91 protein-coding genes, 1 tRNA gene and 1 pseudogene (1 of these 93 running past the window's edge) are annotated in these 115,343 nt (G+C 47.4%); 36 read left to right on the top strand and 57 right to left on the bottom strand.

The window, feature by feature from the left end; genetic code table 11:
* From BUB30_RS20305 to BUB30_RS20280, 6 genes are all read right to left on the bottom strand, one after another.
* Positions 1-2,414: the 5' portion of an efflux RND transporter permease subunit gene (locus BUB30_RS20305; protein WP_073137643.1), read on the bottom strand. The gene continues 703 nt to the left of window position 1, outside the view; the window shows 2,414 of its 3,117 coding nt (coding positions 1-2,414); the start codon lies at positions 2,412-2,414; the stop codon falls past the left edge of the window.
* Positions 2,415-2,417: 3 nt separating this feature from the next.
* On the bottom strand, positions 2,418-3,545 hold the full coding sequence (locus BUB30_RS20300) for an efflux RND transporter periplasmic adaptor subunit (RefSeq protein ID WP_245804141.1): 1,128 nt from the start codon (positions 3,543-3,545) through the stop codon (positions 2,418-2,420).
* Complete coding sequence (locus BUB30_RS20295) at positions 3,505-4,758, bottom strand: TolC family protein (protein WP_084138270.1); 1,254 nt, start codon at positions 4,756-4,758, stop codon at positions 3,505-3,507. The genes BUB30_RS20300 and BUB30_RS20295 overlap by 41 nt, the downstream gene beginning before the upstream one ends.
* Before the next feature lie 91 nt (positions 4,759-4,849).
* Entirely contained in the window at positions 4,850-6,217 is a 1,368-nt protein-coding gene (locus BUB30_RS20290) for a sensor histidine kinase (RefSeq protein WP_073137639.1), read from the bottom strand.
* Positions 6,207-6,899 carry a response regulator transcription factor gene (locus BUB30_RS20285; RefSeq protein WP_245804140.1) on the bottom strand — a complete coding sequence of 231 codons (693 nt, stop codon included), beginning with the start codon at positions 6,897-6,899 and terminating at the stop codon, positions 6,207-6,209. Before BUB30_RS20285 ends, BUB30_RS20290 begins: the two co-directional genes overlap by 11 nt.
* Before the next feature lie 135 nt (positions 6,900-7,034).
* A complete protein-coding gene (locus BUB30_RS20280) occupies positions 7,035-8,204 on the bottom strand; it encodes a glycoside hydrolase family 88 protein (protein WP_073137635.1) in 1,170 nt (389 codons plus the stop codon).
* A gap of 406 nt (positions 8,205-8,610) precedes the next feature.
* On the opposite strand from BUB30_RS20280, the gene BUB30_RS20275 reads away from it, so the two are divergent.
* Together BUB30_RS20275 and BUB30_RS20270 are read left to right on the top strand one after the other, a co-directional pair.
* Positions 8,611-8,943 carry a transcriptional repressor gene (locus BUB30_RS20275; protein ID WP_073137633.1) on the top strand — a complete coding sequence of 111 codons (333 nt, stop codon included), beginning with the start codon at positions 8,611-8,613 and terminating at the stop codon, positions 8,941-8,943.
* A 274-nt stretch (positions 8,944-9,217) separates the two neighbouring features.
* Positions 9,218-10,663: an APC family permease gene (locus tag BUB30_RS20270; protein WP_073137631.1), complete on the top strand. Its 1,446-nt coding sequence runs from the start codon at positions 9,218-9,220 to the stop codon at positions 10,661-10,663.
* Positions 10,664-11,326: 663 nt separating this feature from the next.
* Here BUB30_RS20270 and BUB30_RS20265 read toward each other — a convergent pair.
* From BUB30_RS20265 to BUB30_RS20240, 7 genes are all read right to left on the bottom strand, one after another.
* The gene (locus BUB30_RS20265; protein ID WP_073137629.1) at positions 11,327-12,784 is read right to left on the bottom strand and encodes an amino acid permease; all 1,458 of its coding nucleotides are present in this window, start codon (positions 12,782-12,784) and stop codon (positions 11,327-11,329) included.
* 177 nt (positions 12,785-12,961) lie between these two features.
* Complete coding sequence (locus BUB30_RS20260; protein WP_073137627.1) at positions 12,962-16,393, bottom strand: AsmA family protein; 3,432 nt, start codon at positions 16,391-16,393, stop codon at positions 12,962-12,964.
* On the bottom strand, positions 16,390-16,536 hold the full coding sequence (locus tag BUB30_RS35225; RefSeq protein ID WP_178377158.1) for a hypothetical protein: 147 nt from the start codon (positions 16,534-16,536) through the stop codon (positions 16,390-16,392). Before BUB30_RS35225 ends, BUB30_RS20260 begins: the two co-directional genes overlap by 4 nt.
* 37 nt (positions 16,537-16,573) lie before the next feature.
* The gene (locus tag BUB30_RS20255) at positions 16,574-17,872 is read right to left on the bottom strand and encodes an acetylxylan esterase (protein WP_073137624.1); all 1,299 of its coding nucleotides are present in this window, start codon (positions 17,870-17,872) and stop codon (positions 16,574-16,576) included.
* Positions 17,873-17,902: 30 nt separating this feature from the next.
* The gene (locus BUB30_RS20250; protein WP_073137622.1) at positions 17,903-18,751 is read right to left on the bottom strand and encodes a sugar phosphate isomerase/epimerase family protein; all 849 of its coding nucleotides are present in this window, start codon (positions 18,749-18,751) and stop codon (positions 17,903-17,905) included.
* Positions 18,752-18,773: 22 nt separating this feature from the next.
* Positions 18,774-19,283 carry a hypothetical protein gene (locus BUB30_RS20245; protein ID WP_073137620.1) on the bottom strand — a complete coding sequence of 170 codons (510 nt, stop codon included), beginning with the start codon at positions 19,281-19,283 and terminating at the stop codon, positions 18,774-18,776.
* Positions 19,284-19,783: 500 nt separating this feature from the next.
* Positions 19,784-20,869, bottom strand: coding sequence for a hypothetical protein (locus BUB30_RS20240; RefSeq protein ID WP_073137618.1), 1,086 nt, complete (start codon positions 20,867-20,869; stop codon positions 19,784-19,786).
* A 271-nt stretch (positions 20,870-21,140) separates the two neighbouring features.
* Between BUB30_RS20240 and BUB30_RS20235 the strand changes: the two genes are divergently transcribed.
* From BUB30_RS20235 to BUB30_RS20225, 3 genes are all read left to right on the top strand, one after another.
* Complete coding sequence (locus BUB30_RS20235) at positions 21,141-22,094, top strand: OmpA family protein (protein WP_073137616.1); 954 nt, start codon at positions 21,141-21,143, stop codon at positions 22,092-22,094.
* 9 nt (positions 22,095-22,103) lie between these two features.
* A complete protein-coding gene (locus tag BUB30_RS20230; protein ID WP_073137614.1) occupies positions 22,104-22,268 on the top strand; it encodes a PLD nuclease N-terminal domain-containing protein in 165 nt (54 codons plus the stop codon).
* Positions 22,269-22,552: 284 nt separating this feature from the next.
* Entirely contained in the window at positions 22,553-23,530 is a 978-nt protein-coding gene (locus BUB30_RS20225) for a hypothetical protein (protein WP_073137612.1), read from the top strand.
* A 2-nt stretch (positions 23,531-23,532) separates the two neighbouring features.
* On the opposite strand, the gene BUB30_RS20220 is transcribed toward BUB30_RS20225, so the two are convergent.
* The 9 genes and pseudogenes from BUB30_RS20220 to BUB30_RS20180 all read right to left on the bottom strand — a co-directional run bounded on the left by BUB30_RS20220 (position 23,533) and on the right by BUB30_RS20180 (position 35,519).
* The gene (locus BUB30_RS20220; protein WP_245804139.1) at positions 23,533-23,859 is read right to left on the bottom strand and encodes a hypothetical protein; all 327 of its coding nucleotides are present in this window, start codon (positions 23,857-23,859) and stop codon (positions 23,533-23,535) included.
* A gap of 139 nt (positions 23,860-23,998) precedes the next feature.
* Positions 23,999-26,068 carry a tetratricopeptide repeat-containing sensor histidine kinase gene (locus BUB30_RS20215; protein WP_073137610.1) on the bottom strand — a complete coding sequence of 690 codons (2,070 nt, stop codon included), beginning with the start codon at positions 26,066-26,068 and terminating at the stop codon, positions 23,999-24,001.
* Positions 26,069-26,143: 75 nt separating this feature from the next.
* The gene (locus tag BUB30_RS20210) at positions 26,144-27,370 is read right to left on the bottom strand and encodes an MFS transporter (protein ID WP_073137608.1); all 1,227 of its coding nucleotides are present in this window, start codon (positions 27,368-27,370) and stop codon (positions 26,144-26,146) included.
* A gap of 100 nt (positions 27,371-27,470) precedes the next feature.
* A pseudogene (locus BUB30_RS20205) lies at positions 27,471-28,619 on the bottom strand (cystathionine gamma-synthase); the annotation flags it as partial.
* A 108-nt stretch (positions 28,620-28,727) separates the two neighbouring features.
* The gene (locus BUB30_RS20200) at positions 28,728-29,129 is read right to left on the bottom strand and encodes a hypothetical protein (RefSeq protein WP_073137604.1); all 402 of its coding nucleotides are present in this window, start codon (positions 29,127-29,129) and stop codon (positions 28,728-28,730) included.
* The gene (locus tag BUB30_RS20195; RefSeq protein WP_073137602.1) at positions 29,126-29,749 is read right to left on the bottom strand and encodes a ParA family protein; all 624 of its coding nucleotides are present in this window, start codon (positions 29,747-29,749) and stop codon (positions 29,126-29,128) included. Before BUB30_RS20195 ends, BUB30_RS20200 begins: the two co-directional genes overlap by 4 nt.
* 201 nt (positions 29,750-29,950) lie before the next feature.
* A complete protein-coding gene (locus tag BUB30_RS20190; RefSeq protein WP_073137600.1) occupies positions 29,951-31,267 on the bottom strand; it encodes a dihydrolipoamide acetyltransferase family protein in 1,317 nt (438 codons plus the stop codon).
* A gap of 228 nt (positions 31,268-31,495) precedes the next feature.
* Positions 31,496-33,940, bottom strand: a complete 2,445-nt coding sequence (locus tag BUB30_RS20185) for a DUF5686 family protein (protein WP_073137598.1) — start codon at positions 33,938-33,940, stop codon at positions 31,496-31,498.
* Positions 33,941-34,247: 307 nt separating this feature from the next.
* On the bottom strand, positions 34,248-35,519 hold the full coding sequence (locus BUB30_RS20180; protein WP_073137596.1) for a competence/damage-inducible protein A: 1,272 nt from the start codon (positions 35,517-35,519) through the stop codon (positions 34,248-34,250).
* An 83-nt stretch (positions 35,520-35,602) separates the two neighbouring features.
* Here BUB30_RS20180 and BUB30_RS20175 point away from each other — a divergent pair, with 83 nt between their 5' ends.
* The 8 genes from BUB30_RS20175 (at position 35,603) to BUB30_RS20140 (ending at position 45,182) form a co-directional block, all read left to right on the top strand.
* Complete coding sequence (locus tag BUB30_RS20175; RefSeq protein ID WP_143165010.1) at positions 35,603-36,619, top strand: hypothetical protein; 1,017 nt, start codon at positions 35,603-35,605, stop codon at positions 36,617-36,619.
* Positions 36,620-36,689: 70 nt separating this feature from the next.
* Positions 36,690-37,253 carry an RNA polymerase sigma factor gene (locus BUB30_RS20170; protein WP_073137592.1) on the top strand — a complete coding sequence of 188 codons (564 nt, stop codon included), beginning with the start codon at positions 36,690-36,692 and terminating at the stop codon, positions 37,251-37,253.
* The gene (locus BUB30_RS20165; protein ID WP_073137589.1) at positions 37,237-39,084 is read left to right on the top strand and encodes a hypothetical protein; all 1,848 of its coding nucleotides are present in this window, start codon (positions 37,237-37,239) and stop codon (positions 39,082-39,084) included. Before BUB30_RS20170 ends, BUB30_RS20165 begins: the two co-directional genes overlap by 17 nt.
* 152 nt (positions 39,085-39,236) lie before the next feature.
* Positions 39,237-40,481: a lactate 2-monooxygenase gene (locus tag BUB30_RS20160; protein ID WP_221408761.1), complete on the top strand. Its 1,245-nt coding sequence runs from the start codon at positions 39,237-39,239 to the stop codon at positions 40,479-40,481.
* A 188-nt stretch (positions 40,482-40,669) separates the two neighbouring features.
* Positions 40,670-41,395, top strand: a complete 726-nt coding sequence (locus tag BUB30_RS20155) for a DUF4197 domain-containing protein (protein ID WP_073137585.1) — start codon at positions 40,670-40,672, stop codon at positions 41,393-41,395.
* Positions 41,396-41,453: 58 nt separating this feature from the next.
* Positions 41,454-43,121 (top strand): phenylacetic acid degradation protein PaaN, encoded by a 1,668-nt coding sequence (gene paaN / locus BUB30_RS20150; RefSeq protein WP_073137583.1) that lies wholly within the window; start codon positions 41,454-41,456, stop codon positions 43,119-43,121.
* 78 nt (positions 43,122-43,199) lie between these two features.
* Positions 43,200-43,274 (top strand) — tRNA-Arg (locus BUB30_RS20145).
* A gap of 399 nt (positions 43,275-43,673) precedes the next feature.
* A complete protein-coding gene (locus tag BUB30_RS20140) occupies positions 43,674-45,182 on the top strand; it encodes a site-specific integrase (RefSeq protein WP_073137581.1) in 1,509 nt (502 codons plus the stop codon).
* 194 nt (positions 45,183-45,376) lie between these two features.
* Here BUB30_RS20140 and BUB30_RS35985 read toward each other — a convergent pair whose 3' ends face one another.
* Both BUB30_RS35985 and BUB30_RS35465 read right to left on the bottom strand, forming a co-directional pair.
* A complete protein-coding gene (locus BUB30_RS35985) occupies positions 45,377-45,679 on the bottom strand; it encodes a hypothetical protein (RefSeq protein WP_394334004.1) in 303 nt (100 codons plus the stop codon).
* Between the two features lie 195 nt (positions 45,680-45,874).
* Positions 45,875-46,045 (bottom strand): hypothetical protein, encoded by a 171-nt coding sequence (locus BUB30_RS35465; RefSeq protein ID WP_221408760.1) that lies wholly within the window; start codon positions 46,043-46,045, stop codon positions 45,875-45,877.
* Positions 46,046-46,492: 447 nt separating this feature from the next.
* Here BUB30_RS35465 and BUB30_RS20125 point away from each other — a divergent pair, with 447 nt between their 5' ends.
* The 3 genes from BUB30_RS20125 to BUB30_RS20115 all read left to right on the top strand — a co-directional run bounded on the left by BUB30_RS20125 (position 46,493) and on the right by BUB30_RS20115 (position 49,787).
* Complete coding sequence (locus BUB30_RS20125; RefSeq protein WP_073137575.1) at positions 46,493-47,998, top strand: AAA family ATPase; 1,506 nt, start codon at positions 46,493-46,495, stop codon at positions 47,996-47,998.
* Positions 47,999-48,373: 375 nt separating this feature from the next.
* Complete coding sequence (locus BUB30_RS20120) at positions 48,374-48,718, top strand: hypothetical protein (RefSeq protein WP_073137573.1); 345 nt, start codon at positions 48,374-48,376, stop codon at positions 48,716-48,718.
* A complete protein-coding gene (locus BUB30_RS20115) occupies positions 48,693-49,787 on the top strand; it encodes an ImmA/IrrE family metallo-endopeptidase (RefSeq protein WP_084138269.1) in 1,095 nt (364 codons plus the stop codon). Before BUB30_RS20120 ends, BUB30_RS20115 begins: the two co-directional genes overlap by 26 nt.
* On the opposite strand, the gene BUB30_RS20110 is transcribed toward BUB30_RS20115, so the two are convergent.
* Entirely contained in the window at positions 49,784-50,719 is a 936-nt protein-coding gene (locus BUB30_RS20110) for an alpha-glutamyl/putrescinyl thymine pyrophosphorylase clade 3 protein (protein WP_073137569.1), read from the bottom strand. The genes BUB30_RS20115 and BUB30_RS20110 overlap by 4 nt on opposite strands.
* Complete coding sequence (locus tag BUB30_RS20105) at positions 50,716-51,318, bottom strand: hypothetical protein (protein ID WP_221408759.1); 603 nt, start codon at positions 51,316-51,318, stop codon at positions 50,716-50,718. Before BUB30_RS20105 ends, BUB30_RS20110 begins: the two co-directional genes overlap by 4 nt.
* 1,270 nt (positions 51,319-52,588) lie before the next feature.
* Between BUB30_RS20105 and BUB30_RS35820 the strand changes: the two genes are divergently transcribed.
* Positions 52,589-52,720 (top strand): hypothetical protein, encoded by a 132-nt coding sequence (locus tag BUB30_RS35820; RefSeq protein ID WP_262485809.1) that lies wholly within the window; start codon positions 52,589-52,591, stop codon positions 52,718-52,720.
* A 448-nt stretch (positions 52,721-53,168) separates the two neighbouring features.
* Here BUB30_RS35820 and BUB30_RS20090 read toward each other — a convergent pair whose 3' ends face one another.
* Positions 53,169-54,137: a nucleotidyl transferase AbiEii/AbiGii toxin family protein gene (locus tag BUB30_RS20090; RefSeq protein ID WP_178377156.1), complete on the bottom strand. Its 969-nt coding sequence runs from the start codon at positions 54,135-54,137 to the stop codon at positions 53,169-53,171.
* A 114-nt stretch (positions 54,138-54,251) separates the two neighbouring features.
* Positions 54,252-54,992 carry a DUF6577 family protein gene (locus BUB30_RS20085; RefSeq protein ID WP_084138268.1) on the bottom strand — a complete coding sequence of 247 codons (741 nt, stop codon included), beginning with the start codon at positions 54,990-54,992 and terminating at the stop codon, positions 54,252-54,254.
* A gap of 720 nt (positions 54,993-55,712) precedes the next feature.
* On the opposite strand from BUB30_RS20085, the gene BUB30_RS20080 reads away from it, so the two are divergent.
* From BUB30_RS20080 to BUB30_RS20065, 4 genes are all read left to right on the top strand, one after another.
* Entirely contained in the window at positions 55,713-56,000 is a 288-nt protein-coding gene (locus BUB30_RS20080; protein WP_073137559.1) for a hypothetical protein, read from the top strand.
* A 15-nt stretch (positions 56,001-56,015) separates the two neighbouring features.
* Positions 56,016-56,723, top strand: a complete 708-nt coding sequence (locus tag BUB30_RS20075; RefSeq protein WP_073137557.1) for a hypothetical protein — start codon at positions 56,016-56,018, stop codon at positions 56,721-56,723.
* A 126-nt stretch (positions 56,724-56,849) separates the two neighbouring features.
* A complete protein-coding gene (locus BUB30_RS20070) occupies positions 56,850-57,689 on the top strand; it encodes a Hachiman antiphage defense system protein HamA (protein ID WP_073137555.1) in 840 nt (279 codons plus the stop codon).
* On the top strand, positions 57,686-61,066 hold the full coding sequence (locus BUB30_RS20065) for a DEAD/DEAH box helicase (RefSeq protein WP_073137553.1): 3,381 nt from the start codon (positions 57,686-57,688) through the stop codon (positions 61,064-61,066). Before BUB30_RS20070 ends, BUB30_RS20065 begins: the two co-directional genes overlap by 4 nt.
* A gap of 319 nt (positions 61,067-61,385) precedes the next feature.
* On the opposite strand, the gene BUB30_RS20060 is transcribed toward BUB30_RS20065, so the two are convergent.
* The 17 genes from BUB30_RS20060 to BUB30_RS19965 all read right to left on the bottom strand — a co-directional run bounded on the left by BUB30_RS20060 (position 61,386) and on the right by BUB30_RS19965 (position 81,520).
* Positions 61,386-62,774: a DUF6602 domain-containing protein gene (locus BUB30_RS20060; protein ID WP_073137550.1), complete on the bottom strand. Its 1,389-nt coding sequence runs from the start codon at positions 62,772-62,774 to the stop codon at positions 61,386-61,388.
* A gap of 1,692 nt (positions 62,775-64,466) precedes the next feature.
* Positions 64,467-64,721, bottom strand: coding sequence for a DsbA family protein (locus BUB30_RS35650; RefSeq protein ID WP_317044209.1), 255 nt, complete (start codon positions 64,719-64,721; stop codon positions 64,467-64,469).
* Positions 64,722-65,296: 575 nt separating this feature from the next.
* A complete protein-coding gene (locus tag BUB30_RS20035; RefSeq protein ID WP_073137542.1) occupies positions 65,297-66,955 on the bottom strand; it encodes a carboxylesterase/lipase family protein in 1,659 nt (552 codons plus the stop codon).
* A 214-nt stretch (positions 66,956-67,169) separates the two neighbouring features.
* Positions 67,170-68,525, bottom strand: coding sequence for a 3-oxoacid CoA-transferase (locus BUB30_RS20030; protein WP_073137540.1), 1,356 nt, complete (start codon positions 68,523-68,525; stop codon positions 67,170-67,172).
* A gap of 31 nt (positions 68,526-68,556) precedes the next feature.
* Entirely contained in the window at positions 68,557-69,756 is a 1,200-nt protein-coding gene (locus BUB30_RS20025) for an acetyl-CoA C-acyltransferase (RefSeq protein ID WP_073137538.1), read from the bottom strand.
* Positions 69,756-70,853, bottom strand: coding sequence for a lyase family protein (locus BUB30_RS20020; RefSeq protein WP_073137536.1), 1,098 nt, complete (start codon positions 70,851-70,853; stop codon positions 69,756-69,758). The genes BUB30_RS20025 and BUB30_RS20020 overlap by 1 nt, the downstream gene beginning before the upstream one ends.
* A gap of 3 nt (positions 70,854-70,856) precedes the next feature.
* On the bottom strand, positions 70,857-71,429 hold the full coding sequence (pcaG, locus tag BUB30_RS20015) for a protocatechuate 3,4-dioxygenase subunit alpha (RefSeq protein WP_073137534.1): 573 nt from the start codon (positions 71,427-71,429) through the stop codon (positions 70,857-70,859).
* Positions 71,429-72,115 (bottom strand): protocatechuate 3,4-dioxygenase subunit beta, encoded by a 687-nt coding sequence (pcaH, locus tag BUB30_RS20010; RefSeq protein ID WP_073137532.1) that lies wholly within the window; start codon positions 72,113-72,115, stop codon positions 71,429-71,431. Before pcaH ends, pcaG begins: the two co-directional genes overlap by 1 nt.
* Positions 72,116-72,117: 2 nt before the next feature.
* Entirely contained in the window at positions 72,118-72,486 is a 369-nt protein-coding gene (gene pcaC / locus BUB30_RS20005) for a 4-carboxymuconolactone decarboxylase (protein WP_073137530.1), read from the bottom strand.
* Positions 72,483-73,319, bottom strand: coding sequence for a 3-oxoadipate enol-lactonase (gene pcaD, locus BUB30_RS20000; protein ID WP_221408758.1), 837 nt, complete (start codon positions 73,317-73,319; stop codon positions 72,483-72,485). The genes pcaC and pcaD overlap by 4 nt, the downstream gene beginning before the upstream one ends.
* A gap of 21 nt (positions 73,320-73,340) precedes the next feature.
* Positions 73,341-74,522 (bottom strand): 4-hydroxybenzoate 3-monooxygenase, encoded by a 1,182-nt coding sequence (locus BUB30_RS19995; RefSeq protein ID WP_073137526.1) that lies wholly within the window; start codon positions 74,520-74,522, stop codon positions 73,341-73,343.
* Positions 74,523-74,529: 7 nt separating this feature from the next.
* The gene (locus BUB30_RS19990; RefSeq protein ID WP_073137524.1) at positions 74,530-75,396 is read right to left on the bottom strand and encodes an amidohydrolase family protein; all 867 of its coding nucleotides are present in this window, start codon (positions 75,394-75,396) and stop codon (positions 74,530-74,532) included.
* A 37-nt stretch (positions 75,397-75,433) separates the two neighbouring features.
* A complete protein-coding gene (locus tag BUB30_RS19985) occupies positions 75,434-76,561 on the bottom strand; it encodes an alpha/beta hydrolase family protein (RefSeq protein ID WP_073139489.1) in 1,128 nt (375 codons plus the stop codon).
* A gap of 43 nt (positions 76,562-76,604) precedes the next feature.
* A complete protein-coding gene (locus BUB30_RS19980; protein WP_073137522.1) occupies positions 76,605-77,366 on the bottom strand; it encodes an SDR family NAD(P)-dependent oxidoreductase in 762 nt (253 codons plus the stop codon).
* 6 nt (positions 77,367-77,372) lie between these two features.
* Positions 77,373-79,178, bottom strand: coding sequence for a feruloyl-CoA synthase (locus BUB30_RS19975; protein WP_245804138.1), 1,806 nt, complete (start codon positions 79,176-79,178; stop codon positions 77,373-77,375).
* 50 nt (positions 79,179-79,228) lie between these two features.
* On the bottom strand, positions 79,229-80,032 hold the full coding sequence (locus BUB30_RS19970; RefSeq protein ID WP_073137520.1) for a crotonase/enoyl-CoA hydratase family protein: 804 nt from the start codon (positions 80,030-80,032) through the stop codon (positions 79,229-79,231).
* Between the two features lie 126 nt (positions 80,033-80,158).
* Positions 80,159-81,520 (bottom strand): spinster family MFS transporter, encoded by a 1,362-nt coding sequence (locus tag BUB30_RS19965; RefSeq protein ID WP_073137518.1) that lies wholly within the window; start codon positions 81,518-81,520, stop codon positions 80,159-80,161.
* Between the two features lie 70 nt (positions 81,521-81,590).
* Between BUB30_RS19965 and BUB30_RS19960 the strand changes: the two genes are divergently transcribed.
* Positions 81,591-82,037 carry a MarR family winged helix-turn-helix transcriptional regulator gene (locus BUB30_RS19960; protein ID WP_073137516.1) on the top strand — a complete coding sequence of 149 codons (447 nt, stop codon included), beginning with the start codon at positions 81,591-81,593 and terminating at the stop codon, positions 82,035-82,037.
* A gap of 48 nt (positions 82,038-82,085) precedes the next feature.
* Here BUB30_RS19960 and BUB30_RS19955 read toward each other — a convergent pair whose 3' ends face one another.
* The 6 genes from BUB30_RS19955 to BUB30_RS19930 all read right to left on the bottom strand — a co-directional run bounded on the left by BUB30_RS19955 (position 82,086) and on the right by BUB30_RS19930 (position 95,616).
* Positions 82,086-83,738 (bottom strand): carboxylesterase/lipase family protein, encoded by a 1,653-nt coding sequence (locus BUB30_RS19955; protein ID WP_073137514.1) that lies wholly within the window; start codon positions 83,736-83,738, stop codon positions 82,086-82,088.
* A 55-nt stretch (positions 83,739-83,793) separates the two neighbouring features.
* The gene (locus BUB30_RS19950) at positions 83,794-86,226 is read right to left on the bottom strand and encodes an alpha-L-rhamnosidase-related protein (RefSeq protein ID WP_073137512.1); all 2,433 of its coding nucleotides are present in this window, start codon (positions 86,224-86,226) and stop codon (positions 83,794-83,796) included.
* 144 nt (positions 86,227-86,370) lie between these two features.
* Entirely contained in the window at positions 86,371-87,873 is a 1,503-nt protein-coding gene (locus tag BUB30_RS19945; protein ID WP_073137510.1) for a RagB/SusD family nutrient uptake outer membrane protein, read from the bottom strand.
* Positions 87,874-87,902: 29 nt separating this feature from the next.
* The gene (locus BUB30_RS19940) at positions 87,903-91,028 is read right to left on the bottom strand and encodes a SusC/RagA family TonB-linked outer membrane protein (RefSeq protein ID WP_221408757.1); all 3,126 of its coding nucleotides are present in this window, start codon (positions 91,026-91,028) and stop codon (positions 87,903-87,905) included.
* Between the two features lie 210 nt (positions 91,029-91,238).
* Positions 91,239-92,270, bottom strand: a complete 1,032-nt coding sequence (locus BUB30_RS19935) for a GntR family transcriptional regulator (protein ID WP_073137508.1) — start codon at positions 92,268-92,270, stop codon at positions 91,239-91,241.
* 25 nt (positions 92,271-92,295) lie between these two features.
* Positions 92,296-95,616, bottom strand: a complete 3,321-nt coding sequence (locus BUB30_RS19930; protein WP_073137506.1) for a glycosyl hydrolase — start codon at positions 95,614-95,616, stop codon at positions 92,296-92,298.
* 499 nt (positions 95,617-96,115) lie between these two features.
* Between BUB30_RS19930 and rhaT the strand changes: the two genes are divergently transcribed.
* The 10 genes from rhaT to BUB30_RS35980 all read left to right on the top strand — a co-directional run bounded on the left by rhaT (position 96,116) and on the right by BUB30_RS35980 (position 106,621).
* Positions 96,116-97,171 carry an L-rhamnose/proton symporter RhaT gene (rhaT, locus tag BUB30_RS19925; protein ID WP_073137504.1) on the top strand — a complete coding sequence of 352 codons (1,056 nt, stop codon included), beginning with the start codon at positions 96,116-96,118 and terminating at the stop codon, positions 97,169-97,171.
* A gap of 20 nt (positions 97,172-97,191) precedes the next feature.
* Positions 97,192-99,312 carry a bifunctional aldolase/short-chain dehydrogenase gene (locus BUB30_RS19920; RefSeq protein WP_073137502.1) on the top strand — a complete coding sequence of 707 codons (2,121 nt, stop codon included), beginning with the start codon at positions 97,192-97,194 and terminating at the stop codon, positions 99,310-99,312.
* Between the two features lie 31 nt (positions 99,313-99,343).
* Positions 99,344-100,618, top strand: a complete 1,275-nt coding sequence (locus BUB30_RS19915; protein ID WP_073137500.1) for a sugar isomerase — start codon at positions 99,344-99,346, stop codon at positions 100,616-100,618.
* A gap of 2 nt (positions 100,619-100,620) precedes the next feature.
* On the top strand, positions 100,621-101,991 hold the full coding sequence (locus BUB30_RS19910) for an FGGY-family carbohydrate kinase (protein ID WP_073137498.1): 1,371 nt from the start codon (positions 100,621-100,623) through the stop codon (positions 101,989-101,991).
* 12 nt (positions 101,992-102,003) lie between these two features.
* Positions 102,004-102,741, top strand: coding sequence for a (Fe-S)-binding protein (locus BUB30_RS19905; RefSeq protein ID WP_073137496.1), 738 nt, complete (start codon positions 102,004-102,006; stop codon positions 102,739-102,741).
* Between the two features lies 1 nt (position 102,742).
* Positions 102,743-104,131 carry a lactate utilization protein B gene (locus tag BUB30_RS19900; protein WP_073137494.1) on the top strand — a complete coding sequence of 463 codons (1,389 nt, stop codon included), beginning with the start codon at positions 102,743-102,745 and terminating at the stop codon, positions 104,129-104,131.
* Positions 104,118-104,720, top strand: a complete 603-nt coding sequence (locus BUB30_RS19895) for a LutC/YkgG family protein (protein WP_073137492.1) — start codon at positions 104,118-104,120, stop codon at positions 104,718-104,720. The genes BUB30_RS19900 and BUB30_RS19895 overlap by 14 nt, the downstream gene beginning before the upstream one ends.
* A gap of 144 nt (positions 104,721-104,864) precedes the next feature.
* Positions 104,865-105,440: a YceI family protein gene (locus BUB30_RS19890; RefSeq protein WP_073137489.1), complete on the top strand. Its 576-nt coding sequence runs from the start codon at positions 104,865-104,867 to the stop codon at positions 105,438-105,440.
* Between the two features lie 359 nt (positions 105,441-105,799).
* A complete protein-coding gene (locus tag BUB30_RS19885; protein ID WP_073137487.1) occupies positions 105,800-106,318 on the top strand; it encodes a nuclear transport factor 2 family protein in 519 nt (172 codons plus the stop codon).
* 84 nt (positions 106,319-106,402) lie between these two features.
* On the top strand, positions 106,403-106,621 hold the full coding sequence (locus tag BUB30_RS35980; RefSeq protein ID WP_394334003.1) for an NAD(P)H-binding protein: 219 nt from the start codon (positions 106,403-106,405) through the stop codon (positions 106,619-106,621).
* A gap of 35 nt (positions 106,622-106,656) precedes the next feature.
* Here the strand turns inward: BUB30_RS35980 and BUB30_RS19880 are convergent, their stop codons facing one another.
* Both BUB30_RS19880 and BUB30_RS19875 read right to left on the bottom strand, forming a co-directional pair.
* Positions 106,657-107,217: a DapH/DapD/GlmU-related protein gene (locus BUB30_RS19880; RefSeq protein ID WP_073137485.1), complete on the bottom strand. Its 561-nt coding sequence runs from the start codon at positions 107,215-107,217 to the stop codon at positions 106,657-106,659.
* Positions 107,218-107,234: 17 nt separating this feature from the next.
* Complete coding sequence (locus BUB30_RS19875; protein WP_073137483.1) at positions 107,235-108,116, bottom strand: helix-turn-helix domain-containing protein; 882 nt, start codon at positions 108,114-108,116, stop codon at positions 107,235-107,237.
* 458 nt (positions 108,117-108,574) lie between these two features.
* On the opposite strand from BUB30_RS19875, the gene BUB30_RS19870 reads away from it, so the two are divergent.
* Entirely contained in the window at positions 108,575-109,669 is a 1,095-nt protein-coding gene (locus tag BUB30_RS19870; protein WP_073137481.1) for an alpha/beta hydrolase, read from the top strand.
* Between the two features lie 34 nt (positions 109,670-109,703).
* Here BUB30_RS19870 and BUB30_RS19865 read toward each other — a convergent pair whose 3' ends face one another.
* Entirely contained in the window at positions 109,704-110,420 is a 717-nt protein-coding gene (locus BUB30_RS19865; protein ID WP_073137479.1) for a dioxygenase family protein, read from the bottom strand.
* A 315-nt stretch (positions 110,421-110,735) separates the two neighbouring features.
* On the opposite strand from BUB30_RS19865, the gene BUB30_RS19860 reads away from it, so the two are divergent.
* The 3 genes from BUB30_RS19860 (at position 110,736) to BUB30_RS19850 (ending at position 112,715) form a co-directional block, all read left to right on the top strand.
* A complete protein-coding gene (locus tag BUB30_RS19860; protein ID WP_073137477.1) occupies positions 110,736-111,284 on the top strand; it encodes a Crp/Fnr family transcriptional regulator in 549 nt (182 codons plus the stop codon).
* A gap of 136 nt (positions 111,285-111,420) precedes the next feature.
* Positions 111,421-112,260, top strand: a complete 840-nt coding sequence (locus tag BUB30_RS19855) for an MBL fold metallo-hydrolase (protein WP_221408756.1) — start codon at positions 111,421-111,423, stop codon at positions 112,258-112,260.
* A 65-nt stretch (positions 112,261-112,325) separates the two neighbouring features.
* Positions 112,326-112,715, top strand: a complete 390-nt coding sequence (locus BUB30_RS19850) for a nuclear transport factor 2 family protein (protein WP_073137473.1) — start codon at positions 112,326-112,328, stop codon at positions 112,713-112,715.
* A gap of 464 nt (positions 112,716-113,179) precedes the next feature.
* Here BUB30_RS19850 and BUB30_RS19845 read toward each other — a convergent pair whose 3' ends face one another.
* The 3 genes from BUB30_RS19845 to BUB30_RS19835 form a co-directional block, all read right to left on the bottom strand.
* The gene (locus BUB30_RS19845) at positions 113,180-113,713 is read right to left on the bottom strand and encodes an SRPBCC family protein (RefSeq protein WP_073137471.1); all 534 of its coding nucleotides are present in this window, start codon (positions 113,711-113,713) and stop codon (positions 113,180-113,182) included.
* 109 nt (positions 113,714-113,822) lie between these two features.
* Complete coding sequence (locus tag BUB30_RS19840; RefSeq protein ID WP_178377155.1) at positions 113,823-114,725, bottom strand: alpha/beta hydrolase fold domain-containing protein; 903 nt, start codon at positions 114,723-114,725, stop codon at positions 113,823-113,825.
* Positions 114,726-114,807: 82 nt separating this feature from the next.
* Positions 114,808-115,343, bottom strand: a 536-nt coding sequence (locus BUB30_RS19835; RefSeq protein ID WP_449390484.1) for an oxidoreductase, incomplete at its 5' end; no start/stop codon positions are given.

Here is a 115,343-nt window from a genome sequence, read left to right as displayed (position 1 = left end):
GTGATGGCCGTGACCGTTGCTATCTCTTTTAAAGCTACTTTGGTTCCCTTCAGCGTGGGCACCAACAAGCTGGTGATCTCCTGTTCCGACTTCCGGTATTCGTAGGGGAAGCGCAAGCGGATATCAAATTTCCTTTCGCCTTCATACATGATCGAAGCGGTCTTTCCCCCGATGGCCATTTCGATGACGGCTTGGGCATCGCTGGTGGTTACACCATAAAGCGCCATTTCATGATCGTGCAGTTTGATCTGGATCTCGGGCTGGCCTACGTTGCGCAGGATGCCGGCGTCTTTGATGCCGGGCACGTCCTGGATGCTGGCGAGCACCTGCGTGGCCAGCTTGTCGAGCTCCGCCAGGTCGGGACCGAATATTTTCACAGCGTTGTTGGCGTTCATGCCGGCCACTGCTTCCGCGACGTTGTCGATGATCGGCTGCGAATAGTTGTAGTTGATGCCCTGGTATTTTTTTAGCTTTTTGTCCATTTCGCCGATGAGCCCATCGAGGCTGATCTTGCGGCCCCACTCCTCTTTCGGTTTCAGGTTCACCTGCATCTGCACATAATAGAAACCGCTGGGGTCCGTGCCATCGTTGGAGCGGCCGGTTTGTGACAGCACGCCGTTCACTTCCTTGAACGAACTCAGTTCATTGCGCAGCGTGTGCACCATCTTCACCGTCTCGTTCAGCGACATGCTCATAGGCATTTTTGCTTCTACCCACAAGGCACCTTCGTTCAACTGGGGCAAGAATTCCGTTCCGAGCCATTTGGTCGAGAACAAGGTGGCCGCCACGATCGTGAGGGCTACGGTGAGGCTTACGGTCTTATGCGAGAAGGTCCAATGAAATCCTTTCGATACGATGCGATCGAAGAAGGTTACGATGAACGTATGTTTTTCTTTTACATTCTTTTTCAACAACACCGCGCTCAGCACCGGCACCAACGTGAGCGTAAAGATCAACGCACCCAGTAACGCGAATCCGAGCGTATAGGCCAGGGGCGAGAACATTTTTCCTTCCACTTTTTCGAAAGAGAAAATGGGCAGGAGTGCAGTAATGATGATCAGCTTGGAGAAGAACACGGCCAGGCCTGTGCGGGACGCGGTCTTCTTGATGATCCCGAGTTTCCCGATCTTGTTGAACCGCTCCATACCATACCTCTTCGCGGTGTGGTCCAGGGTCACGAAGATGCCCTCCACCATCACCACGGCGCCGTCGATGATGATCCCGAAATCTATCGCCCCCAGCGATAGCAGGTTGGCACTCATGCCTTTCATCTTCAAACAAAAGAACGCAAACAGCAGCGACAGGGGAATGATGATGGACACGATGAGCGTGGTGCGCCAATCGGCCATGAACAACAACACGATGGCCGTCACGAAGATGATACCTTCCACCAGGTTGTGCATTACGGTGTGCGTGGTGTAGTTCATCAGCACGTCGCGATCATAGAACGTGGCCATGCGCACATCGCCGGGGAGAATGTGGGTGTTCAGCTCTTCAATCTTGGCTTTCACACGCTTCAGCACCTCACTGGGATTTTCGCCCTTGCGCATGACGATGATGCCTTCCACCACGTCGTCCCTTTTATTCAATCCCACTTGCCCCACGCGGGGGAGGTCGGACTGGATAACGTTCGCCACATTTTTTACCAACACCGGCACGCCGGCGCGATCTTCGATAATAATATTTTCAATGTCTTCGATGGAGTTGAGCAAGCCCATACCCCGCACCACATACGCCTGGCCATTCTTCTCGATCACGTCGCCGCCGACGTTGATGTTGCTTTTCGTAACGGCCTGGTACACGTCGAGAGGGGTGATCTCGTAGCGGTTCAGCTGGGCGGGGTTCACCTGGATCTCGTAGATCTTTTCACGGCCGCCGAAGGCTACCACGTCGGCCACACCAGGTACGGCACGGAGCTGACGGTCGATGATCCAATTCTGAATGGTCAGCATCTCGCGCGTGTCCTTCGTTTTGGACGTCAGGACATAGCGAAAGATCTCGCCGGTGGGCCCATAGGGTGGTTGCACTTCAGGCTCAGCGCCTTCGGGAAGCGACACCGTCACCAATTGGTTGTTCACTTGCTGACGGGCAAAGAAATCTTCTACGTTGTCCTCAAAAATGATCTTGATCACCGACAACCCGAACATGGAAATGGACCGCACGTTGGTTTTGCGCTGCACGGAGTTCATGGCCACCTCGATAGGGATGGACACAAAACGCTCGATCTCCTGTGCACTTCTTCCCTGCCATTGCGTGACAATGATGATCTGGGTGTTGGTGACATCGGGGAACGCTTCGATGGGCGTGTTCTTATAGCTCACCACACCGGCCACCACCATGATGGTCACCCAAAAGAACGTGAAGAACCTGTTCTTTAACGAAAACGCTACGATATTTTTTATCAGCTTGATCATCCGCTAGTCGTTAAGAGCATCGTAAATGAAGAGCTGATTGTGACTGATCACCACTTCGCCCGGTTTCACACCTTGGGTGATCCACGTGATATCCTCGTCCGTTTTATACACCTCCACCTCGCGGGTGTCGATGTTGAACCGGTCTTTGAAGATCATGACGAACTGGCGACTGTTGTCGAATATGATCGCGGACGACGGTACGGCCGTCATGGATTTATCTTCGTGGTACGTGGCTTTGATGGTGGCCAGCATTTGTGGCTTCAGCTTGAACTGCGGGTTGGGGATGCGGATGCGCACCTTCATGGTTTTGGTTTCCGGATCCAGCACACTGAAGATCTTGTCGATCTTGCCGCGGATCAGGTCGCCGGGATAGCTTAGGGTGGTCACACACACGTCCATGCCTTCGCGGATGCGGGAGATGTCGCTTTCGTAGACATCGGCAATGGCCCACACTTCGTCCAGCTCGGCTACCGTGAACACACTTTCGGTGTGGCCGGCGGGCAAGGTCATGTCGCGCGTCAGGTTCTTGTAGATCACAAACCCGTTGATGGGCGCCTTCAGGCTGTATTCCGATTTCTTGTTGAAATTGTAGATCGAGAAAGTTTCCGTGATCCGCCGCAGCGCGGCTTCGGCTTTTTCCAGTTCTTTTTGAGCGGCCACCAGTTCGCGATCCGACGACAATTTAGAATCGTAGAGATCTTGCTTCACGCTCAGATTCTTTTGCGCTACCAACACGTCCGACTGGGCTTCGATGAGTTGGCGATCGTATTCAGCCACTTCCCCGCTTTTAATGGTCGCCAGGGTCTGATTTTTCTTTACATAGTCGCCTAACTCCGCATCCACCTCCACGACGTTTCCACCCACGATGGGAAATATTTCCACGAGCCGGTTTTCATCGGCCACGATCTTTCCGTTCAGGTTCAGGGTACCGTTCACCGGCCTCACGGCAACCGTGTCCAGTTTTATGCTTTTCAGCATGGTGTCGCTCAAGGCAAACGCCTTGTTCTCGGCCGGGTCTACGGCCTTCTTCGGGTCACATCCCACCGCTAACAGCACAACCGACCACACCAACGGCATCCATGGGCAATTTTTAATGGAGATCTTCACCCACGGCATAATTGAGTTCTTCATATGACTTATTTAAATCGGCTTTGAGTTGATTTAATTCGATGATGCTGGAGTTGTAGGCCTCAAACATGTCGGTGAATTCCAACAGGGAGATGTTGTTCTTGCTATAGTTGCTCACCAGCCCTTTGCTCAGCAAATCAAGTTGCGCCTCGAAGTCTCCGCCGGAGGCTTTGTATTGGGCATCCAACAGTTGAAAGACCTTCCACGCCGCTTCCACTTCACGACTAATTTCCTGGCGGCGGCTTTGCAGCAGCACATCGGCCTGGACCATGCCCACCCTGGCTTCCTGGATGCGGCCCTGGTTCCGGTTGAACAAAGGGACTTGCAACCCGAACGACACACCTTTATAGTTGGGCACATAGCTACCGGCCTGGTCATAGACGGCGCCTGCCATCAGGTTGGGGACGGCCTCTTTGCGCTCCAATGAATAGCGCAGTTGGCTTTGGGCTTGTATGCTTTGAGCAGCTTTAATTTCCGGGCGGTTCTCCATCGACTTCTCCACCAATTCGGGCAGGGTGACGGCCGGTAACACCGCGATCACGGCGTCCGATTCGCTGCGCGCCGGCGCAATCGCGCGGTCGTCGGACAGCAGCACTTTCAGGGTTTCCTGCAGCCGCACCAACTCGGTTTGCGTGTCATTCACTTTGTTGTTGATCTCGAAGTAGGTCGACTTCAAGCGGGTGAGTTCCTGCAGCGAGATGTTGCCTTTGTTGTATTGCAGTTCGTAGATGGAAATGAGATTTTTTAACAGATCCAGTCGCGAGCGGATGTTCACGATGGCGTGGTTGAGATAGTAATAGCGGTAGAAGCTCACGTGAAGCTCGTACTTCAGGCTTCGCGCCAGCTCATAGTACTGCCACTCGGTCATACGCTTTTCCTCTTCCGCCAGGCGGATGGCCGTTCTACGCTGTCCGGCGATGCGGAAAATCTGTTGCAATTGCACGATCTTCTGCCCGTTCTTGCCGGTGTCAAACCATTTTTGTGCTGTTGGGTTATATAAACTCCATTCCGTATACAGTTGAGGGTTGTTGAACAACTTCTCCTGTATCTTCCTGGCCTCTGCCTTGTCTACTTCGTATCTATATGCCAGCAACGACAGGTTACGCATCACCAGCAAGCTGTCGGCTTGCTGTATAGAGACCCGTAAAGTGTCCTGAGCGTGAAGTGAGATTGTTATACACAAGAGCGCCACCACAAATCCAATAAAACGCATCATTTCTTAAAATGCACCATTTCTAATGTCCTACAAATGAACGCGTGCAGACTTTAGGGGGGCTTAAAGGGGTCCTTAAATAAACCTTAAAATTTCAGGTGTGGGGTATGGTGACCTGAAAATGGTGTTTTTCGTTTTCGAAATAATAGCCAACGGTGCCATTCATTAATTCAATGATCTGCTTGACGATGGAAAGTCCCAGGCCGTGTCCGGGTTTTTCCTGTTGTTGCGTCTGCCGGTAGAAGGGTTCGAAAATGCGCGTGTCGGGAATGGGGTCGTCGCCGGCGTTGACAAAGGTGAGTTGCAAGCCGTGGTCTTCTTCGGATATTTTTATGTTCAGCTCGGGCGTGGCGGAATACATGGCGGCATTGGCGATGAGGTTGCGAAAACAGATCTTCAGCAACAACGTGTTGCCCACCACCGTCAGCTGGTCTTCGGTTTTAATAGACGATTCGATATCGATCCGAACGGCCTGTTGCGGAAAGGTCTCGTTCACATCCTTCACACTTTCATAGAGCGATTCATCAATCCGCACTTTCGCCGTATTCACGGGCAACTGCGACTGGAGACGCTGGATCAACAGCAGCGACTCCACCAGGTCGGCCTGGCTGTCGACGTCCTGCTCCAGGCTGGTCAGCAAGACTTGCATCTCGGGGTTTTGACGTCCCGCGAGCTCGTCCAGGCGATCGAGCTTGCCGTGAATGAGGGCCAGTGGTGTTTTCAATTCGTGAGCCGCGTTCCGTACGAAGGCGCGTTGCGACTCGAACGCTTTGAAAAGCCTTCCCAACATTTGATTGTAGTTCACGGCCAACTGGTCGAGTTCATCGCGATTTTTTCTTCCGTTCACGGGGATAAACTCGTGTAGATTATTTTCTCCAATGGTTTGTATCGATGAATTCAAGGCATCGATGGGGCGGAATACTTGCCGGATATAATAGTAACTGGACAATGCGATCAGCAACGTGCCCAACACCAGGGCGATGATGACCAGGGTCTTTAAGTTTTCCAGCTTACTGATGCCATAGGTATCATAGGCGGAGGCCAGCACCACATAATCGTGGCCCTGGCCGGTGTAGTGCACGCCCACCACCTCATCGCCGTCATCGTCGACATAGTATTTGTCGGCGCGCTTCCGGATCTGTTCAATGGTCCTTAGGGAATACGGGATCTTTTCGTCGTCGAGACTGCTATAGATCAGGGTGTTTTGTTCGTCGAAGATGAGGATCTTCTCGTCATACATTTTGTTGATGGAATTCTGGTCGATGATCTTGAGCAGGCCGATGTCGATCTCTTTTACGTCGATGAGCAGCTTGGCCGTGTTGAAGCTCTTTTCGCGAAGGCGCGCAAAAAATTCGTCGCGCCGGAATTCCGAATAGGAGATGTAGATGAAGACGAGGATAGACGACAGCACGAAGAAGAAGAGCCCTACGAAAAGCAGCGTCAGCCTCGTTTTATAGTTCATCGCGCTGATCGTTTAGATAATAGCCGAAGCCGGGCTTGGTCAGGATGAGCTTCTTTTCAAACTCCTTGTCGATCTTGTTGCGCAGGAAGTTGATGTATACTTCAATGGTGTTGTGGGTCACGCCGTAGTTGGCGTCCCACAGGTTCATGGCCAGTTCGTCTTTGGAGATGATGCGGTTGCTGTTCTTGAGCATGTATTCCAGCAAGCCGTATTCCTTGGGGGTGAGGTTTATTTCCTTGCCTTCGCGGATGGCGATCTTTTTGTTGGGGTCCAGTTTGATGTCCTGGAGTTGATAAAGCGGCTGGGCTGCGTTAGGTTGCTCGGCCCGTTTCAGGAACACTTTCACCTTGGCCAACAACTCGCGCAAATGAAACGGCTTCACCAGGTAGTCGTCGGCACCCAGGGTGAAGGCTTCCATCTTGCTGTCGATGTCGCCAAAGGCGGTGATGATGAGGATGGGGATCTCGGCGTTGGTTTCGCGGAATTTGCGGCAGAGGTCCATGCCGTTCATTTTGGGAAGATTGATATCGAGGAGTACGAGTTGGTAGCTGCCTTGTTGAAAATATTTCAGGGCCATGTGGCCGTCGAAGGCGGGTTCGCAGCCATAGCCTTCCTTTTCCAGGGCTTTTGTGACGGACTCTGAGAGGCGGTGATCATCTTCGACGACAAGGATCTTTTTCACGGCGGATGACATTTAACGGGGGAAATTTATAAAAAATTCACGGCTTTGCGTCTTCCTCTGCGTCTTAGCGCCTCCGCGGTTCAAATTTTTTACCGCAGAGGCGCTAAGACGCAAGGAAAGGCGCAAAGAAATGCACTACTTCTTGCGGGTCAGTTTGTCGTAGCGTAACAGGCCTTCCAGGTAGTAGTAGTCGGCGTAGACGATGGGGGTGTCGATCTCGCTGTTGGCGGGTTTGTGGCCAGTGGAGTGCTTTAACAAGAAGTTGTGATTGTCGGACGAGGCGAAGTATTCTGGCTTCGACAGGTTCTGCAGCACTTCTTCCGCGAAAGCGAAGTAGGCTTTGCTCTTCTCGCCTTTCACGTAACCGCTCAGTTCCAGTAAGGCAGAGGCGGCGATGGCGGCGCTCGATGCGTCGCGAACGTCGTTGGGGATGGCAGGCGAATTAAAGTCCCAGTAGGGCACTTTGTCTTTGGGCATGTTGGGATGATGCGTAAAGAAATCGGCGATGTGCACGGCCTGGTCCAGGTATTTTTTGTCTTTGGTTTCGCGATACATCACCACATAGCCATAGAGACCCCAGGCCTGTCCACGCGCCCAGGCCGATTCGTCGGAGTAGCCTTGCGCCGTCTTGCGTGCGATCACGTTCCCTACGCTGTCGTAGCACAACACGTGTATGCTGCTGTAGTCGGGACGGAAATGATTTTTCAGGGTGTTGTCGGCGTGTGTGACGCTGATGTCGTAGAACTTCTTGTTGCCTGAAGTTTTGGCGGCCCAGAACAGGAACTCAAGGTTCATCATATTGTCGATGATGACGGGATAGGTATAGCCGTGAAAGTTGTTCCATGATTTGATGACCCCCACGTTGGGGTTGAAACGCGTCGACAGCGATTCGGCGCCTTTGAGCATGATGGGCTTGTAGGCCGGGTTGCCGGTGAGACGATAGCCGTTGCCAAACGAATTGTAGAGCATGAAGCCCAGGTCGTGGGTACCCGTGTTGTATTGTTCTTTTTTCAGGGCCATGGTCCATTTTTCGGCGGCGGCCTTCATTTCAGGGTCTTTGGTGTATTCGTAGAGGTACCAGAGCGAGCCCCCAAAGAAGCCCGTGCACCACCACTCGCTCGGCATCTTTTTGTAGGTGCCATCGGGATTGACCGACTGCGGGAAGAGGGTCGTGTCCGTAAATTCTTTCAGCATGCCTTTGTATTGCTGCAGGCTCAGTTTCATTTGTTTGTCGACGTCAATTTTGGGTTGTGCAAAAGCTGCACACGCACTCAGGAGCAACGCTGCTGACAGGAGATTTTTCATAGGTATAGTTATCAATAGTTTGGGGTTTCTTGGCCACGTCGTCCGTCGGCCGGAGCGAGCCCATTTGCTGATCAGGCGCGCTTTCGCGTACGGACAGTATTTTTCTTTATAATATTTCACATTATTCCGGATTGATGCAACTATTATTTTCCGGGATGGTTCCCGCGAAAGCTTGGAGAGACGCGTAATCGACAAACTGTACCTTCGTCCCGCATCTCCATCGTCACATTACCGATGAGATTTTGCATGTATGTTTCCGATAAGTAAAACAAAATTCAATCAACCCATGCGAAGACTCGCAGGAAACCTCTGGTGCAAATTTTTACCCGTTCCGGAAATTATTTTCAAACTGCAAAAGTGTTTCAGTAGCCATACCGTATTTGTCGCAGGAATAATTTTTTTGTTTATGAAAATCCACAAAGAATTTTTAGAGACGATGCTGTACCGACGGAGCATTCCCGTCACACCGCTGCGGCTGCGCGTGCTGCAATGTATCTTCGAATATACCGAATACTTTACAGCAGAGCAGGTGATCGGAAACCTCAACAAAACAGAGAAGGTAGACACCGCGCACGTATCGAACATCCTCACACAATTTAATCGCAGCGGGCTGATCACGCGCGTCGAGGATGAGGAGATGAACATGCGCCGGCCGGGCCGTAAGATCAAAAAATACATCTGGCTTCATCAATACATCCGCCGCATCACCCAACGCGCGAGTTATGTGCCCATTAATTAAAACGAACGGACATCATTCCTTTGACGGATGTATGCTCTGCACGTCCATAAAAAATCAACCCTCGTTTGAATCCTTCCTGAATACATCAACCCTGCACTAACCCCCACCCCTTCCCAGCCTTTGGTAACCCTAAAATCGTTGGCGGCCGAAAAGCCGTCAACTTTCGACCTTCCGGTGCCGCATTATTCGGCAAATCTGAATACTTTACCCTCCGGAAAACGATCCCTTCCGCGCAGGCGGCAAAGGAAGCTTTCATTAACCATCCTAAACCATTATGGCGCAGCCTGAAAAGACACAGGGGCAACTCGTACGCTCCCTCGGATTGTTCTCAGCATTCATCCTCACCGTCAGCTCGGTCATCGGGTCGGGCGTGTATAAAAAAGTGGCGCCTATGTCGTCCGAGCTGTTGTCGGCCGACCTGGTGTTGACCTGCTGGGTGCTGGCCGGTCTGATCACCCTCTGCGGCACACTGAGCAACGCCGAAGTGGCGGGCCTCCTGGCCGATTCGGGTGGGGAGTATGTTTACTTTCGGAAGATCTACAACAAATTCTTTGCTTTCCTTTTCGGCTGGACGGCCTTCACGGTGATCCGCTCGGCGGCCGTCGCGTCGATCGCCTATGTGTTTGCCCATTCCTTCAACGCACTGGTGCCCCTGCCGGAGCTTCCCGCCTCCTGGGCACAAATCTCCCTGGGCGGTGTGTTCACACCCTTCGACAATTTTGGGGTCAAGACCCTCACCGTGCTGCTCATCGTGGGCTTGTCTTATAACAATTATATCGGTTTGAAATTCGGCGAAGGCCTGAGCAAGACGGTCACCATCATTGTTGTGGTCAGCATCTTCCTGGTTATTGTGCTGGGCCTCACGTTGGGCGGTGGCAGCTGGGCCAATTTCACTACACCCGCCACGGGCTATGTGCATCATGCCTGGACCGAGGGTGCGTTCATTCAAAGCATTTTCGCGGCGTTGTTGGCAGCCTTCTGGGCCTATGAAGGATGGAGTGCCACGGGCTACATCGGCGGAGAGATCAAGAACCCGAACCGGAACCTGCCGCTGGCACTGGTGCTCGGCGTTTCGTTTGTGATGCTGGTCTACATCAGCATCAACTTCACCTACCTCTATGTGCTTCCCATCGACGAGATCATCGCGGCCCACAAATCACAAAACACGATCGCCGCCGTGGTGGTGATCCGTCATTTCCTGGGAGAAGCTGGAGCATTATTCATTGCGTTGCTGATCCTGCTCACCACGTTTGGTTGCACGAATACTACTTTGCTGGGGCCGCCACGTCTGTATTATGCGATGGCCAAGGAAGGTATGTTCTTTAAATCCGCCTCCTACATACATCCCCGCTACAATACGCCATCCAAAGCCATATTTATTCAAGCGGTGTGGTCATCCATACTGGTGTTTTCGGGGAGCTTTGATCAGTTGACGGACATGCTCGTGTTCGCGGCGTTTATTTTTTATGGGGCCACCACGCTTGGGGTCTTTGTGCTGCGGGTGAAGATGCGGGATGTGCCACGGCCGTATAAAGCCTGGGGGTATCCGGTGGTGCCGGCGATTTTTATTTTGTTTTGTGTGGCGTTGATTGCGATCACGATGATCACGAAGCCACGGGAGGCGTTGATTGGGTTGGCGTTGATGGGGAGTGGGTTGCCTTTTTATTGGTATTGGACGAGGTCAGGAGCCAGGAGCCAGGAGCCGGGAGCCAGGAGTTAGCATTCAGGAGCCAGAATTTTGGAAGTTGTCGGTGCATGTCTCGCCAGTAATAAACATGTGGGAAGGAATGTTGTTGGTGAAGGAACACCAACAACGGCGAACATCAAACATGCGACGCTCCCTCTCGATGACGTCGGCCACCATTGTTGGTGTCGCACCAACAACTTTTTTTCAGCATACCAATCATTTTTAAAACGACGAAGGAAAGGGAGCATTACAATTTGTGTATTCCCATGCTTTGGGTCCTTCTGCATAAAGTTTTTTCCAAGCTAATCGTTGTTGGTGGGACACCAACAATGGGGCACGCTCGCGTTGGTTATGCGGCTGGTGGGGGATTTGTGATTGGGGCACATGCTTGGCGGTGGCCCGGCCAGGGATAGGAGTGGAAAGCCCGTAGTGGGTGGGTTGTGGGTGGACGGACTTGGAACGGATAGCCCGGCCCCGAGGTACGAGGGGGGCCGCCAAGTGTGTACGCCGAATCTAATACGTCCATGCTTTGGGTGACGACGACGAAAAATGTTGTTGGTGGGACCCCAACAACGGCGATGACCCACTGTTCGGGAACTCGGGAATATAAAATCGTGGATGGTCAATGTTGTGATGAAAACAAAAATGCCATTACGCTTTGCAGGTAATGGCATTCCAATCAAATCCTAAAATATTTTACTTCGGCTGGTTGTTCAGCTTGCTGCGTTTGATGCTATAGACGAAATAGATGACGATGCCGATGGCCATCCAGGCGATGAGGCGGATCCAGGTTTCGAGCGGCAATGTGGCCATCACTCCCAGCGAAGTCAGCACGCCCATGATGGGGACGAAGGGGAAAAGTGGCGTCTTGAAGGGACGGTGGATTTCGGGGTTTTTGTAGCGCAACATGAGCACGCCGGCGCTTACTAATACAAAGGCGAGCAACGTTCCGATGGAGACGAGCTCTCCCAACAAGTTGATGGGGAGCAAGCCGGTGATGATCATGGCTACGCCGCCGATGACGATGGTGGTGATGTAAGGGGTTTTGAATTTGGGGTGAGTCTTTCCAAAGCTTTTGGGCAAGAGGCCGTCGTTGGCCATGGAGAAGAAGATACGCGATTGTCCGATCAGCATCACGAGGATCACGGAGCTTAGACCGGCGATGGCCCCGATCTTGATGGGCGTGCTTAACCATGTCAGTGCAGAGCCGGCAGAGTCGACGGCCACGGCGATGGGGGCGGCGGTGTTTAGTTCTTTGTAGGACACCATGCCATTCATGACGAATGCTACGGTGATGTAGAGGATCGTGCAGACGATGAGCGAGCCTAAAATTCCCCAGGGCATATCGCGTTGAGGATTCTTCACTTCCTGCGCGACGGTGGACACCGCATCAAACCCTAGATAGGCATAGAACACGATACCCGATGCGCGGAAAACCCCGCTCCATCCAAACTTACCAAAAACACCGTCGTTTGCGGGAATGAAGGGCTCCAGGTTGTCCATGGATACATAGGTCAACCCAAACCCGATGAACAACAGGATGACCGCCACTTTGATGACCACGATGATGTTGTTGAAGTTGGCCGACTCGCGAATACCGATCACCAGCAGGGTGGTGATGATGGCGATGACGAACATGGCCGGAAAATTCAAAAGACTTCCGGTCCTGATCCATTCGTGCGTGGCCGTGTCGTAGGTGAAGGGTGCATTGCAGAGGGCGTCGGGGATGTGGATGCCAAAATTTTTCAGGAAGCTCACCACGTAGCCCGACCAACCTACGGCCACCGTGGCCGCGCCAAAAAGGTATTCGAGAATAAGGTCCCAGCCGATGATCCAGGCAATAAATTCACCCAGGGTGGCATAGGCATAGGTATAGGCACTTCCCGCGATGGGGATCATGGAGGCGAACTCGGCATAGCACAGGCCCGCAAACCCGCAGGCAATGCCCGCAATGATGAACGAGAGGATGATGGCCGGTCCAGCGTAGTTGGCCGCTGCCTGGCCGGTGAGCACGAAGATGCCGGCGCCGATGATGCCGCCCACGCCTAACATGATCAGGTTAAATCTTCCCAAGGTTCGCCGCAGGCCAACAGCCTTGTCGGCGGTTTCGGTCATGAGCTGTTGTAGCGGTTTTGTGATCCAGATGTTTGCCATGTAATGTCGGTTATTTTAGCCGTCGCAACTCAAAATACGAGGGTCTGTATAGGGAACCTAGCTACGGCCATTCAAAAGATGCGCTAACCGGTAAGCCCAGAGTTTGCTCGGTCACAAAGTAAACCAAATGTTTCATTAGTCGGTACCCCGCACTGTAAAATATTGAGAGAAAACCAATTATACGGCTTTGACCTTTTTCGCCGGTTTGCCATGCCGCACCACGTTCATGGCACCGTGCGTGGCAATGCGGACCCAATAGTTGAATACCGATTTTGTGGGGATGCGCGTCTGGTCGATGGTGGCCGTTGCATGCTGTTTGTTATGCTTCAGCACAATGCCGTCGGCCAGCAACGTGAGCAGGGTGCTGCCCAGGTTTTTCTTTTCGGGGTCGGTCTTGGAAAACAACTCGAGGTGCAGGTTTTGGTAGCTCATGGTGGCACTGCCCACCGCCCTCTCGCGGTCGGCCGTTACGTCGAGGTGGAGCGCTTCCAGGTCACCTGATCTTATCTCCATCGCTTTCAATGGGACGATCAGTTTGTTGAGCACGGTCAGGTCAAAGGGCAGGATGTCGATGTTCAGGGCAAATTGCTCGGGGGAAAGAAATTTATAATTCAGGTGGACCTCGCCCTGGTCATAAAGGCGGGTGGTGGCGTTCACGATCAATCCATCCGCCAGGTATTTTCGCACATCCACACTGTTGGCTTCGATGTTGATCTTGTGCAATGAAATTTCCCCTTCTTTTCCCGTGATATCGGATATTTCACGGTAACGAATAAACCCTTCCCTCACCTTCAGTTTTCTGGCATGAAGCGCGGGCAAGATCATCGCATGCAGCAGGAATGGTTTTTCTTTCGGGAGTGCATCGGGCAGGCGTTTGTCTTTGAAAATGTGCAATGAGAATTTATCGACGTTCACGGCGCTGGCCACCAGCGTGTGATGCTCTACCAGGCTGTCGAGGTGAAAGTCGACCAGGGAAATGTCGTTTAGCTCGCCGGTGAGCACGCTGGTCTCGACGGCCAGGTTTTTCACAAACGACTCCTGCGGCGTGATCGTAAAGCGCTTGATGTCGAGCCTGCCCTCCTGCACGTTCAGCCCGTTCAACTGCAACGCCATTTTCTCGGTGCCAAAGGTTGCCTGGTCGAGGCGAAGAACTTGATGCGAGGCTTTGAGATCGCCCTCTGCCTTTGTAAACTTCAACACCTGTCCTTTGGGCAAGGTGAGCTCGCCATCATAAAGCGCAAATTCCTCCACCAGATCCGCAGGAAGCTTCTTCGATGGTTTCACTTCTTTTGAGGCGGCCTCCGCTGGTTTAGGAAGGTGGATGATGGGGTGATAGGCCACCAACGATTTTATATGAGGGTCTTTGCCCGTTCGCAACGTAATCCCTTTCGCGGTCAGGCTGTCGGTCACAAAAACAAGTGCACCATCCTGTTGCACGTCGATGTTGTTCACGTGAATATAGGACACGTGGGTCGCTTTATCTTCGAAGTCCACCTTGCCCATGGTCGCGGACGGCAGGCTGACGTCATGATTCCGAACCTGCACCCGGGCGTTCTTCAGGTGGGTCTCTTTAAAAAAGTCGAGGTCCAACGACTCCACACTCACGTCCGTTTCCGGTTGCTGAAACCTGAAGTGATCGATGTTTCCCACCAGGTGCTGATAGTTCACTTTGCCGCCGCGGAGGCGAATGCTGCGCCCCGTCAGGGCGTTGGCGTTAAAGGCGATGTGTTTGTCTTTCACGCGAACGTCGGTTTCCAGTTTGCCGATCTGGAAGTCTTTCATCAGCAAGTCCAATGTGTTTTTCTTTTTTGATTTTGGTTGATGCTTGACCTCCGGCAACACACCCCTCAGCGACAGCGATTCGATGTGGATCTTTTCCAGCACGGCACTACTCAAGGTGTCTTCCGCTAAAATGTAGTCCTGGATGCTGATGGATTTCCCGGAAACTGCCAGCCGCTTCATCTGAATCTCCATACGACCCACGGCAAATTGATTTTTTGACAACGACACGTCGCCTACTTTCAGATGCGTGCTATCCTTTGGACTGTCGTACGTCAAGCTTCCGGCACTGAAACGGGAAAGCCGGGAGATCAGCGTTTTTATCGACGCAGTGCTGAACGACTTCACTTCCAGGTCGGCTCGCTGGATGGTCATGGAGCGCGTGCCGTCGTTGAACCGGATGTTGGCGTTGCGCAGGCGAAGACCACCGACGTATTTATCCAGTTTCTTTTTGACTTGCGTCGTGTCCTTCACGTCGGACGACATTTTGGGAAACAGGTCCAGGTAGTGTGGGGTGATGTTCACATCCGAATTTTCGATCAGGGCCGACGCCAGGTGAAGCTTGCGATAAAAAATAAAGTCTATTAACGCGAACCGACTGAGCTCGATGTGTTGACATTGGATGAAGGATTTCTTTGCGGCCACGTCGATGAAACTGGCGTTGGTGATGTCCAGGTACTGGCCTCGCAGAAAGGTGAGGTTATCGCAGTGCAGCGTCACGTTGTTATTGAGCCGGACAGAGGTCTCGTTGAGGTCGATCCGCAGGCCATCCACCAGCAACGCCGACGTGTCGGGGCGCACCTCAAAGTTGCTGAGGTCCAAATCTACGTGGGGCAGCCGGGTGTGGATCGAATCTTTGCCATGGTACACCGTCAGTGCGATATCGGCATCGTTGATGACAGCGCTGTCCAGCAGGGCCTCCCCAAAGGTTTGTTGCAGGATCTCCTTCAGGGGATGTTTCACCTGGTGATGGACACCCCCTACCCGCAGCGTTCCGGAGATGACCGGCTTTTCGATGTGGATCTTCTTTAGTTTATAGCGCTGGTGGTTATATAATTCGTTGTAGTCCAATCCCTGGATGAACACCGACTTCCCCTCGATCTTCATGTGCGACCGGCTGATCGTATCTTCCGACTCCAGCGTAAGATCCTTAAACTCCAGGAAGTGCTCGGGATATTTGAATTCAATCGCTGAAAATGCGATGGATGTCTTGCTCAGCAGCAGGCGTTGTCCCTGGAGACTGAGTCTCACTCTACTGCTGTCGGTGAGTTGACGCATATTCCAATCGCGGATAATAAAATCGATAAGCCGGAGACTGATGAGGTTCTCCCCTTCCTTTTCGATCTGCAAAGCGCCGCGTTGCAACGTAAATGACTTAATGAGAAATTTATCCAGCACGGCTTCAATGGCAGGAAAGATCTTTACGAGGCTATGGGCGATGTTCACGTCATGCTCCGTATTTTTCCGCGCAGCCATTTTTAGTACGGGCTCCTCGATGGTCAGTCGTTCGATCACCATCTGCCCCGTATTCAGCAGCGACCGCAGCGAACCGGCTTTCGCTTCCATCGAAGGGATCGTTACGGACTCGACACCGTTGGGACCGGCTTTCCCGGTTTTTACGAGCGATACATCCTTCAATTCGAACTGCAACTCGCGCAGGTTCATCTTGGCCTTGCCGATAACAAGTTTGTATTGACCGTTGGTTTTAGATTCCACCAGGTCGGCGAGCGAGTCTTTGAAATTTATGAGGTTGTAGTAACGGAACCCCAGCAGAAAGAGCACTCCAAAAAGCACCAATGACCCGGCCAAAATGATGAGCTTCTTTTTCATACTTCGTCCTTGGCCTTTACCACACCCACGCGGGCGACGCTTCCGCAAAGTACCACGCCTGCTTTCGGGCGTTTCGTTGATGAGAGGGCAACGGTTGTCGCACCCGCCACGAGTATGAGGGGGAATACGCGTCTGAGGGTCATGCTCTAAAGATACGGCATCACCCCCAGGTTTTAAAACCTAGTGTCCGGTCAGCTTCTCGATGAGCCACTGATTCAATTTGTCGTATTGTTCGGGGTAGGTCCAATGACCCGTCTCCAAAACCAACAACAACGATTTCGGTGCCGTGATGGAATTGTATGCGGCATACATCGATGTGGGTGGGCATGTCTCGTCGTTGAAGCCCCAGCTGAACCACGTTGGCTTTTTCAATTGCTTGGCAAAATTCACGACATCGTAATAACCACACGTCGCAATCTTTTCTTTCGTGTTATTGAATGCGATGTTCGAAGGATCAAAATAATGCGGCCATCCACCGGCACGTCCTTTCAGGTAGCCGGTCACATCGCTCAGCGCCGGATAAAATGCTCCGAGACATTGCACACGCGGGTCGAGCGCGGCCGTGATCACCGACAGCGCACCGCCCTGGCTTCCTCCCGTAACACCCAGGTTGACGCCGTCGAATTGCTGTAAGCCTACCAGGAAGTCGTTTGCTCTGACACAACCCAGGTATACACGCTTGTAGTAAAAACGATCGCGATCATCGAGGTTGTAATTCTGATATCCTTTCAACGCACCCGCACCGAGCACAGTGTACACGGTGGGATCCATGTTCACGGGAATGCCATGGATGCCGATCTCGAATGTGATAATTCCCTTTTCCGCCATGGCCACATCGCCATTGTAGGCCCTCACTCCCGCGCCAGGCACTTTCAATAAGGCCGGATATTTCCCCGCCTTCTTCGGAATGCAAAGGATGCCATAAAGGCGTGTGCCCTTTGCAAAGTTTTGCATGTTGACATGATATACGTTCACCGTTTCGGTACACCGTTCGGGCATCAGGGTCATGCGGGCATCGACCGGCACTTCGGCAAGTTCTGCCTTGGCCTTGTCCCAAAACTGCAGGAAGTCGGCAGGCATTTCAACGGTAGGTTTAAGCGTCAGCGGTTCGAAACCCGCTGTAGCCAGGTTTCGGTAGGTGACGCCATCGATCTTTGCGGTGACCACGCAACGGAGGAACCCTGCAGTTTTCATCGTGCCGCCATCCAGTGTGATCCTGCCTTCCTTTAGTATGGACGAATCCTTTTTAACAGGAGTCATTTTTTCGGGCCCGATCTCATAATAGATCTTTACATTCTTCACCACGTTGCTGTTCTCCAGCACGGTGACGTCGAACTTCACGGGCTCGCCGTTCTTGTAGGTCCAATCGCTGTGATTTGGAGCAACTAATATTTTAATGAGCCGCTCGGTGGGTTGTGCCAGCAGTGGGCCGGCACTTTGTATAAAAAGATAAAGGACGAGGAAAGATAGTTTTCTCATAGCGAATACGTGTTGATCTGGGATGGGTGACTACAGGGACTTCAGGAATTTGAGGCTTTGCGGAACCTGCGTTTTTACGGCGCTGCTTTCATCCTCGATATAAAAATGCTCGATGGCCGACTGTTGCGCCGCCTTGATCACCTCGGCAACATTGATCTGACCGGTGCCAAGAGCAACGTCGTTCTCCGGCGAGGTACTGCCCGAAAAATCGCCCTTCACGCCCTTGCGCAAGTCTTTCACGTGCATGAGCTTGAAACGCTTGCCGTATTTTTTCAACAGCTGCGCCGGATCCTGGCCCGGGTGAAAGGCCCAGAGAATGTCCAATTCAAAGTTCACATACGCGGGATTGGTGTTCGCCACCAGGTAGTCGAACAACGTGCCTTTTTCATAGGACACAAATTCATAGCCGTGGTTGTGATAGCAGAAACTGAGGTTGAACTCGTCTTTCAGGACCTTACCTGCTGCATTGAAATCGTCGGCCGCTTTTTTGATAAAGGCAGCATCTACGGTTTTTCCTTCGTGCGGAATCCAGGCCACCCGCACAAAGGAAGCGCCCAATGTTTTGGCGTTGTTGGCCACTTCGCGGGTCTTGTTGTTCAGATCGTCATAGCTCACGCCAAATGACGAACAGTGCAATCCCCGGGCATCGAGCAGGGTGCGCAGCTCTGCGGCGGTTTTGCCAAACAGGTTCGAGAATTCAATGTCGGTGATGCCCAGGGCCTTGATCGTGTCGAGTGTCAGGGCCACATCTTTCTGAAAGCTGTTGCGATAGGTGTAGGAAACAATGCCCGGTGTGTTCTTCAACGTTTTGCCAAAGCGCTGGGCGACGGTGGCAAAAGCAACAGAAACCAGGAGCAGGATGATCAGACTTTTTTTCATGATGTATGGAATGGAGATTTGTTTATTCTTTTACGACCTGCGAAAAATCTACCCAGTAGTGATGACTCGTGGAGTGATCCTCCACGCCTACACTTAAAAAGTCGGCAAATTCCTTGACGCCCAGCAGCAGTTCTTTTTTATCGTTCCGCGTCAACAAGTCAAGCGTCTCGCCGTCGTCGAAGAGCAGCGTGCCGGTGTAGTCCGACCAACTCATGGTCCTGGACTGTATCCGCGTTTGCACGTTTTGCGCATGGTTGCCTTTGGTGATGAGGATACGATCCACAGCATTGAATTTCTTTACTTCTTTGCTAAAAGGAATGCCGAGCATGGCGATGTAATCGTTGCAAACTTTTTTTTGCAGATCAATCTCGGTGACATAGCGGGTCGTGAGAATAACGGCGGTCAACAGGATCAGCACAACACCCCACACGGGATGCCCGATCGCGAGCAAGTATAAACCGACAAAAAACAATATAGGCGAAGTATACTTAAGTCCCGCAGGAAAATAAGGAATGGTGATCTTCTTTGTCATAGATACGGCCAGGGTACTTCTTTAAAGATAGCTATTTTAGGCATTCCCATTTCGCCGACCTATATGAACGGCCTGGGAGACATTTCTCCGGAAGTTGATCTGGTCATCACTTAAAATTTGTTGGGGCGTGTAAGGGTAATGAGCATTTTAGTCGTCTGGCAAATTCACCTTGTAGCAGGACGGCTCGCAAGAAAAGTGCGAAGTTCGATCACGAGCAGCTAGCCCGTGCCAATCCTAGAGAGGAGATCGATATGATTTTCCTTTGGCACGTCCTTACAAGTCGTCTGGCAAATTCACCATATCGCGAGACGACTCGCAAGAACCGTGCGAAGTTCGCTCACGAGCAGCTAGCCCGTGCCAATCCAAGAGAAGGAGATCGATCTGATTTCCCTTTGGCACGTCTTCTATTCATTGGCTTAACCCCAGGCTAAAGCCTGGGGTTACAAAAAGAAAAAAGGCTGTCCTTGCGAGACAGCCTCCGAAACTTGAACGCTTGCTGATCAGCCGTTGACCTCCAGGTCGTCACGCAGTGCATCTACCTCATCCAACACGGGCTTCAGTACCGTTTCGAGTTTTTCTTTTGAGCCGTCTGCATATTGCAGGTAGGCTACAGGTTTTTCATTTTCATCCACGATCACAATATCACCGATCTTTTCATTGTCGGCCTTCAGCGCAAGCTTCACAATGTCGTTCCAATTAACTTCTGAGTGGTTGGCAGCTTCTACATCAATGGTGCCTTCCAGCTTGAGGTTCTTCACTTGTACATATCCATCGATCTTTTTCAGACTTTCTTCCGACTTGGTGTTGTCTTTATAGGTAGCCGTCACCTGCGTGCTCACCAACGTGGTCTGGTCGCGCAGCAATGCAACGGTCAGCGTGGACGTGGTGCTGTTGGTAACGTCGAACCCAACGTTGACGGTGAAAGGTTTTGCCAGGGCGCTGATGTCGGCTGTCAGGGGGAAGCCGTAGTCGTCCCAGGTAATTTCAAGGTTGAGTGCGGCAAGTTTTTCGTTGCTGACAAACAGCTCGGCTTTCAATTCCTCGGGTTGGTAAAAGTATTCCTGGTTTTCTTCATCGTAAACCTCCACTTCCGTGTAGGCCGACAGTTTGAGTTCGGCGTCGTTGGTGGCAGAGCCTTCGGTGGGAAATTGGATGCGGATGGTGCTGGCATCGGCCGTTCTTTCAAAGACTTCGTTCTGCGCGTTCCAGGCATAGACGCCGGTGTTGGCGGCGAAGTCAAAGGGCTCGTCGCCTTGTGTGCGGCCGGTGGCGGCTTTGGCGGTAGCAAACACAGAACGAAACGCTTTGCCTTTGTCGCGGAAGAAGTGTTTGGAGTTCTGTTCGGCTGCGCGGCCAAAGGGATCGTCGGAGGAGGTGAGCTCGAAAAAGTCCTTCACGGCCTTGAAGCCTTCGGCGCTGGAAAGATCCTGCAGATCGGTCTTGGCATCGGTGTTGAATTTCGAGATCTTCGTTTTCGCGTCCTCTTTCGAGGGCTGGCTAACCTGATCGTCATCTTTGTTGCAGGCCGAGAGGGCGACCAGCAGGGAGAAAGAAAAAATAGAGAGGGTCTTTTGGGTAAGGGTCATAAAAAATTTACGATTTGAGGGTTTTGTTTTTACTTTCGTGTCACTGCACTTTCCGGAGATGCATTTCAAAAATCAATAGGGGCTTATACGGCGATGCCAACGGAAAGGGTTGCAGAAAATTTAAAAATAATTTCATTCACCAGGCGTGACACAAGATGCTTGTAAAAGGTTGTAAACCCTCCCTAAATTATACTCCGCCACGCGTAGAAAAGACTCCGTATAGCGTACGAAAAAACGAAAATCACCTATAACCATAATCTCTTCGATCCGTATGTTCCTGAACAAAATTCTAGTCGGTCTGCTGTTGTGCTCCCTGTTTTCATCGTGCATCGTCTCTAAAAAGAAATACGACGCGCTGCTCGCACAAAAAATACAAACCGACTCCGATCTCTCCGATCGCGCCACCGCACTCGACAAAGCCAACGCCGACCTGAAAGATCTCAACGACAAACTCGCCCTCCTGAAGGAAGACACCACCAACCTGGGTATCGACAAACGAAATACCGCGCAACGGCTGGCGACGTTGGAGAAAGAACACAGCCAATTAAACACAACCTATAAAAACCTGATGACCAGCAGTGGCAAGCTGAACCGCGACCTCACCCAACAACAAGAACAACTCCTGGCCATCCAGCAAAACCTCGAACAAACCCGCAAGCTCAACGACTCGCTGAGCGTGGGACTTGCCGAGCGCGAGAAAAAAGTGAAAGAACTCGAGCAGGTGCTGGCCGCCAAAGACAAGGCCGTGCAAGACCTAAAGAACAAGATCACTGGCGCCTTGCTCAACTTCAAGGAAGGCGACATCACGGTGAAGGTGAAGAATGGCAAAGTATATGTTTCCCTGGCCGAACAATTGCTCTTTGGTTCCGGGAGCATTGAAGTCGACAGCAAAGGCGTTACGGCCCTGCAGCAATTGGCCAAGGCCATCAAAGATCAAAAGGACATCAACATCCTCGTGGAAGGCCACACCGACAATGTGCCCATCTCCAAAAAATCGCAGTACATGAACGACAACTGGGATCTCAGCGTGATGCGTGCCACCTCCATCACCAAGATCCTGACCAAAGCGGGTGTGAGCTCTAAACAGGTCACGCCGTCGGGCCGCGGTGAATATATGCAGCTGGCCGCCAACGACACGCCGCAAAACAAACAAAAGAACCGTCGCACGGAAATCATCATCACCCCCAATCTTGACGAACTTTTCAAAATCCTGGAATCAAACTAAACCTTACCTATGGGACGCCTGATATCTCTCCTCATTCTCATCCTCGATGTTGTTGTGATCCTCGACATCCTGAGAAGCAACAAAGACAACGAAAAGAAAATATTGTGGATCATTGCCGTCGTGCTACTGCCAGTGCTGGGCCCCATTTTATATTATGTGATCGGCAGGAAATAAACCGGTGTATGAAGTTTCTGCAGGTCATTTCCTGAGTTAAAAAAAACGGCGTCTTGACAGCGCCGGACGGATTTTGGCCGGAAATGGGATGGGACGCGGGCAATACTCCACGCCAGCCCTACCCTTTTATCGAGTTTCGGTTGCTCCGGATAGAGATATCTCCTAAATTCCCTACCGCTACCGTGACTTTTCCCCGTCTCCGGGATTCAATACAGGTATGGAATGATTTTTGGCGCTTGTTTTCGCGTGACTGGCATTTTTACGATCACCTTAACTGTTTTCTTATGAAACGTCTTTTGATCGCATGCTTTGTTCTGGTTGGCTTATCCGCGTTCTCGTACCCCATCAGCCCGGCACCCCTGCGCACGCTGGTGATCGAAAGTGACTATATCCTGGTGGGCTACGTCATGGACATTCGTGACGTGCTGGAAAATACAAATGAACAACAACCCGACTCCACCACCGGAGGACTCTCGCTCCAGGAATATTTTCAGAAAGGCTATTCCGTAGACTATTCTATCGCGCGCATCCTCGTGCGGGAAATGCTGCAAGGGGAAATACAGGAATCCATCATCGAGCTCTCATTCGAACCCTTCATGGTCCGTCCCGCGCCCGACCAGTTTAGAGTGGGCACGGAAGTGCTTTTATTCCTGAAGAAAAACGAAAGCGGAGAGTACTACACCCACACCCCCTCCTACGGCGCTAAAACGCTCGAGCTTCCACAAATAGAAGTCTACAAAAAACGCATCCGCGAAATGCAACGCATCATGGCCCGCCCCGACGGACTTGATAAATATATGGAAACCGTGGAGTGGCTGGTACGATGCGCCGAAAACGAGGCGACACGTTGGGAAGGCGTTTACGAACTGTCCCCCGAAAGCGACTTCATGTCCTACTACGCCCGCAACCCCTTTGAATTCTTCCGTTTCCTCCTCAGCCCCGAGCAAAAAGAACGCCTCCGCACCGCCTTGCTCACCAGCACCGAAACCGAATACAACAACCTCGGCCTCATCGATCTCGTCTACGTCGGCAAAGAGAGCGACGACGTGTATCAATACATGTTTCGCTCCTTGAAAAATCTCCCGGAAAACTCGTATTGGTATGCCGACGAATTCATGCAACGGATGCTCTATGCGAAATCCTCACCCGAGATGGAAACGCTCACCAAATCCTACCGCGAAGCCAAATATGAACAAGATGTTTCGCGCCGGCGCCTGAAAAGTATCTTGAATGACTTCATCGCGCGCGCCGGCGGAAAATAAGATCAGGCACCCGGACGAACCTGTGCATCGTGTTTATTGCGCCGCAGCTGACGGCTGGCGCGATTCTGTTTATGCTGGATCTGTGCGCGTTCCTGGCGTGTCACTTCCCCATCCGCTTTTGCGCGGCGCTCCGTCCGGCGGATGCTGCGCTGATCGCGTCGGGCATGGGCCGTTTCCCGGCGGGTAAGCTCGCCACTGGCGGCGCCACTGCGGATGCGTTCGCGCTGCAACCCCTCCCGCTGATCGACCCCGGGCGTGGCCACCTGGGCCTTCGCCTGATATAAACCGACCACCGCTACAAAAGCAAAAAGAACCATCACCTTTTTCATGTCTTCCAATGTGTTTGATTTGGCCGTTAGACGCAGGTGTGGGATGGAGGTTTAATGGAGGAAATGTCTTTTTTTGGAGGGCGCGAAACCGCAACGGAAAACCAATAAAGGTCCACCCCAGGTCAGCGTTTGGGGAAAATCAGTTGTTGTGTAGCGGGAACCGGATTATGAAGGTGCTCCCTTTTCCTTGCTCGGATTCCAGGACAATACTGCCTTTCAGGCGGTCGACCAGGGTCTTTACAATGGCCAACCCAAGCCCGTTAGACGACTCCCCGTCCGTGGGGCGGGCGCTCAGTTTCTTGAATTTTTGGAACAGTTGCAGCTTATCCTTTTCGGAAAAGCCCTGCCCTTGGTCGCTGATGGAGATCCAAAGCTCGCCGTTGGATTTTCCCGCCGACACCGCCACGGCGGTCTGCCGTTTCGAAAACTTGACGGCGTTGGTGAGTAGGTTGTCTACGATGCGGCTGAGGTAGTCGGCATCCATCTGCACTTCAACGCTCTCGATTTTTGCAATATGAAGGTGGATGCTTTTGGCCTCGGCGGCGGGCAGTATGTTGTTGGTCTTTTCCAACAAGAATGCGCTGATGTCGAACGTAGAAAGGTTGAGGATCACACTTTCCTCGAGCATGTGCACATCGAGCAAATCCTTGATCAGGTCCAGTCCCGCTTGCGTGGCGTCTTTTGTCATGCGCACGTAGTCCTGCTGATCCTTGTTGAGATGCCCCTCCATCTCCATGAGGTCGGTAATGCCTTTGATGCGGTTGAGCGGCGACTTGAGGTCGTGCGCCACAATGCTCATGAGCGTATCCTTTTCATGGTTGAGGTCCGACAACTGCTGATTGCGACGGGAGAGCTTTTCGTTTTGGTCGACGATCTCTTCACGCTGGTTTTGGATGAACTGGTTCTGTTGGGCCAGCTTCTCGTTGCTCTCGCGGCGTTTCTTGCTGCTGCGCCATTGCACAAAACCCAGCAAGCTCACGGCCACGATGATGGTGCCCAGGATGATATTCGACAGGCGCTGTTGCTTGATGATGGCTTCTGTCTTCACCTGGTCCACTTTCAACAATTCGTTTTCCCGTTCCTTGCGCTCGATCTCGATCTCAAATTGCAGCCGCTCCACCTGACGTGCGAGGTCCAGGTCTTTGATGGAATCTTTCAGCAACAGGTAGGCGTTGAGGTTGGTGAGCTCCGAAAATTTGTTTTTCTCTTTTTCGGATATTTTCCAGAGGTAATAGTGCGCCTCCATCTTCGAAGCAATGTCGTTGGTGGACTTGGCGATGTCGAGGCCAAGGTTGAAAAATTTCTTCGCCGCCGTGAGGTCGCGCTGCGCCAATTTGATTTGCCCCATGGAAATGTAGGCTTGTGGCAGCATGCGCATGTTGCGTTTCTCGGCAATCACCTTCAGCGCTTGCGCGCAAATGCTCTCCGCTTCCTCGAGCTCGCCCTTGTTGAGAAAACTTTCCGACAACGAAATGTGCACCTCGGCTAGGTTGATCTCGTCGTGGATCACTTGCCCGGCAGAGTCGGCCAGGTGCAGGTAGCGAAGGGCCTTGTCGTGTTGGTTGTTGTCCTGGTAGAATCGGGCCGTTTGCGAATAGCCCGACATGATGTCGCGCGTGTTGCCCAGCGCCAGCCGGATCTTGTTTGCCTTGAGATAGTTGCTTTCGGCTTTCGGATAGTCGTGCTGGGATTTGTAGAGGTTGGCCAGGCTTTGGTAGGTGTAGGCCAGACCGCTGGAGTCGTTCAGATTTTCGAAGATGGAAAGGGCGCGGATGAAATAATCATAGGAGCGCGCCAGCAGGCCCTGCTCGAAGAAAAGCCTACCCAGGTTGTTGTTGGAGTAGGCGATTTGGATGGAGTCCTTTTGGTCGATGGCGACCTTCAGGGCTTGCTCATAGTTGTCGAATGCGCCGATCCGGTCGCCCTTGTAGTTGAGGGCTACACCGATAAAGTTGAGGGGCTCCGCCAAGCCTGAAGGAAGCTTGAGGCGCTGCCCGAGGTCATAGGACTGGCGGGCATAAAATACGGTGCTGTCGGGATAAGAAAACCGGTATTCCCAGGCGACGTCGTTCAGAAGTTCGAAACGGATTTTGCCCTCCGCCGAATGCAATTTCCGGGATAGGCTGTCTATTAAATGCAGGTTCTGGGCAATTGTGCAGGTCGACCAAAAAAGTAGGAACAGGGAAAGAATGAGGGGCTTCTTCAACACGCGTGAATCTTTTTACATGGAAAGATTGCAATAAAGTTAATCTTTCACAAGAACCATTTTGGCGCCAAAAGCCCGCTAGTCTATCTCCTCAAAATTCATATCGCGTCCAAAAGTCTCGTCAATAGCCCGCAGGGCAATAAAAGCGATGATAATCGTTGTCACACCAATTATCAGCGCGCCATGAATGTCGCCCACCTGCCCTCTCAAAAACTTAAAAGCAAGGGTCAGTGGAATAACCGTTCCCCGGATGAAGTTCGGCACTGTGGTGGCCACGGTCGACCGTAGGTTGGTCCCAAACTGCTCGGCAGCTATGGTCACAAACAAAGCCCAGTAACCGATGCCCACGCCGAGTAAAAAGCACACGAAATAAAAGAAGGTGGTCGTGTGCACAGGCATAAAAAGATACAGGAAAAAGAATGCTAAAGTGAGCAGTATAAAAACCGCGACGACTTTTTTCCGCGAGCCGATCGCCTGGCTGATGAGCCCGCTGGTCATATCGCCCGTGGCCAACCCGATGTAGCAATACATCACCGCGTCGCCGGCCAGCACCGTGCCTTGTATTCCCAACGTAGGCGCAAACTCCGGCGAGAACGTCACCAAAATACCGATGGTGAACCAGATGGGCAGACCGATAAAAATACACCCCATGAACTTCAGAAAGCGGCTGCGTTTTGTGAACAACTGGAAGAAGTTTCCCCGTTGAACATCCATCGTTTTTGTCTTCAGGAAAATGCCCGATTCGAACACACTCACGCGGGCTATGAGGAGCATCAATCCCAATCCTCCTCCAATAAAATAAGAGACGTGCCAGTCGTAGGCTTTCGAGAGAAAGTTGGCCACCACGGCACCCATCAAACCAACGGTGGCAATAACCGTTGTGCCATAACCACGCAAGTGCGTAGGCAACGTCTCCGAAACCAGCGTAACGCCTGCGCCAAGTTCTCCCGCAAGGCCAATGCCGGCAATGAACCGGAGCCATGCATACTGATCTACGGTGGCGGCAAAACCGTTGGCAATGTTGGCCAGCGAATACAACAGGATCGATCCGAACAATACCGAAAGCCTCCCGCGTTTATCGCCCATGATGCCCCAGATGATCCCCCCTACCAGCAAGCCTGCCATCTGAGATTGTATCAAAAACTCTCCCTGGGTTTGCAAGTCTCCCTCCGCGACACCCATTGCCATCAGGCTTGGACGGCGCACAATGCTAAACAGCAGCAGATCGTAGATATCAACAAAATAGCCCAGGGCGGCAACGATGACTGGAATGCTGAAAAGTTGTTTGAGATCTTTCTGATTCACGGTATTTGAAGTTTTAAACTATGCATCTCCAGCACCCTGCCGCCGTGCAGGCTTCCTGTTTAGGTTTCGGATGGATCATGAACGGGGGTTTGTTGCCTTCCTAGACTTTCGCCAAGGCCTGCGTCAGGTCTTCGATCAGATCGTCGGCATCCTCCACCCCGATGCTGAGGCGGATGAGCGAATCGAGCAGGCCGTTCTTGATGCGTTCTTCCTTGGGAATGCTGGCGTGCGTCATCGAGGCCGGGTGATTGATCAGAGACTCCACACCGCCGAGCGATTCGGCCAGCGAAAAAAGCGTCATGCTTTCCATGAGCTTCGTGGCTTTCTCCAGGCTGTCGTCTTTCAGGGTAAAGGAGAGCATGCCCCCAAAATCGCGCATCTGTTTTTTCGCGATGTCGTGATTGGGATGGTCGGTAAACCCGGGCCAATATACTTTCCCCACCTTGGGATGGGTATTCAAGAATTCGGCGATGCGCTTTCCGTTCAGGCAATGCCGCTCCATACGCAGGTGCAGCGTCTTGATGCCGCGCAACACGAGAAACGAATCCTGCGGACCGGGCACGGCACCACAAGAGTTTTGAAGAAAGGCCAGTTCCTGGTAAAGCTTCTCGTCGTTCATCACCAATGCGCCCATGATCACATCGGAGTGGCCGCTGAGATATTTCGTCACGGAATGCATCACGATGTCGGCGCCAAGGTCGAGCGGATTTTGGAGATACGGTGAGGCGAAGGTGTTGTCTACCGCCACCAGGATGTTTTTCTTCTTGGCGATGTCCACACATGCTTTGATGTCGATAATGTTCATCAACGGGTTGGTCGGCGTCTCCAGCCAAAACAGTTTCGTCTTGTCGTTTACTAGCGGTTGAATGTTCGCCGTCTTGGTGAGGTCGATGAAGTGGAATTTGATGCCGTATTTTTCAAACACGCGCTTGAACATGCGATAGGATCCGCCATACAGGTCGTTGGTGGTGATCACTTCATCTCCGGGGTTGAGCAGCTTGATCACGGCATCGGTCGCGCCCATGCCCGAGGAAAAACAAATGGCGAACTTGCCATTCTCGAGGGCGGCAATACTTTTCTGAAGCGCATTTCGCGTGGGGTTGGCGCCCCGCGCATAGGCATATCCTTTATGTTTCGCCGGCGACTCCTGCACATAGGTGGAGGTTTGATAGATCGGCGTCATGATCGCACCCGTCGACGGATCGGGTTCCACACCCGCGTGCACGGCTTTCGTTCCAAACTTCATATCATTTCTGTTTAGGGTATTTTCTCTTGGTCTGTGCCAGCAAACTTAACAACATAATTGGATTACCCATGAGGTGATCACCGGTCTCTTGTTGCCCTGCTGGGTCACAGGCTACTGTTTTTTCCAGTATTCGCGGATGGCCTCTTTCCAAAGATTGCCGCTCTTGAGATAGAGGGCCGTGTTGATAAGCATTTTATCTTCGGGGAGGGATTTCTTTTGTGTTTCCAGCGTCTGGATGATGAGGTCATACAGCTTCTGGCGAAAGAAAACGCCTTCCTTTTCAGACAGGGTTTTCAGGTCCTCCAGGATGCTGGCGGAGCTCACTTCCCCGGGCGTGGTGCTGGCCTGGGGTGCCGGTGGAGGGGCTTCCGCTTTCGGTTGCTCTTTGATCGCCGGGGCCGGGGGTGCAGTCTCTTCGATTTTCTCGCGCAAGGAAGGAGGCGACACCAGTGTGGCAGCCTGTTGTTTCAAAAATTCGTCGAGGTCTTTTAACGTGTTCTTTTTCTTGCTCATGCGAGAGTGTTCAGAATGGCTTGGGCGATGGGCTGATAGGCTTTTTCGGCCTCCAGCGTACTGAAATTTACGAAAAGATTTTTCTGAGGCACGATCACCGGCAGAATTATGGCATCCAGGTTTTTGAGGTGTTCACGCACGGTATAGAGGTTGGTGCCGCTGTGGATACGGTTGGGCAAGATGGCGATCTTCAACCGCGGGTTCAACTCGCGGGCCGGCGCCAGGTCGGCCACGGTCTGGTAGGTCACCAGCAGGTCGTTTTGGGTCAGGCTGGTCGGCACCACCACAATGTCGCTCACCAGGCAGAGCTTTTTGATCCCCTCGTCGGTGGTTTTGCCGGCGCTGTCCACGATAATGATGTCGTTCTTTTTGCTGGCTTTCAATTGGGACAGCTCGTCCGCCACCTGGGCATCACCCGAACCCAGCAGCTCGAAGCCTTTCACGCCGTCTTTGGCCTTGAACATCTCCATCTTCCGGAGGGTGTTCAACGTGTAGTTCGTGTCGGTTTCCACCAGCAGGATGCGTTTGCCCATGTGGTGCAGGGTGGTGGCCAGATTAATGGCGTTGGTGGTCTTTCCGGTGCCTCCTTTGCGGCTGATGAACGATACGATGCTGGACATGGACTCAAGTAAAATCCAATTTCTCAGAAATCAAAGGGCGTTTAAGTGCAAAGGCGCGGGGACGTAAGGTTAATGCAAAGATTTCCTTTGCTTGCCCGCCGAAGCTTCAGCGAAGGAGGGCGCCCTTTCTTGCTCGCCGACTTGCCCGCCGGAGCTTTAGCGAAGGCGGGAGCTTGAGCGAAGGCAACACGGCTAAAATCCTTACGCCGTCCGGTTCACGTCAAACTTCTCGAGGTAGTCGGCTACCCGGCGCACAAAGCTTCCTCCCAGCGCGCCGTCTACCACACGGTGGTCGTAGGAGTGCGAAAGGAACATCTTGTGGCGGATGGCGATCACATCGCCGTAGGGTGTCTCCAAAACGGATGGCTTCTTCTGAATGGCGCCCAGCGCAATGATACCCACCTGCGGTTGCATGATGATGGGTGTGCCCATCACGTTGCCGAACGATCCCACGTTGGAGATGGTGAAGGTGCCGCCCGCCAGTTCGTCGGGTTTGAGCTTGTTGTCGCGCGCGCGCTTGGCCAGGTCGTTGACGATCTTGGCCAGACCGCTGATGTTATATTGATCGGCATTGCGAATGACGGGCACAATGAGGTTGCCCGACGGCAGCGCCACGGCCATGCCGATGTTGATGTCTTTTTTCTTGATGATCTTGTCGCCATCCACCTGGATGTTCATCATGGGATAGTCCTTGATGGCATTGGCTACGGCTTCGATAAAGATCGGGGTAAACGTTAAGGTGTCGCCATCGCGTTTCTGGAACTCGTTCTTCATTTTGTTTCTCCAGAACACTACGCCGGTGACGTCGGCTTCCACAAAGGACGTTACGTGCGGGGCGGTGCGTTTGGAGTCGACCATGCGCTCGGCGATCATTTTGCGCATGCGGTCCATCTCGATGATCTCGTCTGCGCCGCTCACCGACACGGGCACTTTAGGTGCGCCGCCATTCGAGCCGATGTTTACGGCATGCTGCACCGCTTGTACCGTCGCGCCCAACTTGCGATGCTGCACATAGTCGAGCACATCTTTCTTGGTCACGCGGCCTTCTGACCCGGAGCCGGTGATGGTCTCCAACTCGGCCACGGTAATGCTTTCTTCTTTCGCGATGTTTTTCACCAGGGGGGAATAGAAACGCGAGCTGCCTTTGAAATCGACCGGTGCATGTGCACCGTTTCCATTGCCGTTCGCATGAACAGCCGTAGCGTGTGTTGCAACGGCAGGCATAGACGTCGTTTTTGCAGGCGCGACGGGGGCGCTTGCTGCAGCACCCGCCTCCACATTGGATTCGATGATGGCAATGGGACTGCCCACCTTCACTACGTCACCTTGCTTGGCGAGGATCTCTTTGAGCACGCCGGCATGTGTCGACGGCACTTCGGTGTCCACTTTATCGGTGGCCACTTCCAGCACGGATTCGTCCTGCTCAATTTTATCGCCGGGCTTTTTCAACCAGGATAAAATGGTGGCCTCCATAATGCTTTCGCCCATTTTAGGCATGATCAGTTCTACTTGCGCCATGAGTCTTTTCAATGGTTTCGCCGCAAGTTAACACTTTTGGCTTTTAAAAATATGGCTTGTTATGAGATCGTTTTCGATCCCGGATTTTCAAACTTTTATTTGGCGTATCGACCGCTTTGTAGAAGAAAGAGAAAGTCATCGGTTGGAGGATTTCCATACAAACATTAGCCAAAATGCCCGGCAACAAACCTGACAACCGGAAGTTTGCCCAAGGGTTCGGCACAGGAATCAGAAGGTGAACGTAAAGTTGATCCGATAAGCAAAATTGTCCTGCTGGTTGACGAAGCGATACGGGCCGTAGCGGTAAAAGACAGAGCCCCCGAAATTGAAGAAGCCCAACCCGAAGTAGGGTATCCGGATAATATTGTCCATCCCCACACCGGACTCCAGATATCCCTTGTCCATGCTTTGCATGAGCAGGTCCGTATGAAGCTGGCGGTGGTCCAAGGAACCGATGGCCGCGTTTTGAAAGATGAGCAGTTCGGGTTTTGAATATTTTTTATTGATCAGCACGTTCCCAAAATTATGACGCAGGAACAGACCGGCATATCGCGAGGCTGCAAATTCATATAAGCCCATGGTCTGGAAATAGCTTTCCACATAAAACGACGACGTCTTCGCCCCGCGGCCATTGAACAGTTTCCCATACGGCGCCACACCGTCGACCACACCACCCGTGAGATTGATGACCGTCTTTCCAAAGCCGCTGTATTTGGTCTGGTGCTTTATCGTGACATCATAGATCGTATAGTTGAAATCCGACGCATCGAAAAGGGGGATCGCCTTGGTGAGGGTGAACGTGACGACGGGGAACTTGTGTGTCAGAAATATTTTCTTGCCCCGCAGGCTGGTATAGTGCTCGCGACGCACATAGCGCACGGTGAACGCGGCTTCCGTGATGTTAAAAACGTCTGCCGGCTCGCCGCCCACTTCCAGGGTGTAGGGATAGGTTGGTCGGATCTGCTGGTGCGACAACGAAAGACGCGCGTGAATGCTGGGCAGGATGCGGTAGCCGAGTTCGGTTTTATAGTTGTCGATCCGGTCAAATCGCGATGCGGTCCACTGCCGGAACGATGCGCTGCTGAGGTATTGCCCTTCCTTGTTGTCGTGGAGGGAACCCGTCTCATAGATATCATGTGCGTAGGACAGGCGCAGGTACAAGTCGCGGTTCCGGTTAAACGTGAACTTCACCTCTCCGCCATACTTGGATTCCCGGTCGCTGATGCCATAGCCATAGTAGCCTCCCACCCGCACAAGTTTGGAAACGCGATCGTTGGTATACAGCCCCATCCCAAACCGGGCGCTCTCATAGGCATTGAACGACATCACCTTGCTCAAATCCACATCGGCCCACCCCACGGGGACTGTGCCGGTGACCAGCGCTTCAAAGACGCCGTCGAGCCAGCGAATTTTGCGCATGGCCGAATCCAGAAAGGTGTATGTGTTCAACTCGCGTCGCTCCAATGGCCGGATGCGATGGGTTTCCAGGATTGACGCGTTCAGATCTTTGCGCACGGGGGCGAGTTCCATCACGATGTCGCCAAATTCCTTTTTGTTTAATTCGGGATTGATCCGGACATCTCTTAAAAAATTGAGTTGCTGTGCTTTCATGCTTCGGCCGGCAAACACCAGGTCGTGAAAATCGAGATCGGTGTTGAGTTGTACGGGAAACCAATGCCCGTCTATTTTTTCATACTCTTGTTGAATGCGGATGCCCACCAACCCCACCGGATCGGCCGCCGTGGCCGCCACATTTTTCACCGCATAGCCATCCACCGCGATGGAGAGGATGCCTTCCAAACCGTTGAATAGTTTTTTGTCGCGCGGCGCGAATTGAATAACGTATACGGTATCCGCCTGGTAAAACGTGGTGTCCACCAGGTTGAAATCATAGCGCCGGAAGGTGCCGGGTTGCAGCGGGTTGATAAAGTCTTTTCCAAACAAGTTGATGTTCTCGTCATAGAACGCGAACGGCTGTCCGTCCATCGCGGCGCTGCTAAACATGGGGCTTTTGTATCCCGAAATGCGATAGGCCAACAACTCTTCCTTGACCTGTCCCGGATGCAACACTTTCTTCGTGGAAACCGACTCACTCAGAAACAGGTTCGCCGAGTCGGCGATGGCATCGAATTGCAACAGCGATTTCTGATCCTTGGTGAGCTTCACGCTATCGGGCCGTTGCCGGAGCGCCTGCATGATCGAGTCGGTCTTGTGATTGGGTTCGGATGGACTAATGATAAACTTGGAATAGGACGTGTAGCTATAGGAGCTCAGGTTTTCCGGATCGTTCTCTTTCCGATGCTCGATCGCCTGCCGGATGATCTTAAAAGCCGGATTCTCCCCCGAAAACACCGTGAACTCCGAAAGCACCGTCGACCCGGGTCTCAATCTCACCACGATCTTCCCGCGAAAAGCCTTCAAAGGCAATTTCATCTTCTGATAGCTTACATGCGAAAAATAAACCCATCCCTCATACCCCGCCGGAATACGAAGCGAAAAATTACCCTCCATATCCGAGTTGACACCATGCCGCCCGTCTTGCAGGGCAATGCTTACAAAGGCCACCGGCTGAGCACTGACGCTGTCGATGACGCGGCCGTGGATAGTGGTCTGCGCGTGAGCATGCGCAGTGGCAATCGAGAAAAGGAACGCACAGAGAAAACGTAGGTTCATTTAATGGGTGCTTAGATTTCAGGAGCCAGAATCCAGGAGCCAGGAGCCAGTAGTCAGTAGTCAGTATTCAGTAGCCAGAATTCAGTATTCAGTAGTCAGTATTCAGAATCCAGATTAGAATCCGGAGCTAGAATTTAAGAACAAGAAGCCATCGTTATGGCCGAAGTCCTTTTTTGGGCCGAATGGTATCTGTTTGGTCGGGGATTTACCAAATGCAGAGCAAATACAAAAATACAAGTTCCCTTGAATTTACTCCCTGAATACAATTCTAACTCCAGGCTACTGACTACTGGCTACTAGCTACTGACTACTGGGTCCTGACTACCGATTTCCCCACATTCTGCCGTATCAAATTCAACACGGCCACCGATGCCATCTTAATATTGATCTCCCGGTCTGGGGAAAGTTGCAGCTTTCGTGTGACCGTTTTGTCCTTGTCCGAAAAAGCGATCCAGACCGTGCCTACCGGTTTCTCCGGCGTGGCTCCGCCTGGGCCGGCGATGCCGCTGGTAGCCACTCCGATGTGGGTGTTGAATTTGGCGCGGACAATGTTGGCCATTTCGATGATGGTGGGCTCGCTCACGGCCCCGTATTTTTCCAGCACCTCAGGTCTCACCCCAAGCTGGCGCATTTTTATGTCGTAGGAATAGGGGATCATGGTGCCCAGGTAGTAGTCGGAGCAGCCCGGCACGCTGGTGATGAGATGTGAGAGATATCCTCCGGTACAGCTCTCGGCAATGGAGAGTGTGAGCTTGGCTTCGCGCAGCAGTTTGCCCACCATCACTTCCAGGGGTTCTTCGCCATGACCATAGATGAAACTGCCGGCGATAGTTTGCAATTGGTCACTGAGGGCGTCGGTCTCTGCTTTCAGTTCTGCTTCGGTGTCGCCGATGGCCGTGAGCCGCAGCTTCACTTCGCCGAGGCTGGGCAGGTAGGCCAGCTTGATGTGTGGCGGCAGGGCATTTTCCCATGCGGCAATTTTCTCGGCCAGGAACGATTCGCCAATGCCCACCGTGCGGATCACCTTGTGCACGATGACGGGTGTGGAGAAGGTCTGTTTTAGTTTGGGGATGACGAGGTCGGTCATCATGCGTTTCATCTCGTGTGGCACGCCCGGCATGGAGACAAACACTTTTCCGTTTCGATGGAACCACATGCCCGGGGCGGTGCCCATTTTGTTGGTGATCTTTTCACAACACTCCGGCAACGCGGCTTGCTGACGGTTCACGGCCGTGAGCTCGCGACCGCGGCTGGCAAAAAATGCCGTTACCTCTGCCAGGGCTTCTTCGTTCATTTTCAGACCGCAGCCAAAGTATTTGGCCAGGCAGGGCTTGGTCAGGTCGTCGTTGGTCGGGCCCAGGCCGCCGGTGATGAGCACGATGTCCACGCGTTGTTCAGCTTCGGCCAAAGCGGTGAGGATCTCGCCCTCAACGTCGCCCACACTGGTTTTGCGCACTACTTTGATGCCGGCCAGGCCGAGTTCGATACTCATCCATTGGGCGTTGGTGTCGGTGATTTGTCCGTAAAGGATTTCGTCTCCTATCGTGAGGAGCTCGGCGGTTATGGTTCTGTGGTTCATTATTTTTAAAAAAAATTTATCAGCCTGTCCAACGTTATCTCCCCGCAAAAGGTCTTACCCGGTGGAAGCCTAATCGTACAAACATGAAAACAACTAAAATATTCCTGAAGTCAGAAATTCTTTTCGGGATTTTATTGATGAGTGCCCTGGCGCTCTGTTTTACAGCATGCGACACCCTGAAAGAAGACCCCGACGTGCTCAACCCCACCACAGATCTGAATGGCACTGAAGTTTATGTATCCAACAACCGCGCGTCCGTCATCGACCTGAACGAGATGATCCGGACGAACCTGCCGGTGACCCTGTCGGTGACACAGCCCACCAGCAAAGGCAAGCTTTCCTCCCTCGGCCTGGGGCTGTTGCGTTATGCCCCCAACAACCGGAACGCCAGCACACGCGACACCTTTGAATTCACCGTTTATTCTGAAAGTCACGAAATATTGGCCAAGGATACGGTAGTGATCGTGGTAGAGCCCGACTCCACCAAACTGCCCTGCGGCCTCTACCCGGCCGACGACTACGTTTACAATTTCCACGGCGACCACCCCCTCACCATCGATGTATTGGCCAACGACAAGCTTTGTGGCATCGACACCCTCGACTACCAGGTAAGCGTTTTCTGGCAAGGCAACAACACCGGCCCGCGTCATGGCAGTGCGGACGTGGTGAACAACAAGATCATCTACACGGCTGGCGCGTCTTACACGAAAGGCGACTCGCTCCTCTACAAGATCCAGTCACGCGACATGAAAAAGCTTTCTTTCGGCTACGTCTACATCTCTGCCGCCCCCAAGACGCCCGCGTGCACATTCAAGTTGCTGGGCGACACGCTCCAGATCAACCCCGACACGTTAAAGGCCGACACCGTATTGCTTCGCGTCTTTGCCAACGACAATCTTTGCGATACCACGTCGTACGGCTATACGCTGAGCATTGCCAAGGCTCCGTTGTACGGGCAGGCACGGATCGGTTGGGATGGTGTAACGTATACGCCAGACAACCTGCCGGCGGGCACTTCGCGTACCGATTCGCTGCGCTATCAATTGTGTCGCGACGCCGTGTGCCGGCAGGCGAAAGTGGTCATCAAAGTAAGCCGTTAACCTTCGACATGACCCTAAAAAAATACTCCTCACAGGCCTTCCCGCAAGGGAGGGCTTCTACCGTTACTGCATGAGCCGCCATTACGATTTATTCGAACGCTGCAAGCAGGGCGAGCCCAAGGCACAGCGCATGTTATACGATCTTTTCAAAGGCAAGCTGATGGGCCTGTGCCGCCGCTATACGCGCGACCGCGAGCAAGCGCAGGATGTTTTGCAGGATGCGTTTGTAAAAATATTCACCAACCTGAACCAGCTGGCGTCGCCCGAAAAACTGGAAGCCTGGATGAAGGCCACCGTGGTGCACACCGCCATCAATCAATATCACCGCACCAAGAAGCATGATATGATCTTTACACCGGCAACCGAAAACGAAAACCAGGATGGCGCAGAGTTGTACACCGACATCCAAAATTTTTCAGATGAATACCTGCTCACCCTCATCAACGAATTGCCCGACGGCTGTCGGGTGGTGTTCAACTTGTTTGCCATCGAAGGCTATAGCCATGCCGAGATCGCCGACATGCTGCAGGTGACGGAGGGCACTTCGCGTTCGCAGTTCCACCACGCGAAACTGCTGCTGAAAAAAAAATTAAAATGTCAGAACCTGACACATTACTATGAAAAACTTGCGTGAACACGAAGCGTTCAAGGCGCTGGAAAACCGCCTGAGCAACTACACGGAGCAACCCGACGACGACCTCTGGCAAAAGATCGCCGCCGGCCTGCCGTCGAGCAAACCGGTATGGTCACCGTGGATGAATCAATTTGCCGGGATCGTGGTGGTGGCGGCTTTGGGCTGGGCTTTGGGGTATAGGTCGGCTCAGGAGGCTGGAGGTAATCCGCTGGCCATCGCTCAACCAAAGTCAGCATCCCTGGAGAGCATCGTGCCGGATCATGCAACCGGGTCGCAAATTCGTGAGGAGAATGCAGGTGCAAAAGATGCTTTGCCGCAGGCCGGCCAACAAGGACTCACCCCTGACACCTTTACGAACAAAAAAAGCACGCGATCAAATCAGCGGCCGGGGTCATCTTTACCTGATGCAGGTTCAGGCATAAGTTCGAAAGTAAGGGGTGCACGTTCGTTGAGTCAACCTTCAGGATCAGCACGTGATCTGTCATCCGATTTCGATTCACAAACCGGGGCACGTCCCCCGGCAAGCCAGGCTTCAGGCTCATCGCTCGTTTCATCCATCGACCCGGCATCGAACCAGGATCGTCATTCCAATTTACAACCGGATCAAAGCACATCGTACACAGAGGCCAAAGCGTTTGATGCGGTCGCTGACAGATCCCTGGGATCTGCGAAACAAGAATCTTCACTTAACAATTTATCGTCCCACGATCGGCAACCGATCAAACCGGCGGATAGAACCAGATCGACAACGACACTATCAACACCGGAGGCAAAAGCGTTTGATGTGGTCGCCGACGGATCTCAGGGATCGGCAAAACAGGAATCTTCTCTTAACAACTTATCATCTCAAGGTCTGCAAGCGATCAAACCGGACGGAACTAAATCTACAACGACCCTATCAACAACGGAGACAAAAGCGTTTGATGGGGCAGACGTCGGATCCGTGGGATCTGCGAAACAAGAATCTTCACTTCACCCCTCATCAGCCAACGGTCCGCAGGCAATCAAACCGGCAGATGGCATTAAATCATCAACGACCTTGTCAACACAAAATTTACACAGCCAACCCATCGCTGGCGATTCATCCCAACAGGAAAAGGTTTTTACCAATCTATCCAATGCAGACTCTGCTGTCACAGACGGGCAAAGGCCCCTCCCCTATAACCGCCCAAAAAAGAAACGGGAGGGCATTTCATTTTACGCGCTGTTCAGCCCCACCCTCTCCTTTCACACCGCCACACCCTCGGCTCGCGACGGGGTGATCATTCAGAAATTCAACAAGCCTTCCATCCTTTCGGCCGACAGGCTTGGGCTTGGGTTGGAGTTTGGCGTGCAGGGTCGATTGGCAAAGAAGCTTGAGTACTTCGCAGGTTTGTCGGTCTATCACCAGTCGCAAACCTTGCGATACACCTATCAAAGCTCAGGCAGCTTCGTCATCCAAAATAGTGGCGACGATCTTTCCTATACTGTCGAACCGAACACGACAGAGCGTTCTGTTTCCTACAGCATGCTGAACGTCGGCGCACAGGCCGGCGTTTTGTATACGCTGAAGGAAAGCCGGCTTTCGCATAAGATCGGGCTGGGACTTCAATATCAAAAAGGGCTGAGCCATGCTTCATCCGGCGAGCCTTATGACAACGCCTCATCCAGTTATTTGAACTACCAGGTATTGTATCGCGCCGAGATGACGCTGAATGGTCACCTCACGGTCATCGTACAGCCCTCTGTTACGCGGACCTGGCTGGTGAACGAAACGCTCCAGGTTCCTTTCACGCTGAAGCAATACCGGCCGGGTGTCAGTATCGGTCTTTTGTACAAGTTCACGCGATAATATTTTTCGTTTGATGCTCAAGCTGATTTCTGCCCAGCAACAAACGTATATGTCGTAACTCATTTCTCCCGGTCCGTCGCTTAGAATTGGCCCGGCCGTTGTAGAAGTGCGACCAATAAATGTTATCTTCCCTGCTCACATCCGCTCATGCTATGTGGCAAAAAGAAATTTATCTGAAAGGCTTTGCCGGGATAGCCCCCAAAGTGAACATCGACTTCGCACGGTTGGAAGAAGCTGCGGCCGGGGTGATGAGTCCTGAAGCGTTCGCCTATGTGGCCGGTGGCGCCGGACGGGAAAGCACGATGCGCCACAACCGCGAAGCCTTTGAGAAATACAAGATCGTGCCGCGCATGCTGCGCAACGTAGGCGAGCGCGACACCTCTATCACACTCTTCGGACAGAAACTTCCAACACCTTTTCTGCTCTCCCCCATCGGAGTGTTGGAAATGGTGCATAAGGAAGCCGACGTCGCCGTGGCCCGGGCAGCGGCCCAACTGGGTGTGCCTTACATTTTTTCCAACCAGGCTTCGCGGCCCATGGAAGCCTGCGCGGCAGTCATGCACCAGTCACCCCGTTGGTTCCAGCTCTACTGGAGTAAATCGAATGAGCTTGTCGCCAGTTTTGTGAAACGCGCGGAGCAATGCGGCTGCTCGGCCATAGCCGTCACCCTGGACACCACCTTGTTGGGTTGGCGCACGCGCGACCTGGAACTGGCCTACCTTCCCTTCCTGGAAGGCAAAGGCATTGCCCAATACACGAGCGATCCCGTCTTTCAAAAAATGCTGGAGCTGCCCGACGACGCGCCCGATATGAAACGGCACGTCACGCTCCGAACCTTGCAGGGTCTGGTGTCGATGGTGAACCGCTATCCCGGAAACGGTTTTCTGAAAAAGCTGTTGTCGGGCAAACCCGTGAAGGCCGTGCGCACTTTCGTCTCAACCTATTCCAACCCCTGCACCACGTGGGAAGACCTGGCCTTCCTTCGCTCCTGCACAAAACTCCCGATCGTGCTGAAAGGCATCCTTCACCCTGACGACGCCTTGAAAGCCATCGACCACGGCATGGACGGCATCTTCATCTCCAACCACGGCGGCCGCCAGGTGGATGGCGCCATCGGGACCCTGCAGGCATTGCCGGCGATCGCGGCCGTGGTGAACAAAAAAATTCCCATCCTGCTCGACAGCGGTATCCGCGGTGGCGCCGATGCGTTCAAGGCGCTGGCCTTGGGGGCTACCGCGGTTTGCATCGGGCGGCCCTATGCCTATGGCCTGGCCTTGGCCGGTGAGGAAGGCGTGACGGAGGTGCTCAACAATTTCATCACCGACTTTGATCTGACCCTGGGGCTATCGGGTTGCCGGTCTGTTGCGGAGGTATCGGCGCAAAACCTGGTTACCTAAATTAGTCGTTGTAAATCACTTCGTTGCGTTTTAAGCGACAGACCCTATTGCCGATTAGCAAAGGACTTTTCTACCTTGCACGAGACAACCGGTGGTGACGCGCCGTCTCCCCGCGATCTGAAAACACCGGCACGGTTATCGTTTGTATTCTTTACCATAGCATTTTAATTTTTTTAAACTCCAGAAGAATGAAAAGAGTGTTTTTCGCCGTATGGATCGGCATGTGTCTCGGATGTACGTCAGCACAAATCAACAGCGCGTTGAGCGAAGTGAACAAGGTAGCGGGCTCGCAGCAACAGGCCCTCACCACCGCTGAAGTGGGCGATGGTCTGAAAGAGGCCCTGATCAAAGGGATCAGCAACGGCTCAGACCTCGCGTCACAATTGGATGGCTATTTTAAGAATCCAGAAATAAAAATCCCGTTCCCGCCCGAAGTGAAAAAAGTAGAGGATAAACTTCGCCAGGTTGGGCTGGGCAATGAAGTAGATAAATTTGTGCTCACCCTCAACCGCGGGGCCGAAGACGCCGCCAAGGAAGCCAAGCCGATCTTTATCACCGCCATCAAATCCATGACCATCGAGGACGCATGGGGCATTCTGAGAGGACAACCCGATGCCGCCACCCAATACCTGAAGCGCACCACCACGGCACAGCTGAAAGAAAAATTCAAACCCGTCATCCAAAACTCACTCAACAAAGTGAACGCCACAAAATACTATGGCGACATCGTGACACAGTACAACAAAATTCCTTTCACCGACGACGTGAACCCCAACCTGGACGACTACGCGACCGATCGCGCCATCGAAGGCTTGTTCACCATGATCGCGAAAGAAGAAAAAAATATCCGCCAGGACCCCGTGGCCCGCACCACGGAACTGCTGAAAAAAGTTTTCGGCGCACAGCAACCGTAAGCCCGTTGCTGCGTATGGATTGACTTAGGATTTTGGTTTAAAAAACAACCCTTTTATCATGAGCCTTTTTGAAAAACACAAACCCCTGCTGGAGCAAGCCATCGACGCCTTGCACGCCCGCACCTTCTATGCCGCCTTTCCCGAAGCCCCGGCCCCGGCCGTGTATGGCGAATCGGCCGACAGCAACGGCAAGGAAAAATTTCAGAACGCCCTCGGTAAAAAGTTTGATGAGTTGCTCCAACCTAATCCCACGACCTGGATCGGCCGCGAAGAGTCGCCCTACACCCAAGATGCCCTGGGCATCACCTACCCGGTCTTCACTCCCGACGTGCTGATCGAACGCGCCACCGCCGCCTTTCATGTTTGGCGCAAAGTGAGCGCAACCGACCGCACGGGAATTTTATTAGAGTCGCTGGCGCGGATCAAAGAACGCTTCTTTGAGATCGCCTACGCCACCATGCACACCACCGGCCAAGGTTACATGATGGCCTTCCAGACGTCGGGCCCGCATGCGGCCGACCGTGCATTGGAAGCCATTGCTGCCGGCTATGAGGAATTGCAACGCTATCCGTCTGCGGCCTTGTGGGATAAGCCCATGGGGAAATTCAACATACAACTGAACAAGGAATGGCGTGCCATACCAAAAGGAATTTCCGTTGTGATCGGTTGCTCGACATTCCCGACCTGGAATTCGGTGACAGGCATTTATGGAAGTCTCATCACTGGCAACCCCGTCATCGTGAAGCCGCACCCCGGCGCGGTGTTGCCCATCGCCATTTTTGTTTCGGAGATCCAGCATGTTCTCAAAGCCAACAACCTCGACCCCAACATCTGCCAACTGGCCGTTGACACGATCGAACAACCCATCGCCAAAGTGCTGGCCGAACATCCCTCGGTGAGATTGATCGACTTCACCGGCAACTCCGTGTTCGGCAGCTACCTCGAGACACTGCAAGGCAAGACCGTGTTCACCGAAAAGACCGGCGTCAATTCCGTGATCCTCGATTCGGTGGACGATGCCGATAAGGTGGCCGCCAACCTGGCGTTCTCCGTCAACCTCTACAGCGGCCAGATGTGCACGGCGCCGCAGAACTTCTACATCCCTGCGACCGGCATTAAAACCCCATCCGGAACCTTAAGCTTCGACGACTTCGCGCAAAAATTTGCAGACAACATTACAAGCCTTGTCGATAATCCGAAGGCAGGGCCTTATGTGTTGGGTGCTGTGCAAAACCAGAAGACCAGCGAACGCGTGTTGGAGGCGGAGAAGCTGCCCGGTAAAGTTTGGCTGAAATCGCGGTCGTTCGAAAATCCTATGTTCAAGAATGCCCGCGTGGCTACGCCTGTGGTGGTGGAAGTGGATGCAGGCAAAAAAGATGTTTTCAGCAAGGAATTGTTCGGTCCCATCGTGCTGCTGATTAAAACCAAAGATACCAACCAGTCCATAGCGCTGGCCCAAGAGATGGCCCTCCGACATGGCGCCATTTCCTGTGGTGCGTATACAACGGATGCGGCGGTGCGCGAGAAGATCGCGGATGAAATGTCGTTGGCGGCTACACCGGTGTCGTTCAATCTTACGGGGGGTATTTATATGAATCAGAACGCGGCGTTTTCGGATTTCCATGTAACTGGTGGGAATCCAGCGGGGAATGCGTCATTTACTAACCCCGACTACGTGACGAAGCGGTTTACGTGGGTGGGGCACCGGGAGCCAGTGAAATCGTAGGGAAAGGGGCTTAAAACGCCTAAAAAAGGGGCTTTCGGTTAGTTCAATATTTATATCTTTGCAACCGTTCTTTTTCCTGGCCCCGTAGTTCAATGGATAGAATAGGAGTTTCCTAAACTTTTGATGCAGGTTCGATTCCTGTCGGGGCTACCATTTTTTTGGCACAACGTTGTCTGTACCCTGATAATTCAATGATTATCAAGTAGCTGCATTCTTCAAACTTGTGCCATGAATTGGCACAAACTACACCTTGTGCCGATCCATTTTTTCAGGGACAGGTTGCCGTTTCCCATCCAAAAGCATTGATACAACTCAAGTGTGCATCACCTGGCGTCACCAGCTGTGAAGTCAAATGTAAAATGCTTAGTTCTTGAGAAAAAATATTCTCGTCAGAATCTTCCCCGCGCGTCTTACTCAATAGAAAGCACGTGTTTTAAATCCGCCGACAAGCAAAACATGAGTGGAATAAATCAATGTGGCTAGTTTTTTGTCATGTTCGAATGCCCCCCTGAATTTAGTCTCATCGTTTATTAAGCATTTAATTCCAAAGCCATGAAGGAGTATTCAAAGATTCAATTTATGAAACGGGGAAAGTATAGGGAGGCATTTATCACTTACTCCAAATTCACAAAGAAATTTCGAGTAACAACGGGTGTGAAGGTGCTTCACGAGCATTTTCTTGACACAGGAGGGATTTCCCCAGAGCACCCGACCTATTACAAGGACATTTCGATTATCCGCTGGCATCATGAATGGGTTGAAAACCACATCTTCGCATTCGTGGCTAAGCACAGAGAAAAGCCTCCAGTCTCATGGTTACAACAAGAGTACGAGAAGTCCAGTATTGAGAAGATCGTGTCTCAAAAAGCAGCCAAATTTGATGAGACCGGTGAAGTTGCGGCCTTTTCCAGAGAAATCTTTGTAGAATCTCTTCCCGAGGATAAAACACAACTTCAGGTTAAAAATCAAAGTGACCTAGAAGTTTTCCGCCACTGGAAGGACTTCATCCATTTCAAAAACCAAGTAGTCAGAAGCAGCAGTTCTCTGTACCGCTATATCCACATGGCCAGCACGATGGACACCTTCACATTGCGATCCGGAAGAACGCGCCTATCCTTTATTGAATTGGATCAACAGTTTTTTAATGACTTCTTATTCTATCTGGTCAAGGAGCATGAATACGTTCGGGTGAATAAAAAATGGAACACGGATACAGTTGATATTCCTGAAATTGGTTTATCCAATGAAACGGCCATAAAGCAACTTGATAATTTTACTGAATATCTTAAGTTCTGTAAAAGACGAAAAGATGCTCCGATCCATATTGACGATATAACGGAGTTTATATCGATCGCAAAGCGTAAATTGGAAGTGAGGAAACAAAATGTTTCGAAAAAGTGGGAACTCACGTTAACACCGCACGAACTACAGTTCGTCGTTAATTTGGATCAGCACGAACCAGATTTTTATAATTCCATTTCTGAAAATTGGAGGCGGTTTCTTGATATTTTCCTATTTATGTGCCTGCAGGGCACCGCTCCTATCGATACCAAAGCAATAAAAAAGAGCAACGTTGAACGTGGAAAACTTGTTGGTGAACGAAGTAAAAACGGCAATGCATATAAAGTCGAGTTAGACGAAGTTTCTCTGGAAATTCTTAAACGACACAACTATGACTTTCGATTTTCAGATCAGGCCATGAACGAGGCCCTAAAAAAGATCTTTACCACAATATTTGAGTTGTACAGGCGCCGATTCGAAGAGGAATTTCAGCAACAGTATGAAATGATCTATAGCCAGCGAAGATTCAAGGGCCCTGACGAGGTCGTCGTTATTATGCACAAGGCAATGTTCGTAGAAGCCATGACAGGCAGACGGACATTTATTACCAACATCAATGAGAGAGCAGATGAACTTGGGATGCGAGAGAACATGAAACGCGCTGGACACAATAAAATCCAGACACACTTAGACTATCAACATGATCGTCAAACGGGTTTGGTTGATAAGCCGGTTAGCCTATTTGACGTAAGCAGAATCAAGCTCAGCAAGATTGGCTGAAAAAGACTCATCGGGCATTGTGCCCGACGAGTGTAAGAAGCCAAATCGGAGATTCTGAGGTGGTCGACCACTTTGTTTCTTACGCGGGTGACCACAACATTTCGGACCACCGACAATTTATTCCGCGAGGATTGACCATCCCTCACATTCACTATCTTGAAGTTATGTTCCAATACGATTGAACTTATGCTTTCTTAACCTATGGTGATCACGCCCTCACGAAATGGAGCGGTCAAGGGTGGCGAAATCTCAACCAGGTCAAAAATCACGGCTTGAGCTTCGACTCTTACCTCAACACAATAAATCATAGTTGCAATAAATTGATCATCTGGATAAGTAAATGTATACCGATCCTCTTCGATCTCTTGACAATTCATATGAGGCTTATATCTATGCCACCAGAAATCGAAAAGGCGGAGTCTTAATTCGGCTTCTTTATCGGTATCCATCGGGACATATACAATGATGTCTGTGTGGTTGGTAAAAAAAACATCCAGAATAGCGACAAATAGTTTCGCCTATTCCTGAATCTGCTGGAAGATTATTTGGATCGATGCTTGAAGGAACTGACAAACAATCAAAACCGAATGAGAATACTTTCACACCAGTAAATGACGGGGTCGTCACATCCGTGAAGTAAATTTCATAGCTAACTTGATTGTCGGTAGTAAACTCGTAACCTTTAGCAATGGCTACAATTGGTGAGCAAATTTTATATCTGATTTAATTTCAGAAACTTCACCTTCCCTTATTTTTTCGTGAATATGCTTCTTGTCAGCAACAATTTTTTTGATTCGCCTGATAATTTCGGGATTGGAAATATTTACAATTTTCTCAGCCATTTGAGCAGAAAACTCTCTCAAAAATACTTCATTCTTACTTCAATAACTCCATTCCAATCTATTAAGTTTAGTAACGTGGAGATTCCGACCATTGACCACTTCACTCCGCCAAGGCATGACCACTCAAGACATCATAAAGGGCTAAATGCTACGCTCAGCACGATGAAGCAAAACCATCTCTGGAGTCTTATGGAGTCGATTGGAACCGACGTTGATGCTATGGGCTGGACTAAATATGGCCTTTTTTAACGGGCTGCGTACTACGCCACGCACGTACTGAGGGCACGAAATGAGGTGTTCAATGCTGCAGGGAGAGTTGCACCGCCCAATTCGACAGGGCTTCATACATTAGAATACTTCTAGTAATCTCGGCGGAACCATTCAAAGGTTCCTCCTTTTTTTTCCATTAAAACTATACGGATCTCGGAGCATTTGCTGTAAATTGTGAGGTCACCTCATAACCACGTTATGCCTGACTTTAAGACCACGCACGCCGAAATAAAGGATTCGAGCGTGATAAGTATCATAATTGGACGAAACGGCACAGGAAAGAGCAGGTTCCTGAGGGCGATCAGTGAGGATATCCGTAATGACGACAATTACCGAGTGGTTTACATCTCTCCCGAACGAGCGGGTGTTTTCAGCCAGGATTCCACCGTCGAGCAGGCTGTAAACACTCAAGTTGAATGGGCTTTCAACACGCGCAACTCGAACCAGTCGGAGAATTTCCGAAAAATATCAGCCACATATTTGAAAAATCTTGAGATCTCCTGGCTCAGAAGTATGGAGCGAGACCCCTCAATTCGGAGCATACTTGATCAAACTTTCGATACAGAATATTTAGACAAGATAAATGAACTACTAAGCAATGTACGCATACAAAGGGAGCCAACTAAAGGATCGTTCAAATTCGAAACCTATGAGGGAACAGAGGTACTGCCCGGCGACTTGAGTAGTGGGGAATCTGAGTCAATTACTTTGGCTACCGAGATATTGTACTTTCTGTCTATGGTCACAAATCAAAAGGTTCACGTACTTCTAATTGATGAGCCGGATGTGCATCTCCACCCCGATATGCAGGCAAAACTTGGCCGATTTATTACCAGAGAAATTGATGGACTTCCTCAAGAGAAGAAGGACCGCTGCAAGGTTATTATTGCAACACATAGTACGGCGCTGATAGCGGGCCTAGCCCTATCTAAAAATGTCAAGATCGCTGTAAAGGAGTTTGGCAGGAATATAGTCGTTGCAAAAGAGATCAGTGATCTGGTTCGAAAAACCTCAAGCTTTTTCGCACATCCATTGTCGCAAATTATTGCGCATGAACCAATTCTGATTATTGAAGGCGAGGATGATGCCCGTGTCCTTCAGCAGGCGGCACGAAGCTCTCAAGGAAAAATCAAAGTATTTCCGTGTATTGCCGTTTCAGTTGACGAAATGAATGAATTGGAGCAGTTCTGCGGTGATGTCCTGGAATCGATGTATGACAATCCTATCGGATATTCGTTGCGAGATGGTGACGGAAAGCAAGAAGATCTAGAACCGGTCAAATGCATAAAGAGGTTTCGGCTTCAGTGTTATGCAATGGAAAACGTGCTGTTAACAGACGAGTGCCTTGCAACAATGGATTCCAATTGGGCTGACTTCAGAAACAAAGCAGGTGTCTGGTGCGATTTGGCGGAAAATGCGAACAATAATAAAAGGCCCTTAATTGCCGAAATTATTGCTTCCCCGGATCGTAGCAGGCATGTCAAGATAAAAGATGCACGCACTATGATTTGTGCGATCTTAGGTTGCAGCAAGCCTTGGGAGGTAGTCGTGGGGCAGACAATTGCGGGTGTTGCCAGCCCATTGGCTCAATATACCGAAGAGACTTCAATCGTGAGCTACCTTGACATTCCATTGTTGGAAGCGATTGGATTTGCCGCGGGGGCCGCTCCCGCAGAACCTGGCGCTGTTCAGGCGACAGGCTAATTGGCCTTGCACTTCTTTGAAAGGAGCTCTTAGCACTAGAAGGAAAAAAACCTATCGTATTTTACCAATGAATGGATTAAGGAATTTAATGATCAGCCGGATGTGAATTTTGGATGTATGATCAATTGCAATTTTGATTTTTGGCAACGCAAATTAAATAGAGCAACCTTTCCGCAATTTGGAATCTACATTGAAATTATTTAGATTTATAGAGAGCTATTAATCAGGATTTTAGAACGACAAAGTCCATTGTCGATTTTTCCGGAATTTAATGTTCTAAATTTTTCAAAAGTTTGTATTAATCTAATACTTTTGATTTTTATTGACCTTAAGCCTGATGTGTATTCTCGTTATTCGAAATAACTTAAACTACGCTTGGGTTTGGTCTTGTCTTGGGACAGTTTAGAACTTCGTGCTATCTGTGAAAATGAACTTGAAGCCAAACAGAAGCTTGGGATGCAGGTAGCATCTATTTTGCAAACAAGGCTTGCGGAGTTAGTAGCTGCTACTACTATATCCGACTTATTAGTTGGAAACCCCACCCCTTTTCCGGACTCCACGGGCGAAGTTGTTTATAAAATCAACTTGGGCCGTGATCATGAGCTTTTCTTTGGCAATGCTCACCCGAACCCGCCAATGATTGAGGATTTGCTTGACTGGACCCGGATCAGGCGTATAAAAATTCTTAGTATACATGAAAAGAATGGAACGAATGAATAATTTCCAGCCTAACTGGGCATCGAAACCTGGGGATACAATCGCAGACGTGTTAAAGGAAAGGCGATGGTCAATTAATTCTTTCGCCGAACGTATTGGATGTTCAAAAGATATAGCTAGCGATATTATTTCAGGCAGCATATCGATAGACACTGGCATTGCCAAAAAATTGGAAAAAGCACTTGGCGCAAGCGCGGCTTTCTGGATAAACCGGGAAAATCAATTCCGTAAAGACTTATCGAGAATAGATGTTGAGAAGGCGTGGTTGAAGGATCTCCCAATAAATGATATGATCCAATACGGATGGATCCCGCGGACAAATAATCTATTGGAGACTTGTTTGAGATTTTTTCAAGTGCCGGATATTGAAGCGTGGAATGAAAAATATAATGCTCTTGTTGGCGAGTATTCATTTCGCGCCTCTCAAGCATATAGCTCGTCAAAAAGTGCGGTTGCCACTTGGCTAAGACAAGGGGAGATAAAAAGTTCGGCAAGCACAAACACGAAGTGGAACAAACAGTCTTTTATAGATTCACTGGATAACATTAAAGCCTTAACCAGAAAGAAGGACCCAAAAGATTTTATTCCGAATCTTAAAAATATCTGTGCGGAAAGTGGCGTCTCGGTTGTGATTCTTCCAACTCCTTCGGGATGTCGTGCGAGTGGAGCGACCAAATTCATAAACGAAGAAAAAGCTCTAATTCTGCTGAGCTTTAGATATCTTTCCGACGATCAATTTTGGTTTACATTTTTCCATGAGGCTGGGCATTTAGTGCTTCATGAACAACGGGAGGTTTTTATTGATGAAGATGCAGGAGACGTTAAGGATCAGAAGGAAGTGGAGGCAAACTCATTTGCGGGCGAAGTCCTTATTCCCCATACGTTACATACCCAGCTTTTCAAAATTCGAGGGAATCATAAAGACATTATTCGTTTTGCTATGCAGGCAGGAGTCTCGCCGGGGATTGTTGTTGGTCAATTGCAGCATCATGGTCATTTCAAACCCAGCTACATGAACAGTCTAAAGAGGCGCTTCGATAAGGAAGAAATTACTTCGCTTAGCGACAATTAGCCGCTGAAATGCTCAAACAGATCTGGCTTTTTCTGCCAGTTACACAAAGAATCTTCAATTACTTGCATGCCGTAAAATAAATCTAGATCCTTTTCCAAGTCACTGATTAGCATTTCTAGTTCATCGGCGCCAATCGGGGCATCGGTGCTGCCACCAAAAAGTAAACGTGCACCCCTTAGTGGACCGGTGGCATCTTGTAAATATGCTCTCCCCGGCACACACTTGATAAATCCTAACTTACCCAACATGGTTAAGTAATCAAACTTCGCAGTACGTCCAAAGGTTATAACCTGAGACAATGAATTGAACAATTGATCGAAAACTCCCCTCGGATCGTTTGGGGCTACCAAATAAAACTTTTCAAATTTTGCATTATGGTTTAAGTCTGGGCCGACCCATTCTATGTAACTAATTATCGCCGATCCAGTCCCTCTACCTTTATAAGCGTTGCAGCTCTCATATTTCCTATGGTTTCCAAAACTTCCATTTTCTTTTAACGCTGGTGCATTGCTGTTTAACCAAATCAAAAATTCATTAGTGTTCTTTGTAATTTTTTTCCATGTCCAATACGGACGTTTCTTTCCACCAGCGTATACTAACCTCGCTAAAGTCCATCCAGTTCTCTTGTTTTTTCCGAAGTGTATAGCAAGAAAGATTAACCAGCACGCCTCGTCAAAATTGCCGCTGTTAAAATGATAAATGGCCCCCTTAATTGGATCAAACAAATTGGAATTCGTGTCAATATTTATGGTGCTAATTTCAAAGCCGCTGATGAGTTTAATGTATTTTATTCTTCTTATACTATCAACGATTTGCTCAATAAGGCAAACTAAATTCTCGTCATCAAGAATTCCGGGAAGGCTTACTTTCTTTGAAAACTTCCGAAGTTTTCGTCCCAATTCTTTTGCTAACGCTAAGTCACCAGGTCTCATGTCGCGCAGTTATTTGAAATCCATTCTCTGATCGATTTTAGAATATCTGAAGTCACTCCATAACTACTTTGTAGATTATGGTTGTATCCCAACACTGTTACTATTCGTGGCAGTCGAATATTTCCAATTTTTGAAACCGTCCCTTTGTATGAATAGCCAGCTACTCCATCGCCAACTATTCTAGGCAATGTCCAATTAGGAATTTTTCTTTTCTCTAGTTCGCAATTTGAAACTTTCAAAAAACTCTGAACTACTGTGATCCCATTTAACACAAGAAGATTCACTTTAGAAGCTTTAAGAAGTACACCAAGCGTATCTCCAGATAGTTCAAGTAAAAGAAGCTTTTCTTTCGTTTCCAAATCGGACCACTTTCTGGCAGTGGCGAAAGGAATGAGGTCCAAGTGACAGGCATTTCCTAATGGAAAATAATAGGAGTAGTTTGCGCCTGAAATTATATAGTCAAGTTTTTTGAACCAAGCATCATATGGGTTTCTTTTGAAATAATTCAAGCAGGAGTCTAAAACCAATCTCTCATGGTTATCATCGAGATCAGACCATTTAGAAAGTTTTAATGATCTTAAGGTTTGAAATCTTCTCAAGGGTCCATCAATTTCGCCTCCAGTGATATCTACAAATTCGCGATTACTTGGATTTAATCCGACTGTCGCTACGCTAGATTCATATATGTTACCAAAAGAAGGGATTGGACAGCCCCAGGGTATAACCGATGTGCTTGACTGGAGATTCCGACCCCATTGACCACTTTTTTTCGCGAGGGTGTGACCACCATAAGTTAAGTAAGCCTAGGGTCACTCGTGTTGGAACATAACTTCAAGATAATCAAAGCAAAGGATGGTCAGTTCCTCGCGGAATGAATTGTCCGGTATCGCGGAATATTGTGGTCACAGGCGCGCGAAAAAAAGTGGTCAATCACCTCGGAATCTCCACTATGGAAAGGGTATTGTCGAATGGTGCCGATTACGCGTTTGAAAAAGCTCCAAAATTTGAAGACTACACCGGAAACATCAAGCGAGTTTTGCAATCCCTTAAAATCAAATCAGTCCTGTAACAAACATTATCTTGGGATATACTTCCCTGCGCTGTCACTGCACTGCCTTCAAAGTCGTCGTTGCCATTGCCATAGGTATCTATTTTTTTGGCCTTTGACAATTTCCGTATTGTGGATAATCTTCCACAACTGAGCCCCCGTCAGTAGTACAATTGTACTATGCCGATTCCAGGCAATTATTTTTCCTTTTGTTATATTCGGTTCGCCACGGTTATGCTATCTACCGGTGGCAAACAGCAATCGAATAAAAAGGGATTAATCCGGATGGGTTAACCCTTTGATTCAAAAGTAAAAAGGTCAAGTAGCATAGACGATGCGAAAGACCTTTTTAATCTCTGATGATCAAAATAAAAACGATAATCAAAATGGTCGATCATAAAACAAAAAACTTTCTTCTCATTGGTCTTATTGCTCTTATGATGTCGGTTGGCGTGATCTGCTACGTTTATCTTATCTCTCTGAAAACTATTCAACGTTGGAGAAGATGACAACTTTTGTCACGGTCGTATTAATAACTGGGTGGTCTGTCATTGGTATTTTCATCATCATCAAGATAATTAAACGCCTTAGACGGCGATAGAATTTAGGTGAATATGGTATTCACATGATAACGTCCTGACCGTACTAGTAACCAGCGTTCAGGCATCGAGAAGGGGTAAGTGGTCCAGACGAGATGAAAGCCCCTTTTTATTTCAAAATTTATTAATTCCCTCCGATAACTTATTTCGTCTACCTTTGATTTAGTAGGACTCCGAGCCGCCAGGAACATTAATTACCAAATCCACCAGATGCCAACCGGTATGACGATATTCATTGTTGATGATGATCAAGATGATGTGGATTTTCTCCAAGAAGCCACGAAAACCTTATTCCCGATGATTGAATTTACAGTGGCAGGTGATGGTGTTGAGGCCCTTGAGGTTCCTGAATAGATGCACGCATTGCCGAGCGTCATCTTTCTCGATAACAATATGCCACGTATGAACGGAAAGGAGTTGTTGCTTCATCTGAAAGATGATCCCGACCTAAGTACTATTCCCATTGTAATGCACTCAACTAACTTTAGTGATTCGGATTTGAAATTGTTCTCCGCTTATAAGGCTTTTACAATGCAAAAGCAGTCCAATTATGATCGGCTGCTACAGGAACTGAAGGTCTTATTGCAAAAAATCGAACCCACCTGTTTGTGAAACTTTTTAAGAAAAAATAGTATATTCATGTTCTCGCCAACGGGGCACTCTTATCTTTTCCCGTTTGGCAAGGAATCAATGGGGGTCACGTGATCCGAAAATTGATGGTCAGGGCAAAACGGAAAAGATGGTCAACCTCTTCGGATTCTCAATAATATTCGATCGTACAATTGCTCCTTCTTCATGGGTCCTATGACAACTTGGAGTTTAGCTCAATAGATTTGTGCCAATAGTAATAAGCCTCCGGATTTATCTTCTTCAATTTATTGAGTTTGGTCAGCGTATGGTCGGCAATGCTCCATTCCTTGATCTGATCAGCGCCTTCAAAGCGTGTTATTGCTTTTTCCTGTAGCAACAATAACCGGGTAAGATGTGCAATTTTGGAAGCGTGCGAAATAGCTTTATCAATATTGTAATTCTCGGAAAAAATATAAGGCTGGATGCGCTTTACACCTGAAAGGAGTTCATCAAAATTACCATTACCCAGTTGTCCGTGTGATGAAAGGCACAGTGAGGCCTGATAGGTGTCTTCCAGTACATGGCTCGGAGCTTTCTTAATTCTTCGATAGTTCAATTCGGTTTGTGCTATGCTTTCAAATGTTTTTCTAACGATGAAGAGATCACTCAGCTGGTCGAACAGATAACCAAGGTCATAGAGTTGCTTAATGATCTCCATGCTCGCACTCTGTTCATTCTTTATGTAGGGAATGCCGGTTGTCTCAGGGGCAAAGGCTGTGAGTTTGTCACCCGCGAGATCTTCAAAGGAAGGCACCGTTACAACAGATGGTTTTCCGCTTAAAGAAAGAAAAGAACTCTTAATTGACTGCTCTTCTATTTTGTGATACCCTGAATCACCCACTAAAATATCCAATAGCACATATGCTTGATCAGCCTTTTGAACAACTGGGTTGTAAAAGAATTTATAGTGAGCCTTTTCAATACTTGATTTTACTTCTCTTTTCTTCTCCTCTGTTTTAAGAAAGCCTCTCTCTTCAGCAACCTTCGTCAGTAAAGCAGGCAGACTGGCATTTTGCTTTGGAATAATGATATCAATATCTATTGAAAGCCTTCTTTCAGAACCAAGTTTGAGCATCAAGGCCGTACCGCCTTTGAAAGTAAAAGGCAGCCCACTCAACGTAAGACCCTCCAGCAACCACAACGCCCGAATGACTTTCTCAACCAGAATCGGGTCTGCTTTTTTCTGTTTTGCGATAGCAGCAATCCAGTTGCTTTCCAGAGATTTGGAGTCTATTACAAATTAACGGCACTTTTATTATATTGCTGCCGGATTATAGAGTTTCTTTATATACTCGCTTATTTCCCTCTTCCTTCTTCTGCGGCTAGCATAGCGCAGAAGTTTATCCTGCAAAACGGTGTATCTGCTAAAAGCATTCTCCCATATGTACTCCAGCTCCCTACCTTGATACGCATAGAAAATATCTGTATCACAGACAAGGTCAACCAGGATTTTCTCCAGCATCGGGATGTTAACGCCTTTTGAATTTTGGAATGGACCTTCCGATACCATAGCCTTCACAATGATCGGGTTACTTTCAATGGAAACATAGCGCTCCATCATTTCAAGTGTTGGTTCAAGAAAAACAGCCTTATTGTTGTCTTGTAGTTTATGAAAAACGGGCTCACAAGCGTCCTTCTCGGTTTCCAAAATGAGCCATGATCTGTTAGAAAGGTGCTGCCCTAAGTCGTTCAACCACCCCGTTTCCCAAATGCAAAGTTGTATGTATGGAAAATGAGTACTGAGATCCTTATAGAGTTTCGAAAGCTGCCTTGATGGTTCAGGAGCGTAAGGTTTCATTTGGCCAATTCGAAATTGCCCCCGGCTAATTCGCTCAAGAATACCCATTCTAACAAGCTCGTAAATCCGCCAATTAATAGTGGTTTCCTTGACGTTTGGCTCCGATTCCTTGTAAAAAATGGCCAAATTTTCACTGGAAATGGTGCTTTTACCCTTAAAGCGTTCTTTCAATCTTTCAATATGGAGCTTATCGGCCACAATAATTTACTCTATAAATCGGCATCAATATACATAAAATGCCTGAAATTGGGAAATAAATTCGATGCGGTCACGGTGGTGCAGATAGACACGCCACCGCAACGTGCTATCCTTTAGGCCAGGCTCCTTTTCGGTATAAACTTGGTGTAAGTCTGCTTTTGTCACATACCCATTGCCTCCGAAGCCGGCGACAATCTGGAGATTCCGCTACCCTGAACACCTAATTCCGTGCAGGTGTGATCAGTGATAGTTAACTTAGGATTCGAGATTGCAACTGATTAGTAGCCAACGAGGCAGGTGCTCAATTGATTGCGGAATCAGTTGTCCGTACCATCCGGAATGTATTGATCATAGGCTCGCGGAAAAAAGTGTTCACAGGTACCGAAATCTCCACACAGGCCTACGAAACAAAGTGGTCATCCACCTCGGAATCTCCAGGTTAACGCCTGAAGAGGGTTCAGAGTATTAAGAAAAAAACCGTGATGCAATTAGATTAAATTATGAAAAAAAAGACTCCGCAGCCAAATTAACTGCCATCCTTACCTACGCCGGATACGTCTTGGTTGCTCACGAACTAGTTAAAAGCATGATCGTTGGACCATCAGGTCATTCTACCAAAATACAACATTCGAAGGAGGCCCCTTTCATTCTTACCAGAAGGACGTACTTACGAGAAGCAAGAACGAATTTGAAGCTTGCTTGCTCTATCTTAAAGAGTTTATGAAAGCAATTAACAGCGAAGACATCAACGTGATTCAGGCTCTGCGTAAACATCGAAACGATTTGGCTCACAATCTTCCAGACCGCTTAGACATTATTCACATCGATCAAAATTCTGCTTTGTTGGAGAAGGTTAAGGGAGTCATTTTTAAGTTAAGCAACTATCGCACGTACATGGAAATCGGGCAGGAAGCGGAATTAAAGGGAGTTGATTGGAATTCCGTGAAGGGCCACGAGTTTTTAATAATTGAGAATATCGTTAATAACGTAAAAATCCTCAACCAATAAAAAAGTAACCTCACAATGGATGACTCCGCGAGACTTTTTGGAAAGAAGACGAAGAAAGACTGGAAGCAGCTTCGCGAAAGACTTAAAACAGATTTCAACAATGAGAAGGATTGGGACCTAGCTGCTGACCTAATGCGAAAGAGGTTTCAAACGCGATATTTTACTCCAATCGAACATATCCTATCGTTGAACATCACGAATGGCGAAGGCTTTTCAGTGATATCACTAATGTGCAGCCTGATTGAATTCTTCCAAAGCTGTATTGAGGGAAAAAATTACGAGTTGTATGCAGAAGAAACTGATTTTGTCTATGGATCATCATCTGGAAAGTTTAAGGCATTTCTGTTAAATGAAGATCCGTTTAAGGAAATATTTGCACAAAAGCTATCGAAACCAAAAAAGAAACTTCAAAACATAGCGGACGACTTTTATTCCAATGTAAGGTGTGGACTTCTGCATGAAGCTTCAACGAAAAATAATTGGGTTATACGAACGAGTAAAAAAAGTATTCGCTCGACATTACCATTTATTGACATAGCGAATCAAGATGAAAAGATTATTTACCGCGACCTTTTCTACACAGTCCTAAAATCATATTCCATAAACTATCTGGCTATGATCTCTAGCTCAAAAAGCAAGAAATCGCAATTGAATTTCTGCCGAAAAATGGATAGTCTTTGCGAAATCTATAACGATACGACTGCGCCGTGGTGGAATCCATAAAAACCGAAATTAGAATTGACCTTCAGCTATATTTTAATTATCTTAGTCAAGTTAAGATTCCTTGACCCCCACCCGATCTAGCCTGATCACAGCCCACCTGGAATCTCCCACTCAAACAAAACTATTATGCCCAACAGTCAAACAGACTTAATTGGACAACATCCTGTTGCTCCTGATTTTTTCTTTCGCTGGTTAGCCTGCAAGGATGTAGCAGTAACCAAGACCAAATGCCATCGTTCTTTAACAGCGTTGGTCCCTACCAATAATTCTGATTTGATTGATTGGCTGGCCAAAAAGGTTTTTCTCCATCATCATTCGACTTACCGAATCAAAAAATTAAAACAGAACTATAAAAAATTGGGATTTTCAAAATATGCAAAGCAACATCGAAAGCTTCCCAAAGCAGACAAGACAAGAAAAGGAAATGCGACCGAAATCCTCCTGACTGAGTATGTGGAAAGTTGCCTCCAAAAAAAACTAATTAAAGTGTTCAAACTACGATATAACCCCAATGTAGACCAAGCGATAAAAGGAGATGACACCCTAATGGTTGATGTCTTGAAGGGCAAAAAGAAAGATAAAATCAGGATGTACCTTGGCGAGGCCAAATTCAGAAAAACTCCAACAAAAACCATCGTAGAAACAATCACCAAATCCCTTGAACAAAGTAAAAACCCGCTTTCCTATTCTTTTCTTGTTGATGAGTTAGGGCGAGATCCAGCAACAGAATCAATTGCAGACATGCTGGATAAGTTTCTAGTAGAGCAGATCAAAGGTAAAGGTGATCTAATATCTGTTGGTATGCTTTTCAGCAATACCAGCACGCATGGTATTACAGAGGCCAATCTAAGCTCAAAGAATTCAAATATGGTTTTTATCTCCATTGGTATCGAAACTCCCGAAGACCTTATCAAAAAGGCATTTACAAAGGCAAATTATTATGTTAGAAACCCGTTAGTTGTATGACTACAGAGGATATAGACAGAAAGCTTACAGCGCTTGAGAGTGACTCTTACATTCAAAATATGATAGCTCAGGCTAATTCCAGATACATTCTATTCAACACACAGGAAGGCCGTGAAAATTTTCCACCGTACACAATTCAGGATGAAAATCTTAATCTGCTAGCATTGTACTACATGGAATTAGGATGCTGTTATGCTGAGAATCAGGACATGGAGTCAGCAAGAGGTCCGCTAGAAAAAGGATCTTCCATTCTTGAGTTCGTCCATGGCGCTAACACCAACAAAACGGAATTCAGTGGCTATTACTCATTGATAGCAGCTCTTGGCTATTATGTGTCATTCCAATATTCAAAAGCCTTCATCTTGGTTCAGAAAACCAAGACTGATACCGCTATCGGAAATATAGTCGCACTGTTTCTCCAAAGAAACTTTCAATTGCTACAAATCGAAATCGAAAAAATACTGGTTGATCCAACAAACACCGATGATTTCATCGATGAATTTGATGAAGGAGATTCAGGTGCAGATAAAGTCTACCTTATAACAATTGCCCGCGCTCTAAACAATTTAGTTCGATACCTACAAACAGGATTTCCAGAACTGCTAGCAAGCGCAAAGCAAAATCTTAAATTACTTAAAGAAATCGCTGAGGTAAAGCAAGAACCTGGAATGTGGTGGGTAGTACGCCTTCTAATTTTACTTGCGGAAGGTTTTGATCTTTCTGCTCTTTGGCCAGCGTTGTCCCTTCACTTTGACACGTCACTTGTTGTTATCAAGAAATACATCAAAGCACTTGTCTATCTGCCACCAAGAGGTATACACGAATTGTTCATCACTCAAAGGAAGTCACTGGCAAAAGTCCTTAATAATGACTCACTTGGTGCCGTTGTGACCATACCGACAAGTAGTGGAAAAACAAGAATAGCTGAAATTGCAATTGTCAGCAGTCTAATTAAAAATCCAACCGGTAAGGTCCTGTACATTGCGCCATTTAGATCATTGGCGTTTGAAATTGAAAACACTCTAGAGAGAGTTCTGTCCACGGTCGGGATTTCACTATCGCATCTTTATGGAGGCGGTCTGTATAGTACACTTGAAGAGAAAATAATCGAAGAGTCCAATGTTTTTATTGCGACACCTGAGAAAGCAAAAGCAATACTCCGTGGTAACCGCGACTTAGCAGTTGCTCTTAAGCTTATCATAATTGACGAAGGTCACTTACTTGGAGCTAATAAGCGTCTCATAGTTAACGAAATGTTTTATGAGGAACTGCGGTATTTTGCTGAAAAAAACAATGCGAGATTTCTATTGCTTTCCGCAGTTCTTCCAAATGCCGAGGACCTTTCCAAATGGTTAACAAAATCTGATGAAACAATATACAAAGACACTTGGCGTCCCTCAGACGAAAGACTAGGAGTGCTTGAGTGGAACGGAAAGTCAGTTAATTTAAATTGGACGTCCTCGGATCAAGAGCGTCCATCATTTAACTCCCGTTTTGTTGTCAGCGAACAGCTACCCCTTCAAAAAGGGCAGCGAAAACCCAGAGTTTTTCCAGGCAATAAAAATGAGGCGGTAGCGGCAACCGCATTTAAACTTAGAACATTTGGAACTGTATTGATCTTTGTGGGTCTCCAAAATTCAGTCTTTGGAATGGCTGAAGGCTATATAAAGTGTCTTGGAAATAGTCCCGAGGACTTCAATTGGCAAAATAAGCTTGATTGGAGATCGTATGAGCTCGCCTGTATTGAGACATACGGTGACAAGAATAACTGGCTACTATATGCTAGAAAAGGGATCTTATGCCACCATGGATCGCTAAATGCGGATGTTCGCCTGCCGCTCGAAAGGTTAATGAGAAATGATAAGCCATTAGTTATTATTTCAACTTCAACCCTTGGTCAGGGAGTGAATCTAGGTGTCTCCACCGTAATTTTCTCAACTGTTTATCAAAGCGGCACCTTACTAACATCACGAGATTTCTGGAATATAGCCGGGCGAGCTGGTCGCGCATTCATCGACCATGAGTCTAAGGTATTAGTAGCATTAGACAAATCAGACTCATCCACGCCTAAAGCGAGACGAAAAACCACGTACGAACAAAAGAATATTCGAAACTTTTTTGATAAAGCTAAAATCGACATTGCCACAAGTGGCATTCTTACTATGATTCGATCTCTGGAGATTGTAGCAAATGACGGAGACATTGAATTCGAAACATTACTTCAACTAATTACAGAAAATAACGTTCATGAGATTGGTGAAAGGGCTCAGGAAATTGATGACGTCCTGGATTGGATCGATGACACTTTACTGTCTTTGCACGAACTTCATAGCACGAGTGAACATGAAGACTACGAATGGATCGATACGTTTTTCAGAAATTCTTTAGCATTCATTCAACTCCAAAGTCAACCTACGTTAGGTGAACAAGACCTTCTAGCATTTTTTAAGGCCAGAGTAATCGGAATTGTCGCGAAAGTGGGAAATGATCGATCTAAATGGAAATCCATTGTTCGATCTGGAATCCCGTTAAACAGCGACTTATTTATAGAAACTCAATTGAAGCGAATCGTCACTCTAGTTGAATCATACAACGATTCCGATGCCGAAGTTAACGAAAAGGTTAAACTTGTCAGATGCATAATGAAATTGGCTAGAGAAGCGCCGCTTTTTAAAGAAGATGCCAAACTTTTACAAGATGAAAAGCTATTAACAACGCTTGATCGTTGGATACATGGAGAACCGTACGAAAAGGTACTTGAATGGGATAACGCAGAGGAGTCAATTGCCAAATTATTCACATACAAGATACCATGGATCTTTAATGCTATTAGCAAAAAATTGCGACTAAAAAACTTGGACGATCAAGCTGAGGTAATTGAAGAAATGGCGATGTTGATTGAAATCGGCTTGCCAAACTTAAAAGCTGTAAAGATTTATCAAGCTGGAATTCGTTCAAGAATATCGGCTTTTGAATTATCAACACTCTTTGTCGATGAAGCTTGGGAAAAATCAATTCGCGACTACAAGACGGAAATCCTAAATGAAAAAATTAAACTTCAAAAAAAAGTATCAGTTTATTGCTCTGAGTGGATTGATCTCATGTTTGAACTATCAACAAGAAAAATGTCACAGATCGAGAAAATACCAAATTTTACAATTTCGAATGACACCATGAAGGGAATTACTGTCGCCCGAAATATAAACGGGCTGCAATACCTTTGCTCAATAGACATGACCTCAATGCTACAAATAGATGCAGAGGACGTGGATTTTTCAGCATTGAATAACTTACAAGGAGTCTTCTTCCATTTTGACGACTCACTCAACGCATGGAAGCTAGTCGTTGATAATCCATATGTAAAAATCAACAAGTAGCTAATTGAAGCTTGTCAGTAGAGATTCCGACCCCCTTGACCACTTTATTTCGAGAGGGCATGATCACCTTAAGTTAAGTAAGCACAGATTCAATCGTGTTGAGACATAACTTCAAGATCGTCAATACGAGGGATGGTCAATTCCCCCCGGAATAAATTGCTCGATGGTCCGGAATGTTCTGGTCACAGGCCTACGAAACAAAGTGGTCATCCACCTCGGAATCTCCAAGTTGACCTTGTTGATTAATTTATAGAGGCCTCTGTAACGCTAATACCATTCACACGGCGGTCCGATTGGCATGTGCATGTGTTGCGTCAACTCAATCCACAAAATCCGCTCCTGCTTCTGTAATTCGTATCTTTTTTTCAATTGCCACGAAGTCCCCTTCAGACCTGCCCTCGGCAGAACTCTCTTTCGCAGAGTAATACACTACCCGATATGAGACTTCCCTGGCGCTCTCTTTCAAAATATCCCTAATTCCCACGTCCGTCTGGTGCTTTGAAAACCCAATTGCAATTTGTTTAGTGGCTTTCTGATTTGGCAATAACTGAAATCGATTTTTGAACCCGTCGACAGAAATTATCGCCTTAGCACTACCGATGTTTTCAACTTCGATAAGAATTTTAACCTGTGACGCTTCGTCATCGATAACAAACAATTCAGTCGATGCCACTTGTTTGACAATTTGTATCTTCAAGTGGGCCTCTCCTTGAAGTTTATTCTCCAATTGGATTCGCGCCTGCTCGCGCTCGATGTTGTCGAAAACCTGCCCAAAACTAGCCCTGTTGCTATCATTTAGAGCTATCCCCTCTAGTCTCGCCAACAATTCAATACAAAAATCAGCGAATGCAGATCTCGACCAACTTAAAAGGACTATTTTGTCCCCTTCTTGATAGGAAACCATATACACCTTGGTAACTGACCAATTGTTATTGGAGGTCACCGTTAACTTCGCGCCTGCTCCTTGCTCCCTTATCTGTAGGCTACCTTCTTCTGTTAAGACAATTTTAAGGGTGTCAATCGCCCGTGCCAGCGGGGTTAATACTTGGCCATTCGAAGCATTATTCTCCTTAGAAGTCGACACGTGGATTAAACCTGTGCAGGATAAATCACCTTGATATCGCAGTACAACACCGCCGTTAAACCCTGCCACCTTCGCTCCTTTGATCAACTCTTTTAAAATTGCGCCACGGTTTACATCGTCCTCAACCAACTCAATAAAAATAATTCCGCACGTGTAAAGTGGTGCCAATTGATCCTTGAATTCATCTATTTGGTTCAATTTCTCAATTGCGTCGAACACGTTCTGTTTCGTAAAGCGAGATTTGACTTCATAAACGGCCACCACATTCTTAGCTGAAATTGCACGTGCCTTGCCTTGCTCACTTTGATCAACGTTTCCCTCGGTCCAAAGTACAGGTGATTCTAACTGATTGTAGATGATGACATCATAATGATAAATTTTTCCAGTGTCATTATACACGTTGGGAATAATATAGCCAGAAGTGACTCCGTACTTTTTTGGCAGAAATTCCCCCAACCATTTCCTCAAATATGCCTCTACGCCTTGACCGTGCGCGGTCTGCACTGGCCTATTTTCTGTCAGGTCCTTCAACCTATCAAATTCAGAAAGTATGTCTTTTCTATTTCGAATGAATTCTTTCCACCCGCGTTGACCATAGCTATTTTCAAACATCTCGTTAGCCATATTTGTCTCCTAATATTAATCTTCAAGCCAATTTTAGGTATTTCGCATTTCAAATACGAAAATTCGTGGTGCCAATTTGATCAAAAGCTTTTTCAAAAATCGAGATAACATTTTGTATATCAACCTCTTACTTGATATCTAACATTGCATCATTACTCCGAAAGAATTTTCAATGGGCAAATTACACCTTCGTATTAGAAAATAAAGATTGGATTGCCTTTTCCTATGCGTCTGCGCAAAAAGACTGCGCAGTCACATACGACCTTTGGTTTATAAGATCAACATTATTATGCGCTCAGAATTAAAACGTCTTAGAAAACAAACCGAGCAGTTCGGGCTGAGCGACTTTAACGATTTGTTCGTCCTCGCGAAAAAACTAGATGAAGCCCATGTAGATCGTTTGATTAAGGTACAGAGAGAGCATGACATAAATTCGCCAGAACTAGCGGACGATATTATGGACGACCTATTTTGGTACGGTTACCTGGAGTCATTCGTGATTTGGCATTTCACACTTTGCCAGCTGCAGAGCATTCTTGAGGCTACATCGCTCACAATATTTTAAAATCACCCTCGAAAGCTGGTGGCATTAGCTTGAAATTAAAGCAACTCCAACAAAAAGGATTTAAGATGCACCAAGATGACATCCAAGAAATTAAGGAATGGGCAAAGATTAGAAACAATTTGACCCACAATCCGCCTTCGATCTACAGCGATGGAATTCTTCGTAGAGACGATGTTGAGGAATACCTTCTACTCTGTATTAAGGTTACAACCGAGCTAGAATCCCAATTAGCAAGATTTCAGAACCCAACTCAATTCATCATATGAGCAAACGTTTTGATCCAATTCAGCCGAGCCCACTCGAATCTCTGTGCAAAGTCCTGGCAGATACCGATACAGGTTTAAAGGGCACCGAAATTCTCAAGTATACTTAGACCGCCAGCCAAACAAGCCTGAGCCTAGCCTTTTACCTCAAAATTTCCAAGGTTGCCAGAGTGGAGATTCCGCCCCCTTGACCACTTTATTTCGTGAGGGCATGATCACCTTAAGTTAAGTAAGCACAGATTCAATCGTGTTGAGACATAACTTCAAGATAGTCAATACGAGGGATGGTCAATTCCCACCGGAATAAATTGCTCCATGGTCCGGAATGTTCTGGTCCCAGGCCTATGAAACAAAGTGGTCAACCACCTCGGAATCTCCATCAATGTTAAGGCCGCAAGTTGAATGTATTATTAATTGTAGGTACTGCGTTTGTAAGGAGAAATCTTATTTGCTGGAATGATGAAGCAAACCACGTAGTCCGGAAATTTTATATCGAGTTCGTGCTTTGTATCCAGGTGAATGATTTTGAAAAGATCCCGAACATTAGGTGGCGGCTTTTCCGGAGCTTTCTCCGAAAGATCAAGGACAACAAAGAAAGCAACTTGATCCCTTGTATGTGCATAGGTCTGGGCCTGACTGATATAGTTCTTTTTTATATTTCCCCAATCCAAAATCTGATTTGACTTTTTTAATTCAATCGGCAGATGTGGAGAATCCGAAGTGGCTGACCATCTTTTTCCGTTTTGCCCTGACCATCAATTTTCAGATGACGTGACCACCCAATTCCGCCACCATTTGACCAGAAACGAGTCTAGCAATCAAGGGGTTCGAAACCTAGGCGAAGTTCAAGTCCCTCAGGTAACTTTAGCTGGTCACGCCCTCCTGAAACAACGTGGTCAATGGGGTCGGAATCTCCACTTTATGTTCTGACAAAAATTGATGTATATTTTTATCAATTCGTGTTTTAATTTCCGGGGCGAGTTGAAAGCTCTTCCATATCACTTGCACTTCGTCTTTATGCGGAAATTGCGATAATGCACTTTCAAATTTTCGTTTTCCGATATAACAGAATGGACACATCACATCGCTCCATATCTCAACTTTCATTTTATTTTCCATATCTGACCTGTTGTTAATTCTTTTGAGTTCTTCCCTGTTGGCCTTGGGCCATCGTGAACACGAGGATGTACTTCACAACATCTTTGATTTGACTTCCTTTTTTAGCTAATGTATGTACTTTTAGTATACATTAGTAACTACTATACTACAGTATGTTGGTATACTGTAGTATATCATTGGTAAATACAACGAAAAATTGAGAAGCTTGAGTTTTACATCATCGCCGTCGCATTCCAAACCATTCCCCAACTTTATTTGATTTGAATAAGGTGAACCCGTTGAATTCCTTTGTTCTTTCTTCTTCTGTCAAACTATCGGCAGAAGCCCTTAAAAAGCGAAACCCGATAGCTTGATTGCTCAGAGGCTACCGGGAATAACGTGTTTCAAAGCCACAAACGGGATTTGCAAATAGAAAGTTATCTACAAAAATGAAATACGTGGAATTTGAAGCTAGAAAATTGCAACTCCTCATTGTCATCTCCCTTTCATACCGCTACGCGCCCCTGTCTAGACAGATAGATATGGCTTGTCGCTAAACTAGCATCGCGATATCTTTTGAAGTGATATGGATTACATCAAAATTTTCCGATCGACTTCCAAACATCTACCTCCTCGCTAAATCGATCGTTGATCACTTCGCACTTGGTGTCTATTCGCATCGTCGGTCTGTCCTTCAAATTATAGGCTGGCCACGCCGGCAGATTCTCAGCGGTTGGTTTCCCCGTTCTGGCAAATCCAGTCCAAAGAGCTGCCATATTGTGCGAGGCGATGAAGCGATCAGGCTTACTGCCGCCAAATCCCATTCTTGGAGGCTCTCCAGCTTTTGGCGGAACCTCATTGTTGAACTTAAATGAGATGTCCATGGCATGAGGTGTACCCATCGGGTAGTCTGTTCCGGGGATCTTCATATCAGACTTATAACCAAAATTATATAAGTAAACTGGCGCCCCATTCTGTTTGGCTTTCTTCTCGGCGATATCAATTGAGCCAAGTCCCATCATGGTAATCGACGAAATCGCTACAAAGATATCAGGTGCCGAAGCGTTGGGTCTTGACTTCCGATATGTTTCGATTATTTTCTTTGCGTCCGCCCCATACTGAGGTTCCAGTCTGGTCTGCAAGCCAGCAAAGTCCATTGTGAAGGCGCTGGTGTCCTTCCTTTCCCAAGCAAAAAATGTATACTCGTCTTCATTCCACCCCGTCATAAGAGGCTTGTCACGGGATATATTAGGAGCCGTGGGATCGAAAGGGTGATTAGGTAGTACGATACCATCTACAACGGGACCGAAGCCAAACATCGGTTTATTTTTTTCAAGATGTGGTGCTACAAACGAAAACTTTGATTGCACGGTGAGCAAATCGACTGCCGAAACATCGAGCAGCTTTCGCCAATCTTTGGGGCTAATATTCAACTCCTTCAAAACCTTTGCCGTGGTCTCAGCCGCTGTTTCACGGGCAGTCATGCGAACACCTGGTCCGCTTTCGATGGACGCTTTATTAAAGAATGGAGAGGCTTCTGGCATAGCATATAGGCAGGACGTTTTTGCTCCTCCTCCTGACTCGCCCCAAATCATCACGTTGTTTGGATCACCTCCGAATTCAACAATGTTTTTGTTCACCCACTTTAACCCCTCGGTGATATCCAACACACCCATATTGCCTGAACCTGCATAATCTGATCCAGCAATCTCATCCAGGTATAAAAATCCAAGCAGGCCCAGCCGATGGTTAGTCTCCACGACAACGACATCAAAATTCCTGGCCAGGTTGGCACCGTCCTGCCCTCCGGATCCACCTGAACCAATGACATATCCGCCACCGTGATTGTAGAACATAACGGGACGTTTCTTATTATCGTTGGCAGGCGTCCACACGTTTAGAAAAAGACAATCCTCTGATGGATCTGGTTCACCTCGTCTGGGAGACTGAATCGCCGGAGCGCCTAATTGTATTGTCTCCTTCACACCTGCCCAAGGCTCCAGAGGGGCCGGCCGACGAAACCTTCGGTCTCCAGAAATTCTCCCACCATACGGTATTCCTTTGAAAATATTCACCCCCTCTGTCCTGATTCCTCGAATCTTGCCGTACGAAGTTTCGATATCAACAAATTCCTCTGCCATCTTGGTCCGGGCAAAATAGCCCGGGGCGGAATATCCTGTTTTGGAGAATGTAGCTGCAGCGACCGCAGAGAGCGACATCCTTGTTACAAATTGTCGTCGGTTCAAAGACTTCATACTTATTCGGTTTAGTAAACTTTTAGTTCGACTACGCTATTTATTGTTAAGTTGATCGTGTAATCCAATCTATATTGATGAGGCTTTAAAAGTTACTCCTCAATACCTATAACCAAAAATACAATCTAATGCAGCGGCAACTGTTCTGAACAGTCATGACTTCCGATTGGTCAGCACTGACGAGACCGCCTGAACATTAACGGTTCCTTTTGTCCTATTCAATACAAAGCTTGTTTTCAAAACTCGCAGAGGTTTTTGATTGAACTTCGTCCAGTGTCGCATCGGGCATCAGTTCAATAAGACAAAGTTTACCATTTTGAAAATTAAAAACCGCTAGATCAGTGATCACCAAATCGACGGCATTAGTTGCCGTCAGGGGAAGCGTGCACCATGGAACAATTTTCGGACTTCCATCCGCATTTGTATGGGCCATCGTTATGATCAGTCGCTTCGCCCCAGAAGCCAGATCCATGGCACCACCAACTCCGAGCAATGGTTTGCCTGGCACGGCCCAATTGGCAAGGTTGGCGTTTTCATCGACTTCAAGCCCTCCCATAATTGCCACGTCCACATGATTACCTCGAATCATAGCAAATGAATCAGCACTATCGAAGTAGCTGCATCCGGTTAAGGCTGTCACCGGTATTTTGCCAGCGTTAACCGGGTAGTTCAGGGCACCCGCATCTCCCTCAGGTTCTGGCCCAACGCCCAGCATTCCATTTTCGGTATGCAGAATAATCCCGTGTTCCGGCTTGATCAAATCTGCTATCAGAGTTGGAATGCCGATCCCTAAATTGACAACATCTCCTTTTCGTAGTTCTATGAATGCTCTCTTAACCATGTTCATGCGCTGCTCATCCACCTTCTTCAAGCTTGATTTCACAGATGCCGAAGTCCCTAAGTGATCTATGGAAAGCTTTGCCTCAACCAGGTAGTCAACATAGCAACATGGTGTATGAATATCCTCCGGATTTATCCCGCCTAGCGGAACGATCTGCTCGACTTCGGCAATAACAAGATCCGCCGCCGTGGCCATTGCTTTATTAAAATTCTGCTCGGTCATTCGATACTGCAAGTTGCCCGCAGTATCTGCTTTCCATGCCCTCACAAATGCCACGTTACCTTTAAGCGCTTTTTCAAAAACATACTCTTTGTCATTGATTATCTTCGTTTCCTTGCCTTTTGCTATCAAAGTCCCTACTGAGGTTGGCGTATAGAAACCACCTAGGCCCGCCCCTCCCGCGCGAATAGCTTCTGCAAGTGTTCCCTGGGGCAAAAGCTCATACTGGACCCTTCCGGATTGTGCAGCCTTTACCGCATCTGGGTTGCTCGTAAAAAATGAGCCAATCATTTTTTGGATCTGCCCATTAAGCAGCAACTTTCCACCTCCAAGATTTGGTTCACCAACATTGTTTGCTATATAGGTCAAATTCCTTGTAGACGTCTTTGCTAAGGCATGTAATAGATGTACAGGATTTCCTGTCATTCCAAAACCACCAACGAGTAAAACGTCGCCATCTTTAACCATCTGCGCCGCTTGTTCCGCGGTCAATCGTTCTATTTCTTTCATAGCATTCTATTGACAAAATTCTGAGGGCTTGTCAAACCCTTTCTAACACCACGGCAGATCCCTGGCCAACGCCTACACACATTGTCGCCAAAGCATATCTTTCGTTTCTTCTTTGAAGTTCCATGGCTGCGCTAAGTATGATCCTTGCACCCGTCATTCCCAACGGATGGCCAAGAGCAATAGCACCACCATTTATGTTTATTCTCGGATCATCGTCACTCAAACCCAATTCACGAATGCAGGCCAGGCATTGTGCCGCAAATGCTTCATTTAACTCGATAACACCTATTTCATCTAAAGTCAACTTACTTTTTGCAAGGACTTTCCTCGTCGCATCCACAGGACCAATTCCCATAATCTCAGGCTTTACGCCCATGGCAGAGTTTGCAACAATTTTCGCCAGTGGCCTAAGATTATATTTTTCAAGAGCACGTTCAGAAGCAATTAATATCGCTACCGCACCATCATTCAAACCCGATGAGTTTCCCGCCGTAACTGTACCAGCTTCTTTCTTGAAGGCTGGTCGCAACTTACTTAGTGCTTCAATCGTGGTTCCTGGTTTCCTGAATTCATCCGAGTCGAAAACAGTGACCTCACCCTTCTTTCCTATGAATTTTACTGGAACGATTTCCGCGGCAAGTCTTTCTGAGGAAACATTCGCCTTCTTCTGCGACCTGAATGCAAACAAATCTTGATCGTCGCGGCTGACCCCATACAACTCCGCCACCTTTTCGGCAGTCACACCCATTGGATCCACGCCATACATTGACTCCATCAACGGATTTACAAAACGCCACCCGAAGCTGCTATCAAACATCTGAGCATCGCCTCCGTAAGGCTTTGCGCTTTTAGAAATCACGTATGGGCCTCTGGTCATATTCTCGACGCCTCCGGCCAGGTAGATGTCGCCGTCATTATTATTTATCGCACGTGCAGCGTTGACCACAGCACTCATTCCAGAGGCACACAAACGATTTACCGTTTCACCGGGAACCGAATGCGGAAGCCCAGCAAGGAGTAAAGCCATTCTTGCAACATTTCGATTGTCATCGCCTGCCTGATTGACGCAACCAAAGATTACCTCATCGATGGCACTTGCCGGCACGTCCGGATTGCGCTTCAACAATTCTTTGATCACCAATGCGGCCAAATCATCCGTCCGTACAGAAGAAAGGCTTCCTCCTAAATTTCCAATTGGAGTCCGAATTCCATCAATGATAAACGCGTTCATTATTGCTTGTTGCTCTTTTTGAACAGATCGACATTCCTCTTCATGTTTTCGGTATTGACTTTGATTTTCTCACTGATTGTCAGGGCGTGGTTTAAGCCGGCTGCTGTGTTGCCAACAATCTGGGGAATGCACTTCCATTCCAAAATCCATGCTGCGGCATCCCGTTCATTGGTATGAACTAAACTATTAAGCTGGATCGAATGCAAGCCGGAGTTAAGCTTTGCCAGCGCCACGAGTGCTTCGCTAAGAACGGGATTGTTTTTATGTGGCATCACGCTACTCTTACCGCCCCCTTCAGCATTTTCAACCAGCTCCCCAACTTCTGTTTGTGCCATCACTAATATGTCTGCGCCCATTTTGCCAAGTACACCGGAAGTGATCGCCATCCAATTCGTCAGTTCACTGAGACCATCGCGTTGTGAGTGCCAGGATGGGCTTAGATGCAGATCCAAGGCCGCCGCGACCGCCTTCCGCAAACTATCACCCTTTTCTTTGTAAAAAGCCAAATCACCAACCGCACCACCAAGTTGGATTTTTAACGCGCTATCTTCGACATACTTCAGCCTGTCGGATTGTCGCTGCAATGGTTCCAACCACGCAATAATCTTATGCTGAAATAAAGTAGGCATCGCGAGTTGACCACGGGTGCGTGCCATGCACGGTGTATTGCCGTATTTTAGCGTGAGCCGCTTAAGGTTCGAAATGACGAGGGCCAGTTTTTCACTGATTATCTTCGTAGCGTCTTTAAGCATCAACGCCAAGGCAGTGTCCATTGCGTCTTGTGAAGTCGCGCCGTAATGAATGAACTTCGCCTTATTTGCGGCGATCTTGGATTTCACCAATTCAAGCAGCGGAACGACCGGAACGCCATGTTGCCGTGTACCGTCAGCGAGTTCCCTTGGATCGACGACTATACTACTTAGCAGACTGCTAATTTCTTCGCTTGCCGTTTTCGGAATGATGTCCAGGTATGCTTGTTCTTTTGCAAGGGCGATTTCAAACGCCAGTATTTTTTTAATTAATGCCTCGTCGGAAAAAATCCGGGATATTTCTTTATCGGCCAGATATTTTGAGAATATTTGAGAGGTTTCATTCATAAGCTATAGATCAAAAAACACTGTCTCATTTAAACCTTGCATGTGGATATCAAATTGATACCTGTTTGCCCCTGACGATTCAGCAATCAACGTCCGTATTCGACTGGGATCAACAGACCTCAATATGGGGTCATCGATATTTAATTCGTCAGGAAAATAAATTCTTGTATATAAATGGCGAAGGGAACCCCGCATGAATAAAATCACATTGATGTGTGGAGCCTGTCCTGAGAGCGCCTTAGGTTTAACGGTTATAAAATGAAAGCCAGCATCAGGTTCCGTGCCGGTCCCAAAGCGGCCGAATCCACGGAAATCGGAATCTGCTTTCTCAAGTGGTACGCTCCTGTATCTTCCCTTTTCATCAGCCTGCCGAAATTCGATCAAAGCATCTGGAATAGGTTTTCCCTCCCCATCAAACACATGGCCGATGATGTCAATTTCAATACCCATAGGAAACGCGCCAACCAGGGAATTGTCCACAATACTGGTGAAGTCGTACCCATACTGGCGGGCGGTTAAACCATAGGCAAAAAATGGTCCTACCGTTTGAGATGGTGTTTGTCGCAATTTGTCCATTACTCGAAAGGGGTTGAGGATCGTCGGCCAAGGATGATATTAAACTCATAGGCCAGAGCAAATTCTGGCTCGGTCCAATCCATTCTGAATTTTGCAATCAACAATTCCCGTGCGTGCACAGGAACGGATTGGAAGATTGGATCGTACTCAAATAGAGGGTCACCCTGAAAATACATCTGCGTCACAAGACGATGTTCGAATTGGTGCCCCACCACAGAAAAATGGATATGATTGGGGCGCCATGCATTAAAATGATTTCCCCAGGGATAAGCGCCGGGTTTAATGGTATAAAAGCTGTATCGTCCTTCCCGATCGGTGAGTATTCTCCCAGCACCGAGGAAATTTGGATCAAGCGGCGCATCGTGAATTTCCTCCTTATGAACATAACGTCCGGCCGAATTCGCCTGCCATATCTCGACGAGTACCCCTGCCAATGGCTTGCCGTATTCATCCATTACCACGCCCGACACTTTAATACGTTCGCCAATAGGCTCACCATTCTTACGCGCATTTTTTGTCAGATCATTGTCCAGCTTGCCAATTAGAGATTCTCCAAACGCAGGCAGTGTAAGGTCCTTGAGCAACTCACGCACGGGCATAAGTGGCCTGGTGGGGCTGCGCAGAATAGTCGATTTGTAAGGCGCGTACAGATGAGGCGGATGAACGTCGAAGCTTGTCTGATCCATAATCACTTCAGTATTTCCTTAGCAATTTTAATGGCTTTATTCGCCGATGGAACGCCTGCATAGATTGCAGTGTGGAGCAAGACCTCTTTTACGTCGGCTGTCGTTGCGCCTGTATTCTTTGTCGCCCGCAGGTGAAGGGCAAGTTCCTCCTCATGGCCGAGCGCCGCCATTAAAGCGATTGTAATTAAACTCCGCTCCCGCTTGGTTAATCCAGGGCGACCCCAGACAGAACCCCAGGCTGCATTTGTTATGAATTCTTGAAAGTCTTGGTCGAAGCCAGTTTTCGCTGCCTCCGCTTTGTCGACGTGTTCATTCCCGAGAACGCTCCTTCGCGTTTCCATTCCTTTATTGTATAAATCCTCGTTGCTCATAGCTTATCGTTTATGAAGTCAATAATGGCTCTGCTTAACTTATAGGGGTTATCCACGCAGGGAATATGGGCTGAACCCTCGATCACCTGGAACTTGGCACCCCGTATTAGTTCAACCAGGCTTTTCACATCATCTGGTGTAGTTGATTTATCCTCCGACCCCACAACACAGAGCGTCGCTACCTTTATTTGCCTCGCAACCTCGGCGAGGTTCGCATCCCGAATGGCCTCGCACGTTTGAATGTATCCAGATTTTGATGTTCGCTCCAGCATATTTCTATAGCCAGCAACAGTCTCGGGGTTGGTTTTGTGAAATGATTCCGAAAACCACCTCTGCATTACGCTACCCGAAATGGAAGAAAATCCATGACCTTTCACCGCCTTAATCCGGTCATTCCATATCTGAACATTTCCGATCTTGTGACAGGTGTCACAAAGAATTAGTTTTTCAAACTTGGACGGTCGCCGACAGGCCAGGATCTGGGCAATCATTCCGCCGACAGACAATCCAATGGCGATACATTTAGAAATCGAGAGGTGGTTTAATAGTGCCTCTGCATCGTCCGCAAAATCATCAAGCGTAGATTGGGAAGGGGCCGTACTGCTTAATCCGTGTCCACGTTTGTCAAATAGAACGATATCACCAAATTCTGTCAGTATGTCTACTACATCGGTCCAGATTCGAAAGTCAGTGCCAAGCGAATTGATAAACAAAAATGTGCGATTTCCACGCTGACTATTTGATCGCGTCCGAATGTGCTGATAATGCAATACAAGGCCGTTGACTTTTAGAAAAGTCATTTGTGTTTGCTGATATGTCATATACTCTTTCAAGAGTTCGCTATTTTATTTGTTCTATATTTCCGCAAGTCCAACATAGTTTTCTGCCAAGCTAAACGTATAGGCCTTCGAGATCTTCAAATAATCAAATTTTGACTTCTGGAGGTGGTATTCAAAAGATCCGTGCTCGGACTGCTTGTGGAACAATGCGGTCATGAAATTACTGAAGTCCTGCGCTCTCCATACTCTTGCCAGAGCGCATGCCGAGTAGTCAGCCAATACATTCTCTTTCCTGGTTCTATAGAATTGGATGAAGCGTTCAGCCAATATTTTAACATCTGCCACAGCGAGGTTTAAGCCTTTTCCGCCCGTTGGAGGAACGATGTGAGCTGCATCTCCCGCGAGAAATAGACGTCCAGATTGCAAATTATCAATCATAAAACTCCGCATGGGTGTTATCGTCTTCTCTGTGATCGGACCGGTGTTTATCTTAAAATCTTTTGTTGCCAGCCGAACGGACAATTCTTCCCAGATACGATCGTCGCTCCAATTTTCTAGTTTATCGTCGTTGGAAACTTGAAGATAAAGCCTGCTTATGGACATACTCCTTAGGCTATGCAGTGCAAAACCCCTGTCGTGATAAGAATAAATCAATTCGTCGGTTGCTGGTTTAGCATTTGCCAGGATCCCAAGCCAACTGAAGGCGTATTCTTTTTTGAATTCCCTATAGGAGCCTTTTGAAAGAAACGTTCTTGCAATCCCATGGTAGCCGTCACACCCGGCGACAAAATCACAGCGCAGGTTGCGTAGTTCACCATTATTCGAATACAAAATGGAGGATACCTTATCCGGTTGAAAAAGCACTTGTCGCGCCTCAGATTCAAAATAGATTTCAATACCCCGTTCAATGCAGGCTTGGATCAGGTCTTTTGTGACCTCCTGCTGACCATAGATGGTGATACACCGACCCTCTGGACGCTCATCAAATGGAATCCGAATTCGCTCCCCATTAAAAGACAAATAAACCCCGTGATGAACCAACCCCTCCCTTTTTAAACGATCAGCAACTCCTAATTCATCGAAAAGGTTTACCGTGTTTTGTTCAAGCAAACCGGCCCGAACCCGCGACTCAACGTAGCTCCTGGTTTTGGACTCAATGACCACAGGTTTTAAACCTTCCCGATTTAGTAACAATGCTAATGTCAGTCCCGCAGGTCCGGCTCCAATTATCCCGACGTCAACCTTGTTCAAGTCCATTCCGAGTTTACTTCAGTTTTAATAAAGTGATTGCGTTCTCTTTCAAGATCAGCGACTTCACTTCTTCCTTAAACCCCGCACTTTCAAAATCCTTTAGCCAGCGCTCGGGGGTGATCAAGGGAAAGTCAGTCCCGAATAGCATTCTATTTTTCAGTTGTGTGTTGGCGTACTGAACGAGTTGAGGTGGAAAATACTTCGGACTCCATCCACTCAAATCGATGTATACATTGGGTTTGTGCATGGCAACGCTCAGGGCTTCATCTTGCCAAGGCCAGGAAGGATGCGCAATGATAATGGGGACATCGGGAAAGTCGATGGCAACGTCGTCCAGGTGAATGGGGTTGGAATATTCCAATCGTAAACCACCACCGCCACGAACGCCACTGCCAAAACCAGAATGACCGCTATGAAATAACATGGGCAACCCAGCTCCTGCTATAACTTCGTAGAGATGATATGCCATTTTATCGTTGGGATAAAAGCCTTGCACCGTCGGGTGAAATTTGAACCCCTTTACGCCGAAGTCGTCGATCAACCGCTTCGCTTCACGTGCCCCCATTCTACCCTTGTGTGGGTCTATACTGGCAAAAGGGATCATGACATCCGAATTTTTCATAGCCTCCTCAGCTACTTCTTCATTGGGTATTCTTTTTCTCCCCAATTCAAATTCAGCATCGATGGTGAACATCACAAAGGCCATCTTGAGCGTGCGATAATAGTCGCACGTTTCCTGGATGGTAGGTCGATGAGACGATTTGAAGAATTTAGCAAAGGCTTCATCAAACTCCGGCCTGTAGTTGTCGTGAGGCTGACGGCAACTCACCTCAGCATGCGTGTGAACGTCAATGGCAACAATATTTGCAAGGTCAATCATAAGCTCTATTTTGTTGAAGAGTTCATCTGGTTCTACCTCATTGTATTATTCCTGGTTTGGACTTCTTCCCGGTCTTTACCCAGTTCCTCAATTCGTCAAATGCCTGACCGGTGTGTTCTGGCGTAAAAGCGCAGTGTCCTTGCCCATTGGTGTACTTGACTATGAAATACCGATCCTTTCCTTTTTGATGAATCATGTTTTCATAGTTGACTACGCCGTAGGTTGGTGGTATGAGCTGGTCATAAAGGGTATGCATAAGCAGGACCGGCTTGTCAATATTTCCTGTCCGGTCGTATTTGCCGAACAAGGCTTCCGGGCTGACGGTCGCCACCAAGCGCTCGGCTTTTTTGTTTACCTCCAGGTTATCAGAAAATCCGCTGTATACCGTGTTGGTATTATCAAAAGGATTGCCCTGAGCCTGCCGGGCAATGTCCCTCAATACGTTCTCGTTAAAAAATAATGAGAACGGAAGATCATCAAACTTTAAATCAAAACGCCTTGCAAAGGCTACGCCTCCGATTGAATCCTTTTCAACGATCGCTTTCCTAATGGCCATCACCTTTGACATCATCTCCGCGTTAGGTGTTGACGGCTTAGCTTTGGCTAAATCAAAAATGTCAGCCAGCGAAGGTATTATACCTGGGAAAAGCCCATTGAAGGTGGCATACATATCGAATTCCTTCCTGCACTGGAGATAGGGCCTGCTTGACAAAGGACATAACGGGAGCGCACCATGGTAATGACTACCGAAATTCTCCATGGTGGCCAATGTAACGCCACCGCCCATGGAGTGTCCAATCATGAAAGTAGTGTCAGGCTTTCCATAGGTTTTGATAAAGTATTGACGCAATGCCTCCGTATCATTAACCCCTTCCACAATAGCAAAACCTTGCTTGGAATAGTCAGAAGCGGCTACGGCAAAGCCACGCTCTAAAAACACTTTCATTCGATCCTTAAATTCCGGGTTCTCACTTTGCCGCGGGGCCGAACCGGAAAACTCATAGCCGTGGGCATACATGGCCAGTTTACCCTTCCAGTTGGCGGGAAAAAGTATTGTATAGGATGCCCCATTTATAGTACCTGTTACCGTTTTTATTCCGGCATCCTGGGCGATGCTGCATAAAACGCCAGCTGCGATGAGCAATACGGAAAGAATACCTTTCATTTTGATTTCCATTTTATTTAAACCTGACGTCCAAAGTGATTCGCTACTTCGCCTGCATTCTCAAAGCGCCGTCAATTCGTATGACCTCGCCATTGATGTATCGATTAGAAATGATGTGCAAAACAAGTTTGGCAAACTCATCAGCACCTCCCAACCGTTTTGGAAATGGTATAGCTGCGCCCAGGTTCTGTTTGGCTTCCTCAGACAACTCGTTCATCAAGGGCGTCAAGAACAACCCCGGGGCGATGGCATTTACACGGATGCCAAATTGGGCAAACTCACGCGCTGCGGGCAATGTCAGGCTAACAATACCGCCTTTCGATGCAGCGTATGCGGCTTGCCCTATTTGTCCTTCATAGGCTGCGGCAGAAACTGTTGAGATAATAACTCCGCGTTCTCCATCTTGTAAAGGCTCGGTGGGAATCATTTCCGCCGCGGCAAGGCGCATCATATTAAAACTGCCGATGAGGTTGATGTTGATAACCTTCGAAAAATCAGCCAGCGGCATCGGCCCTTTTTTTCCAACAATTCTGCCAGACGTACCAATGCCGGCGCAGTTAACAAGCACCCGGGCAACACCGTGTTTTGCCCGAATAATTTCAAAAGCTTTGCTCGCACCTTCTTCATCGGTGACGTCGCATTCTATCGCAAGGCCACCAATCTCCTCGGCTACTTGTCTCGACTGCGGCACGTTCATGTCCAGTACAGCAACTTTTGCTCCCGCGCTTGCCAGTGCTCTGGCGGTAGCTGCTCCCAGACCGGATGCACCACCGGTTACGATAGCTGATGTTTGAGAAATATCCATACGTATCTATTTCTTTACTTCGATAATGTTATTTCCAATATGTTTTGCATACAATTGTTCAACAGCGTCGGGGTGATTTTGAATGATCAATCGCTGATTAATGGAGCCTTTGTCGGTTATCTCTCCCTTATCGATAGAAAGATAAAAGTCAGCGAACATGGCCCGCTTGATTAACGTTGCACTGCCTGTACTTCCGAGCGCCACCTCGTTGAGAACCTCTTCCAGTTTTTGTCTCAATGATGGATGCGCCACCAAATCTTGCAATGAACCATGATTCCCCAAACCAGAAATTTTTCGCCCGTAATCCATTCCGATAAAAACAATCGCAGCGATAAATTCACTGTCGTGACCGGTGATCACAACATCCTGTATAAGGCCGCGGCCTGCCGCGATCATCTGCGAACGTAATCCCCCTACATGGACCCATGTGCCGGTATTTAACTTAAAATCCTCAGCGATTCGTCCATTAAAGATCATCCCCTTGTTAGGGTCCATTTCGTCCACGAAAAGCAACGCGTCCCCTGTGCGATAAAACCCCTCTTCATCGAATACCTTAGCCGTTAATTCGGGTTGTTTCCAATAGCCCGGAAAAACGTTTTTGCCTCTGTATCGCGCTTCCATCTTAGCTCCATCGGCCACAAGTTTTACCTCAAGCCCGGGAACGGGCACGCCCAATAAACCGGCAAAACCACCAGGTTCACTTGAAAACAAGGCCGAGGGGCAAGTCTCCGTACTTCCAAGACCGGAGCTAATCATTATCTTCTCCCCCACGGTATCCACAGCCAATTCTTCCCAAGCCTCCCAGACATGTTGGGGCATTCCGGCGCCCGCATAGAACAACATTTTCAGGTTGCTAAAGAACTGGTTGCGCAGTTGGGCGTCATTTCTAAAATACGGTATCAGATCTTCGAAGCCCTTGGGTACGTTGAAGTAGATCGTGGGCCGTCGTTCCTTCAAGTTTGCCACCGAAGTAGCAATCCCCTGAGGCGTTGGATTTCCGTCATCAATGTATAGAGAGCCTCCGTTGTACAAGGTCATCCCGAAGTTATGGTTGCCCCCAAAGGTGTGGTTCCATGGAAGCCAATCAATGAACTCCAGCCCTTCTTCCTCCAGGAAAGGAAAGGTCTGCGTAATCTGTTGCCAGTTGGTGCTAATATTTTCGTGTGTATTGATGACGCCTTTGGGCAAGCCGGTTGAGCCCGAAGTAAATAGTATTTTTGCAACGGTGTCAGGCTGTATCGCTGCATTTGCCGCTTCAACCTCCGGTGTCGGCTTTGTGCTAAGCAATTCGTCAAAGGCGGTAAAAGTAAAACTGCCGTTGGGCTTAACAGGGCTTACCACTTCAACGTCATTTGCCACCGCCCTGAGCGCCTTCTCGTATTTTATGCCGTCGCTTACGAAAAACATCCCTGGCGTTAGCAGGGTGACGACGTATTTGAGTTTTTCAAAATCAGTTGATCGCAACGAGTACGCTGGTGCAATTGGGGAATAGGGTACGCCCACATGAAGGGCGGCCAAAGCTATCAAAGCATGTTCGATACTATTCTCGCTCAGAATAGCAATGGGTCGCGACGCGGAGATCTTCCTTTCCAAGATAGCCTGAGAAATGCTTTTAACCTTGGAAAAGGTCTCACGATAGGTAAGGGTATCCCATCCACCGGAAGCATTTTTTTTCCCGATAAAAATTCTCCCGGGGGCATTCATGGCCCAGTGCTCCAGCCTTTCCGTGAGTCGATACGGGTGGGGCTCGAGTGGAATAGCAGAATACAAAACCGTTGTATTATCCTTCCGGCTTTGTTTTTTGATATCCACCGTGATGGTGTTTATCTTTCTAAAACTGGCAGTATGTAGACCACGCGTAATCAACCTCCCAGCCCCCCTACTTTTTTTGCGTTTCCATCAAGGAAGAGTTTCAGACGATCCTTGGCCTCGGGCATGTTTTTCGTAAGCGTAGCAATTAGAGATTCCATCATTAAGCCCTGCTCCTGGCCGGAATCTACAATGCGAGGCAGTATGTGAATGAAGGAATAGTTTGTCGCCTCAGCATTGGAAATTATCTTCTTTGCCAGTTCAATTCCTTGCGTCAGGCCGGTTTCATTTTCAACCAGATATTGAGACAAACCGATGGCCATCCCGTCTTCCGCATTGTACACACGTCCTGTCATCATCATATCCATCACGCGAGGCAAGCCAATTAATTTAGGAATCCGCACTGATCCCCCGCCACCGACAAAAATCCCGCGTTGCCCCTCCGGCAATCCATAGAAAGTTGATTTCTCAGCCACCCGTATATGCGCAGCGCTCGCGAGTTCCAGTCCACCTCCCAATACTGCGCCGTTGAGAACCGCAATAACCGGAATTGACCCAAACTGGATTCTATCCAATATCCTGTGCCACATCCTGGAATGTTTTAACCCTTCCAGTAGATCTTTTTGTGCACTCAATTCAGATAGGTCCATCCCCGAGCAAAAATGCTTGCCCTCTGCGTATATGATCGCGCACTTGGCTTCCGACGGCGGATTGGACAAAACCTCGTCCAAGGATCCCATACATGCATCGTTTAATGCATTTCTCTTATGGGGCCGACTCAAACGGATCAACAATATTTCCTCCTTCACTTCTGTTTGAATAGGAGGTTTCTCAGCCAGGTTTTTTTCTGTGATCATAACTCTACGGGTATTATAAAACTTTGTAAAAATGAATCGTTACACTTTCCTTCTTTCTCTCACTAGCGGCAACAAATATGTATCTATTGAGATCATCGTATTTCTCCGAAGCCGTTCGCCTCACATTCATCCTCCATTCACGGGTATCCTCTCCGTTTCCCGGCGCTGTTCCATTATTTTGTTATAGTCATTGTACCCCAGCAAATAAAAAAGAAGGGATACGGAACCACCCACGATAAACAATGCCACCAATGAAAACCTGATCGCCATTTCATCCTTAAAGACTGAGTCAGTAAAGAATGCCACTAAATAAGGGCCAAGGCCGAGTCCAATCATGTTGATCGAGAAAAGGAAAATTGCCGAAGAAAGTGCTCTTACCTGGTTTGGCATTAATTCCTGAACGGCCGTCGCACTGGCGCCCATGGGTGACGCCATAAAAAAAGCAGGCACAAAAAGCAAGACCAACACAAGGTTTGGACTGCTAACCAGCGGAATAAAGAAACTTACTAAAATGCCTGCGGCCGCGATGATACCCACCCGAATACGACCATTTTGAATTCCTTTTTTTATCAATCTATCCGCATACCATCCGCCCCAAAGTATACCCGATACCGACGCTGCCAATAGCACAAGTCCAAAGCTAAGTCCGGCTTTTGGCACAGCCCATCCAAAGGTTCGGTTGAAATAGGTGGGAACCCAGGCCGTAGTTCCATAACTGGCAAACGCCGTAAAGGCTGTGCCGACGCAAATACTTAAGAATGTTTTCGGGTGTTGAAATACAATACGCAATGATTCCCTGAGCGACAGCCTCGTCCTTCCTCCATCCTTTTTCATCACGTCCTTCCTGATCGGCTCCCTGATGGTGAAGACCAAAAGTGAAATAATGAGCCCGGGAAGGCCAATCATTAGGAACAACTTCTGCCAGGGATAAATGCTGCCCAACACCGGTACGTCCAGCATTCCGGTGGTAGGAAGTTTGGCGACTAAGGCTGCCCCAATAGCGAGGGCGAGACCGGAGCCCAGAAAAATCCCCATGGTGAACACGCTCATGGCTACGGCCAACTTCCGCCTAGGGAAGTAGTCGGTAATGATGGAATATGCCGACGGCGAAAGCGTCGCCTCCCCCACCCCCACACCCATACGCGCAAAAAAGAACTGAGAATACGTCTTCACCCCTGCACACAAAGCCGTCAATAGACTCCAGAGGGCTATTCCTGTTATAATGATATTTCGCCGGTTAGCCCGGTCGGCAAGGCGGCCAATGACAATACCAAAAACTGTATAAAACATGGCAAAACTCAACCCCATCAATAGGCTAACTTCCGTATCGCTAAGGTGAAGATCGCGCTTTATCGGGGCCACGAGCAAAGCAAGTATTTGTCGATCCAAAAAAGATGAGATATTTGCAAGCGTGAGCAACCCTACGACATACCAAGAATACCGTAAGGATGGAGTTTTTTGCTCGAAAATCCCTGGCTGCTCATTCATGCTTAGACCAAATTTTTAATTGACAAAACGAATATAAGGTTTCCTGATATTTAAACCAAATAACAACCCCATGATTAAACCAAAATCAACAACACCCCGGATGTTATATCTGGTCAAACGAGCAGAGATTGACGGCTATAGTCGGATGGTGAAAGCACTGGCCAAATATGAATTGACGCCAATCCAATATACCGTGTTATATTTTGTTGATTACGATGAAGGTGACCTGTCGTCAGCCCAATTGAGCAGGCGTTTTTTTATGACGCCGCAAAGTATGAATGAGCTCGTGGCCATCCTGGAGAAAAAGAAACTATTAAAGAAAACGACTGACCCGGCTCATAAGAGAATCTTGAGAATAGCACTCACCGCGAAGGGAAAGAAAACCCTTGACGCATGCAATCGGGACTTAGATGCCGTGGAAGAAAAGATGCTTCAGCAGTTAACTTCGAAGGAAATCGAAACCTTAAGAGAATTACTTAGAAAACTAATAGACACGAACCGGGAGGGCGAAGGCTAGGGCCCTTCGCATGCTCTCGATTTTATCGAATCGCATTAAGAAACATCGTCACAATTTTCCGATCGATTTCCACATGGCAAGCTCATCGTGGAATCTGTTTTTTAGCACCTCACATTTTGAATCAATGCGCATAAGAGGGCGGTCTGTTAAATTGTAGGCCGGCCACTCGGGAGCATTTTTGGCTCCCGGCTTTCCTGTCCTGGCAAAAGTTGCCCACATTTCGGCCATGGTATGAGAGACATCAGAGCGTTCAGGTCTGCCTCCCGATAAAAATCCTGGTTGGCCTCCAGGGACTTCATTGTTAAACTTAAAGGTTATATCCATGGCGTGCGGAGTTCCAAACGCGTAATCCGTTCCAGGAACTTTCGCCTCAGATTTGTAACCGAAATTATAAAGATAAACAGGCGCTCCTCCTTGTTGCACCTTCCGTTCGGCGATCTGTAGCGTACCTAACCCCATCATATTTATCGATGTGACTGCAATCCATACGTCAGCGGCGGTGGCTTTTGGTCGGGTTTGCCGATAGGTGTCAATAATTCTCTTTGTATCGGCACCAAATTGCGTTTGCATTTTGGTCTGCAATGCCTCAAAGTCCGTTGTCAACTTTAATGCATCTGTGTCGCGGAAGGCCATTGCAAAAAATGTAAACTCATCTTCATTCCAGCCCGTCATCAACGGTTTATTGCGCGAAATCTCTGGTGCGGATGGATCGAACGGGTGATGGGGAAGAGCAATACCATCTACAACCGGGGAAAAACTCCCGGGCACAAAGCCAACCCGTCCGCCGTTGCGCGTAGCCAACAGCTGTGGCATCTTTTGTTGAATGCTCAGCAAGTCAGCAACCGGAACCTCAAGTAATTTTCGCCAGTCTTTAGGAGAAATGTTCAACTCTTGTAAAACGATAGCCGTCATCTCGGATGCTACCTCTCGCGGTATCATCCTTACCCCAGGTCCGCTTTCGATGGACGCTTTATTAAAATACGGCGCGGCTTCGGGCATAGCATACAGGCACGATGTCTTAGCGCCCCCGCCAGATTCGCCCCAGATCATAACGTTGTTAGGGTCTCCGCCAAAAGCTGCAATATTCTTGTTGACCCAAGCTAAGCCAGCAACAATGTCGAGCATTCCCATATTGCCTGAGCCTGTGTAGTCAGAACCGGCTATTTCATCGAGATAGAGATAGCCCATGATTCCGAGTCGATGATTGGTTTCAACGACTACCACATCGAACGACCTCGCGAGATTAGATCCATCTTGGTCGACTGCACCACCAGAACCCGTTGCAAAACCACCACCGTGGTTGTAAAACATTACCGGACGTTTCTTATTATCATTACCCGGTGTCCAAATGTTCAAAAAGAGACAATCTTCCGCAGGCCTAGGCTCATTCTCACCGCGCGTTTGATTGGGAGGCTGGATTGAGGGAGCACCTAATTGAATGGCATCACGCACACCTTTCCAAGGCTCAAGGGGTGCTGGCCTGCGAAAACGTCTGTCGCCGGATATTCTCCCAGCGTACGGTATCCCTCTAAATATACTGAGTCCACCCTTTCTGATCCCCCGGATCCGGCCATGGCTAGTTTCAACCTCGGCAAACTCGTCGGGTTTGATAGAGGATGAACGCGCGTAATTCGGTATCGAGAGTGCGGCTGTCGCAAGCGACAATCGCGATAAAAAATCCCTTCTGCCTATTCTATTCATTCTTTAAACTTTGATAGTATCTAATTAAGTCAAGTCAACCTGCATCAATTGCACATCACAATTTGAAAGTGTTTTCTCCGCCTTTTAACGGGTAGCTCTTCTCTTTCCAGACGAAAGTACCTTCCGAATTTGGTGGAAGATTTATTTCGGCCTGCCACACGCCTTTCTGAAGTTTATACTTCACCGATATTTTGCCATTTGGATGCGGCATCTCTCCACTGATGTCTTCTATCGTCCCAAGGTGAGGGGTGATCATTATCTTAGAAAAGCCAGGAGCACCGCTTTCTATTCCGAGTATCGTTCGGAAAAACTCGATGTTCGGACTTGACCCCCAGGCATGGCAGTCCGAACGTGATGTATTGACATCAGACGTTTCCGCCCAGGTCGACATTCCCAGCGAAATGTTTTCGCGCCATTTGTCCAACCACTTTAAGTAGTCATTGCCCAAACCTGCTTTCACTAATGCCTGATGCAAGTAGTATTTGAAATAGATCGAAGCCGGAGCAAGTGTCGTATCATTTAACATCTTGTTGGCAAGCGCGGTGGCTTTTTCCCCGGATGAAATACCCGTTAGAATAGCCAGTGAATTTGCGTGTTGGGAGAACGCGTCCTTAGTTTGGGTATCAGCATAAAGACCTCGTGTCTCATCCCAATATTTTTGTTGGATTGTTTTTTTCAGAAGGTCAGCACGGCGGGAGTAAAGTCGTGAAAAATCGTCCAATCCCAAATTACCTTCCAATTCGCTGGCGAGCTGGTAAGTGTAAAGCAATGTTAGATCCAACACGGCAGACTCGCCATTACTACCGATTGGTGCCATTCCAAAGTTCCAACCTTTTCCTTGAGACCAGTCCGTATACACCCAATATGGAACTTGTTTAAGAGATCCGTCGCTTTGTTGATATCGTTCGAAAAAGGACAAAACCTGCCGCGCGCCCGGAAGCTTGTCTTTAATGAACAAGCTGTCGGGTCGGTACATGTAGTAGTCATGAAGCATAGCGATCCACCACAGCGAAAATGTTGGAATTTCCTGTTTCAAGTCTGTAGGATACCGGCTTAGGGTAATGCCTTCGGCAAGTCGTGAGTGATCCATGAGGGTAAGACCATGCCGGACAAGGCGATCATCCCCCGCGTTGTATATCGACACCATCGCCTGGATCCTTGCGTCTCCAATATACTGCAACTGCTCATAGTAAGGACAGTCCATATACGTTTCAAACGCGCAGAGACGCGCGGTTCTCCACCCGATATCGAGCATCTTCTGCATTTCATCATTCTTGGTTACCAGCTTAGCGTTGTTTACGAAGGGATATCCTGTAAACGTGCCGTATACGTCGTCGATGCTCAACGGCTCGTCCTTTGTAGCAATGACCAACTGCACATAGCGATAGGTTCTCCACCACAGTGGCGTATATTCTTGATTGGCTGTGCCATCGGATAAAACACTGTCCGCCTTGCCAATAAACACCTTGCCCTCAACGTCGTTACGATTGCCCTTCGGCAGCGAAGGCACTCGAAACCCACTCAGATTCTCGTTCTTTCGGATGTAAAGACCTTCAGCGTAAGCAATCGACATCCCTGCATTTCGGCCGCCACTGAATGCAACCGTCGGGTATGCATTTGTAAGATAGCCTTGATCAAGCAAAATAGTGGCTCTTGTGTTAGCCGGGATAGTCACTTTCGTCTTCGTTGCAGGAAAACCATTTGGCACTTGAACACCACTTGCTTTTCGAGTCGAAGTGAGGCGTTGTACGGTCATTTCCATTTGGGGGAGTGGCGATGGAACAAGCATCCATCCGGTAGAATTCATGGAAACGTTTTTTACCAATCCCTGCGCGATGATGCGCGCCTTACTCCAATTGCCGTCGTCGAACCCAGATGCCCCCCAACCTTTAACGTGCTTGCTCATTGTAACAAGTTCCCCGGGGCCAGCAACATAATAGCCCGGAACGCGGACGGACTTGGGCTGATAACTTTCGTCTTTGATGGTCTTCCAACTGTCGTTTGTATTTAAGACCTCTTCCTTCTCTGTATTCCCTTGAATGATGAATGCTGTCAAATAGCTAATTTGAGCCTCAGGCTTTAGTCTTCCATCATTCCAGACCACGGCAGAAACGACATTACTTCCAGTGTTCAAACTGCTTGCAATATCAACGGTTTCAAAATTCCAGAAATACAAATCGCCACGCGCAGGTCCCTGCGAGACTTGTTTCCCATTGACATATAGTTTGTATCGGTTGTCTCCGGAAACATGAATGATAAAGGATGCCGGCTTCTCTTGCAGCTCGATGGTCTTTCTAAACTTGACAACTGCGTATTCTTTCAGCGTGAGATCGGATGACGCCGTGAAACGATTGATCGGAACGCCTGGACCCGTGATCCATTGCGCATTCCATGGTTTCTTAAAAAGGTCAGGATTAATTTGCTGAGCCCACGCGACCTGATGGAACAGCGTAGTTGAGATCAAAAAAGCGAAGAGGATTCTTGCCATGATTGTTGTTTAAATTAAATGTGCGTCCTATGTAAGTCACCAGTTTCGGCGTTTTCTTTACGCTTACGCCGACATTTGGAATGAATTCAAAGTAAGAAAAAGAGGCCGTTTGACCAGCCTCTTTTTCTTGACTTATTTAGTTGGCTAAAAGTAAGGACTTAATTGTGCTTCAGCAGCCGGTAAAGGGAATGTCAAATCTATTGTTGCGAATGAGGCGGGAACAGGTTGTTGACCAGCCGGAAAATAGTAGCCCTGAGGATTTGCCTTCACCTTCGCACCAAAGGCTGAAATGACATCAACAGCCCGGCCAGTTCTTGCCAAGTCCAACCATCTTTTGTTTTCAAAAGCCAGCTCAACACGTCTCTCATGGAAGATCACATCACGCAGGTTTGCTGCGCTTATGACATCATCCAGACCCGCCCGATCTCTCACCTCATTAAGGTATGGTAAGGCCTCCGTGGACTTGCCTTGTTCATCCAGCGCTTCAGCCAGGAACAACAATACTTCCGAATAGCGGTATACTGGCCAGTTATCATCTGTAAAAGTGGCCGTAGTATGTGGATGCAGGTATTTCAGAATGAATGGATAGTCAACGCCACTTGCCGTTGCCGTGCCAATAGACGCCGCCAGTCTCTCGTCCCCTGCTTCATAATCAGCGATAAGATCGGTAGTAGGTATGTTATACCCCTCCTGCGTAAGCGAAGCAAGTGCTGCAGGCGCTACACCATATTTCGCCATTGTCGCGGTCAATTCTGTTGCTGAAATGGGCATCGGGAAGAATGCGTAAATGAAGTTACTGGAATAGCCATCAGTGCCCTGACGAAATTGAATTTCAAATACAGATTCAGAATTATTCTTATTGGTTGTTGAAAATACATCGGCATAATTTGGCACCAGTGAATACTCAGCGGAGTTAACCACTTCCTTAAGAACACTCTCAGCCGCACTCCAATTCTTCAAAACGATATGTACATTCCCAAGCAGCGTCTTCGCCGCTCCAGATGTTGCGCGTCCGGCTTCTTGGGCAGATTTTGCTGGTAGCAGCGAAGCTGCCTCTGTCGCGTCTGCAATAATTTGATTATAGATATCATTGACTTCTGAAAGCGGAAGGGAAACATCCGTGAGTGAAGTTGCAGGAACAAGGTGCAGCGGAATCTTTCCAAAATACTGCACGAGATCAAAGTAAGAAAAGGCTCTCAAGAACAAAGCTTGGCCTTTAAGATTACTCTTCTTGGCAGCATCAAAGGTTACACCGTCAATAGTGGCCAGTATTTGATTTGCTCTCGCGATGACCGAATAGTACCCTTGCCATTTATTGAGAACAGCGGTATTGGTTGGGGTCACCATAAAGTCATTAATATTCTCCTGATCAATCGTTGCCCGATAATTTGGGCTGTATTTATAGCGGGTGTTATCAGAATGCGTTTCGCCCATTAGCCACGAACCTGTGGCAGCGTTGGCTCCACTTGCATAAAGCCCGCGCAAAGGCATGTATGCGCCGTTAACCGCCTTTTCAAAATCGGTTTGGGAGCTGAAGAATGTAGCCGACGTTAGGTTGGTTTCTGAGGGTACGTCGAGGAAGTCGTTACACGAACTTAACCCAAACATCAGAAGAACAATGGGTATAAAACTATTTTTATTTTTCATATCGATTTTCGTTTTTCGTTATCATCGCATTACTTGAATGATGCATTTAGACCAAATGTATAAGTTACAGGCACCGGAAACGTTGCCCAGTCAAAACCCATATTGGTAGCATTAACCGCCGACTGGTCACCGCCTGTAGCAGCATTGGCTTCAGGATTAGGACCTCTGTAGTTGGTGAACCTGTAAAGGTTCTGAACACTGGCATAGAGCCTTACGCCACTAATGAAATTCCTCTTGAGCGGAACGTTGTATCCAAGCGTGATGTTTCTGACCGTGATATTGGATCCGTCACTGATGAATCTGGTATGGAACCAGTCGCGCTCGTTCGCTGTACCGCTAGTCGTCTTGCCGTACTTACCGGCGCCCGGGTTTTCCGGAGATCTCCATCTGTCTTTAACCTCTTTGAGCACATTGAATACACCATCGAGGTTGGTTGTACCTTGATCGGTCATGACAGCAACGCTGTTGCCGTGTGTACCTGAGAGCACAACCGTGAGGTCAAAATTACTATACCGCACCGTGTTCGTGAGGCCAAAAACAGCTGTCGGGAAAGGGTTTCCAATATATGTTCTATCGTCTTTATCACCGCCATTGGTAATTACGCCGTCTCCATTGACATCTTTAAACTTGACCGTCCCAACTTGAGAAGCCGCCGCTTTAGGTGAACTATCAAAGTCCGCTTGGTTCTTGTACACACCATCCTGCACCATACCCCAAAACTGACCAACTCTATGGCCTACTTGAGTCAACGTAGCATAACCGTTTTGACCGCCGTAGATCCTGTCAACTCCAGCCGACAGTGCAACAACTTTATTATCGTTAAATGCGATATTGAAATCGGTATTCCATTTTACCTTACCAACGGTATTCTTGCTGCTGATCGTAAATTCATGACCCCAGAACTTGAGCTCACCAATGTTACCATTGAAGTTTTGGAAGCCCGATTCTTGTGGAACAGCGACGCTGTAAAGAAGGTTACTCGTGTTCTTTGTATAGAAATCATAAACAAAACTGATTCGATCATTGAACAAGCCAACGTCTAACCCGACATCAACTGCCTTTGTGGTTTCCCAGCCAAGGTTTTTATTACCGAGTGTTGTCAAACTTGCTCCAGGGGCGAGTGTCGACCCGAAAATCGCGTTTGTAGTGGTGCTGACCGTTGCGTATTGCGTATAGTTACCGATGTTGTTGTTTCCGACGGTGCCATAGCTAGCTCTCAGCTTTAACACAGAGATCGGCTTCACACCACTCATGAATGCTTCATCGGAGATATTCCAACCTGCGGAGACAGAAGGGAAAGTACCCCACTTGTTATCCGAACCAAATCTAGACGAACCATCCCGGCGTAAGGCAACGGAAAAGAGATATTTACCTTTGAAGTTGTAGTTCGCGCGGGCGAAATAGGAAAGAAGGCTCCATTCCTGAACGTCGTCCCGGCTTTGTGTCCGGTCAATGTTAGTGGCAGTTTGAAGGGTTTTTAGGCGATCATCAGAAAAATCCGTCCATCTGGTTTGCGTATAATCCATTCGATAACGCTGTGATGAAAATCCCCCCAGGATTTCAAGGTTGTGATCTCCGAATGACGTCTTGTAGGTAAGCGTATTTTCATTCAACCACGAATAGTAACGTGTCTCGTTGCGGATTGAAGTCGAAATAGTTGGCGGCGGAGGTGTAAACAACGCCTCAGATGCGGTCGTTGGCTTAAAGTTTATGAAATTACTATTTCCAACATCTGCGTTGAGACTCGTCTTAAACGTTAAACCCTTCAGTAGTTCGAACTGAACAAATGCGTTCGAGATCAGTCGTGTCGTTTGTGTTTTGTTTGTTACATCGTTCAGTGATCGATACCAGTTCGGCGTAGGGAACGCGCTCACTCCGGGAATAAATGCAGTCAATGGCACAGTGCCATCCGCATTTTTGTACGGTAGAATTGGCCATGTAAGCAAAGCATTGTTAAGTAAACCACCGGGTACAGCTGAATTTTGGTTTGTAGCATAAAACGCGCCATCTGTACTAGGGGTATTATTAATAGAAAATAATGGTGCTGCATTAAATCCTATTTTTACCTTATCTGAGACTTTATATTCAGTATTGACCCGCAACGAGTATCGCTTATAATTGGAGTTTAACAAAACACCGTCCTGATTGAAATAACCAAGTACCGCCGAGGCAGATGCTTTATCATTACTCGACGCCAACGACACGCTATAGTTCTGGATTGGCGCTGAGCGCAACATGGCATCATACCAATCATAGCCTTTTCCATATTGCGACGGATTTTGAAATGCAGGATCTGGCGTAACGCCAAGATCTTCTGCCGATTCTTTTTTAAACTGCGCGAACTCCTGACCATTCATTACTTGAGGGCGACCCTTTTGTGGCACTTGCTGTACTCCATAGTAGGCACTGAAGCCTACAGTCGTCCTACCAGCTTGAGCCTTCTTGGTTGTAACCATTACAACACCATTGGCAGCTCTTGACCCATAGAGCGAAGTAGACGCTGCATCTTTCAGCACTGAAATGTTCTCAATCTCGTCTGGGTTAATATTGCTAATGTCACCAACAATTGGAAAACCATCCACAACATAGAGCGGGTCACTTCCAGCTACCAATGAGATCTGTCCACGAATCCTCACCTGCATACCTTGTCCGGGCTTACCAGTATTCTGACTGATCTGAACGCCCGTGAGTCGACCTTGCAATTTCTGCGTAATCTGCGAAACCGGGATGTCTTTGAACTCATCCCCTTTCACTTGCTGAACAGACCCAGTGACTTCGCGTTGACTTTGTGAACCATAACCAACAACAACGACCTCGCCAAGGGTCTGAGTATCCGGTTGCATTACCACGTCGACTGAACTTTTTCCATTTAAGGGGATCTCTTGCGTACTATACCCGATAAATGAAAACACAAGAACAGCGTTAGGGTCTTCAACGTTTATCACGAAACTCCCATTCGCGTCGGTTGAAGAACCCGTCGATGTTCCTTTGACAATGACGTTCACTCCAGGGATCGGCGATCCGTCGGCACCGTCTGAAATCCTTCCGGAAACCCGCGAACCTTGAGCATGCGCTGGTTGATAACAAAGCATCGCTGCCAGCAGAAGTGCCAACAGAAATACTCCTTTCCATTGAGATGTAAAATTTTTACTCATAAACATTTTCGATTTAAGTGGTGAGTGTTTGAGTTGATATAGAGTACAAATTGCAAACGTGTGCGAAAATAACTGTCATGATGTGTGATGATCTCTCATGGACTGTACTGATAGCATAGTCTTCTATTAAAATTGATAACGGGCATAGGCAATCCGTTAGTGGAAGATGGTATCCTCACTTGGACGCTAAAGGCCTCAAAATTCCTTCTCCTACAGTGAAGGGCGCAGGTTAAGGTAAAAAGGAACCTCTATTTGGGCTCTCGAATTTGTCAATATCAGTTCAGCCGCTTTTTCACCAATCATTTTAAAATCCGTCGATATAGTCGTGATCCCATCAAGTATTACCTTCTTTACAGGTGTCTCATTATAAGAGATCACACCCACGTCTTTACCGACGACAAGGTGAGTAGTAATGATTTTTTCTATAAGCCTCACCAGGTCGTCCTCCATTAAATTTATGAACACTTCCCCGGCGTTAATAGGCTCATCCAGTATATTATGAACCACTTTGTGATTAAAGGCATAGGCAACACAGAAGTTGCTAAAGCCTTTCAGGATTTCCTTTGGAAAATAGGAATACTCAGGAAAGATGATCTTAATGGTATGATATTTTGACAACTGAGGAAGGGCTTGGTTCAAAGCCTCAAAAATGTCTTTCTCAAAATTTTCATAGACAGCGCCAAACGTGCCGGTAACCTCCGGTTGGAGTTTATCGACCAGGATCAGTTTGTTTTTGTCAATCAAATTGATGACTTCGTGGGCATTCTCTCCTCCTTCCAAAAAATGCGGTATGATCACATAATGCGTGTATCCATCTTTTTTGCTGCTCAACAATTTCTTAAAAAAGGAAAAGTTATTGTCATAGATATAAAAATCAATAGCCGCTTGTTGATCGAGGGCCGCTACAAAGGAATCGTATATTATCTTCTTGTGAGGGCTCAGCTTATTGAAGAGTAGAAAAACCCTCAACGGCTGACTGATCTCTGTGTTTTTAATAAAATAGCCCTTCCCAGGAACAGACGCAATCACTCCCAAGTCCTTCAAGTGCTTGTATCCGCGTTCGGCAGTGTCGCGTGAAATTTCAAATTCAATACTCAAGTCATTCAGCGATGGAAGAATATCATCCTTTTTAATATACCCCATCTGGACCCCGTTTATAATACAGTTAACCAACTGCTGGTATTTTGGAGTCGCTGATTGATCGTCAAGAACGATATGGTCGTAAATAGGTGACTTACTCATAGCAAGCTTGTTCAAAAGCCTCTAATTAATAAGAAAGAATCTTTACCGGGCCAAGCAAACCGGAAGGCAACAATGGTGAACTCGCTTGATAGAACGGCATAGTTGTGTACGTGATTCTGTTTGCAACGCCTGGTTGTTGATCTCCGATCAAACGATTCACCCAAAGGTTAGTAACCCTTATTTCAATTGTATTTTCACCGGCCTTTAACTGGTTGGAGATGTCAACACGAAATGGCTTCTTCCAAACTATTCCCATTGACTTTCCATTTATCAAAACTTCAGCAAGGTTCTTCACCTCACCCAAATCCAACCATACCTGAGCTTCAGCATTGAGCCAGCTTTTATCGGCTGATACCGATTTCGTATAAATTGATGTGCCTGAGAAATATTTTATTCCAGGATCGTCGCTTTCTGTAAATGACACCAACTTGTCAAATGATGCTGTCGCTGGTGCGCCGCGATCCTTCTGAAAACTCACTTTCCAGTTTCCATCTAATGTTGAAAGTATTTTCTCCTGTGCCAAGGTTTGAACAACGGCAGCTTTTGCATTATTTCCGAACACGACAAACACCGCATCATTTGGACTGAGACGCAACTTAGCCTTCGTTATTCCATTGAGGGTGCTAAAGGAAATGGCTTCCGATTTACCGGTTTCAGGATGCCAAAGCTCCGGAACCTTTCCGGAAATTCTGAATTCAACATCTACGTTTTCGTCCTGGTCGGTGCGATTATTTACCCAATAAATATCGCGGCCAGGCAATTGCCTGTGGACATACAGAAGATTTGATTTCGGGCTGGCTTTCGTATAGGCAAAGTCCGGGCCGATCTTGAGGGAAGACAATACCTCTGCCAATGCTTTATTTTGAAAGACGTTCGAATTTCCGGAATTCCAGATTTCATTTACTAGCTTTTGAAACTCATTTTGATCATCTGATAAACTCGGCGTCGCTTCGGGTTTCGGACCGGTTATTACAACCCCATCCTTCACCAACTTGCTAAGTTTCCGCAGCACGGGCAAAGACATTCTTTTTGCATTTTCATCCAGTGCCAAAACCTGGTACACCATCCCACTTGGGGTTGTCAATTTCTTATCCTTTGCAGCGATCAAGTTTACCAGTATATCTGCATTGATAAAGTCAAAATTGTAACCTGGCGGAATATTGGGCATCTTTTTTCCGAACAAACCGGTAATGTTATTATCTTCCCCATAGTAATACACCACATCTGCTACAAATTTCCCTTGTTGTAATAGATAGGAACTGCGACTTAAGTAGTCAGTCCACGCCTTGGCTTGCTCTGCCCAGGTATCGTGTCTGTTAAACCATTGACCGAAAGGTCCAAGACCCAGCCCGGGAATTTTGTCATCCACAGGTTGATGCACTGACGTATGAATGACGAATCGGTTAAGTCCATGTGCCAACGCGAGATCCGCAGTTGGCTTTAATATCTCGGGCGAATAGGACCACGCAGCAGCCGGCACCCCTAATGCCGTAAGGGATTCTGCGGCAACTATATTTTGGCCATAGATATGTGCAACCGAAGCAGACTCACGAATATCTGCTGTATGGTAGGTCAAGTCATTTTGATTGATAAAAACGTTTGGCGTCCAGATCGCCGACATGGGAACCGCGGCGGTTCGCTTTACCTCCATGCCGTCGGCAATAAGCGCCCGACCATTTTCGTGGGATTCCGAATAGCGCTTCATCCCGCGCTCAGCGAGAATTTTAGTGAGCCCATCATAGTGATACTCGGCAACCATATCACTCAACGTTTTCCTAAAATCAAAGAGAAATTGCTCACTGGCTTCCGGGCTTTTCACAACGTTGCCCGCCAACACCGGCATCCACTGTAACATGCTGTAGCCACGTCTCTTCTGAAACTCTCCAGGAAGGTTGGCGGTCCAGTTTTGCGCTCCCGCCTCCCAACTGTCTGTCACCATATACTGCAAGCCCCTTTTTCCCATCAAACCGCCAGTGGCGTCCTTGTATTGATCGAGATAGGTTGCGAAATATCGTTTGATGGCTTCAGGATCCAGCTTGTCAACTTCTAATCCCGTTGCCTCTGGCGATGCCGGATGGTTGTTAATCCCCATCAAGGAATATCCGAATCGGATTACCTTCCACTCTCCACTTGGAGCTGTCCAGCGAAGCACGCCATCCTCACCCAATTTGCTGGTTAGGTCCAGGATATCTGAAGTCCCAACAACATCAATCGTTGGCGGAGTAAGTTTTAAAAAAAGTGCTGCGTCGGGCACGAAAGCATCCTTCTCTTCAATCATTTGAACCCGAACTATCGGATGAAGGGCAACTTCCGCAATGCGAGTTCCGGGAGGCGTAACCGGGGGCCCGCCGCCACCCATCATAGCAGCAAATCCATTGGCTTGTGCCGGCGGATTCTTAACGGATACTCTAAAATATTTCGCGGTTGTTACGGGTATATTGATGGTTTGCTGAAGAACTCCTCCAGGCGGAATCACGCAAATAGATTTAAAATGAACTCCGTCATCGCTGGCCTCCAATGTTCTTGAATCTTTAGGGTCGGCTCCCATGCCGAAGATCCCGGCGTAACCTCCGCCCACCATGGTTATGGCTTTAATGGTTTGAGGTTGTGGGAATGCAAATTGAATCCACGCGAATCCGGACACAGAATCTCTTGGCAAAAGAATCGAGGTGTTTAAATCGCCATCAGTCAATTGCTGTAGGGAGAACTTCCCACCGCTTGATGTTACGGCTGCCTTTAAATCATTTAAAGACTTGTCGGCAGCTGGTAATCTGAAAGCGATCACTGCAACATCCTTATAGAACAGCGGCAATTTTTCCGCCTCGACAGACTCTCCAAAACCAGGGAGTTTGACAATATTCTGAAAAGGTCCAGTAATGCCGGCCTGTCTCTCCAATTTAATATTGGAAGCGCCACCTTTTACGCGGGTCTCCGTCCACACCAACTTCTTCATACCATCCTCGGGCTTCACCCACGGGCCGCCCGTCTCACTCCACCCTGGTGACCCCGCAATGGCCATCTCCAGACCTAATGAATCCGCCAGCTTTGTAGTATACCGAAATGCATCCTTCCACTCGGGAGTCATGTACGTAAGCCGCTTTTGCACAACTTGAGGCGTCATCAGGCTGGCATCAAAATTCTGAAAACCGCCAATACCGGTCCGCTTCATCCAAAGTAAGTCTTTGCGGATACCATCCTTTGTAATATTTCCATTCATCCAATGCCACCACACGCGCGGCTTAGCTGCATCTGGCGGTGAAACAAACATCAAATAGGTACTATCCGTCTGAGCGATAGCCACGCATTGAAAAAAAAGAAATGGGATCAATAAATGTACTTTTTTCATAAAGGGTCCCTCATACAATCAAATATAAGGTTACCTGACATCCGTACTGTCATGCTCTGTCATGCCATTTGAAAGTGTAAATTTTACAACATTTGCAGTATTGTTATCTGGCACCTAAACTTTTAGACCTTCTAATCCGTTGAATCTGACCGCTTAAGATTTGAACTCACCACAAGACATTGGATGCAGATAAACAAAGCCATGGCACCGCAACATTTCGTCTTGAACCAGAACCGCAACTTCTATAAACACTCGCGACCATAGCAGCGCGCAGTTGAGCAGTATCTACTTAAAGTGAGTTTGTAGTTTGCGCTGAACGAGATGTCAAGTGCAGACAGCGCAGGATGCCAACATCATGCTAGTATGCATTACATAACACATACCGGTAGCGACAAAATTGCATGACATCTTTGATTGTTAAATCGAAAATGCGGTCATACCAGTTCATGACAGCTTGTTTGTGGTCGATACCTAAATTTGAAAAGACTAAATTAAAATCATGACGGCTGTTTTAGGGATCGTGTTTCATTTCATTGGAGGTTTCGCATCCGGTAGCTTCTATCTTCCATTCAAAAAAATAAAAGATTGGTCATGGGAATCTTACTGGTTGGTTGGGGGTCTGTTCTCCTGGCTAGTCGTTCCACCGCTTGCCGCAGCCCTAACGATCCCGGCATTCGCATCCGTTATTTCCTTCACACCGATTCATGTAATTGCCTTGACTTACCTCATGGGTACCCTCTGGGGCATCGGCGGTCTAACCTATGGCCTAGGCATTCGATATCTGGGAATGTCCTTGGGAAATTCGGTGACGTTGGGTTATTGCGCGGCGTTTGGAGCGCTGATACCTTCCATTTACTACGCCATAAATCACGTTGACGGAAAGGTCTCCTTCCATGACCTGCTGGCGAGTAATGGCGGTCGACTTGTCCTTCTTGGTGTTTTGGTTTGCCTTGCCGGCATTGCGCTTTGCGGTTACGCAGGCATGATCAAAGAAAAAACTTCCGAATCTGGTGGGCAAAACAATTCAATTGTTGAATTCAATCTATTCAAAGGACTCGGTGTCGCTACGATTTCGGGTATACTTAGTGCTTGCTTCAACTTCGGGATCGAGGCGGGTAAACCTATGGCCGAGATGGCCGTACAGGCAGGCTACAATCCCCTCTTTCAAAATAACGTCACGTATGTTGTTTTACTGTGGGGAGGCTTGACAACTAATCTAGTCTGGTGCATTTTCTTGAATTTCAAAAACGGAAGTTTCAAAAATTATACAGATAGCAAAACACGCTTAAGTTCCAATTACCTTTTTGCTGCACTGGCGGGAACCACCTGGTTTCTACAATTCTTCTTTTATGGAATGGGCGAAAGCAAACTCGGCAATGGCGCTAGCTCCTGGATTCTCCACATGGCATTCATTATACTAATATCCAACATCTGGGGAATCCTCTTAAAAGAATGGAGTGGTGTCAATCAAAAAACCAAACTTGCTATAACGGCAGGAATTTTAACAATAGTACTTTCGGTGGTCCTGGTAGGATACGGAAACTCAATTTCATAACGCTTTAACAACCTACAACTATGGAAACGCTTACTCAAACAAAGTTCAAACACGTCAGCTACCTCTGGGACAAAAATAAAGCAGAACAACTCCAGAATGATGAAGTAGGTTTATTGATCTATCGTTCCAATCTGCTTGGAGCAGATCTACGCTTGACCAACTATGGCGGTGGCAACACTTCTTGCAAAGCAATGGCAACCGATCCCCTTACAGGAAAGAAAACAGAAGTGATGTGGGTGAAAGGGTCTGGGGGAGACATCGGCACATTAAAAAGAAGCGGGCTTGCCGCACTCTATGTGGACCGGTTAAGAAGCCTCGAAAATATATACCGGGGCATTGACCACGAAGACGAAATGGTTGAACTTTTCAATCATTGCATTTTTGACCTTGCATCAAAAGCGCCCTCCATCGATACTCCTCTCCATGGTTTCCTCCCCTTTAAGCACATCGACCACTTGCATCCCGATGCGGCCATTGCGATAGCAGCTTCAAAAGATGGAAAGCGAATAACGCAAGAATTGTTTAACGGCACAATTGGATGGGTCGATTGGCAACGTCCCGGGTTTGACCTGGGCTTGAAGTTAAAACAGTGCATCGACGAAAAGCCCGATCTGCGCGGCATCATGCTGGGGTCTCATGGGCTCTTTACCTGGGGTAACACGGCTTATGAAAGCTATGTGAATACGCTGGAAGTCATAGAACGATGCGCCGAATACCTCAAAGAACACTATTCGAAAAAGAAAATCTTCGGTGGCGAGAAAATTAAGAATATATCGAAAGAAGAAAGAAGAGGTCAAGCCGCAGCGCTGGCTCCCGTTCTTCGTGGGTTCTGCTCCAGGGATAACAGAATGATTGGTCATTTCACCGATGACGATCGAGTCCTGGAATTCATCAATTCCAATGACTTGGAACGATTGGCACCCATGGGCACCAGCTGTCCCGACCACTTCCTGCGGACCAAGATCAGCCCCTTGGTTTTGACACTAGAGCCTAACGAAGATCTGAAGGATTGGAAAAAGATCAAGGAGAGAATCGCTCCTGAATTCGAGGCCTACCGGCAGATGTATCAGGACTACTACAAATCCTGCAAACATCCCAATAGTCCTGCCATAAGAGATGCCAACCCTGTGGTGATTTTATACCCTGGAATTGGAATGTTCACTTTCGCCAAGGACAAGCAAACGGCACGCGTTGCTGCCGAGTTCTACATCAACGCCATCAACGTGATGAAAGGCGCTGAGGCAATTTCCACCTACACATCCCTTCCAAGACAAGAAGCTTTCAATATCGAATACTGGTTACTGGAAGAAGCGAAGCTCCAACGAATGCCAAAACCCAAACCCCTTACGGGCAGAGTAGCAATTATAACTGGAAGTGCCGGCGGAATAGGAAAAGCAGTCGCTAAGAAATTCGTAAATGAAGGCGGTTGTGTTGTCTTGAGCGATAACGATCCGACTCGCATTAAACAAGCTGAAGAAGAGTTTAGACTGGAATTTGGCAAAGACGCGTTCACATCCACCCTGCTGGATGTTACCAACGCCGGGCATATCGAAGAGGCAATGAAAACCAGCGCGCTGGATTTCGGTGGGCTGGATATCATCGTTAACAATGCAGGACTTTCCATATCAAAGGCACTCGAAGACCACACAGAACAAGACTGGGATCTGCTTTATGACGTATTGGTTAAAGGTCAATTCCTTATGACAAAAAGCGCCTTAACGATCATGAGGAAGCAGTCGGTTGGAGGAGACGTGATCAACATCGTTAGCAAAAATGCCCTTGTATCGGGCCCCAACAACGCTGGCTATGGTTCAGCAAAAGCCGCCCAACTTCATCTGTCAAGACTAAATGCCGCCGAACTCGGTGCTGACAAAATAAGGGTCAATACAATAAATCCCGACGCAGTCATTGCCGACAGCAAAATCTGGGCTGGTGCCTGGGCCGAAGGAAGAGCAAAGGCATACGGTGTGTCGGTAGAAGAATTGCCATCGTTCTATGCCAAACGGACACTTTTAAATGAAATAATTCTTCCCGAGGACATCGCTAACGCCTGCTTCGCCCTTGTGGGCGGATTATTAAATAAATCAACCGGCAACATTCTCAATGTCGACGGCGGGGTGGCCATGAGCTTCCCGAGATGATCCAATATTTTTTAGCCTAATATTAAAATCAATGAATGTCGAGAAATATAAAATCGAAGAGCTTAATGAGGTCACGATAAAAGTTCATCAACGCAAATTCACGGCCCTACTGGACGAAATTCGCGACGTCGACTCTGTTTTAAAAAAATTATTAGATTTTAACATAGCAATTCCAAGCTGGGCCCTGGGGACAGGTAGAACCCGCTTCGCCAGATTCGCGGGGGGAGGAGAGCCAAGGAGTCTGGAAGAAAAAATTGAAGACATTGGATTGCTGCATAAGTTGAATCAAAGCAGCGGCGCGATTTCCTTACACATTCCCTGGGATATCCCTAAGAGCCCGAACGACATCCGGTCGCTGGCCGCCATGCACGGTATACGATTCGATGCCATGAATTCAAATACCTTTCAAGATCAGCCCGGGCAAAAGCATTCGTACAAATTTGGCTCCATGCAGCATGTCCAGTCGGAAGTGCGCAAGCAGGCCGTTGATCACAATATCGACGTTATCAACTACGGAATTGAATTGGGCTCAAAATCCATCACCGTCTGGTTATCCGACGGCTCCTGCTTTCCAGGGCAATTAAACTTCAGAAGAGCATTTGAAAATACATTAGAAAGCCTTTCGGAGGTTTATAAACATCTCCCCTCCGATTGGAAGATGTTTGTCGAGTACAAGGCATTTGAACCCAACTTCTATTCTACGACCGTGGGTGATTGGGGGCAATCACTATTGTATGCCTCCAAGCTTGGTGAAAAGGCTTATACGCTTGTCGATCTCGGACATCACTTGCCCAACGCCAATATCGAGCAGATCGTAGCCCTGCTTTTGATGGAAGGAAAATTAGGAGGCTTCCATTTCAATGACTCAAAATACGGAGACGACGACTTAACGGTGGGTAGCGTAAAACCCTATCAACTCTTCCTGATCTTCAATGAATTAATTGACGGCATGGACGCAAGAGGTATGAGCCATTCAACAGACCTCGGCTGGATGATCGACGCATCGCACAATGTCAAAGATCCGCTGGAAGATCTAATTCAATCCGTAGAAGCAATCATGATCGCCTACGCCCAGGCCCTCCTGGTGGATAGGGAGCAACTGCGGAAAGCCCAGGAACAAAATGACACCGTGATGGGTCAGGAAATTTTACAGAAAGCATTCCGAACGGATGTCCGCCCACTCGTTGCTGAAGCGAGATTACTTTCCGGCGGCACGTTAAATCCTCTCCAAGCGTTTCGGACTTTAAAAATTCGAGAAAACCTGATTAAAGAAAGGGGATTGAAGACCATCAGCACGGGGTTATAAGCATGAAAAGACAATCGGTAATATTGATCTTTGACGTCGGAAAGACCAACAAGAAGATATTGCTCTTCGACACACACTATCGTCTTGTTTTCGAAAGCTCGGTTCAGCTGCCTGAAATAAAGGATGAGGACGGATTTCCCTGCGAAGATGTACACGCATTAACAAATTGGATTAAAGTTGCTTTCGAAAAGATCCTTTCAGATGAGCGGTTCGAAGTAAAGGCCGTCAATTTTTCAGCCTATGGAGCAAGTTTCGTTTATGTAGACGAAAATCTGTACCCTGTACTGACGCTTTACAACTATTTAAAACCATATCCCGATAGTCAAAAAACAACGTTCTACGAACAATACGAAGGAGAAACCGAGTTCTCAAAAACGACCGCCTCCCCTGTCCTGGGAAGTCTAAACTCGGGGATGCAACTGTTCCGACTAAAAAAGGAAAGGCCAGAGATCTTTGCAAAAATCAAATATGCCTTACACCTCCCGCAATATCTGAGTTCGATTATTACGAAAGCTGCGTACTCTGAAATTACAAGCATCGGATGCCATACTAACCTTTGGAATTTCAAGAGCAATGGCTACCACGACTGGGTATTTCAGGAAGGCATCAAAGAGAAACTCCCACCTATTTTAAAAAGCGATGAGTCCTTCAGCCTAAGCCATAGGGACACTCAGATCGCAGTTGGCATTGGATTACATGATAGCTCCTCAGCCCTTATCCCCTATTTGGCAAGCTTTCATGAACCCTTTGTACTGCTCTCAACCGGAACTTGGTGCATTAGCCTAAATCCATTTAATAATTCCACCCTGAGCACACAGGAGCTCGAAAACGACTGTTTATGCTACCTTACCTATAAGGGCCAGCCCGTAAAAGCATCCCGATTATTCGCGGGATACGAACATGAGCAAAAGGTCAGGCAGCTTGCCGATCAATACAACGTTTCTGTTGATCGAATCACTAAAACCGAGTACAACTCATCAGCCACAAGTATGGTCATCAGTGATGGGGTCCTAAGAAAAACCAAGAAAGTAACCAGCCAACTCCACCCCTCTGACATAAACGAACTTGAAGAAGCTGAAAAAGCCTATCATGAATTGATAATTGAAATTGTCCAAAAGCAAATGATCTCCACTAAACTCGTATTACAAGGGAATATCGTGAAACGCATTTTCATTGACGGAGGCTTTAGCAAGAATAACATCTACATGAATCTCATGGCGGCAGTATTTCCGGAAATAGAAATTTATGCAGCCTCCATCGCGCAGGCCTCTGCGCTGGGGGCTGCACTGGCTATTCACCGTCATTGGAACAATAACTCAATGCCCACCGAACTCATCGATCTAAAGTTCTTCAAAGATGCTACAATAGACTAGAGGTGTACTAAAATGAAAATAGGTCTATTCATACCCTGCTACGTAAATCAGTTTTATCCAAATGTCGCCATCGCGACGCTCCACTTACTGGAATCGCTTGGCGTCACAGCTGAGTATCCTTTAAACCAAACTTGTTGCGGACAACCGATGGCAAACTCTGGCTATGGATACTTGACAGATCGGTGCAATACGCTATTCTTCAAAAATTTCAACTCCTATGACTACATCGTCTCACCATCGGGAAGTTGTGTTCTGCATATTAAGGAGCACCTACACGTTAACGGCTTTGAAGACGAGTCTCATAATTTAAGCAAAAGAGTATTCGAACTAACGGAATTCCTGGTAGATGTTTTAAAAGCCGATGGCATAAAAAGCAGCTTTCCATTTAAAGTCGGGTTACACCAAAGCTGCCATGGCCAACGTGGATTGAAATTATCGCAAATGAGCGAACTCGTTGCTTCACCATTTTCAAAAACCGAGTTCCTTTTAAAAGAGGTGAAGGGCCTGGAACTCATCAAACTTTCCAGAAAAGATGAGTGCTGCGGATTTGGCGGAACGTTTTGCGTGACCGAAGAGGCCGTCTCCGTAAAGATGGGAAAAGACAGAGTACAAGATCACATCGGCCACGGCGCCCAATACATCACTGGAAATGACGTCTCTTGCCTGATGCACCTGGAAGGAATCCTCAAACGAAATAAGAGTCGCGTCAAAATTATTCACATCGCTGAAATACTGACCTCGGAAAAGTGAGATGAGAAAGACAGAGACACCTTTATCACATGCATCGCTGGCGGAAAGTTTCAATAAAGACGAACAGCGTGTCAACTGGCACGACCAAACCCTTTGGTTTATAAGGGAGAAACGGGACAAAGCCGCATGGCAAATTCCTGAATGGGAACAATTGAGGGAGGTGGCATCAACGATCAAGTCAAATGTTCTCGCCAATCTACATGAATATCTCACTGCCTTTGAAAAAGCTGCCATCAACAATGGCGCAGTAGTCCACTGGGCAGAGAATGCGGAAGAACACAACAAAATTGTCCTATCCATTATTCAAAAACACAAAGCCAGCAACATTGTCAAGAGCAAGTCCATGCTCACAGAAGAATGTCACCTAAATGCGTTCTTGGCAAAAAACGGCGTGGATGTAGTCGATACCGATCTTGGCGAAAGAATCGTGCAACTTGCCAACGAGCCGCCCAGCCATATTGTTCTGCCCTGCATTCATTGGAAAAAAGAAGAGATCGGTGAACTATTTCACCAGCACTTGGGCACACCTAAGGGAAACGCCGATCCTCAGTTTTTGACGGGCGCTGCCAGAAAACACCTTCGCACCAAATTCCTTTCCAGTAGCGTCGCCATCACCGGCGTGAACTTTGCCGTCTCAGAAACCGGAGAAGTAGTAGTGTGCACAAATGAAGGCAACGCAGACCTTGGTGTTCAACTAGCCGACGTCCATATTGCCTGTATGGGGATTGAGAAAATCATTCCTAAAAGAAGAGATCTAGGGGTATTCCTCAGACTGCTGACTAGAAGCGCAACAGGCCAGCCCATCACAACCTATTCAAGCCATTTCAAAACTCCCAGGAAAGGACAAGAAATGCATATCGTCCTGGTCGACAATGGTCGTAGTCAAAGGCTGGCCAGCGACGATTTTCGAAATGCTTTGAAGTGTATTCGATGCGGAGCATGCTTCAACACATGTCCCGTTTATAGGAGGAGCGGTGGCCACAGTTACCATACCGCCGTCGCAGGGCCTATCGGCTCAATCTTGTCTCCTGGCTGGGACATAAAAAAGTATTCCGACTTACCCTCCGCTTCCACGTTGTGCGGTTCCTGCTCAAATGTTTGCCCGGTGAAAATCGATATCCATGATCAGCTGTACAAATGGCGACAGGAGATCACAAAAAAAGGGAATAGCCCCAAACAAAAGACTATCCTGATGAATATCATGAATTTAATCCTTTCACACCCTGTGCTGTTCAACTTGGCAGGATCATTTGGGCGGAAGGTGATGAAGTGGGCTCCATCAGTTGTCAATAACCGAATCAACCCCTGGTACAAGCAAAGAGAGATGCCCGAACCTCCGCCCCAATCATTTACCGAGTGGTACAAAAAGAACAACAATGGAAAGCCGTAAAAACATACTAGATCGAATTAAACAAAATCAACCGCACCAGAATTTCGTTCAGGCAAACTATTTCATCCATCCAATTCTCATCAGCAACCTGGTCGAGAAATTCAAAGCAACGTTAACGGCCATCGGCGCGTCTGTTTTCGAAATTGCTACATTAGAAGAATTGAATCACTTCACAATCAATTCCTTTCCCAACTGTGATGACGTCCTGACCTATATCCCCGGACATGTTGAATTAGAACGTAAAAGCAATGGTCACGCCTATCAAAATATTAAGGTTGCCATATTGAAAGGTGATTTGGCTGTAGCCGAGAACGGCGCCATCTGGATAACCGATAAAAATATGCTCGATCGTGCCCTTCCCTTCATTTGCGAAAACCTGGTTCTGGTCGTCGATCAAAATGATATTGTTCAAACCCTTCATGACGCGTATTCGACAATCGAAATTGCCGAATATAAATACGGGACATTTATTGCCGGGCCTTCAAAAACCGCTGACATAGAACAGTCTCTTGTCCTTGGCGCTCATGGTCCAAAAACTTTAACGGTCTTGATCCAAAAAAGTGATTTGATCAGGACAGATCATGACTGATCTGTCGACTCCATTCACCAATTTGCATTTCTCTATGAAGCTTTTCAATCACTCGCCAAAATTTGTTAACGAAAAGTTAAACTACCTCGCGTGCATTGATCATAAAAGCTCTTTGCGTTATCCTTACATATTAACAAAATCAATATGAAAAAACGAATCTTACTATTTGCCCTGACATGTTCCGCAGCCGCGGCATTTTCCCAAACCACATGGACAATCGACAACGCGCACTCCAAAATCGGTTTTATCATAACACACATGGCCATTTCGGAGGTAGAAGGAAAATTCAACGATTTCAATGGAACGTTGATTTCCAAGAACGACTCTTTTGACGGCGCTGAAGTTACCTTTTCCGCCAAGACGGGCACTGTCGACACCGACAACGAAAGAAGGGACGGGCATTTGAAGTCACCTGACTTTTTCGATGCCGAAAAATACCCTGAGATCACCTTCAAAGGCAACCTGGTCAAGAGCGGCACGGGCTATAAACTCAAGGGAAATTTAATTATGCACGGTGTTACCAAACCGGTTGAACTCGATGTAACAGGAGGCAACACTGTCAACACCGGACGCGGAATAAAGTCCGGTTTCAAGATCAATGGAACAATAAATCGAAAAGACTTTGGTTTGACCTGGAGCAATGCCACGCCTACAGGCGAACTGGTTGTAAGCGACCAAGTGGTATTGAATTTAAAAATCGAGTTGGATAAGAAGGCTTAGTCGCGAAAGGTCATAGTTTGGGTCCTCTCGGCAGGCTAACACCTTCCTCCATTCGATTAAACAGGCAAACCGTGAAAACAGGGCTTCGTCCCTGTTTTTTTGATTGCTCTAGGCAGTGGCCCCCAACAGCCTTGCCCCTATTTCCAGCCTGTCAGTCTTAGAAAGTCGTCGTCATTTAAAAGGCTGAGGTGAAAGTAGCGTACCAAGGTATAAGCATGCTGGCCATGGATTTGGGACAAGAGAAGAACCGATGCAGCGGGATGAATCAGGCAATGAATTTTTGGAACTATCGATGGCCAAATAATGTCTTCCTTTTTCTACAGGTCTCCTAAATACTACTAAATAACAAACAATAGCTTATGAAAAATAAACTCCTTTTCTTGTCTACTGCATTTGTCCTTTCGCTAATCTTGCCAATCTCTTGCGGAAAGAATAAATTAGATGTTCGTGCGCAAGTCACGATTGATTCTCTCAAAAGAGAAATGACCGTGCTTTCTGATTCGCGTAACCAACTGGAAGCAAATAAAAAGCTAGTAGCTGATTTCTATCAGAAGTTGTTCGGAGATAAGGACACAGCGGCTATTGATGCGTACCTTGGCGATACTTACATTCAACATAATCCAATGCTTCCCGATGGCAAGGATGCATTGAAGCAGGGAGCCGCTCAATGGTTTAAGAATGCGCCCAAAGAAAAGATTGATATTCAACATTTATCAGCCGATGGAGACCTTGTTTACATTCACACCAAATCTACACAGGGAGGTAAGACCGCATCCATCATTGACATTTTCCGCGTGAAAGACAATAAAATTGTTGAGCACTGGGATGTTATTCAGACCGTACCGGAAAAGTCTGCAAATGCTCATCCCATGTTTTAATTCAAAAACAAGTATTAAAACTCAACCTTCTATTCAAAAAGCAAACGTATGGCGCTTATCAAATGCGGTTCTCGATGATGGGTCATTTATATCAGAATCCAAAAAAGAAACCATAATGAAACATTAATACTTGGAGCCGCCGGTCAGATCGGAAAAACCCTCACGGACTACTTGCTCAAGCAAACTAACCATGAGCTGGTACTTTATGCACGCAATGCAAATCGGAGACTTAAGGTAACAGATCCGAAAAGAGAAAAGTTGTGGAGGGCGACTTTCTTGATGCTGACAAGCTCGCCGAGGTAATGAAAGGAATTGATTTCATCTATTTGAAAGAATTCTTATTCAATAGTCCTTATAAATTTGGCTGGTATGCCTCCGACGATGCTATTATCGGCGACATCCTTATTCACCACCGCACCAGCCGCAACAATGGAATTTTCACCAACGGTTACACCAGGCAAAATTGTAGCGCCCGCTCCAATCCAGGCATTGCGCCTGATCACTATAGACTTCAGATCAAGATATTTTCGTTTGGCAGGATCTACCGGGTGATTTTCTGTTATCAGATTAACTTTCGGTCCGATCTGCACATCATCTTCTATCGTAATTCCTCCAAGATCAAGAAAAGTACACGCATGATTGATAAACACGTTTTTGCCAAGCTTGATGTGCTTTCCAAAGTTTGTATAGAACGGTACGAAGACTGTTGTACTCATATCGATGTTGCTTTCGATAATTTCGCTCAACCGTTCACGCATTTGCTGAATGGTAGTCGAATTGTTGAGTGCAGGTGACAACCTCTGGGTACGGAAAACAACGTCCCAGGCATCCCCCATCTCATCATTGCGGATTATACCTCCGGCCAGTAGCTTTTGAAAAATGTCAATCTTCCGAGACATAGTATTAGGGATTCTATTTAAACTTCAGCAGGTCTGAGCGACATTGGATTCGTTCCGGTGATGCGCTTGAAGAAATTATTGAAATAGGTAGGGTAGTCAAATCCCAGGGCGTAAGCAATGTCAGCCACATTCCAGTCCGTATGAAGAAGCAATGCCTTCGCTTCGCTGGCAATACGCTCACTAATGTGCGTGGTAGTCGACTTACCTGTTGTTTCCTTAACTGCCCTATTGAGATAGTTGACATGCAAATTCAGGTTACTGGCATAGTCCTGAGCCGTGCGCAGTTGGAGGGGGCGATCTTTACCTTCTATAGGAAATTGTCTTTCAAGCAATTCAAGGAACACATTTGTTATCCGATGCGCGGCATTTTTAACTTGGTCAAAGTCCTCCGCGGGCTGAAGCTTTAGCGCTTCGTGGATAACAAGGTTAATATAGTTTCGGATGAGATCATCTTTGAAAGCATAGTTCGTGCTTTGCTCGGTGATCATGTTTCGAAAAATGCCGTTCAGAAATTCTCGCTTCTCTTCAGAGATGTGAAAGATTGGGGTTCCGCCAACCTTAAACAGGGGTGAATGCAGGAGGCTCTCCGTTCGATCTGACGGTTTGTAAAAGTCCTCGGAAAACAAACAGGCATAACCCACATAACTTCTTGAAATTGTTTCCCATGAGTAGGGAACGTTGGGATTAGCGAAAAACAAGATTGTGCCCTTCATGACATAACTACGGTCAGCGTAGTGAATGATACTCTCGCCCGTTGTCAGACATATTTTATAGAAATCCTTTCTGCTATAATTTCGAACACCATTCGCATCGTCCTCGATCTGAAAAGCATTAAAGCCTTTGAGTTTAAGCTCGTTGTTGAATGATGAAATTGACCGCTCATTATCTTTCTTCTCCATTTGAATCCATTTACTATTTGTTGACTTTCTGTTTTGATCCCCTCATCCTCTGAAGACCTGGATAGGACTCCGACCTGCTGATCCATTCAACGGCCAGTTGTATAACTTTCAAAATCTTTTTCACTCGACATTGTTTAGTATACAAATGTATCTACGCAACACGATTAGGGATTAAGAATTTCAAACCTTTTCTTAAGATTATCAAACCTACAGGATGTAGGCGTCCGCCATTTTGAGGTCCCACGACGGCACAGTTGAAGATACAAAAATTACAACGTAGTCTACCGCTTTCCGGTCAAAATACGCAAGAATGGCCATTTCTAACTTCAAAAATTTCCTACTAACCGGAGGGCGCGAGGACTCACAGGTTTGAAATTCTTAACGATCCGTTTGATTTTCTTTACCCTTGCCCACCTTAAGTTTGTCAATTTTGCATAAGTAAATCAAATCAAAAAAGCATGAAAGCGATAGCAACATTAGCCGTTCTGTCCTTACTTATTGGCCACGCCTATTCACAAAATCGAAATAAGCCGTCAAATCAGAAAAAAACTATGGATCAAAAGGAACATTATACATTTCAGCCACGCGACAAGGTTACACGCCAAAAAGTAACTTTTAAAAACCGCTATGGTATTTCCCTGGTCGGTGATTTATACCTTCCTAAGAATCAGGAGGGCAAGTCCCTGGCAGCAATTGCAATCAGTGGCCCGTTTGGCGCAGTCAAGGAACAATCTTCCGGGCTTTATGCTCAAAACATGGCCGAACGAGGCTTTGCCGCACTCGCGTTCGATCCATCGTACACAGGAGAAAGTGGCGGCGAACCTCGTAATGTGGCATCACCTGATATCAACACAGAGGATTTTAGCGCAGCAGTAGATTTTCTCGGACTACAAAACAATATTGACAGAGAACGAATCGGTATCATCGGCATCTGCGGATTTGCAGGCATGGCATTAAATGCTACCGCCATCGATAAACGGGTCAAAGCTGTAGCGACTACCAGTATGTACAATATGAGCCGGGTGATGGCAAACGGATATTTCGATGCACTCACTCCCGAACAACGCGCACAAACGCTGGAAAAGCTTGGGCAACAACGGTGGAAAGATGCAGCGCAAGGAGCCTACGCTCCAAGCTCAAACAATTTGCCGGAACAACTAAAAGGAAATGAGCCACAATTTGTAGTGGATTATTTCAACTATTACAAAACCGAGCGAGGTTTTCATCCCCGTTCGATCAACTCAAATGGTGCCTGGACGGCTACGAATCCTTTATCCTTCATGAATATGCCACTGTTGACCTACATACATGAAATTTCTCCACGCCCGGTTTTAATTATTGCTGGTGAAAATGCACACTCACGCTATTTCAGCGAGGACGCATATAAAGCTGCCGCCGAGCCTAAGGAGTTGGTAATTATACCGAATGCCGTTCACGTCGATTTGTATGATAGACTTAACATCATTCCGTTCGATAAGCTTGAAACGTTTTTCAAAGACAATCTGAAATCCGAGTCGCCAACGAAGGGGACCACTGGGCAAACAGGAAAATAAATTGCCATAACAAGGGCAAGTCGCAATTGAATATTTATCCCACTGTAATTGTTTTGAACAGTGTATACCCATCGACAATATTCCCAGTAACACTATCTGCCATATTTCTGCTCAAACTATCTGAAAAAATGCTGTCTTGTGCGTTTGACCTGTCCGGGGCACCATTATAGCCATTGGTTGCATAAACCGCCGAATATACAGAAACAGGAAAAGCAATTTGTGTTACCAAAAGTGAGATACCGCTTGTCGTGAGAACTTCGACATGAATATGGGGAGCCCTCCCCGGATACCAGCCTGGAAAGATACTGATGAATGATACCTGTCCGTTAGCGTCTGTAGTTTGTCTTCCCCGAAGAAAGTTCTGGTTGCTATAATTGGTAGTTTGTAATTGATTGCCACCGTACTGAGAATAATTACCGTCCTTATCACATTGCCAAATGTCTACTAATACCCCTGCAAGTGGCGTGCAATCGCTACTCTGGTCTTGTATAGTTAGGGTCGTTAAAAGGGGGATGCCTGTTCTGTCGCCAAAAATACTAGCCCGAACATACTGTGCAGGGGTACGGATAGGAAAAGGTCCCACAGTTTCTGTCGGCGAAATCACGCAATCACTTGAGTTATTGCCACCACCATTTGCAGGGGCAGCCGTATCGACTTTATCGTCCTCTGAACAAGAGGTGATTGCGGTGGGTAAAGCTGCAATTGCCCCTAAGCCTAAGAAACCATTTGTTAGAAATATTTTTCTGTCCATAATTACTTTTTCCTAGTCTATATGTAAAACCATAAACTGTAAGGGCTTTCGAAACTTCATAAGATTACCAATACTTAAAACATCGGATGCGAATTTCTCAGAAGTCTCAAGAGCAGCTCGAATAACGTCCCAATATCCCCCTATCTGGTTTCTTTTAAACAAATACAAACAAGCAGCTAACCCAAGCCAAAAACATTGAACTAGTTCAATAAATGAGCTTATAATCCGATTTAGAAACAATTCCTGTTTTATCTCACATTAGTCGATTTCCATTTTTGTTACCTTTACCCAACGCGCTTACTATCAATTGCCAACATGACAACCCTTCTTCACCAAAACATAGCAAAACATGTTGCCCTCTCGGATAGGGAGACCGAACAGTTTTGCAATTTCTTTAAGCCTCAATCCATTAGAAAAAAGCAGTTCATACTTCAGGAAGGTGACACCTGCACGTTTGAAGCGTTTGTCACGAAAGGCCTATTTCGAGTCTACCACCTTGACCAAAATGGATTCGAGCAAGTACTTTACTTTGCCATGGAAGATTGGTGGATTACCGACATCGACAGTTTTACCAATCAAAGGCCTGTGTATGTGCTGATCTCGAAACAAGACAAAGATCTTGCCTTCGAAAATATTCCTGCCATAGAAAAACTATTCAGGATTATGACCCAAAAAACACATGTAGCCCTGCAAAGGCGAATGATTGACTACTTGGGCAAAACTGCAGATCAACGTTACATCGATTTTTCCGAGAAATATTCCTTGTTGGCTCAACGGCTTTCCAATATCCAGATTGCAGCTTATTTAGGCATCAGCCACGAATTTTTGAGTAAAATCAGAAAGAAGCTTTCCTTAAAAAAGTAATTCCACCTTTCATTTATTGAACTTGTTCAATGTTCCTGGGGATTGGATGATGCCACCTTTGCGTCGTCATCATCTAACCAAGACAAAAATGAAGCTAATTTTCGCCTTTTTGTTATCAATCCTAATTTCATCGAACATGGAAACACAAGCTCAAAATTTCAAAAGAATCGAAACCGAAACATTAACACTAGACGTATTCAATGCCTCGGAAAACAGTTTTGGCGTTGCGTCAGTAATCATTTCTGGCAAAACGGACGCTGTACTCATTGATGCCCAATTCACTTTGGCGGATGCAGAGACAGTGGCTCAAAGAATTAAGAACTCTGGCAAGAAACTTACAACTATCTATGTAAGTCATGGTGATCCTGATTTTTACTTCGGACTGGAGGTATTCAAAAGATATTTTCCGGAAGTAACCGCCTATGCGTCCCCTGCAACAATAGAACACATTAAAGCCACTGCCCAAAAGAAACTAGATGTATGGGGCGGCCGGCTGGGTAAAGCTATAACCTCCAACGTCATTTTGCCCCAGGTACTGCCAGGAAACAGCATTCAATTGGAAGGTCAGAAACTAGAGGTGGCTGGTTTGGAAGAGTTTCCGACAAGAACCTTCGTGTGGATTCCCTCAATAAAAGCTGTAATAGGTGGCATTAATGTTTTTGGCAACACCTTCCACTTATGGATGGCGGACGCACAAAGTACAGAAGCACGCAATAAGTGGATTTCAGTATTGGACAAAATTGAATCATTGCATCCCGCTATCGTAATTCCTGCCCATGCCAAATCCGAATCGGATTTTGATCTAACGGCAGTAAAACACACAAAGAGTTATCTCCAAGTTTATGAAGAGGCTTTGAAAACGAATAAAACTTCGGAATCCCTAATGGCCGCGCTGAAAGCGAAATATCCTACGCTAACTTTTGAAATCGCCTTGCAGATAGGCGCGAAAGTAAACACCGGGGAAATGAAATGGTAAAACAATTGATTCTCAGCTTGGCAGTGACTGTTACACTGTCAAGCTGTTCTTCAAACAATACGACTATGACAAATCTTGAAATCATAAAAAGCACCTACGAAGGAAAAAATTCGGAAGAAAACGGCAGAAACCTGGCGAACCATGTTTCAAAAAATATTTCCTGGACAGAAGCTAAAGGTTTTCCTTATGCTGGTACATACATCGGACTGGACGAAATAACCAAGAACGTATTCAGTCGATTAGGCAACGAGTGGATTGACTATAAATTTACTCCGGAAGATTATGTAGCTAACGGAGACAAGGTGGTCGCGTATGGAACCTATTCCGGCATCTATAAACAAACTGGTAAATCAATTCAGGCGAGGGTAGCGCACATTTGGAAATTAAAGGATGGCAAAATAATCAGCTTCGAGCAATTCGTGGATAGTCAAATGGTTAATATTGCCTTGAAATAGAAATTCTTCAGCCACCATCTGTGGGAAGTTTGAGCGCGACATTGGGTTAAACGCTAAGAAGCGCAAAAATCGCATTATAAGTTTTGAACGCATATCCCAAAGCTTTGTGGGCATTTCAGCCTTTGAGCACCCATTAGTCACGGATCTATTTAACATAAGACTAGTTATACACTTTCATCCCCTGGTCTTTTCAGATTTGCCTGAAGTGAATCTATATTTTTAAATGACGAAATGTATTTGGCAAACGTCTTTACCGAGTGCTTCAGGCATTCTCTCCAGATAACCTGATACCATTTATGGATTTCATCCATCAGGGGGGGGTGCCTCGGGAAATGCGCCCTTCATAAAACACCAAAGAAAAAGTCGGTTTTCGCCAGTAGATTCATCTTGAAAATAGATTGAGGATAAAGCTCATCTGCCGCCCCCTAGCTTATCGATAATGGGAATTTGAAATACCAGTTCTTTTAGTGGCGTTTTTTTATGATTGTGCTACCTCCCTCCATATCTTGTTTCGCTATGGTGAGCGCCTGAACTAGCATACTATGGAGGGCTTTGAGTAGCACGTATTTGATGAAGATACGTGAAAAAAATCCCTTGGGAATTGTACGGTAAATCCACGTAATTTTTGTAGTGCCATTTTTAAGATCGGTGAATTCCCATTCTCCTTCAAGCCGTATCATCAGTGCTCCGAGCATCTTAGAAGTGAACTGTTCATTCTTGTAAGAAAAAGAAACCGGCTCATTGTACGTCAATAATGTTTCTTTTGAAGTAGTGCCATCTTTAAAATAAACCGTTCTGCTCAGCCCCGCCTTATTCCAACCTTCATTTACTGAAGTATCAACAATGGCCGGAATGAGTGCTGTACCCGGGAAAATATGTGGCAGGTAAATAGGGGCAATGTAATCGAATGCCTCACCCGCCGGGGCGTTGATAGTCATGACTACGACGGTCTGAGGGTATTTATTACTTGCCGGTGTCGTTAATTGTGGCGTTTTCATTTCTTTGCTTTAAACTGGTTATGCGGACACAAATTTTTGATATACATCAGGTGACAACATGAATACCCAATTGGGTATTCATGTTTCTCTACCGATGGGTGGATGAATGTTACTTTGATGTGATGAATCCTTTGATATCATCCATTGCCTCGACAGATGCCTTTGAATTGATATCTGAGACGAGCCAGACATGCTTTTGCCCTGGAAACTCTTTCAGCCTGGCTTGCTTCTGAACCGGTTTAATATAGTTATAGAAGTTCTTTGAGTCATCATTCAACACCTCGTCTGTACCTACCAGCAACAACACGGGTGGGAACGTCCTGAATTTCAGTTCGCTTGGATCCGCTGCCTTGTTATGGGTTGGGTTATAGAGCAGGGCATGATCATGAAGCATCTTTTTGCTTAAGATCGGGTCAACCGATTGCCTGGTTATATAGGAGTTATTTTGAGTCTTCAGGTCCACCCATGGCGAAATCAAGGCTAAAGCATTAGGTGCGGGTAGCTTCGATTCTATACTATTATAAACCAACTGAATTGCCAAACCACCGCCTGCACTGTCACCAATGACTGAGATTTTATAACCAGGGTATTTGTTTCTTAACTCACGATAGACCTTCAGGCTCTCGTTGGTGGCAGCGGGATATGGATTTTCAGGTGCCCGGGAATACTCTATATATACAATGGGCAGGTTAATACTTTTTGACAAATGACTGATCATTGCACGGTATGAATTGATACTGCCCAAAGCATAAACACCACCGTGTAAATAGATAATGATGTGCTTCTGGCCAGTAAGACCTTCATTGAACCAATAACTCTTTACGCCGGCAATGGTCGCTTCGGTAACCGTTACGGAATGCTCAGCAGGATAAATTTTACCAAGTGTTTCATAGAATGCGCGTTCCCCACCGATCTTTTGAAGCGTGCTGTCTGCAATACTTTGTGCGGTTAAACCGGTGTAGGAGAGTTGAACTAATATCCCCATCAGAAAGATTTTTAATGTCTGTTTCATCATTGTTCTGTTTTAAATTTCAAATATTTTATTCGATTGAATTATTGCTTACTGTATTTTACGGGCGTGGTACGGTGCTACTTTAAGCATTCAGGAAGGGATAGTCGATATATCCTTGTGCTCCGCCGCCGAACATGGTTGCCCGGTCGGGTTGGTTGAGCGATGCATTGTTTTCGAATCGCTGGGGAAGATCAGGGTTGGCTAAGAACAATGTTCCAAAGGAAATGACCTTAGCGATTCCTTTCTTAAGTTCAGCGTCAGCAGAAACTTTGTCGTAACCCGAATTGGCAATTAGCGCATGCTTTACCTGCTTGCCGAAAAATTCGATTTCATCGTCTGTGGGATAGTGTGGCACCGGGAACATGGGGCTACGCTTCATCAGCTCGACATAGGCAAAATCTAGGTTGTTAAGTTCTCCAATTAAGTAAGTGAAGGTATCAGCCGGGTTGTCAAACAAAATATCGCCATAAGGATGGAAGGGCGAAAGTTTTATACCCACTTTATCTCCCCCTACGGCATTGGTTGGAGATTCCGAGTAACGTGACCACCAATTTCCGGATGAAAGTGACCACCTGATTTCGGGGCAAAGTGACCACCGTTTTCCGGGGCAAATTGACC

Origin of the sequence: Chryseolinea serpens, from assembly GCF_900129725.1 — a bacterium.
Lineage (GTDB): Bacteria > Bacteroidota > Bacteroidia > Cytophagales > Cyclobacteriaceae > Chryseolinea > Chryseolinea serpens.
Note: the sequence above shows the minus strand (reverse complement) of the source record. Positions and strands in the feature narration are given on the sequence as shown.

What these genes read in the sequence shown, in the direction of transcription:
- BUB30_RS20300 (WP_245804141.1), bottom strand. Translation starts at nt 3,545, where the DNA reads ATGAAGAACTCAATTATGCCGTGGGTGAAGATCTCCATTAAAAATTGC.
- BUB30_RS20295 (WP_084138270.1), bottom strand. Translation starts at nt 4,758, where the DNA reads ATGATGCGTTTTATTGGATTTGTGGTGGCGCTCTTGTGTATAACAATC.
- BUB30_RS20290 (WP_073137639.1), bottom strand. Translation starts at nt 6,217, where the DNA reads ATGAACTATAAAACGAGGCTGACGCTGCTTTTCGTAGGGCTCTTCTTC.
- BUB30_RS20280 (WP_073137635.1), bottom strand. Translation starts at nt 8,204, where the DNA reads ATGAAAAATCTCCTGTCAGCAGCGTTGCTCCTGAGTGCGTGTGCAGCT.
- BUB30_RS20275 (WP_073137633.1), top strand. Translation starts at nt 8,611, where the DNA reads ATGAAAATCCACAAAGAATTTTTAGAGACGATGCTGTACCGACGGAGC.
- BUB30_RS20270 (WP_073137631.1), top strand. Translation starts at nt 9,218, where the DNA reads ATGGCGCAGCCTGAAAAGACACAGGGGCAACTCGTACGCTCCCTCGGA.
- BUB30_RS20265 (WP_073137629.1), bottom strand. Translation starts at nt 12,784, where the DNA reads ATGGCAAACATCTGGATCACAAAACCGCTACAACAGCTCATGACCGAA.
- BUB30_RS20260 (WP_073137627.1), bottom strand. Translation starts at nt 16,393, where the DNA reads ATGAAAAAGAAGCTCATCATTTTGGCCGGGTCATTGGTGCTTTTTGGA.
- BUB30_RS35225 (WP_178377158.1), bottom strand. Translation starts at nt 16,536, where the DNA reads ATGACCCTCAGACGCGTATTCCCCCTCATACTCGTGGCGGGTGCGACA.
- BUB30_RS20255 (WP_073137624.1), bottom strand. Translation starts at nt 17,872, where the DNA reads ATGAGAAAACTATCTTTCCTCGTCCTTTATCTTTTTATACAAAGTGCC.
- BUB30_RS20250 (WP_073137622.1), bottom strand. Translation starts at nt 18,751, where the DNA reads ATGAAAAAAAGTCTGATCATCCTGCTCCTGGTTTCTGTTGCTTTTGCC.
- BUB30_RS20245 (WP_073137620.1), bottom strand. Translation starts at nt 19,283, where the DNA reads ATGACAAAGAAGATCACCATTCCTTATTTTCCTGCGGGACTTAAGTAT.
- BUB30_RS20240 (WP_073137618.1), bottom strand. Translation starts at nt 20,869, where the DNA reads ATGACCCTTACCCAAAAGACCCTCTCTATTTTTTCTTTCTCCCTGCTG.
- BUB30_RS20235 (WP_073137616.1), top strand. Translation starts at nt 21,141, where the DNA reads ATGTTCCTGAACAAAATTCTAGTCGGTCTGCTGTTGTGCTCCCTGTTT.
- BUB30_RS20230 (WP_073137614.1), top strand. Translation starts at nt 22,104, where the DNA reads ATGGGACGCCTGATATCTCTCCTCATTCTCATCCTCGATGTTGTTGTG.
- BUB30_RS20225 (WP_073137612.1), top strand. Translation starts at nt 22,553, where the DNA reads ATGAAACGTCTTTTGATCGCATGCTTTGTTCTGGTTGGCTTATCCGCG.
- BUB30_RS20220 (WP_245804139.1), bottom strand. Translation starts at nt 23,859, where the DNA reads ATGAAAAAGGTGATGGTTCTTTTTGCTTTTGTAGCGGTGGTCGGTTTA.
- BUB30_RS20200 (WP_073137604.1), bottom strand. Translation starts at nt 29,129, where the DNA reads ATGAGCAAGAAAAAGAACACGTTAAAAGACCTCGACGAATTTTTGAAA.
- BUB30_RS20195 (WP_073137602.1), bottom strand. Translation starts at nt 29,749, where the DNA reads ATGTCCAGCATCGTATCGTTCATCAGCCGCAAAGGAGGCACCGGAAAG.
- BUB30_RS20190 (WP_073137600.1), bottom strand. Translation starts at nt 31,267, where the DNA reads ATGGCGCAAGTAGAACTGATCATGCCTAAAATGGGCGAAAGCATTATG.
- BUB30_RS20185 (WP_073137598.1), bottom strand. Translation starts at nt 33,940, where the DNA reads ATGAACCTACGTTTTCTCTGTGCGTTCCTTTTCTCGATTGCCACTGCG.
- BUB30_RS20180 (WP_073137596.1), bottom strand. Translation starts at nt 35,519, where the DNA reads ATGAACCACAGAACCATAACCGCCGAGCTCCTCACGATAGGAGACGAA.
- BUB30_RS20175 (WP_143165010.1), top strand. Translation starts at nt 35,603, where the DNA reads ATGAAAACAACTAAAATATTCCTGAAGTCAGAAATTCTTTTCGGGATT.
- BUB30_RS20170 (WP_073137592.1), top strand. Translation starts at nt 36,690, where the DNA reads ATGAGCCGCCATTACGATTTATTCGAACGCTGCAAGCAGGGCGAGCCC.
- BUB30_RS20165 (WP_073137589.1), top strand. Translation starts at nt 37,237, where the DNA reads ATGAAAAACTTGCGTGAACACGAAGCGTTCAAGGCGCTGGAAAACCGC.
- BUB30_RS20160 (WP_221408761.1), top strand. Translation starts at nt 39,237, where the DNA reads ATGTGGCAAAAAGAAATTTATCTGAAAGGCTTTGCCGGGATAGCCCCC.
- BUB30_RS20155 (WP_073137585.1), top strand. Translation starts at nt 40,670, where the DNA reads ATGAAAAGAGTGTTTTTCGCCGTATGGATCGGCATGTGTCTCGGATGT.
- paaN (WP_073137583.1), top strand. Translation starts at nt 41,454, where the DNA reads ATGAGCCTTTTTGAAAAACACAAACCCCTGCTGGAGCAAGCCATCGAC.
- BUB30_RS20140 (WP_073137581.1), top strand. Translation starts at nt 43,674, where the DNA reads ATGAAGGAGTATTCAAAGATTCAATTTATGAAACGGGGAAAGTATAGG.
- BUB30_RS20125 (WP_073137575.1), top strand. Translation starts at nt 46,493, where the DNA reads ATGCCTGACTTTAAGACCACGCACGCCGAAATAAAGGATTCGAGCGTG.
- BUB30_RS20115 (WP_084138269.1), top strand. Translation starts at nt 48,693, where the DNA reads ATGAAAAGAATGGAACGAATGAATAATTTCCAGCCTAACTGGGCATCG.
- BUB30_RS20110 (WP_073137569.1), bottom strand. Translation starts at nt 50,719, where the DNA reads ATGAGACCTGGTGACTTAGCGTTAGCAAAAGAATTGGGACGAAAACTT.
- BUB30_RS35820 (WP_262485809.1), top strand. Translation starts at nt 52,589, where the DNA reads ATGACGATATTCATTGTTGATGATGATCAAGATGATGTGGATTTTCTC.
- BUB30_RS20080 (WP_073137559.1), top strand. Translation starts at nt 55,713, where the DNA reads ATGAAAGCAATTAACAGCGAAGACATCAACGTGATTCAGGCTCTGCGT.
- BUB30_RS20075 (WP_073137557.1), top strand. Translation starts at nt 56,016, where the DNA reads ATGGATGACTCCGCGAGACTTTTTGGAAAGAAGACGAAGAAAGACTGG.
- BUB30_RS20070 (WP_073137555.1), top strand. Translation starts at nt 56,850, where the DNA reads ATGCCCAACAGTCAAACAGACTTAATTGGACAACATCCTGTTGCTCCT.
- BUB30_RS20065 (WP_073137553.1), top strand. Translation starts at nt 57,686, where the DNA reads ATGACTACAGAGGATATAGACAGAAAGCTTACAGCGCTTGAGAGTGAC.
- BUB30_RS20060 (WP_073137550.1), bottom strand. Translation starts at nt 62,774, where the DNA reads ATGGCTAACGAGATGTTTGAAAATAGCTATGGTCAACGCGGGTGGAAA.
- BUB30_RS35650 (WP_317044209.1), bottom strand. Translation starts at nt 64,721, where the DNA reads ATGGAAAATAAAATGAAAGTTGAGATATGGAGCGATGTGATGTGTCCA.
- BUB30_RS20035 (WP_073137542.1), bottom strand. Translation starts at nt 66,955, where the DNA reads ATGAAGTCTTTGAACCGACGACAATTTGTAACAAGGATGTCGCTCTCT.
- BUB30_RS20030 (WP_073137540.1), bottom strand. Translation starts at nt 68,525, where the DNA reads ATGAAAGAAATAGAACGATTGACCGCGGAACAAGCGGCGCAGATGGTT.
- BUB30_RS20025 (WP_073137538.1), bottom strand. Translation starts at nt 69,756, where the DNA reads ATGAACGCGTTTATCATTGATGGAATTCGGACTCCAATTGGAAATTTA.
- BUB30_RS20020 (WP_073137536.1), bottom strand. Translation starts at nt 70,853, where the DNA reads ATGAATGAAACCTCTCAAATATTCTCAAAATATCTGGCCGATAAAGAA.
- pcaG (WP_073137534.1), bottom strand. Translation starts at nt 71,429, where the DNA reads ATGGACAAATTGCGACAAACACCATCTCAAACGGTAGGACCATTTTTT.
- pcaH (WP_073137532.1), bottom strand. Translation starts at nt 72,115, where the DNA reads ATGGATCAGACAAGCTTCGACGTTCATCCGCCTCATCTGTACGCGCCT.
- pcaC (WP_073137530.1), bottom strand. Translation starts at nt 72,486, where the DNA reads ATGAGCAACGAGGATTTATACAATAAAGGAATGGAAACGCGAAGGAGC.
- BUB30_RS19995 (WP_073137526.1), bottom strand. Translation starts at nt 74,522, where the DNA reads ATGGACTTGAACAAGGTTGACGTCGGGATAATTGGAGCCGGACCTGCG.
- BUB30_RS19990 (WP_073137524.1), bottom strand. Translation starts at nt 75,396, where the DNA reads ATGATTGACCTTGCAAATATTGTTGCCATTGACGTTCACACGCATGCT.
- BUB30_RS19985 (WP_073139489.1), bottom strand. Translation starts at nt 76,561, where the DNA reads ATGAAAGGTATTCTTTCCGTATTGCTCATCGCAGCTGGCGTTTTATGC.
- BUB30_RS19980 (WP_073137522.1), bottom strand. Translation starts at nt 77,366, where the DNA reads ATGGATATTTCTCAAACATCAGCTATCGTAACCGGTGGTGCATCCGGT.
- BUB30_RS19970 (WP_073137520.1), bottom strand. Translation starts at nt 80,032, where the DNA reads ATGATCACAGAAAAAAACCTGGCTGAGAAACCTCCTATTCAAACAGAA.
- BUB30_RS19965 (WP_073137518.1), bottom strand. Translation starts at nt 81,520, where the DNA reads ATGAATGAGCAGCCAGGGATTTTCGAGCAAAAAACTCCATCCTTACGG.
- BUB30_RS19960 (WP_073137516.1), top strand. Translation starts at nt 81,591, where the DNA reads ATGATTAAACCAAAATCAACAACACCCCGGATGTTATATCTGGTCAAA.
- BUB30_RS19955 (WP_073137514.1), bottom strand. Translation starts at nt 83,738, where the DNA reads ATGAATAGAATAGGCAGAAGGGATTTTTTATCGCGATTGTCGCTTGCG.
- BUB30_RS19950 (WP_073137512.1), bottom strand. Translation starts at nt 86,226, where the DNA reads ATGGCAAGAATCCTCTTCGCTTTTTTGATCTCAACTACGCTGTTCCAT.
- BUB30_RS19945 (WP_073137510.1), bottom strand. Translation starts at nt 87,873, where the DNA reads ATGAAAAATAAAAATAGTTTTATACCCATTGTTCTTCTGATGTTTGGG.
- BUB30_RS19940 (WP_221408757.1), bottom strand. Translation starts at nt 91,028, where the DNA reads ATGAGTAAAAATTTTACATCTCAATGGAAAGGAGTATTTCTGTTGGCA.
- BUB30_RS19935 (WP_073137508.1), bottom strand. Translation starts at nt 92,270, where the DNA reads ATGAGTAAGTCACCTATTTACGACCATATCGTTCTTGACGATCAATCA.
- BUB30_RS19930 (WP_073137506.1), bottom strand. Translation starts at nt 95,616, where the DNA reads ATGAAAAAAGTACATTTATTGATCCCATTTCTTTTTTTTCAATGCGTG.
- rhaT (WP_073137504.1), top strand. Translation starts at nt 96,116, where the DNA reads ATGACGGCTGTTTTAGGGATCGTGTTTCATTTCATTGGAGGTTTCGCA.
- BUB30_RS19920 (WP_073137502.1), top strand. Translation starts at nt 97,192, where the DNA reads ATGGAAACGCTTACTCAAACAAAGTTCAAACACGTCAGCTACCTCTGG.
- BUB30_RS19915 (WP_073137500.1), top strand. Translation starts at nt 99,344, where the DNA reads ATGAATGTCGAGAAATATAAAATCGAAGAGCTTAATGAGGTCACGATA.
- BUB30_RS19910 (WP_073137498.1), top strand. Translation starts at nt 100,621, where the DNA reads ATGAAAAGACAATCGGTAATATTGATCTTTGACGTCGGAAAGACCAAC.
- BUB30_RS19905 (WP_073137496.1), top strand. Translation starts at nt 102,004, where the DNA reads ATGAAAATAGGTCTATTCATACCCTGCTACGTAAATCAGTTTTATCCA.
- BUB30_RS19900 (WP_073137494.1), top strand. Translation starts at nt 102,743, where the DNA reads ATGAGAAAGACAGAGACACCTTTATCACATGCATCGCTGGCGGAAAGT.
- BUB30_RS19895 (WP_073137492.1), top strand. Translation starts at nt 104,118, where the DNA reads ATGGAAAGCCGTAAAAACATACTAGATCGAATTAAACAAAATCAACCG.
- BUB30_RS19890 (WP_073137489.1), top strand. Translation starts at nt 104,865, where the DNA reads ATGAAAAAACGAATCTTACTATTTGCCCTGACATGTTCCGCAGCCGCG.
- BUB30_RS19885 (WP_073137487.1), top strand. Translation starts at nt 105,800, where the DNA reads ATGAAAAATAAACTCCTTTTCTTGTCTACTGCATTTGTCCTTTCGCTA.
- BUB30_RS19880 (WP_073137485.1), bottom strand. Translation starts at nt 107,217, where the DNA reads ATGTCTCGGAAGATTGACATTTTTCAAAAGCTACTGGCCGGAGGTATA.
- BUB30_RS19875 (WP_073137483.1), bottom strand. Translation starts at nt 108,116, where the DNA reads ATGGAGAAGAAAGATAATGAGCGGTCAATTTCATCATTCAACAACGAG.
- BUB30_RS19870 (WP_073137481.1), top strand. Translation starts at nt 108,575, where the DNA reads ATGAAAGCGATAGCAACATTAGCCGTTCTGTCCTTACTTATTGGCCAC.
- BUB30_RS19865 (WP_073137479.1), bottom strand. Translation starts at nt 110,420, where the DNA reads ATGGACAGAAAAATATTTCTAACAAATGGTTTCTTAGGCTTAGGGGCA.
- BUB30_RS19860 (WP_073137477.1), top strand. Translation starts at nt 110,736, where the DNA reads ATGACAACCCTTCTTCACCAAAACATAGCAAAACATGTTGCCCTCTCG.
- BUB30_RS19855 (WP_221408756.1), top strand. Translation starts at nt 111,421, where the DNA reads ATGGAAACACAAGCTCAAAATTTCAAAAGAATCGAAACCGAAACATTA.
- BUB30_RS19850 (WP_073137473.1), top strand. Translation starts at nt 112,326, where the DNA reads ATGACAAATCTTGAAATCATAAAAAGCACCTACGAAGGAAAAAATTCG.
- BUB30_RS19845 (WP_073137471.1), bottom strand. Translation starts at nt 113,713, where the DNA reads ATGAAAACGCCACAATTAACGACACCGGCAAGTAATAAATACCCTCAG.
- BUB30_RS19840 (WP_178377155.1), bottom strand. Translation starts at nt 114,725, where the DNA reads ATGAAACAGACATTAAAAATCTTTCTGATGGGGATATTAGTTCAACTC.